Below are 113934 nucleotides of genomic sequence, written 5' to 3' on the forward strand. Positions count from 1 at the left end.
CCGCTGTTCCGCTCCCTACTTTCGCATCCTGAAAAAGACGCGCCGCTAAGGCGAACTCTAAATGCCGTCGGACTGCGCCCAATGATTGCTTCACACGGAAAAACGTCAGCGGGTAACCGAACATGAACCAGGAAATTGCAGGCCAGTTCCTCCTCTACTGCGTTCTTCCACTGTGGCTCGCCGCTGGAACCGCGGATGCACTTTGCCACCGATGGTCCGATCTGCCGAACAACGCTGGCGTACGCGAGTCGCTAATGCATGTCGCGCAGCTCGCTGAGGGGGCCGGGCTCGTGCTATGTGCGCTATTTCTTACCATCAACGCGTTCGCGATCTGTACGATGGCCGCGCTCATCGTCGCTCACGAGTTCACCGTGTACTTCGACTTGAGATATGCGGGCGGACAGCGCGTCATCACGCCCGTCGAGCAGATGGTGCACAGCGTGCTCGAGATGGCGCCGATCATGGGTTTCGCGATTGTCTGCCTCTCTCATCCAGACGCGTTGGCCTCCGTGACTCACTCGAACGCAAGCTTTGCAATGGCACCGCATGAGCCGCCTCTTCCCCCGCTGCGCGTCGCGACGGTGCTCTTGCTTTGTCTGCTCTTCGGCGTTGCGCCCTACGCGATGGAACTTGCCTCCTGTATTCGCGCATCGCGCATGAAGTCGAAAGCGCGCCGCTGAGCTGCGACTCGCATGCGGTCACCGATGTCCTGACTTGCGCACAGCGGCGTCACGGCTCGCAGGCGAATTCATGCTGGTCAGCGTCGGTATTATGGGATCAGGACCGGGCCGCGCCTCTGCAATAGGCCGCTGATACTTCTCGTCGCAGTGGGCGCTGCTCTTGGCGCCGATCACCGCAGAGGCAACGCAATGCATGCCAAAGCACATCGACGTCGACGAGCACGCGGCACCCAGCGCTTCGGTAATAGTCACCAAGCCAAGTAGTCCCTCGCCGAGCCCGCCAAACATGGCCGGAACGCTCAAGCCTGTGAGTCCCGCCTGTCTAAGCGCGGACAATGATGCGCCGGGGCCAAGCCGCATTGCCATCAACGGCATGAGCCGCGGGGGCGATGATTTCTTCGCAAATCGCCTCAGCCTCGGCGCGCAGGTTTAAAAGCCGCGGAATATCAAACCTTCCCGCCAGCTCTTCCCAAACGGCCAGCATCGTCGAATAGCAGGCATTAATTTCCTCTATCGGCTCACCCCTAAATGGGATAACGTACTCCATTCAAAGATCCCTCTTACCGTGGCCCTTCCGGACGATGCCGTGGTTCCCTTGCGCACTCTCGTGCGGCGGCATCAAGCGTTCGCTGATGAACGACGAATTGCAACAGGACCGCTCGCTTGCGCAGCTGCATCAGACGGCTGCCCCTGCGCCGCCAAGGAATGCGCCGCGCCCGATGGCTTCGGATGCCGATCGGTACAGACGCTCATTCCGTTTCGGCTGACCGCGATGTATCCCATAGCACGTGAGCGTCGCCCGTGCAGCAGGCCACATAGTCCGATACACGATTCCCGAGGAAATCGTCCTCGACATGCGGGCGGTCACGGGTGCCGGAAGGGTCAACAGCGCGCAACGAACTGCGGCGTCATAGTAGTTGCAGTGGGTCTTGCGCTGACGATAATTTGGCCTGGGTCCGAAGGCGGTCCCGACGCGCCGCGTTCCGTTATGGACCGTGGCGCCCCTGCACTACTTGGTGCCTTGCTTGCCGGCCTGCTCTTCCGATACTTCCTGCTCTGCCAGCAGCGTCAACTTCTCGTCGGTCGCCTTTTCCTCTTTCAAGGTGTCGAGCAAGAGATTCATCGCATCGGTGTAGCAGAGCTTTTTCGCAAGTGCTGCCAAGGTCCCGTAGGTCGCGATCTCGTAGTGCTCGACCTTCTGCGCCGCTGCAATCAAAGCAGCGTCGAGAATGGGTCCCTTCTCTATCTCCTCGATCTGTTCCTGCCCTTCCTCGACGAGACCCTCCATTGCGACGCACTTGACGCGCTTGAGCTTAATCTCAGTGCGCTCAACCACCTGGTCGATTCGCTCGATCTGCCCCTGCGTCTCTTCGAGATGGAACTTGAACGCGGCAGCCAGATCAGGGTTTGTTGCGGCTCGCGAAAGTTTCGGAAGTGCCTTGGTCAGTTGCTTTTCGGCGCTGTAGACGTCCGACAGCGCATGCACGAATAAGTCATTTAGGGTTTTGGCAGCCATGAATAATTCTCCGGGTAGGTGCTGCAGGACGCGTTCGTGCAGATGGACGCGTCGATGAATGATTGCTTTCCAATTTTCAAACGATTCGCGCCTGGATTCATTGACCAGCCTGACCGGCGCCGAGGTCCGCTCCGGTCGTGGGATCGGCCGTGGGATCCGACGCGGTACGCGCAGCCATTGCCTGTAACGCCTCAACATCCTGCTTCGACACGCCCACGGTTGCGGTGCCGTCACCGCCATCGACGGCCGGTTGCGGGTCAGCGACGAATTCCCAGTCACCGCCCTCGTTCCACGGGCCGCGCAGGTCGTCTTCCTTCGACATGTTGAAATAGACGCTGGTGAACTGCGGATTGCCCGGCAGCTTGCCCTGCGGAAAATTCGGTTGAATCGAGTGCAAGGCTTTCTCGAAGGACTTTTGATGGGCGATTTCGCGCGTCATCAAAAAGCCCAGTGCGTCTTTGATGCCGGGATCGTCGGTGACATTCATAAGACGCTCGTAGACGATCTTTGCGCGTGCTTCGGCGGCAATGTTTGAGCGCAGGTCCGCCGTCGGTTCGCCGATCGTATCGATGTAAGCCGCGGTCCAGGGCACGCCCGCCGAATTGGTTAAAGCAGGACCACCACCATACAGGATCGCCGTAGTGTGTGAGTCGTTGCCATTGCCGGTGAGCGACCGGTACAGTTCGGCTTCTGATTGCACCGCTTCGGCAAGCTGGCCCTTCGCACCCTTGTTGAGCATGGCAACGATCGAGCCGATGACTTCGAGATGGCTCAATTCTTCGGTGGCAATATCGAACAGCAGATCCTTGCGGCCGGCATCATCCTCAGCGACTGCCTGAGTAAAGTAGCGGCATGCAGCGGCGAGCTCACCCTGTGGACCGCCAAACTGTTCCAGCAACAGGTTGGCAAGTCCAGGATTCGGTGCGGCGACGCGCACCGTGTATTGCAGGCGTTTATTATGAGCGAACATATCAACGACTCCTTGCTGGGGCGAGCGGCGTCCTGCGGCGGACGCGCGCACGCGGTTAGCGGTCAGGTTTTACACGCGGCGACCGGGAGCCGCGCAACGCTTTGTCTCCGCGGTTAAACGCTACGAATCTCAGCACGCTCTGATCGTGCTGGCCGATGCGGTCCGGGACGGACCGAAGAACAATGGGCCCCGAGGTACAGCAAGGGACGTTACGAGGGATGCGTCGTTGTCCGAGCAATGGCTGTGCCGCGGGTGCATCGAGCGGGGCATGGGCGGCTTGGTCACGCTTCCCCGCACGTTCTTCGCGCGGCACGAGCATTTTTGTCAGGAGACCGCGCACACCCCACTTTGCGCGTATTCTCAGGACACGCGTGTGTATCGCGTTTTCAACCGACCAACAGGAGAACGAGATGGATGCACCTGTTACAGAGGAGCAAGTACGTGCATTGGCATACCGCCTCTGGGAAGAAGCTGGCAGCCCGGAAGGCCGATCGGACGAATTTTGGGCCTTGGCCGCGGAACGCCTTGGGATCGAAGCGCAAGACGCCGATCCGAAGCTACAAAGCAATGCTAGCGACCGTACGGCAGCGTCTGCGCAGGTCACGGGTCGCGAGTGACCGACACGCGGTCCGTTGCCGCCCAACATAACCCGGCAATCGGCACCGGTGTAAGTGCTGCTTCGAGCCGTGCTGATGCATGGCTTCGAGCAGTTTGCGCATGGTTAGCGCGCTTCGCCTTCCCGAGGCTCCTCCTACCGGACGCTCTATCTTTACTCGCGCGGGCGGCTTCAAACCGCCGCATTTCCGCGTCGCGATCGGGTGCGCTTGCTGCTCGCCCACTGATCGGTTAGGTTGCGGGCGTGCTGGAGTCCGTCGAACAATTCGTGGGCAAGGATGGTGGCTCTCATTTCGAAAATTTACCGGACGTCGCCGCGCCACCGGTTCCGATCGCGAGCACGGCGGCGCCCCGGAGCGTCGGTGACGATTACCTTTTTGGGACGCTGCCGAGTGCCCGACGACGGCGGCTTGTCCGGCATTGAATTTGCCAGGCGCCGCTGCTCCTTCATTGCCGGAGGACGGCTACTGTTTCATCTTGCCGGTCTTTCCGCTCGCGCCTGTCCCCGATGCCGCATCCGGCGACATCCCTTTCTCGCGTTCCTGCATCAGCGTGGGGCTGCCTGCGCTGCTTGACCCGGGAGGGTCCCCTTGGCTGCCTGTCCCGTCGCGGGGGCGCCCTGCTGAGTCGCTGGCGACGGAGGAGTTTGGCTATTGCGCGGTCGCGCTTGCACTCATAGCGACCAGGAAAACGCTAAGCAGGGTTGGGATGCGGTTCATGGCTGTCTCCTTGTTGTGTCTGACAGCTTTGGAAGAGCATCCGTTGTGCCTCACAGAGGTCGCCCACGCTGGCCTCGGCGCCGTCGGGCATAACGGAATGCGCGACACGCGGCACATGGTTGCCCAAGGCGTATGCGAAACCCGTACGAACGAACGACAAAAGTGGGGGCATAACCGTTGCTGCATACGAAGCATGACACTTCTAACGACCGTCATGTTCTAGATGCCCGGATTGTGGACCGATCGTCTATTTGACCGCGTTTCGCCGCCGGTCGTTGTGTTCAACTTGGACGACGATATCGCCGGGGCGCAGGCGTTGTCCACGGTTCTTGTGATCGAGGCTTACCGCACGACCGTTGTGGACGGAGGACAGGCCGCCTTCGAGACGCCGGCGGCTTCAACACCTCACGTCGTAGTCCTCGATATCGAGATGCCTGAATGTGATGGTTACGCGGTGGCTGCGGCGATGCGCGGCTCAGGCCGATTCGGAAGCACGCCGATCATCGCCTATACCTCTCTTGCGGAGGCAGACGTGATGGAACGTGGCAAGCAGGCGCAGATTGATGCCTTTTGCCGGAAAGGCACGTCGATACGTCCGCTGCTCGATCTCATCGAGCATGTCGCCCCCATCATTCAAGGGTTGACCGGCGAAGGATGATCCGACGCGGTGCCCATTCGCGCGCTCAACGCTCTACGCGCTCAAGCGCTGCACGGCCATGCGCACTAGCCAGCCCAAAGCATCGAGGGTATAGGGCGTTGCGCGCACGGTGACGTCGTGCCGTGCGAGCGCGGCGCGCGTGCCTGCGATCCACTGCGGCCCGATCAACGGCCCTCGTGCTCGCGAAGCGTCGAAGTCACGGCCCCGATCCCGGCAGTGCACCCCAACGCTGCCGATTTTCCGACCGAGCTTGGCGCACCGGAGACGCGATTTTCCACTTTGACTATGAGCGATTCCGCATTCATGTGACGCCGCTCGGCTTCCGGGGGCCACTACGCGAACAAAAATTTACCGATGCGGCTCAGGCGAGCCAGATCCACGAGGAGATTTAATGGTTCGGTGAGACGAGTAAATACTCGAATCGCAAGACTGCGATGGAAGTGGGCGCGTCAGTGGGTAGTCGTCTGGATTAAAGATACCTGGATCTGAGCCGCGCGACGGGCGACAGACTTCCTCCCCGGGGATCGCTTGCGGCGCGCGCGAAACGAGTCGAAGTTGAACCAACAGCGAATAACACGCACGCGTGTGCGCGCCCCCTGGCGGGTGAACCGGCTCTGTCCGACCTGCTCGCGGCCATGCCGAATGCGCCGGCCTCCGCCGAGTTACCCGTGACGGTACTGCTGGTCGAGGACCAGGCGATCATCGCGGAAGCCCTGCGCCGCGCGCTTGCGCAAGCGTCCAATGTCGATCTGCACTACTACGCTGATCCGGAGGACGCACTGCGCACCGCGCAGGAAACACGGCCGACGGTGATCCTGCAGGACCTCGTGATGCCTGGCGTCGATGGCCTTACGCTCCCTGCACCAGTATTGCCAGCATCCGGCGACACGGGACACACCAATCATCGTACTCTCGACGAAGGAAGAGCCGCAAATCAAAAGTGCGGCCTTTGCGGCCGGCCCGAACGATTACGTTGTGAAGCTGCCGGATACGGTCGAGCTTGCCGCGCGCGTGCGCTATCACTCGCGCTACTATCAGAATCTAATGCAGCGCGATGAGGCGTATCGCGCGCTGCGTCAGTCACAGCAGCAGTTGCTCGAAATCAATCTGGAATTGCAGCGGCTGACGCACTCGGACGGGCTCACCGGCCCATCAAATCGGCGCCGGTTCGACGATTATTTGAACGCCGAATGGGACCGTTCGGCGCAGGAGCATACGGCCGTAGGCATGCTGATGATCGATGTCGACAACTTCAAGTCGTACAACGACACTTACGGCCACGTCTCTGGCGACGACGTGCTGAAGCTTGTCGCGCGTACGATCGAATCGAGTCTCATGCAAAGCACCGATCTCGCGGCGCGCTTTGGCGGCGAGGAGTTCGCCGTGGTTTCGCCGGCGACCTCGATGCACGCGCTACGTATGCTCGGCGAGAAAATTCGCATTGCGGTGCAGGCGCTCAACGTGCCGCACGCGGGAACGACGACCGGGCGCGTGACGATCAGCGTTGGCGGAGCGTCGGATGCGACCGTCGGCGAGGGTGGCCCCAAGCAGTTGCTTGAGGCAGCGGATCTGGCGCTGTATCGCGCTTAAGAGAGACGGACGCAACCGTGTGTGCGTGGCGTAATATCGAGCCGACGTTGCGGGCAGATGGCTGTCAGGCCTGCCATGGCCAAAGCCGCCCGGCTCGCGCAGATCTCCATCGACGGATTTGGTGGCATTGGCGATGCGCCGATCGGGCTGCTTCGTAAGCACGCCGATTATTTCCTACCCGTCATTTCTTGTCGTGCGTAATGTCGTTGCATGTCGTCCCATTGAACTATGTTCTAGCGAAACGGACACTGGTACTTCGGGCGCGCGCAAGCCATGCCGCGTAGCACGGCTATCCGATCCAGGCACGAGTTTAGGTATCCGTATGGAGTGTTACGGTGCCATACCGACTTTGTGCGCCTCGTCACCGACTTCAGGAACCTTGCTTTTCGCTCTGAGGTCGGCGACGGAGGGATTACATCAGTGTTTAGATCGTGAAAATAACTAAAGCGACCGGATGATCGATTCGGATGTAGGGTTTTGACGGGCTCCAACAGGGACAGAGCCGCATCGCTCTGGGCAGTCGGCAATTACATTTACCACGTTGGCGTTGCGACGCTCCTTACCCGCCGGACGCGCCGGACGCGCCAATCCATGTTGATCGAACCATTCGGCGACTTGCATGCCATTTGGCGAAAGCGTCGCGCCCGGCAGGTGCCGTCTAACGCCGGAAAAGCCACTTGTAGTGAGATTTACCGTAGTGTAGTTTACGCTACATGAACATACTCACTACCTGGTCCCTACTGGTCCTGACGCTGCCGACGGAGAACGCGACCGCCCGCATGCGGTTCTGGCGTGCATTGAAGGCGAAGGGGTGCGCCGTCCTGCGTGACGGGATCTACCTGCTGCCCCAGACAGAAGAGCGCGAGTTGATGCTGCGCGAACTTGCGGGGGCAATCGCCGACAGCGGTGGCACCGCGCACGTGCTGCGCGCACCGAGCCTTGACGCTGCGCAGGACGTGGAGTTCCGTGCGCTGTTCGACCGCAGTGAGGACTATATCGAGTTTATGAGCGCGCTGAAGGGTGCGCGCAAGACGATTTCGGGCCAGTCAGCGGCTGAGCTGACCAAGCTGCTTCGTCGTTTGCGCAAAGACTATGAGACCATCGTCGGGATCGACTACTTCCCGGGTGACGCCACAACCCGCGCCGAGGCGGCGTGGCAGGATTTCATCGGACTCGTTGACACGGTGCTTTCACCGGGCGAGCCCCATTTCGCCGATCGTCCAATCCGAAGCCTCTCAGTCGACGACTATCAGGGTCGCACGTGGGCCACGCGTCAGCGCATGTGGGTCGATCGCGTGGCCAGTGCCTGGCTGATTCGCCGCTTCATCGATCGCGACGCGAGTTTCATCTGGATAGCTTCGCCGAGCGCCTGCCCAAAACACGCACTCGGTTTTGATTTCGACGGTGCCGCCTTCTCCCATGTTGGCGAACTCGTGACGTTCGAGGTTTTGGCTGCGAGCTTCGGTCTCGACAAGGATCCGGCGCTGCTTCGGCTCGGTGAGATGGTCCATGTCCTTGACGTGGGCGGGGCTGCCGTTCCGGAAGCTGCCGGCTTTGAAGCCGTGATGGCGGGAGCCAGGGAGCGCGCGACCGACGACAATCAGCTGCTCGATGAAATGGGACGCGTACTGGATGCGCTCTACACACATTTTGCTTCGGCTGTGAAAAGCCGGGACGCCGGAGGCCGCGCATGAGCACCCCGACCGACGCATCACCGCGCTACACGCTCGCCCAGATGGTTCTCTATATGCTGCGTCTTGGCGCCTTAGGGTTCGGCGGGCCGGTGGCACTCGTCGGCTATATGCACCGCGATCTCGTCGAACAGCGCGGGTGGGTGAGCGAGTCGGACTACCGCGAGGGGCTGGCGCTCGCGCAAATGATGCCGGGACCGATGGCGGCTCAGCTCGGCATCTATATGGGCTACGTGCACTATCACATCATGGGCGCCACGCTCGCCGGTATCGCGTTCGTTCTGCCCTCATTCTTGATGGTGGTCGGTCTCGGGCGGGCCTATGCCCATTTCGGCGGGCTTTCGTGGATGCAGGCCGCCTTCTATGGTGTCGGTGCAGCGGTCGTCGGCATCATCGCGATGAGCGCGTACAAGCTCACAACAAAGACTGTCGGTCAGAACAAACTCTTGTGCGCGATTTACCTGACGCTCGCAATTGTCACGGTCGTCACCGAGTCCGAGATCGCGTGGCTTTTCATTGCAGGGGGCCTTGTCAACTGGTTCGTTGTGGCGCGGCCGAAATGGTTCAACAAGGGTGGATTGAATGCCGCCGCTGCGGCGCACTTGCCCGTCGCGAGCGGCGTGCTCAGCGGTCTTGACTGGCCGTTGCTTGGTCAGATCGGGCTGTTCTTCACGAAAGCGGGCGCGTTCGTCTTCGGCTCGGGACTGGCGATCGTGCCGTTCCTTTACGGCGGTGTGGTCACCGAGCATCACTGGCTCAACGACAAGCAGTTTGTCGATGCCGTAGCCGTCGCGATGATCACGCCCGGCCCCGTGGTTATTACCGTTGGCTTTATCGGCTACCTGGTCGCGGGCTTTGCGGGCGCGTGCGTGGCCGCGCTCGGCACTTTCTTGCCTTGCTATCTCTTCACCGTGTTGCCGGCACCGTACTTCAAAAAATACGGCAAGCTGCCCGCCGTTAAGGCGTTTGTCGACGGCATCACAGCCGCTGCGGTGGGCGCCATTACGGGCTCGGTAATTGTGATAGCACGCCGCTCGATCGTCGACTGGCCAACCGTGCTCCTCGCACTCGTGACCGCGCTCTTGCTGTGGCGTTTCAAGAAGCTGCAGGAGCCCGTCATTGTCTCGGCCGCTGCGCTTACTGGTCTTGTTGCCTACCCGCTCATTCGGTCGCACGCCATTTGACGCCCGCGGATGCGCCTTACGAGACAGCAGCCAGGGCAGCGCAGTTGGTGGGAGGGCCGGTCATCGATTCCACGGCGAGCTGAAGGGAAGAATGAGCTTGACCACCGGGCTTCAATCATCGAACAAGGAGTGGGTTATGAAATGGGTCACTCGCGAACGCCCGAAAGTCGACCGTATCGCCTGCCCTTGGCTCGTTCAACGTTTCATCGATCCCGAAGCGGAGTTCCTGTACGTTCTGCGAGACGACGTCCTGCGCACCGCGGCCATGATGGACGCCGTGCCCTATGACGTGCCCGACGTCGAACTGGGTCACCACGGCGAGCTTTGCAGCTTCGACGCCTTTCTCGACAAGTTTCAACTCTTCGATCCCGCGTTGCACAAGCTTGCGCGTATCGTTCGCGGCGCCGATACCGGGCGCCTCGACCTCGTGCCGGAAGCCGCAGGTCTGTACGCGATTTCCATCGGGTTATCGCGCACCTTTGCCGACGATCACGAACAACTGCGGTACGGCATGCTTGACGCGCTCTATGCGTGGTGCAAGGATGATGCGCATCCATAGATGCATGACGCACGGGTCGCGCGTGACGGCGTGGCTCCTCCCCGAAGGCGTGCAAGGCGGCGTCCCCATCCTTCTGATTGCGCGGGGGCTTCGTGGCCTGTGTGACGGCTTCATTGCGGTGCTGTTACCCGGCTATCTGCTGGCGCTCGGCTTCGGGCAACTCGCTGTCGGTCTGATCAGTACGGCAACGTTGTTTGGTTCGGCCTTCGCGACGATCCTGGTGGGCGTCCTCGGCAATCGATTTGCGGCGCGCGTCCTGTTCCGCTTTGCAGCAGTGCTGATGATGGCCACCGGTGTCGCATTTGCCGGCTTATCGTCGCTATGGCCATTGCTCGTCGTGGCGTTCGTCGGCACGCTGAATCCGAGTTCGGGCGATGTGAGCCTGTTTCTTCCGCTCGAACACGCGAGACTGGCCGAGTCCGCAACCGGTGACGCACGAACCGCGCTCTTTGCGCGCTATAGCCTTGTTGGCGCGCTATCGGCCGCGCTCGGCGCCCTTGCGGCTGGGGTACCGGAGTGGGTCGCTGCCCGCTCGGTTGTCTCACCTCTGATGGCGATGCGCATTATGTTCGTCGTCTACGCGGTGTCGGGAGCGGTTATCTGGATGCTCTACCGGCGCCTGCCGGTTCGACAATTCAGCATTGACACGCCGCGCATGCCGCTCGGACCATCGCGAGGCATTGTCACGCGCCTTGCGCTGCTGTTCAGCGTTGACGCCTTTGCCGGCGGACTTCTCGTCAATTCGCTGATGACCTTGTGGTTGATCCAGCGATTCGGGCTGTCGCTGGGCGCCGCCGGCCAGTTCTTTTTTTGGGCCGGGCTCCTAAGCGCGGGTTCACAACTTGCTGCAGCCCCCTTGTCACGCCGCATCGGCTTGCTCAACACCATGGTGTTCACGCATATCCCCTCCAGCGTCTGTCTCATCGTCGCAGCATTCTCTGCGTCGCTCACGCTGGCCCTGACGCTGCTTCTCATACGCAGCGCGCTGTCGCAAATGGATGTGCCCACGCGTAGCGCGTACGTCATGTCGGCTGTCACACCAGCGGAGCGCCCCGCTGCAGCGAGCTTTACCGCGGTCCCGCGAAGCCTGGCATCGGCGCTGGCACCCACCCTCTCAGGGGCACTTCTGGGGCTCGGGTGGCTCGGTGCCCCGCTTGTCGCCTGTGGCGCACTGAAGATCGCCTACGATCTTTCGCTGCTTTACCTTTTCCGTCACGTTAAACCGGATGGCTAAGCCTTTATCGAATTCGTGAGCGAAATGGATCTCATCAACGCACGGGGCAACGATGCCCAAACCTCCGCAGCTCCCAGAGCTAACGAGTCAGTGGACCGCTGCGCAAGCATGTCGAAGGAGGAATTTCAAATGTCATCGTTAAGGCGCCTCTCGCAGGCATTGGTCATCGCGATCGGTATGTGTGCGGCCGCAGGTCAGGCTCAAGCGCAACCCCAGGCGGAGGTAGACACCGCTCGCATTGAGCAGATCACCGGTTTGAAAGGCACCTATTCCGATAAGGAGGGCGTCTTCAAGGTTTCAAAGCCGCGCAATGACGTGAAAATCCAGGTCGACGGTTGGACCATGCCACCGTTCATGGGCCTCACCTCTTGGGCCGCGTTTATGGCGGACCAGCACGGTAGAAGCATGATGATGGGCGACACCGTGCTGTTCGAAGACGAGGTCAATCCGGCGATGAGTGCCGCACTTGATGCCGGCCTGGAAGTGACCGCACTTCACAACCACTTCTTTTTCGACCAGCCCAAGGTGTACTTCATGCATATCGGCGGCCACGGTGATGCAACCACGCTCGCCGAGGGCGTTAAAAAGGTCTACGACCGGATCGCACAGGTCCGCTCGGCGCACGCCGACCCTGAAAGTGCCTCACCCGGACCGATCGCTAGCCCGAACAGCATCAGTGCCGCGCCGCTCGAAGCAGTGTTCGGCGCGAAGGGCCAGACGAAGGACGGCATGTTCAAGGTGGTCGTCGGAAAAACGACCAGCATGCACGGCATTAACGTCGGCAACGAAATGGGCGTCAACACGTGGGCGGCCTTCGCTGGTAACGATGATGAAGCTGTCGTTGACGGCGATTTCGCGATGCGCGAAGGGGAACTTCAGACCGTGCTCAAGAGCATGCGCGCGTCGGGTCTCAATATCGTGGCAATCCACCAGCATATGACGGGCGAAACGCCGCGCATCCTGTTCCTGCATTACTGGGGTAAAGGCAAGGCCGTCGATCTGGCGAAGGGAGTCAAGGCGGCCCTGGATGCGCAGAGCGCAAGCGCCCGATAGCGCTGCAGCGATGTGCAGGCCACGCCACCGACACGCAAACGCTCAGCGGTGGCGACATGCAGTGGGAGGTTTCATATGAAAGCGTTGCAACGCTGGCGCTATCGCCGGCCGGTCCTGGCGGTCCTCGTCCTTCTCGTCTTGCCCGCGGTTGGTGTCGGTCTGCGCGAAGTGGTCCCGCACGCTGCTGCCGCGGACCAGGAGATCTACCGCCTGCCACTGACGCATATTGCCGATATCCCATTGCCGGGCCGTGCGAGTCGTCTGGACTACGAAAGCTACGATCCTGAGCGCCATCTCCTGTTCATCGCCCACCTCGGCGACGGGGAGGTGATTGTCGTTGATGTGAACGCTGCCCGAGTGGTCGCACGGATTCCCAGGGTTTCATCGGTTCATGGCGTACTCGCGATTCCCGAAATGTCGCGTGTATATGCGTCGGCGACCGGAACGGACGAAATCGTTGCCATCGATGAAGCAACACTCAAAATAGTCGCGCGCATGCCCGGGGGCCACTACCCGGACGGGATGGCTTATGCACCCGAGGTGCACAAGCTCTACGCGTCGGACGAGACCGGTCGTACTGAGACAGTCGTAGATGTTCAGAGCAATCAACGTGTCGCGACCCTTGCGCTCGGTGGCGACGTTGGCAATACACAGTACGATTCGCGGTCGCATCATATCTTCGTCAACGTCCAGTCGCGCAACGAGCTGGTCGAAATCGACCCGACGGTCGACAGGATCGTGGCCCGCCATGCGCTTCAGGGAGCCGAGCAGAATCATGGACTGTTGATCGATTCGCAAGATCAGCTAGCCTTTGTTGCCTGCCAGGGCAACCACAAGCTGCTTGTGTTCGATATGGGAACTCGCCGCGTTGTGCAGTCGTTCGACATCGGTAAAGACCCAGACGTCCTCGCATTTGACGCTGCACAAGGCAGACTCTATGTGGCTGGGGAAGTGGGCATTGTCTCTGTCTTCAGCGTGCAAGGCTCGAAGGTCGCCAAAATCGGTGAGGGGCTGCTCGGACCAAACGCGCATGTGGTGGCCATTGACCCCGCCACCCACCATGCGTATTTCCCGCTGAAGAACGTTGACGGGCGTCCCGTGCTACGCGTCATGGCGCCGTTGTGATGGTCTTTTCGGATCCGATAGACCGGGCGTCGCTGCCTTGTGTCAGGTCGTCAGATCAGGAGGTTGAACCATGAAAACGCTCACATTCCTCTCACTCCTTGCTGGAGTTCTCGCCGCTACACCGGCCCTGGCAGCAGCGCCACACGAAAGAGACGGTATGTTGGTCGACGACCAAGGCATGACCTTGTACATATTTGGGGAAAGGGGATGCCGGATGCGAAATCGTGCGAAGGCGACTGCGCGAGAAACTTTCCGCCCGCGCTCGCAGCGCCGGGCGATAAGCCATCCGGCGCGCTGACGTTGCTACCTACTCCCAATGGTGAGCACCAGTGGGCTTTCCAGGGCAAGCCCCTGTATCGCGGCCTGATGGACAAAGCCCGGAGATCGCTTATCGAGGCGGCGATCAGTATTACAGTAACTGAAACATACGTCGTCGCTCCGTTTCTCCAGCGACGAATGCCATCGAAGCTCTCGTCATGTTCACGCTGCGTTCATCCACGTTGACGGATCGGTCGCACATTGCGTGAAGATGGTGGACTACCAACCGACCATTGCGGCGGCGTAGTTCTGGCGATTCCCCAGAAGATCAGACCGCGCCGCGTCCCACGGAGGATCGCGGCGCGCGCTTCGGCTAGCTACTTACCTTCCTCCCGGCTTGCTCTTCGGACACTTCTTGTCCAGCTAACAACGTCAACTTTTAGTCTGTTGCCTTCTCTTCCTTCAGGGTCTCACGAAGGAGTTGTATCGCGTGATCCTTTCCGAGGAACGCCACATCGAAAACCAGCGATCTAATTCGTCACCGTGCCGTACACAGGTGCGAATTGACCTTCATAGGTGCCGCCTTGTCGTCGAAGGGCGGCTGCGGCACAAACTTGGTAATAGCGCCAGGCTTGAAAATTAAGCAGTGCGTGGAACCGCCGTACTGGAAGTAGCCAAGTTCGTCGCCCTTGCGCACACGCTGCCCCGGCAATGCTTCGATCACGCATGACGAGACTTCTGCCATTCCAACGAAAATGCATGCTACCTCACCGATGTCGGAGTCGTCGCATTCGATGACGATAACGGCACGTGCCGCGACGGCGGTAATGTAGCCTTGCGAGTCGTTCAGGCTACTGGGATCCTCCCCTTCTGCATCGGCGTCGGAATAATAGGTGCCGTCAACCAGATACGCCTTCGTCACGGTCCCGTTCACTGGCGCGTGCCAGCGATGGTAGAAAAACGCACTCAGAAAGGCTTGATACACCGTCCCGCCAACAAATCGGCGCGCGAGATCGGACTCCTTCGCCGTGAACATCTCAAGTAACGAGTAGGGCTGTGACTTGATCCAAAACGAGTCCTGCAGGCTAACGTCCTTTTGGATGTAGTACGGTGTGGCTTCACACGCGCTCACGATCACCTTCTCGTTATCCGGCTGCGCAACGGGCCGGGCATCAGGCATGAATTCGCGCGTGAAAAAATGGTTCCAAGAGGCGAAGCCCCAGTAAGGTTTGTTCGGGTCGCACAGAAACTGCGATAAGCCGATCTTCTGATCCGCTTCCCGACTGAACCAGCCATCGGGTGCTGCTGTGTTCAAATGCGTGCGCGAGTGCGGCCCACTCAAAAACCCAGACCAAACAGTCAGAAGCTGTTTGAGATGTGCGTTGAAGGCAGGATCGCGAAAAAGTGCGTAGCCGGAGGGCATCACCATCGGCCAGTCAAGTAATGCGTTGACCGGGCAATGAATCAAGCTCGACTCGCTGAATGGCGGGGCATAGGTCAGCATTGCATCGAGCAGGACAAGCAACTCCTCAATGTTCGCATAGCCAAGTCTGAAGCCGGCATCTCGTGCTTGCGCAATCGCACGAGCGAGATCCATTCGGACGATTGGATCCTGGTAAATGAAAGCGGCGAGATCTTCAACTACGCCGGTTCTCTGCGCTTGGCGACTGCGCTCGTGAGCGTAACGCGCGAATTCTTCCCGGAATCGCGCGATATCGTCCTCGTCCTTCGGTAGCCATTGGCCGAGCCGGCGTCGAGTGTCATTCATGATTCGCCCCCGTTGAGTTTGCTGATCCGCGCAGGTAACTTTGACGCCCGGTAAAGTCTGCCCCTTGAGCTGGAAACAGCGACGCGGTCTCTTCGCAAGATACAGGCCTTGTCTCGCATTCTCGGCCTTCACTCGTCAGAGCGCGCGAATCTTGCCTTACGAGCCAAGCCCCTCCCGAACGCGGGAATTAGTCCGCATCGCCGAAAGTTTGCCCAACCAGCGACTGATGTTCAATCGTCTTGACGATGACGCGGCACATCAATGACACGTCGCCGCTATCCTTGCCATTCGCAATGGCAACAGCTTCGCTCATTGTCAAGGTGGCGATCAATGCATCTCGATGTTGTCCATCGCTGACTGTGAAATGAAACTCCATTTCGCCATTAGGCGTGGAAAGTACATCGGTGATAGTGGCAGGCACGTTCGCTCCTTTTTATCGTTAGCGTTAGCGAACGCCGAGAAAGAGCCCGAACGGCTCATCTGCGTCGCTCTGAGGTCGATCACGTTTCGTCATCGGCGTAGTATCGCGCGGCCGCCTCGAGCATCCGTCGCCGCTCTGCCCGTACATAAATCGACGTGGTCTGCAACGAGGCGTGGCCGAGGATCGCCTGGACGACATCGGTCGGCATCTCGCGTGCAACGGCCCGTGTCCCAAATGTATGTCGAAAAGCATGCGCCGATGTATTGGCCAGTTGTACGAGGTCGTCCGTGCTGAAGTTGGCTAACGCAGCGGTCTGCGCGCTCAAGCGTTGCACCGCCATGCGCACGAGCCGGCCCAGTGAATCGACCGTGTAAGGAGCGTCCTGCGCACTGGCGTCATGCCGCTCGAGCGCGGCGTGCGTGGCCGGAATCCACTGGGGCGCGATCAGCGGCCCGTGCGCCCGCGGGGCGTCGAAATCGCGGTCCCGGTCGTTCCAGTGCGCTCGCAGGGCGGCGATTGTCGCGCCGCTCACCGGCACCGTGCGCTGTTTGCGGCGCTTGCCAACGATCGTGAGCGTGCATACCGCAAACTTGCTGCGGCCGGGTTCGGTCGAGTGCGGTGGTGTCGCTCGCGGCGTCGTTGGCGTGGTCGTTGGCGGCGGCGCTTGCGGGGCTGAACCCGACGATGTGTTGCGCGACGCACGCCTTTCCTCGGTCGTCTCGGCGAGGCACAGATCTTCGCGACGCGCGAACGCAGCTTCCGCCCGCCGCAGTCCAGAATCGCCCATCAGCAAAATCGCGGCTCGCGCGGCGCGCCACTGCCGGGCCTCGTCGTCGGCTTCGGGCTCTACAGTACCGAAACCGTCACAACGCGCATCGAGCGCCTTGCGCACCTGAGACCAGAGTTTGGCCGGCAGCGCCCGGTGCACCTGCACCGCCGACTCACGTGTGACAGTGGCCGGTTCGTGCACCGCGCTCCACGGATTGCCGGCGAGATACCGGACGTCGACCAGCCATGCGAAGGCAGCCCGCAGCACCCGCACCGCATACGCCTGACTGTCGGCCGACAGCCCCTCCGGCGCGAACGGGCGCCAGCGGCCGCTCGTGCGGGGTCGCTTGGGTCCCGTGAACGACGGCAGCGGCGCCTGCAAAAAATCCTTGTACGCCTCGCAGTCCTCGACAGTGAGCGACGACAGCGCTTTGCGTCGCACCACCACGCACCACAGGATCAGCCGCTCAAGTTCGCGCGTGTAGGCCCGCAAGGTCGTCGGCCGATCGCGATAGCGGTGCAGATACGCGTGCACGGCCGAGAGGTCGTTCTCTGCCCGGATGAACGCAAAGCTGGTCGCTCGATTGAGGCCCGTCGCGCCCGACAACTCGGCAGGCACGGCGAGGTGCTCGAAGGGCGCCAGGCGCGGTTCGCTTGGATCGCCACCGATCACGACGACCGCATCGCTGCCCTGCACTTCCCCCTTCGCACCGCCCGTTTTTGCCGGCACCAAGGATGCGATGTCCACGTCGGCGGCAACGCTCACGCCGAGCGTCGCTTCATGCCGCCGCAGCCATGCGACGAGGGTCCGGGCGCGCAAGGCGCCGATGCGCGGCACCGATCGCCACCAGCTGCCGCCGCGCGCATTGCAGTAGTCGATCAGCGCGCCAAGCGTGCCGATGCCCTCGCCGTTCAGGCGCTGCGCGATCAACGGCCGGAACCACAGGTGCACTGGATGTTTTACAAGTGGGACAGCCGCCGCCAGGGTAGATGCCTGCTCGACCATGCGCAAGGTAACGGCAGTGAGTTTCGCGCTGCCGTGCTGTTTGATTGACGCCTTCAGGTGATCGGCAAGTACCGACGAGCCGTGCAGCAGCGCGAGGTGAACCAGGTCATCGCGCATCGTGCCCAAAAACCGCTCCATCGCGTCGGCACTGGCCGCATGCGGCGAGCGCTCCGGATCGTAATAGAGCCGCGCGATGGTCGCCGCCGGCAGGCGCTGCACGAAGGCGCGCAGCGCGGTGAAGTCGGTGCGCGTGTAGGTGCGCGGCGGCGGTAACGTGAGCTGTTGCGGTTGATTGGCCATCGTGACGCGTCCTTCTAGATATCAGCGAGATCGAACGAATCCGGTGCTTCCAGCGCGCCCGCCGGTGAGCGTCTTCCGCGAAGCACAGTCAGCTTATGCAGGAGGCATATCCCGTCCGCCCATGAACAGCCGCTGATCCCCGAGTTCGTTCCATCGCACCGGTTGCGGCGCAGAAGCGACCAGGCGTGCGGCATCTGGATGCGATGGATTGACCACGGCATTGCATTCCGCCCGGGCCACCACCGACGGCACCACCAGCACGGCCGACCTCGCCTTCTCGAGCCACTGGTCGCCAAAGCGACGCGCGATCTGCGAATCCGGCGCATCCGGCGCATCCCAGCCGGCCGGCAAGTCCTCGACGGTCAAGCGCTCGATCGGCACATTCTCGGGCACCGCCACCTCGACCCACACGTGATGCTTGGGCACTTTGCCGATCCGCGCGTGCACCAGCACCTCGAGCATCGCCCCTGCGAAATTCAGCGCGCCGTAGATGACCGGACGCCCGGGACTGTTGAAGCGCCCGCCGACCAGCATCGCGCCGGTGCCGCTCCAGACCGGATGGCGGCTGTCGGCAATCCGGAAAATCCGCATCAGGCCCGCACCTCAACCGGGGTGTCAACCTCCGCTTCCGCCCCATCCTCGACGCCATTTAGATCGAGCGTCATGCGGGCAACCCGTAGAACAGTTTCCACAGCAGCTCTTCCACCCGTCGCGCGCCGAGCTCAGTCAACGCGACGTCTACCGGCGTGCGCCCCTCGAGCAGCGGATGCGCGGTGTTCAGAAATTCCCGCGCATCGCCCTCGTCGTCCCACACATAGCGGGCGGTCGCGACGATGCGTGCGAGTCGTTCGGTCTTTTCCGACTCGTCCGGACTCAATTTGTCGCGGCGCCGTTTGAAGGTGGCTTCCGGCACGATGCGCGCGAGCAGCGCGCGGCGTTCTTCGGCACTGCGCGTCGCGTGGGCGACACCCTCTTTAAGCGCCGACTTCGGCAGGCCCTCGCGTACCTGCGCATCGAGTTCGGCCACCGAGTGCGGCACGTGCGGCAGCGCCATCACGGCGGCGATCTCTTCGGGCGAGACAAGCAGCATGGCAAATCTCCGGCGCTCCATTTGAACCATAATTATAGATCAAATGATGCCATGACCTCCTCCGATGAACCCCAGATGGGAATATCCGCCATTTTACCCATTAAACCATTCACTGCTAATAACAATTAGCAGCTAACGTCGTCGTACATAATCTGAATACATCTATCTCCTGCAAAAATTCTGTCGCAACTTTACATAGATAGGATTATCGATCTAATAAAGTAGATAAAACAGACCGGATGGGTCGATGCATGCTTTATTGGCGATAAATACAAAGTTTGCGATAATTCGTAGACAGAAATCATGCAGTACCTGCGTGGAGCATTTAGCACCTCAAAGACAACACGACGAGCTCAGAATTCGGGCCGGGTCGAATTTTTCGCATGATTTTTGTTTGTTAACTACAAAAATAGCAGGGTTACGTAGAGAAAATCATGCAATGGAGTGAGCGATGGCAAGCAAGACACTACAGCGCTTGATGGACGTCGCCCCGCGTGGGCAGCCGCTTGATCCGCGACTGCTGAGGGAAAGCGGCATCAGCGCCCAGCAGACTACATACTTCGTGAAAGCAGGATGGCTGCAACGGCTGTCTAAAGGTGCCTACCTGCTCGTCGGCGACACGCCGACGCAGAACGGGATCCTGGCGTACCTGAGCAGACGCATACCTAGCCTTCACGTGGGCGGAAAAACCGCGCTGGACTGGCAAGGCGTGCGCCACAATCTGAGCTTTCGAGACCGCATCGTCCTATGGGCTGACCAACCTCATGCGATGCCGGAGTGGATCGAGGAATACATGCCTTATACATTCCAGACCACGCGCCTGTTCGACGCCGATATGCCTGCGGATTTATCACTTTCGGCACTCCCTAACCGTGATCCCTCGGTGCTTGTCTCCGAACCTGAGCGTGCTTTGTTGGAACTTGCCAGCGATATCGGCAAACGCCGCGCCAAAGGTCAGCCTTTGGAGGAAGCGATAAACCTCGTGTCTTCACTTCGCAATCTTCGCCCAAAGGTCCTCGATACCCTTCTTTCACATTGCACGCGCGTGAAGGTCGTCAAGCTCGTGCGCGATCTCGGCCAGGCGAGCGGCTTTGCGTGGGGTCACGATCTGCAACGACATGTCGACCGGCTCGGTCCCGGTCGGCGATGGACCAGCAGTCGGAAGGATGCCCCGAAATTCACCTTGAAAGCTTGATCGTCCGCCTCGCAGGATTCGAACGCTATGAATGACCAATACCTTGAGACCGTCAGGCTCATGCTGGCGATCACGCCGGACGTATTTGATACGCCTCACTTTGCCATGAAAGGCGGAACGGCCATCAACATGTTTGTTCAGGACCTGCCGCGTCTTTCGGTCGATATCGACGTGGTCATGCGCGACCATGGTCCCGATCGCAAGCAGGCCCTGTCCATCATCAATGACGAACTGATCCGCGTGAAAATGGCGGTTGAACGGCAAGGTCATACCGTTTCGGTTGCGACGGCCAGTGGAAGACACCTGGGCGACGACGTGAAGCTTACGGTGTCTTCAGCTAATGCGCAGGTGAAAGTCGAGGTGAACTACGTTTTTCGGGGGACGCTCACACCGACGGTGATGCGCAGCGTCGTGCCCCGTGCCCAGAGCATGTTTCGCGTGGACTTCGAAGTGCCGACGCTGTCTGATGCCGAACTATACGGCAGTAAGCTCGTTGCCGCGCTCGACCGCCAGCACCCGCGGGACATTTTTGACGTGCAGCATATGTACGACGCGACCGGACTACACGAGGATTTCGTCACGGCGTTCGTCGGTTATCTCGCCGGGCACAATCGACCCGTTCATGAAGTTCTGTTTGCGCAACCGCGCTCACTCGAAAACGAGTATGAGGCGGGCTTTGTCGGCATGACCGTCGATCCCGTCAGTCTCGACTTGCTGACCGATGTGCAGACGCGGCTTCACCATGATCTGCCGCGGGCGCTGACCCCTGAGCAGCGAGCATTTCTCATCTCACTGGTCCAACTCAACGCGGAATGGTCGTTGATGCCTTACGACCATCTCTCCGACCTTCCAGCCATCCGATGGAAAATGGAGAACCTAAGCAAGCTCCGATCGCGAGACTCCTCTCGTTTTGCTCAACAAGCCGCTCTTCTGCAGCAGGGATTTGACGCACTCGGTTAGCAGCGCAGAGTGCTGGTGTCGACGTTTAGCCTCCTTCGAAGAGACGAGGCCGTTTCTGGATCAAGAACCCGCACGTCCTATGCGATCGGAGCCAACGCAAAAACGCTCATATTGCGTACGGGCGAGTTGCGAACAGCCCTGGGACACACGGTGTCTTCTTTTCGCAGTTATGAGGTCAAGCCCACTTGGGCAGTGGTCGGGCTTGGCATAATAACTACGTCGCAGCAGCAAGATCTGTCTATGCTTTCTTCCAAACGCAACATCATGAGGCGAAAGCCGCCACGCGGCACCATCCCGCGCTATGGCGATCGCATCGTCGAGGTTCTGGGTGAAGCACGGGGCCAACGCGTGATGATCAGATCGATTCATGCTGATGGCTCGGAGCGCCTAACCGCTGTCAAGCTCAAAATCTGTTGCCGCTCGGTGGACAACTTTTCTGAGTGGCGCGATAACAACCGCGCGCGAGATTACGAACGGTTGACGGCATCCTTGAACGCTTTGCCGGCCGTGAATTTCACGGTATTCGCCGCAGCTATTTCCATCGCTTCGCCCGTTGCGGGATTACGCCCCGTGCGCGCGGCGCGCTGTCCGCGGGCAAACGTGCCGAACCCCACAAGCTGAACCGTACTTCCTGCCGCCACTTCCTTCGAGATCGATTCCAAGACGGCGCTGATTGCCTCTTCAGCGGCGCTTCTGCTTATCCCCACTTCGGACGCGACTGCATCTACCAAATCTTGCTTGTTCATCGATTCTCCTATTTCTTTTTTGCAACCTACTCGTCGCTGTGGCCTCGCGGCAAAAAGCCCGAAGTTACGTTGATTCGGTATCGACCACTTCTAGGTCGAATAAATCTGAAGTCGTACCGTGCTCGGCTACCAGGTCCGGCAGCTCACCATTTCGAACCTTGGCCAGCGTTGCGGGCGACAGCCAGATGTCTTCCATCGCGTCAATCCCTTCCTCGATCATTCGCTGCAGAAAAAAGGACTGCTTGCGTCCCGATGCTTCTGCCAGCACTCGGAGGCGCTGCTCGATCACTGGATCGATGCGAACCGCAACGACCCGCAACTTGTTTTCCGCGGACCTTCTCATTCCATTTCTCCTTGTGCTGTCGATGCCGGTGCGTCGATTCGCCCGATCCTGCACCTCATATGTAGCTCATGCAGGCATTATCGCCGCACAACATTCCGTCCCGCCGCGTTGCTAGAGGCTGCCTGGCGGGCCGGACACAGCAACGTCATGCTCGACTCAACGTTAGGCGCGCATCGCGTCGGTGGTCGCGCGAAGCAACGCGGTGACTTCAGTTGCTGTTGATGCGATCTGCGGGCGGACTCGAACGCCGCAAACTTGCCTTGCAGATCGAAACCTAATTGATCAAGTGCGTCGCCTCGCTGCGCCTGCAGCGACGGCTGTCCCATCAACGGAACATTTCTTCTTGCGAAGGTGGTCGTCGCAGCCGACTCTAGCAGCTAGGCGTCCCAATTATGGTCGGGGCCTTCCGCGCTTCTTAGATCAGACCCACGGTATCGATTTCGCTCATTGAAATTGCGGAATATCACAGATTCAGCCGGTAGTACCGCAGATCGCCTTCCACTAAAGCGTCCCGTTTCCGTCCTAATTTTCGTAGACGTGACCTTAAGGCGTTACTGGGCCGGTCTGCCATGCACGCTCACCATTCCCCAATGCTTCGACTAATGCCGTCGATGGTCCAATGCGCGGCTACGGTCCGCGCGAACCGCAATGACAAAATCTTACAAAGTATGTGGCACTACGTTACTAACAATTTCCGATTTTTGTCTGATCATAGGCGCTATCGAGGTGCGTTAGTGATGCCACCTCTTTGCTGCGCAATCTCCAACATTCGTTGAGCAAACATCGTGATCTCGGCTGGCGTCATAAGTTCTGCAAGAGACATCCGAGAAATGGTGAGGTGCAGTGCCGCTAGATCTGCGTCGGCGGCCACCGTCAATTGCGGAAACGTTGACTCAAGCCGAGCTATGAGCTCAGCGTTCAACGGGCGGCGGTTTTTCTCTGCAGCAGCCTTCAGCTCTTCGTAGAGCGGCCAAGGCAAGCGATATTGAGAACGATGGGTATCTTCCATAGTTAAATTTGACACTACCCGGACACTATCGTATAGTGACTACTGGTCACTTTATAGTGACAAACAGGGAGGGAGAAAGGATGGGCGACTCTATTCGATCGCAGTATCGAATTCCCAAGGAACTGAACGAGTGGCTCAGCTCGCGCGCCAAAGCCGAAGAGCGGTCTAGAAACGCTCAGCTGGTCGTTGAGTTGAGGATCCGTATGCGGGAAACAACTCACTCCCAGCCCGACGCTAAGATCACGCTCGATCAAACAAAACTCGACTAAGCACACCTTCTGAAATAGATCAACCGGATTTTTAATATTAGTACTGCATATAAGCTATTGAATTTTTCAGAAACCAACGAACCCTAACGTTCAACTTGAGAGAGGGCGAAAGATGCAAGTTCAGAACTCCGACCAATCAGCTCGAATCCAGAAGGCCGATCGATTGGACATGATGCTCGACTTGACGGCTAATGCCTGCGTCATCGCTCTCCTCTTCCTCCCGCAGCTTGCGCACGCACAAGACGCATCGGGAACTTTTGGCGGGATCACTGCCTTTTTGAGATCGGTGACACAGCTGCTCATCTATGAGTGGGGCTACTACATCGGCATCATCACCTTGGCGATCCAAGGATATCGCTGGAAGACCGGCCGCATCGACCTCATGACGCTCGGTGGTTGGGGGCTCGGCATCGGACTCGTCTTCTTTGCGCCGAACATCGTCTCTGATCTCAAGGCACGCTCGGCCGGAACGATCGTATGAGTGGGGGCGACGAGCTCCACGACGATGAGGGGGAAACACTTGTCGTTGCGATGACTCGCCCCACGATGGTCGGCGGATTGACGCTCGCGAGTCTGGCGTTGAGCTTCTACATTCCGGGCATGGCCGCAATGATCGTGCGGTCCGTGCTTCCGGCAACAGCCATCCCCTTCTTGCTGCTCGCTAGCTATCTAATCTGCCTCAAAGACGTTTACCTGTTCGACATCTTGGCTGCCGCAACGCATCTAAAAGTATGTCCGAACAAGCGCTTCTGGAGATGCCGACGCTATGCGCCCCGTTGACATTCTGAAAGAGATATTCGACATGTCGCTGTCGATGCCGTTGCCTAACGGGGCAGCCGTCGACGACAAGGAAATGGCGGCAAGCGACATGATCCCGATCACCGTGCACTATGACGACTACAGCATCCTTACGAAAGATGACGGAGTTGTGCAGGTCATTGAGCTTGGTGGCCTGTTCCACGACTCGCTCAACGCGGCGCAAAAGAAGCAGTTTGAGCGCCGGCGCCATACCGTGCTGCGCTCGGTCGCGAGTAGCGATCGCGGAATTTACGTTCACTTGATTCGTCGGAAGGTCAATCAGTACCCGGAGGGAGATGGCGGCACGTGGTTCGCACGGCGTTTTAACGCCGCTTGGCGCGAGCGGTATGAGAAGCGTTCCTTCTACGTGAACAAGATTTACATCAGCATCGTCCAAAATCGCTTTCGACAAGGCGCGCCGGGCCTTATCGACCGCGTCTTCTCCTTCGCGTCTGGTGCGAAGCTATCGGCCGAAAACCTCGAGTCATTCGATGAACAGGTAAAGGCTCTGAACGAGGCCACCAATCTTGTTGTACAAACCCTGTCGGCCTATGGCGCGCGAAAACTGAGAATCCGGCGCCGGCCAACGTTCACGATGGACCAGATAAGCGCGGCGGACGCCCGGGCAGCGATCCAGGAGTTCAATTCAAGCTGGGGGGCGTTCCAGACTCAGCACGGCGTGCGCGAAGCGTACCCGCGTGAGACAGTAGACGACCATCTCGGCGAGGACTATTCGGAGATTGCCGGCTTTTTCCACTATCTGATCAATCTTGAGGACGAGCGCGTACCCGTCACAGACATCCAGCTTGACCGTACGCTCGCCGTGTCGTGGCTCGATTTCAAGATGCTCGGCAACATGATGTCCGTGCAGAACCTGAGTGGAACACGCGCTGGTGCAATGCTGAGCATGGCCGAATGGCCGGCACGCACGCCGTCTCATATGCTTGACGAGTTTTTGCAACAACCCGTCGAATACATCGTCACCCAGTCATTTTTCTTCTGTGACCGTATTACTGCTGAGCACGATATGAAGCAGGAGCGACGACGTCTCGTGGTCAACGACCGGGAAGGCGGTGCGGAGGAGGACAAGAAGGAAATCACAGATGGCTTGCGCGACCTCACAAGCGGCCGCGCTGTCAATGGCCTCCATCACTTGACGATTCTCGCCCATGTGCCTGCTGCAACAGAGCACGCCGATCCTGTTCAGAACAAAAGGCAAACGATTGCGGACCTTGATAAAGCGGTTGCGCTGCTGAAGAAATCGTTCGTGAACCTTGGTGTGAAGGCAGTGCGTGAATGGTTCGCCGTCGAGACATTCTTCTGGTCGCAGCTTCCAGGCCAGGCTCAGCACTTCATCGGCCGGCGAGGCAAGATCAAGTCCAGCAACTTTGCGGGATTTGCTTCGCTGCATAACTATGCGATTGGAAAGATCGACGGCAACCTGTGGGGGCCGGCGATAATGCCTTTTGAGACCGAGAGTGGTACCGCCTATTACTTCAACTTCCACCGGGAAATGGAAGGGATGGTTGCGGGGCACATGGCCCTGACCGCAGACACCGGAGCAGGAAAGACGACCCTGCTATCGGCTCTAATTGTCATGGCTGACAAGGCACGCCCGCGCGTTTTCTGGTTCGATAACCGCGAGGGCGCGAAGGTATTCATGCGCGCCATGGGGGCTCCCCACACCACGTTGTCAGTGCAGGGAAACACAGGCTGGAACCCCTTCAAGCTACCCGACTCGCCCGAAAACCGCTTGTACCTCGTCGAATTGATGACGCTGATGCGAACGTGCTACGGCGGCACGCTCACGCCCGACGACATCGAGCGATTTAAACGAGCTGTCTGTGAAAACTACGACGTCTTGCCCTTCCAAGATCGCCGTTTGCGTAATGTCGCGTGGTGCTTCGGCCAGGGCGAACTGGCGAAGGACATGCGGATTTGGCACGGCGCCAATGGTTCAACGGGTGCCAATTGGGGCGTGTTCGACAACGAGCACGACAGCATCGACCTCACGCAGTTCCGGCACTACTGCTTCGAGATGAGGCAGCTCATCAAGGACGGGGTGGCTCGACCCGAATTGCCCGTCATCTTGAGCTATCCGTTTCACCGTATCGAACAGTCAATGAATGGCGAGCCGTTCATCCTGGTTCTGGAGGAAGGCCAGAACCTCGTCAAGCACGCATATTGGCGCGAGAAGATCGATAGCTACATCATGCAGATCCGCCGTAAGAATGGTCTGCTCATCTTCGTCACGCCCGACGCCAAATATCTTTACTGCGAGACCGATTCGATCCAGAAGCAGACTGCAACGAAGATTTACCTACCGAACGGAGAGGCGAGCAAGACCGATCTCATGGATCGTCTTGGCCTCACGAACGGCGAGTTCGATTTCGTTCACGACACGCCACCCGAAAGCTTCAAATTTTTGATTCGACGTGGCAATGAGTCGATCCGGGTCAAGTTCGATCTCTCGGATATGCCCGAGTTTATCCCAGTGCTCTCCTCGAACGACAAGGGCGTCGCGCTGATGGAGCAAATCATCAGCGAGCTTGAGACCGACGACCCGGAACAGTGGCTGCCAGTCTTTATGCAGCGGTCGCTTTCCGAAAACACGCACAACCTTAAGAAGGAAGGAGCGTTAACGTGAAAACTACGCTTTTAGCTGTTGCCGTGGGAATCTCACTCAGCGTTTCGGTGCCAATCTACGCAACGGGTATCCCTACGTTTGACGCCGCGACGTTTCTGCAGCTGCAGCAGCAACTCTCGCAGTTGCAGGACCAGTACAGAACACTCAAAGATCAATACGCCGCGGTCACCGGAAGCTATGGTCGTGGTTCGATTGGCTTGAATCAGTCGATCAACGCGGCATCCGTCGTGCCGGGGTCATGGCAGGAGGTCGTCTCCCAACAGCAGAGTGGCACTTTCGGCGCAAGGCAGAATTTTTACGAGAAGCTTATCAACACGATGCCGCAAGACGTGTTTGCTGATCCAAATGCGCAAAACGCGACGACATACAAGATGAGCACGGATTCGGTCCGTGCTGCCTTGGCAGGTGGCGACTCGTTGTATTCGGAGGTTCAGACGCACCTCAATAACCTGTCTGTGTTGAGCCAGCAGGTCGATACGACCACAAACGTCAAAGACGCTCAAGATCTACAGAACCGTATATCGAGCGAGAACGGCATGCTGTCGAGCGCTATGGCGAAGCTCAACGCCATGAACATGAATTTGCAAGCGAATCTCGTCAATCAGCAAAACCAGGCCACTGCTGGGAATGAGAAGTTTTTCCAGTGGAAGAAGTAGTCACTCGTTCGAGCAGGAGGGAACGCATCTCGGACAAAGGGGATTCTACAGATGAAGCACTTCATTCTAGTTCTGAAATTTCTCACCGCATCAGTGTGGCTCCCGCTGTGGCTAATTAAGCGCGGCATCCGCGTTATCGCAGTCTTGTTGGTTGGAGCAATTCTTTCTAGCTGCACTATTTCATCGAGCAGGTTCGAAAAGTCGCCGTGCGCCTGCTCTTTCGAATCGATTAACGCAAGTAACTTTGGGAGGATAGGAGATGCCTAAGAGCCTATGGACATGGATCTTGATGAGTACAGCAGTAGTGCTTGTCGGTGGTTATGGTCTTCTTAAGATCATCAACCGCGAGCCTGTCGTCCCTACAGTAACGCCTCAACAAGAACTACCCACTTCGTCGACTCCAGAAATCGCGAGAAGCCGTGGAAACCCGCTTCTCAGCGCAGATAAGGGTGCCGTCGCCAAATGGTTTCCCGGCCATTGCTTTGCAGAATTGTACGCAAGAGATCCCTCGTTCGGCGGGAAGATGATTCCCGGCTGCCTCGTCAAGGTGATTGAGCAAGTCAAGGCTGACACTGGCGTAACGCTGACGGACAAAGAAGTTCAAGCACCCGAAGTCGTAGCGCATTTCAAGGAAGTTTACGGCCCGAGCAATCCATGGCGACAATGACCATTGAAGGAATGATCGGCGCCGCTGACGGCGTTACTCAATCGTTCCTAACACAGACCTACCCCGCGCTAGCGGGCGCGATATCGACTCCAGTCTATCTCGTCGCAGTGTTGTACTGGGCAGTGTACGGCTACAAGGTATATGGCGGATACGAGCCGATGAGATGGAGCGCTCTCCTCGCGAAAGCTTTCATGACCGCTGCGGTCTTCTCGGCGTTGAATTGGGGTGGCTTGGGCCAAAGTATCTATGGATTCTTTACGTCCTTCATGGAGGGTGTGGCGTCCACCATCATGTCGGGTCAGTCCACGGCATCAATGCTCGACGCTCTATATAACAACGTCGGCCAGGTCTCAGCGTTAATGCAAAACGTGAGCTGGTATCAGTTTGGGATGATCCTGCAGGGATTTGGCCTTTTCCTGATTAACTGCGTCTTGTTTGTACTCGCGCTCGTCTACATGACTATCGCGAAGTTCGGCCTCGCCATTACGATGGTTCTACTGCCGGTCTTCGCAGGCTTCTTCTTTTTTGAACAAACTCGGCAGTGGGCAATCAACTGGCTGAGCAAGATGTTGAATTTCTGCTTTATCTACATCTTGGTGATTGCGATCGTTCGCTTTGGCTTCCTCGCATTTGGCGATGCGATTGATGAAGCCGGGAAGGCCTCGAGCGTAACAGATGCTGCGTTTATCAACGTTCAGCAGGTTGCATATCTCTACATCGTTGAAGGTGTGTTGATCATCTTCATGTTGCAAGTCAAAGGCTGGGCTGCAGCCCTTGCCGGCGGAGCATCCGTGCAAGGCCTGTCTTTATTGATGATGGCTGCTCGGACGGTAACGAGGGGAGCAATCAAATGACTTTCCGAAGAGGCACGTTTATAGGGGACGCTGACACCCGACGTATGCAGTTGGGGGGCTCAAACAAGCTTAAACAAGAGCGCAATCGCGCTTACCTTTTTATCGGCTTGCTTCTGTTCGTGGTTGGCGGCATGGCAAGCGCGATCACCGTGCTCGCGAATATTCACACGGTCGTCCCTGTTGTATCGGTGATCGACGCGAACGGACACGTGGTCAAGCAGCAGGTAGTCAACAAGGAGACGATCACTGCGCAGGAGAGCTTCGTCCAGAGCCAGGTGTACGACTTCATCATGTATTGCAACACGTTCGACCCAGAGTGGCGACAGCGCTTTGCCGATTTGTGTCGGCTGCATTCGACGCAATCAGTCGCCGCTCAGTATGACGCGGAGACCAGCGCGGACAACACGAACAACCCCTACTATCAGTTGGGACAGGGTGGGCGTCGATATCCGAAGATCACGGGCATCACATCGCTCGGCAAGGATGCGTATCAGGTTTCGTTCCAATCGATTACCGAGAAACCCGGAAGCCCGCCGAAGACCGACTACTACACGGCGCTCGTGCGCTACACCTTCACGTTCAAACCGCTCGCATTGGGCGACCGCTGGGAGAACGCGCTTGGTTACGCCACAACAGGCTATCGAAAGGATCAAGAGTTGAGCCGCCAGTAAAACGCTTTGAGCTAGGAATCAGACCATGAACTTCAAATCCGCTCCCATCGCCTTCGCCGTCATCAGCAGCGTGACGATTTCGCTGATTCCTGCATCATCATTTGCGGCCAAACTGCCTCACGCGCTTGTGACGGACGATCGAGTCAAGCAAGTCCCATATGACCCAAATCAAGTTTATGAGGTTGTTGGCACGTATGGATACCAGACCTCCATCGAGTTTGCTAACGACGAGGTCGTCAAGGTCGTGTCGTTAGGCGACTCGATTGCCTGGCAAACGGTCCCTTACCAAAATCGCTTGTTCATCAAGCCCGTCGAGCCGAATGCGGCAACAAACCTGACCGTCGTTACCGACAAGCGCACCTATTACTTCAAGCTCACCAGCTCGAAGGCGCGAACGACGCAGACTTTTCTTGTGCGCTTCATTTACCCGAACTCGGCTTCGAACATGAACTCGACCTTGGGCAGCTCTGCCGGTGCCAGTCGATCCGATGCACACGCGAGCAATGGAATCGATCCTGCAAGGCTCAATATTGACTACGGTACGTCGGGAGACAAAACCGCGATTCCGCTCAAACGCGCGTTTGACGATGGACAGTTCACCTACTTCCTGTTCGACCAAAATGCCGAGATTCCGTCGTTCTACGCGGTGGGTCCGGACGGCACCGAGTCCGCCGTGAGTCCACGCCGGGAAGGCCAGTTCATGGTCGTCAAGCGCACGGCGAGCCTCTTCACACTACGCAACGGAACCGCCCATCTGTGCGTACAGAACAACGCGAATCCTTATCGCCGCGCGGATGTGAGCACCGCTTCAGCGCTTAACGCTGTGGGGCACTGATATGGTGGATCCGAACAGCAAAGCTCCAGATGACCGCGAAGCGGCCGTTCGCGAGTGGGAAAAGCAGGCTAATGCCTCGATGGTTGCCGACAACCGCAAAAAGCGTCTGGGCGGCGTTGCCATCGCGGGGATCGCAACTGCCGCCATTGCAGCGGTGTGGCTGGTCAAGCATAGCGGCAATGACACGGCCAAGGCGGCAGCCAACAGCGACATTTCCATCCCGGACCGAAAGCCCGTTCCGAAACTCAAGGAACGAGAGACGGCAAGTGCTTCCTCCGTCGCGGCGGCGCCGGCGGCGACACCTGCGAGCGCGGTGCAGGCCGACGACCCGATGAAGGCACAGCGTGAGCAGATGGAGATGCAACGTCGCGAGCAAGCGCGACGTTTGATTGAAGCGCGCATGAAGTCGGCCATCATTCCGCCGAACAGCGCGAATCAGCCCGCGGGCGCTCAACCGCAGACCGGGGCTGAAGTAGGCGGCCAAGTACGGCAAAACGCTGTGATGCTCGGCGGGAGCTCAGGCGACCAAGGCCCGCAAGATTCCAATTCGCGCTTCGCACGCTCCGTGAGCGGCAGCGCTGTCCCGGTAAGCATGGCAAGTCAAATTGACAATCTCCCGTACAAGGTTTTACAGGGCGAGTTTATCGAAGCGGTCCTGGAACCTCGCGCAATCTCCGATCTGCCGGGTCAGCTGTGCGCGCTGGTACAACGCGACGTGTACGGCACGCAGGGTCGTCTCAAACTGATTCCGTGGGGCTCGCGAGTATGCGGCACCTACAACGCCGAGCTGCGCAAAGGGCAAGATCGCCTTTTCGTGGTGTGGAACACGCTGCGCCGACCGGACGGCGTGCAGGTTGCCATCGACAGCGCTGGCAGCGATCAGCTTGGTACGGCTGGCATGGGCGGCATCGTCGACACCCACTTTGCCGAGATTTTCGGCATGTCAGCGCTCCTGTCCATCATCGGGGCCGGTGCGTCGAACGTCGGTGTCAGCTCGGGCGATCAGTACAACTCCGCCTCGCAATATCGGCAGTCGGTCCAGCAGGCCGCATCGCAGTCGTCGCAACAAGTGCTCTCTCCGTACATCAACATCCAACCCACCGTCACGGTGCCAGCAGGCTCCCGCGTGCGCATCTACGTGAACAAGGATCTGGATTTCACTTCGATCTACAAGGATCAGATCGATGCGCAGAAGCACGTCGACGGCGTGACGTTCATTCAATGAGGGGGAGACATGTCACAAATTGCCTCTTTCCGCGCGAAGCTCTCGTTGCTCGCGGACTTTCTTGATGACAAGGAGGTCACCGAGATCCAGGTCAACAAGCCCGGCGAACTCTGGCTCAGAAAGAAAGACACCTACTACGCCGAGAAGATCGAGGTGCCAGGACTTTCGTATCAGCTGCTTTCGTCATTGGCCGACGTCACCGCCTCCTTCAAGAGTCTCGAAGTCGACCGCGAGAGTCCGATTCTCTCCGCTGAAATCCCGGTCAATCTCGATGACGGCATTCCCGATTTCGAGCGAGGAACGTACCGGGCCGAGATGATCCTGCCGCCCGTCGTGCCGGAGGGAACCATCGCGATGACGATCCGCAAGCAGTCACTCGTCCGGATGAGTCTGCCGAAGTACCTGGAACAGGGCGCGTTCCGATTCGTGAACGGCGACGTGGTCGATGAACCCTACTCCGATGCACGCTTGAAGGATATGTATCGCGACAGACAGTGGGACGCGTTCCTGCGCGGCGCGGTGTTGGCCCACAAGAACATCGTCATTTCCGCTGGAACGTATTGCGGCAAGACGACATGCCTTAACGCGCTGGTGCAAGAAATTCCCGCGCACGAACGCATCGTCACGATCGAGGACTCCCGCGAGATCGAGCCGGCCCAACCGAACTGCGTCCGACTCTCCTACGCCCGTCATCAAGCATCGGGACAGGCTGCTGTGACGCCAACTACTTTGCTTCGCTCTTGCATGCGGCTCACGCCTGACCGGGTCATCATGGGTGAAATACGCGGTCCGGAAGCAGTCGAATTCGTGAACATGCTCAACACGGGCCACAAAGGATCGCTCACGACGATCCACACGGATTCGCCAGCTGAAATGTATGACCGGTTTGGCGAGTTGATGGACGGGCACACCTCGATGACACGGGAGCAGATCATCGAGCGCGTCAAAAGGCGTATCGACGTCGTTGTGCAATGGAAGTACACCGAGCGCAATGGCCGCTACATATCGGAGATCCTCTATGCAGGCGCGTGACGCTTTCCTCGTACTCGCTGCTGCCGGGGTGTTGATCGCTATGACCTCGCCCGCCTGCGCTCAAACGACAGCCCCTGTCCTACCGTTCGACAAGCTGGCCGCCGAGTGCGCGCCCGGTGTTCACCCAACAACACTCAGAGGTATTGTGCGCACCGAATCGGCAGGCAAACCCTACGTGATTGGTGTCGTGGGCGGCAGACTTGAGCGTCAGCCGCGCAACCTGGCAGAAGCCGTCGCAACTGCCCGAGCGCTTGAGCGACAGGGCTTCAATTTTTCGATGGGACTCGGACAGGTCAATCGCTACAACCTTGCGAAGTACGGCGAGCGCTACGAGACGGTATTCGCGCCGTGTCGCAACCTCAAGGCCGGCAGCGCAATTCTAAAAGATTGCTACCAGCGCGCGAGGGCAAGGATTCCGGACGATCAACTAGCCCTGCGCGCCGCTTTCAGTTGCTACTACTCCGGCAACTTCACGCGCGGCTTTCGTCCAGATCGCGATGGTCAGCGGAGCTACGTGCAAAAGGTTGTGGCAAACGCGGCGGACACGGCCGAACCCATTCCAGTTGTCCCGGCAGTGAAAACGGATAGCGCTGATGCCGAAGTTGCGGCTCGACCGGCGATAACCTCAAAGCCGGCGAAGCGTAGGGCCATGTCGGCGCAATGGGTGATGTTTGCGGACGGCCGGACGCAGCGTGACCCGGCCCCTGCCTTGCCGGTCGAGAATGCCGACAACGATGCGCCGGTCAAGGTGCAGTTGGCGACGCCGACCAATGGCTCGGCGGTCAGAGCCACCCCGACTCGCCCCATTCCGACTCCAGCTTCGCGTGCGGCGCAACCTGTCTCCCTCCAGCGATTACCGACATCGACCACACGACAAGCTGCGCCGTTCGTGCAGTTTGTGAATTGACGCTTCTCTCCGTTACGGGAAAAGCGCTTCCGGGAGGAAATCCGATGAAAAGAGCCGTGATTGTCTCGCTCGTCCTCGGCGCATCAGTGCCGGCCCATGCCTCAGAATACGGCTGCAAAGTGCTGCTGTGCCTCGCGAATCCTGCATCGAACGGTGGCCCCAAGGGCGTTGGCGAATGCGTACCGCCCATCAATCAGCTCTATCACGACCTCAGCAAGGGAAGACCGTTCCCGAAGTGCGATCAGGCTGACGGAAATGATGGATCGAGCTACGCCCGTCAGGTGAACGATCCGTATGACCCATGCCCGGCGCCACTGCTGCCGGCCCAGCGCGGTGCTTATGTTGTCGAGGGCCAGAAACGATCGAGCGGTAATAAAGGTGGATGGTTCGGAGGCGATGGGACATTCACGCTGAGTGATCAACCTCAATTATCGGAGTCACAGGTCGGGAATAGCTACGCCACGGGCGCTCGGGCGTGTGTCGGTCAGTCGATCGGCTCGTACACGGCAGGCGGCTATGACAACAGCTACACCGTGGACGTGTTCGACAAAGTGCTCTGGCAGCCACCGCAGAATCCGCGCGCCATCGACGTCTATATCGACAACAGCTGGCAGCAGCGCGTGCGTTGGTAGCCGTGTTCGCCCGCTTAATGGTGAGCGCGCTTATCGGTGAGCCCACATATGCCGCTTGCGATGCCGGTTCGAAATTAGGTGCGAACTTTTCAATCTCCCCATTGCGGAGTAAATCTGCAAACGGAGCACAATCGATGACCCGACCATTTCTTGTCCGGTTTGCTGATCTGATTGCCTTCTTGGTGGTCGCCTATGTGATTCTGTCGTTTGCAACGAACCTGATGATTGCAGTGGCCAACTGGCCGGACCCTGGCCGTTGGATAGCGATTTTCTTTGTCGGCGCCACGGCGATCACCTGCGCAATCAAGATAGGGCCGATTTCGCGGGGGCGTCGACTTGGGACGGATACCATGGGACCAATCGTAGGGCTAGCTGATGCGTGACGTGTAGCTGACGAAGCGCCGATCAATAGCCGACAATAAGCGCGCGTTCGCTACCGAAACGACCTATTTGAATCGACCATAGTCCGAAGGCTTGCGACCGTTTGTCAGCGGTTTGAGAAGGTTCTCAGGCAGTTGGCGTTGCAACCCTTGCATACCCTCTGCTGCCCCTCCAGGCTGCTTGCCACCGCCGCGGCGTTGCAGTTCGCGTTCCCGCTGAATCGCCAGAGCGGTCGTCTTATCGAATCGGCGTGCGATTGCAGCCGGCAGTGACTTGACCGAATCCGTGTAGACGCGTGCCTCGTATCGCGCGCGACTGATGGCGACGTAATACAGATTCATCGACGTGGTGCGACTCTTGGTGTCGAGCGCGATCAACGTCCGGTCGTTGGTCAAGCCTTGTGAACTATGGACGGTCGAGGCATAAGCATGCTCGAGATGAAGCGGTCGTCCGGTCGGTAGATCAATTGACCGCACCGGCCGGCCTTCCCGGTGCTCGACCGATTCGAGGCTCACAACACCACCGATCACGCCGGCCACGCGCATGCGGTCACCGTTCGTGAGGTCCCGACCGGCATCATTTCGGTTGATTCGCACGGTGTCTCCGACAGAAAGCTCGGCCCGCTCAAGACGATAGACGCTAAGCTGCGTCACCTTGCGCGGGTTGATCGTGGCCGTCGTGCCATCTTGCCGAGATAAAACCAACGCGTTGCCGGGCAGTGCTTCTGACACGCGGTACGTTTCGCCTCGCATCAAGCCCGCTTTCAGGTAGTCCTTCTCCGGCTGAATCACCATACCGGGTTGATAGCTCGGTGCAAAGCGCCGCTGTGCCTGCGTCATATCTACGCGTGTCAGCGTCTCAAACTCCCGCCCGTTGCCGGTGAGCGCTAGCGACTCGCGCACCATCCTATTGATTTCGCGACGGGCTTCGTTGGTGCCGGCGACAATCAGTGTGTCACGGCGCTCGGCTTCGGTGAGGCCAATGTAGTCATTCACGATCGCGCGATGTCGCTCCGTCGGCTCTTTCAGCTCCTCGACGTGTTTGATATGCGCGAGCGATTGGGTGACGCGCCGCTCTGCTGCGTGTTCCACCGCCGCCTTCAGCTCGTGGTCTTTTTGTCGCTGAACTTCACTGATGCGCGCGGTCTGCATGCCATCGTGTTGGAGTTGAGCGAATGGTTTGCCCGCCTCAATCGCCTCGGTCTGCTTGGTGTCCCCGATCAGCACCATGCGCGCACCGGACCGCTCAACCGTTCGCATGAGCTGTTCCATCTGGCGAGCGCCGACGACGCCTGATTCGTCCAATACGATGATCGTCTTGTTGTCGACGGGCTTATCCTTCGACCGAAGGAAACTCGCAAGCGTGTGCGCTTCGAGTCCCTCGTTCTTGAGCGCCTTGACCTGATTGCCGTAGGGCGCGAGCGCAACGGTACGGTAGCCCTCGTGCATCGTCGAGGCCGACGCCTGTTTGATGAGGGACACTGCCTGACTGATGGTGTAGGTCTTCCCCGTGCCGGCGTCGCCCTGGATGCCCACAAATCGATTACCTGTGGCGACGATGGTTTCTACGGCTGAGCGCTGCCCCGCATTGAGTGTGGACTGTTCGAGTGCCGACCGGACAGCGTCAACGGTCAGAATCGGCGCGACGGCCCCGCGTCCGGTCCTTTCGATAGCGAGAATGGCCTTTTCGCGGGCAAGCGCCTGTTGCGTCGTGTATCGCTTCTCGGCCGGCACGAGTGAGCCTTGCCTGATAGCAGTGGCGGCATACTGCTGCGCCTGCTTGTTCGACCAGCCTTTGAGCTCTTGCAGATAGTTTTTCCAGCCGGCAACGGACAGCGCGGGGCCTTCCTTGCGGTCCGCCATGCGGTAGGCCGGCACCGCCTCGATGAGCGCGCCCTGCGCGACCAGACGCTTGATCTCGGCGCGCACGTCGCTGGGGCCTGCTAAGCCAACGGCTCGACGCAGCGCGGTCGCCATGAGCACGCTCTCACGCACGACGGCTTCACGTTCAGTCAGGTGATGGATGGCGTACTGCACGACCGCCTGCGCCGGCGTGAGGCTCGTCGGAAAACTCGTTGCGGCGACGCGATCGCGCTTTCCGGCCTTAGTACCGCTCTCGCTGTGGCCGACGACGCTGTTGTTCGCCCCGCCGCTCACTGCGCTGTTCACCCCGCCGCCTACCTTGCCGCTTGTGTGCCTGCCCTCCCCGGCTGCTCTGCGCTCTCGGTCGCCGTTCGCGTCATAACTCCGGCCATCGAGCCGTGAGTTCGGGCTATATTCAATTCCGAGGTCGCGGCTTTTCTCAACCCAGTATTGCTTCACGATCTCACGGTCGGACTCGTCCTTGCGCGGGCGTGTAGCGAGCGCAATTACCTGCTTTTCGAGCGTGGTTGCGCTCGCGCGCGTCTTACCCTCGTTCGCCAAGGCCTCTTCAATGACTCGGCTGCGCGCTGAAAACGCTTCGATCTGGTCGCGACTGATGTGAGCGAGCTCAAAGTTGCCCTTGTCGTCAACCAGGCGGATCGAGTAGCCAACTGCCTGCAGGCCTTTTGCCAGCTCGGCCTTATAAATCGCATCGACCTCGTGCTGGACGCGAAAAATGTCCTCGTTCGCGAGCGCACGCCAGGCACCATCGGCGCGCCGTGTCATGTTCATCACGACCGAGTGCGTGTGCAACTGGGGATCCTTAGCCCGACTCATCTCGTGACGGAACTTGGCGATGGTCATGTTGCCCGTGCGCTCACGGTAGCTCTTGCCCTTGACCTTCTTGCGGGCCTCGGCAAGTTGCTCGACTTGTTCGAGCGCGCGGGTCACGGCGCGGTCGTGCGCAGCGGTCACTTCGCGGTCGCCAGCAACTAGCGCTTGCATCGAAACTGACTTTGGCGCCGAGAACGTGAGATCGAGCCCCATGCGCTTCTTGCTGTCGATGGGGTCAAACGTCGTCTGGATACGCTCGCCGTTGGGAAGCTGGCCGTCCAAAAGACGCGAGAGCTGTGCCTGTTCGATGGGTCCAGTGAGCCCGAGGTGCCGCGCCCCTTCGCCCTGCCACTCGCCAGGATTTTCCTTGGCATAGTAGTCATCGGCCGACGAGAAGTAGTGGGCGGCGGCGTACTGATTGTTGCCGCGAATCGGGGTCACGTTGAGCATGGCCAACCCTCCCTCACTTGATCTCGATTGCTGTGGCTCGATGCGGATACTTGATGTATCGCAGCTTGATTTTGGCGATGGGGAAGTCTTCGCCAAACATGACGTAACCCTCCAGATCTTTCAAGAACGAGATTTCTGAATCCATCACGACCGGTTCGGGTGGGCTTGTGACCATGTTGCGGCTGCGCCCTCCCCCGCCGCCAGCAGCGCCACCGCCTGCGTTCGTTGTGATCTGGACTCGCTCTACCTGATGCTTGCCGAGGATCTCGCTTGCTTTGTCGGTATTGAGCGCATTCGACCCGCCGAAAATAAGGTAATTGCGAAAGCACCCAAGCAGGGTTCGCGCGGCGTCCTTGCCATAGGTTTCGTCGAGTTGTGCCCAATCCTGAATCGAGGCGGCCATGCGCAGACCGTGCTTCCGGCCCTTCGTTGCAGCCGGCACGAAGGATTCGAGCTTGCCGAGCGATTCCAACTCGTCGAGGAAGAGCCAAAGCCGCCGTGCGAGCGGCACAGAGTTATCCGGGATGCTCATGATGGTGGCGCAGATCGTGTCGATCCACGTCGCCACGAGTGGACGCTGCGTCGTGCGCATGTCCTCGCGCCACGTGATGAACAAGTTGCCCGCATTCGGATCGTGCACCCATTTGTATAGCGAGAACTCGCCCTTTGTCATGAACCGAAGCGGCCGCACATATTTGTTCATCATGAACTGGATCGAGGCGACTGCCTTCTCCGCATTCTCGCGGAAATAGCCCTGAGAATCGGTATTCGCCAGAAATGCCTGAATCACCCCGCCATCCTCGCGCACGAGGAGATTGACGAGCGCGTCCTGGTCGGGGTTATTGGTCTCGACAAGCTTCCGCATTGTGTCGGCGAGTACGTCGCGCGTGTACGCGCACCACTGCTCGTCGGTCGGATCAATCTGCGGGGGAATGATGCTTCGCGCCATCCGGTCGAAGTCGTGAATGCCGCGGATCTCGTTGAAAATGGTCCAACCGGCTGATCGTTGGTCAAACGGATTGAGAATGATGTCGCCGGGAAAGCTGAACTTCGAATAGAACGTGCCGTTCGGATCAACCACGGCCATCTTGTCGCGGCGCTTCACGGCTGATGCAATCATGCTCTCCATGGCGACCGACTTACCTGCCCCGATGGTCGCGCAAATCAGCGTGTTCCGGTTCTCAAGGTGTAATGGCATGGGCATCCGACCGATCATGATGGCGGGCAGGTCGGGTTTCCCAAGGCTCGCCACCCCGGAGTCGGCCACGCTCTTAAGTTCCGCGCGAAGACGGCGATTTTCTCGTCGATTCGCGGCCTTGACCTGTTGTTTGACACCGTGCCAGTTGGCCATGCGCGCACCACGCAGCCATCGGTGATACCGGGCGCCGCGGAATCCGTCGTCACCATACTCGTGCAGCAGATATGCGGCGGTTGCTGCAAGACCGAGACCGAGCAGCACGCCACTCGCGATGAGGGGATTGTGCGGTGTCGTATGGAGGGCTGCCGTGAGCGCTTCCGGGAGCGGACGCAGCGGTACGTTCGCGGCGTACGTGCCGGCGAGCCAGCCGGCAATGGGTAAGCTCACGCCAAAAAGCAGTGTTGCGTTCTCCGTTTCATGCTTTTGCATCGGCTTCGCCCCTGCTCGATCCGATCACTGCGTCACATCGCCGGGCGAGCCACCCAGCCAGTATCTGTGCATCAGAAGCCGCGTCAACGCAATCGCGCCGCAGGGCGCTCATCAGTGCGTCGCGCAGCCAGTGGCTCATGCTCGGTGCGTCGAGTGCGGCCTGAATGTCTGCGTCGATTTGTTCAATTGATTCTGACATCACGCATCCTCTGAAAAGCGGGTTATCAGCGAAGCGAGTTCTGGAGATGAGGCAGCAAGTAACTCCGCCAGCATCCCGGCACCTGACACGGCGTGCTCGCATGCAAGCATGAGATCGTTGAGCTCGCCGGTCGTCGCTTTCTTGCGCATCAAAAAGAGGAGCGCGGACAGCAGCGTGTGCGCGGTTTGTTGGCTACGCTCAATTTCCGCGAGTCGGCCGAGGAGCTCTTGCCGCTCAGCCCACGACTCCATGTTGTCGCGGGCCGCTTCTCGCTGGCCCTCACGACTCATGGCTTTATCGCGAATATATTTCGAAAGGTGCTTGTAGCCGGCTAATGCGGCAGCTTCCTCGACCCTGCGGCGATCCTCCTCTGAAAACCAGACTGGGATCGATTTGCCTGTGCTCATGCGTCGTCATCCCCTTTGTTAAAGCTAGAGTAACTGATTCTTCTGACCTATAGTATTGTCTATAGGTATCAAACGAGCAAACACATAGCTCTCCTGTGAATTCCTATAGCAACGCTATAGAGCCAAAGTAGTGTCACTTTTCGTTTGCGCCCGGTCATATCAAGGGTTTGCATTCCCGAAGGGGGTGCGTGATGTGTATCGAGATTTCTGGCCTGTTAAGGACAGGGATCTCTAGGGTTAAGGGCGTGAAAAGCATCCAGCCCGAAGGGCGTAGGCGAAGCGGATGCAAATGCGTAGCACAGAGGTTGCAAAACAGATGCAGGTTGGTAGTATGAAGAATGCGTGAGAGATGCAGTAGGACTGCGTATCAATAGCTCGGAGGATGCATGAATGCCGCAACGTGACGTGATGCAGGCTTTGACGGCATTGGAGCCAAAAACCAAAGCGGCGAAAGTGCGCGAAGTGATGCCGGTGATCGAACAGAGGATCGCTGCAGGCGTGCGGATCGCGGATATCCTCAAAGCCCTGAGAGATAGCGGAATCGATCTGAGCGAAGCGACATTGAAAAGTTATCTGTACCGATACAGGCAGAAAACGCACGTCGAGCGAGAGAATGCGGGGCAGAGAATTCCGTCTAATGCCCGGCAGGCTAGCGCCACCGAACCAGTGTCACAACGACACTACCCTGACTCATCTTCGATCAACGATTCAGATTCACCAGCAAACCGGGCCTCGCAAGGGCCGATCTCGATGCAGGAGCTTGACCGTCTGATGAAGCCTGACCCGGCTGAACAAGCCGAGAAGCTCGAACGTTATGAACGCCTGGCCAAACAGCAACGGAGGAGTCGCAAATGAAAGTCGCCGTCATCAACTTCAGTGGAAATCCGGGTAAAACGACGCTCGTAGATAACCTCCTCGGTCCGCGCATGAACGCACCGAAGTTCGAGGTCGAAACGATCAATGCGGGATCGTCCAGCAGTGGTGCAGAACGCCTCAAGGGCAAGGACTACGGAGGGCTACAAGAGGATCTGATGACGCTCGATTCGGCGATCGTGGATGTCGGGGCATCGAACGTCGAGGAATTTATCAAGCAGATGAGCCAGTTCGACGGCTCACATGAAGAGTTCGACTATTTCATCGTGCCCGCGGTAAGTGAGAAGAAACAGCAGATCGACACGGTCACCACCATCGAGACATTGGCTGCCCTCGGTGTCCCGGCCAAGAGAATCCGCGTGGTGTTCAACAAGGTCGACTCCGAAGATGCGAACGATGTGCCGCGGCTGTTCAGCACGGTTTTTGGCCTTCACACAGAACGCAAATGCTTCACACTGAAACCGGAAGCAGCGGTGTTCAGAAACGAGATTTTCGAGCGGTTACGTGTTCTCAAAAAGAGTGTTTCGGAGATCGTCGCGGATGGGACCGACTATAGAGCGATGCTGCGCGAAGCGACTGACGAAGACACGAAGGCGCGTGCAGTCAGCATGATTTCGGCGCAGCGACTCGCGAAGTCCGCGCACAAAAACTTGGACGACGTGTACAAGATTCTATTCAAGTAACGGGGGACGTCATGGGTGGCAATGTATCCACCGTACGCGAAGCGCTGATGGCGGAGCTATTGCAAGATGCCGATGCGCTTGTGCGGCGCTTCGAGCAGGCTGATGAGGTACTGTCCGGCAAAATCGAGCGGGCAACGACCGACGCGGCAGCCAAGGCGTTCCTCGCTGCAAAGCTCAATTTCGAGTCTGTCATCGAGCAGAACAGCAACAAGCTCCTGGAGGCGGGCCGCGTAGCAGCGGCACAGGTCGGGAATCAACTCAACAGTGGCGCTGTCCAACTTGTGGCCGCCAATGCGGCGTTTGAACACAAAGCGCGGCGGCTCGTGATGCTGCTTGGAGTATTCGCGCTGACTGCTGGCATCGTCGGCGGCTTTATCGGAAGTAAGCTGGCCGCCGGCATGTGAGGGATGCGCAGATCGCCAAACACGCCTACTCATCCACGTGAAAGGGGTGCCGACGTTACCTTCCTTTGAACGGAAGTCCGCTCGCAGCGAAGCATTCGCCATGCTGCGACACGCTTGCGCGCCGGAACGGCGCGCAGTTTTTTCTGCTTCCTCCGCTCTTTGTAGACAGCATCGCGCTCCTCCCTCCTGCCATCAACTCTGGCTAGAGCATTAGCGGTCGGGGTCGGCCTCAGATGGTTAGTTGCGCTCCCGCGCCGCAGGCTACGAGGATGACAGAAAGCCGTCGTCCCCGATGTCGGTCAGTTGTGCCTTGGCCTCCTCGGCCATTTGTCGCACCTTCGCAGCAAGCTCTGGCGGGAGCCAGACGTCTACTTGTTCCCAATCAGGGGGAATCGCCCTCGCTGCCGCTTGAACGGCTTTGATTACCGCGCCGACGCGTTGCTTGCTCAGCCCGCTCTCTGACGCGGCGTCTACCTGCGAAATACCGTCAACTAGCACGCGGCGAGCAATTTCCACGTTGCCGACAGTCATCCTCTTCAGGCGGGGCATGAGCGACTTGAAGTCCTTCGCTGTCATCCTCTCTCCTGCCATGTTTTTGCCCCCATCTGAATTTGTGCATTCGGGGCTAAATTATCCGCGCGGAGTCAATATCGGTCAACAGAACGCCCCAGACCGGTCGGGAATGGGGCGTTCTGGGCGTACTGTCTCTATCTGAGACCGAGCGGTTATGCAACCGCTATCCCCTCAGCAAACCCTGCGTGTCACTGTCCTTCTTCTCCTCCGATTTCTTCTCGACTGCCCTCCTCGTCGTCAGAATCCTCTTCCTCAGTCTCGGAAGATGCCAAGCTGTAATCTCGCGGAACTTCGCGATTGACGAGTACTTCCGGGAGCCAGCCAGTCTCGGACAACAACCGCTCGGCCATTGACGCGGCTTGGTCCTTCTTGCTCGACACAAGCGGAGACGCTGCATCCGCCGAGAGTGCGGCACTCACTACCTCAGCAATTCGACCCTTCGAGATGTGATTCAGGTAACTCGCCTGCGTGGCCATCCAGTACTTGGTCATATCGAGATTCAGCACGTTGCACAGGGTGTTCACCGGATGCGCCCTATCGGACCCGCTCACACTGTCGAGGGTCGCTGCGACACAAAACGCAAAGAGGTTTGACGTGACGTCATCGCTCTGCTGCAACAGCCACGGCAAAAGCTCGGCACTTCTCTTAGGCAGCATCGCAGACCACTTCGCGCGCTCGGCTTCGATCTGCTTCCATGCGCGGCTCTCCGCCATATCATCCGCCTCGCGCAGCAGCTTGTCGTGCGACGATGTGAACTGTGCCTCCAGCACCATCCCGCTGATCCCAAAACCAAACTGATCGCGGAAAATGATCGGAATCATGTGGTGCATGAGCACGGCCAGTGCAATGTCTGGTTGGGCGGCAAGTTCAACTTGAACTGCGGCGGTCCGATGCGCGGTCAAGCGTCGGCAGAGTTTTTCGCTGTGAAGCGGCTTTTCTTTTTTTCGTCGGCTCGAGCGTACCGGTGGGCGGCTCCGTGGTAACGCCTTCGCGCGTCGGCTTGTCCTCGGGTTTCAGAAAGCCCCGTTCGATCAGGACCTCGCCCGTGTAGTTCAGGAACACGAAAGCGCCACCGCTCATCAGTTGTTCGGGCGACCACGTTTCCATGCTTTCGACAAAAGCATCGCATGCATCGCTCGCTGCGTTCGCGGCTTCTTCCAACGCGTCGCGCTTTTTCTCGTCTTCCTCACCGGGCTCGTCATCGTAGTAGGCATTGAGTGCATCGCTCGCGGCGTCCCGCGCCTTTTTCAGCGTGGCGAACTCGCGCTCTTCCTTCTTCGTCATGTCGCGCGTGTGGGACGAGAGCCGACCATACGCGCTCAATTCACTGTAGTCGCGTCTGATCCGCGTTTCGACCCATTTCCACCCTTCGGTGCTGATCGTCTGTGCAATCTCGATCAGACGGTCGGTCGCAAGTTTCTGCAACAGTCCAGCGTCGCCGATGTATCCCGCATTATCGTCGTCGCTGAACAGGTCACGGCGCACGAATCCACCGGCGGCCTCGTAGGCGTCCACCGTCACAAAAGCCACGAGCGGGTTGTTCCTTACCTCGATATCTTCTTTCGTGATCGAGGCGCGAAGCTGGTGCGGATCGCGCAGCCACGACTGCGGGGCGTCGAACCACAACCGTTCCTGTAAGTCGTGGTCATCGGTCAGCGCGAGTGCGATCACCTGCTCGATGCTCATGCCGTCATTGCGGAACACGTCCAACAGTCTGGTCGAGACGTTGGCGATTTTGAGGCGTCGCTGCACCGTCAATACCGGCACCGAGAAAAGCGCGGCAATGTAATCTGCGCTCTTGCCCTCCTCGATCAGCATCCGGAACGCCATCGCCTGATCCGCACCATGCATCGGCTCGCGTGCATGATTCTCGATAAGCGACGCGGCGACGGCTTCGGCCTCAGTGACGACCCTCACCGGGATCAACTCATCCGCGCTGATGACGCCACGGTCTGCGAGTAATTGAAGTGCGGCGAGTCGTCGCTGACCGGCGCACACACAGAGCTTCCCCTTTTTCCGCGTGCGCCCTGCATCGGGTGAGCGACGAGATTTTGCAGCAGACCTTTCGCGGCGATGCTGTCGGCAAGGCCCTCGATGCCTGTGGCGGCTTTGCGGCGCACGTTTCGGGGCGATGGGCTCAGGCGCGACAGTGCGACTCGTTCGATGGCGCTGTCGCCGCCGAAAGTTTTTTCAAGTTCCGTGGGCGACGTTGCTGCACCGTAAAGCTCGACAATATCGTTCTGCACGTCGATGGCGTCGTTGCGATCATCCATTTTCAAGCTCCCAGGGTATGCCAACTACCGGGTAACGCGGATAGAGGTTCCGCGTGGGTCGTTGGCAGGTTTAGAAACGAGGTTGATGTGAAATAGGGGCGATCGCCGAGGTTGGCCACCGCCCTCGCCTTACTGGATCAGTCGGTGTCTACGATGCCGACGGGACCGATAGCCCTAACGGCGCAAAACCCCTCGCCGTGGGCTCGGCTATAACCATCGTCATGGGTTACGAACTTCCGCAATGCAATCGTGCTTTGGGTCACTTTGAGGCGGTCACTCTGTTTCGCGAGCACGGCATGAATCATGGTCTGTACGCTGCTCGCCCCGTCCCAATGCAATCCTGAAGGTTGGACCCGGTAGAATTCGCCCGAGCGGAATTGATCGACAGTCGGCGCGATCAGGCCGTTCTCTGTAAAGTTGCCTTTGTAGCGTCGATACACGCGGTCGATGGCGCATTGAATGGCGGCGTCGCTATGCTGGCGAACCATCGCGATATGGTCCGCACCAAAGCAGACTTGTTGACCGTCCATCATGTGATAGATCGATCCTTGATAATCGATCAAACTATCGAAGTACGCCGCCTTGAATCCGCCTGTGATGGCTTCGACCTGTGCTGCGTTCGGACCATCGGTCCAACTCACGTAGATCGATGCCCCGCCGCTGTAGGTGCGGCTGCGGACCGAAAACTTCACACCCTTGAATGCCTCCGCGAGAGACTGGCGAATCAGCGTGGCGGTCTCAGCACAGGTAAAGTGTTTCGTTACCATGATTTGGTATCCTCAAGGTTAGCTCGAAAATCAGAGCGTCGTTACCATCACGTTCAACCATCTGCCGTCGTGGTACTCCAACTGGATTCGTGAACCATCAACAGTGACCACACGAACGTCGCCCTCGGCATATGTTCTTTGGTGAGCCTCGGAGGGTGCGGGAGGAACGCCCGCTTCGTTGGTGGGATTGCTTGTGCGGGTGGTCGTCGTGCTCATCACTTCCTCCTTTGTCTGTCGTTCAGTTTCATCTGCTCTTCGGAGCCGCCTCGGCGCATGTTTTGCACGGGCCGGATTCGGTGCAAGGGCGCGCCCGGAGGCCGCAGCGAAGCGCAGCCGCAGGCGAGCATCGAACGGGTGAGGACGTGGCGAAGCGGACCCTTGTGCCGAATCTGGTTCGTGCTATGCGTCGGATAAGGGGCGGCTTTGAAGGGCAGGTGAAACGCGCTTTGAACGGCAAACGAAGGATGGAGCGCGACGACATGTTTCCCGCACGAGCAACCCCGCGGCACAGGCGCCGCAGGTGCGTGTGCCCTGTCGGCGCTCCGCGCCGCTATTAGGTTGGGAGGGGCGCCGACAGGCGACCGCCATGGATGGTTGGGGTCTGGATTTGCCTTGATTCGGGGTCAGCAGTCTAAGGGGATTAGTTCTCGACTTGCCGCTTCGGCAGATGACCACTTGGGGGGCGCCTTGATCGACGAGTGCTAGTCATTGAGCGCGGATTCCGGTTCGTCGAGGTCGACTCTACGGGGCGGTGGCATCAGTCCTGCAGGCGCGCCCTTCGCAACGCCTGTTCATTCAGTAACAGGCGGATCTTCTCCAAGGGCACGCGCTGGCCAAGATTTTCTTCGATCCAGATTTTGTTCAAATACCCAAAGTAGTCTCGGATCTGCGGTGTGACCTGACGCACCTAAGCGATCTCGAGCAACATTCGCTCGACATCAGCGTTTCCGCGATATTTCCTCCGCAGGACTCGTCCTTCGGTTTCGCCACGGTTTCAAGTCGCGGAAGTTAACGAGCTATGGAGGCGAAGCGATCAAGGTTCTAGGCTCGAGCATGTCGTAAATTCAACCGAAGGTCCTGCTCGCGCTCCCATGCGTAGCGCATCAGCAATCCCCGACTGTTTGGTTTCGTCGGCACATTGACGTCAGCGATTTGACCCCAAAACAGTTTCCAAATGTTTTTCGCAACACCCTCGTCAAAATGAGGACACTCAGCGTCCTCTACGCTTGTTTCATATGGTGTTTGACGCCGTCACCTTTGTTTCACACTTAACGTCCTTTCGCGAAAAACGGCTCGCCATACCGTTCCATAAGGCGATGCGCGTTTCGAACAGCTCAAAGTTAACTTGCGTTTACTGCACTAGACGTCTATAGTCCCCCTTGATTCTATCGGTCGGCCAGAAATCTCGTTTACCGATAGAATAATTCCAAACGATGAAAAGTGGACCATGGACTTAGACCTCGCCAATCCCGGTAAGACTACGCCAGAAGATCTTATCAAGCTCGCTGGACTGTCCGACTTCATGCTGCAGAAGATCCGCGACGAGCTACTCGAACCTTTTCCAAGGAAGGTTCCGCCGATGATCAGTTCGGCGCGGGTCCAGGAGATGTGCGGGATTGACGTCCAGCGGATGGCTTACATGCTCAAGAAGGGTGAGCTTCCTCAAGGCAAGCAAGCGCGTCGAGGCTCTCCGCGTCAGTTCACCGTAGACGAGGCTGTTCAATGGGTCCGTGCCGAGCTCGCTCCGACCCCGAGATCGGGTCCCGGCAAGATTATTGCCGTCGCTAACTTCAAGGGCGGCGTGACCAAGACCACGATGTCAACTGTCCTCGCACAGGGGCTGGCGATGCGTCGTGGTCGACGTGTTTGCCACATCGATCTCGACCCACAAGGAAGTGCGACAACGCTGTACGGGATCAACCCGCACGCGGAAGTCGACGCTTCGCAAACCATAATGCCCTTGATCGAGGCCTACTTGAGGGGTGACGACTTTGACATGCGCGCTCTTCCCCAAGAGACCTACTGGCCCAACTTGGACCTCATTCCGTCGTCCACCGAACTCTTCAACGCTGAGTTTATGCTGCCTGCGCGCGCATCAGCGGGCGCCCGCGGCGAGCGGTTCGAAAACGTCCTTCACGCGGGAATTGAAGCTCTGCGTGAAGAGTACGACTACATCATTTTGGACACGGCACCGACGCTGAGCTATCTGACCATCAATGCGATCTTCGCGGCCGACGGGGTAATCGTGCCAGTCGTACCTGACGTTTTATCGTTCGCCTCGATGGTGCAGTTTTGGCACTTGTTTTCAGATTTGGTGACAGGCATGGCAGCACGGGGAGAACAGTCACGAAAAGAATTCGACTTCCTCGACATTCTCATCACACGCATGACTCCAAAGCCGGCAGCAAAGGCAGTCCAATCGTGGATTAGCCAACTCTATGGTAACCGGGTCATCCCAGTCGAAATTCCGGAAACCGATGTCGCACGCAATACAAATATGCGGTTCGCGACGGTCTACGACATCACGACATATGAAGGTGGCGCCGAGACACTGCGTCGGATTCGGACGCCCTGTGACCAATTCGTCGATCGCGTCGATGATCGAGTGTCAGCTCTTTGGCAGAAAGGGGGTAACGGATCATGAGCATGAAGAATTTTGCCTCCAAGGCCGCGAACATACGCCTTACAGATGACGAGGCAGACAAGGCCCAGAATCGAGCCGCGACGACGCCTCGCACCGCTCCCGGTCAATTAATGCACCTCCAGGCGAAGTCGGAGCAACAGCAGGATGAGATCGACCGCCTTAAAAAGGAGTTGCAGGAGGCCAAGCAGATGGGCGGCGCCGTAGATGTGCCTCTTTCCGATCTGCATGAGGTCCCGGGCCGGCGCAGATACATGGCTCCGGAGAAGTATGCCGAGCTACGCGACAATCTTCGGCACAACAAGCTCATTCACCCAGTGGTTGTCCTGCCTCGCACAGAAGGCGGTTTCGAAATTATCTCGGGACACCATCGAAGCGATGCTTATCGTGAACTAGGGCGAGAAACAATTCGCTGCGTGCTGGGCGAGGCAACGGCTGAAGAGGCCGATGAAGGAGCCTTCTTCGCGAATTTGATGCAGTCGGACCTTACTGACTACGAGAAGTACGTTGGGTTAAAGCGATTCCAGACGGAGCATCCCGAACTGAGCAAGGCGTCTGTTGCCGAGCAGGTGGGGATCAGTCCGTCTCATATCAGCGCTCTTTTGTCGTTCGAACGTCTCCCGCAGAAGGTTCGGAACATTCTTGAAGCGAACATGACGCTGTTGGGAGCGAACGCCGCGGCAGAGTTGGCGGTCCTCTCTGAGGCTGGCAAGAGCGACCGAGTGCTAGAAGCCGTCCAACGTCTTGCGGATAGGAAGCTTGACCAATCGCAGGCGGTCAAATTCGCACGCGCGTCCGTCGAAACCAAGAAAGCAGCATCAGCAGCGACAAACTTCAAGATCCGCTCAGGGAAAACAACCTGGTGCGACGTCCGCAGTGCAAAAAATGTCATGCGAATCGAATTCCAATCAGAGGAAGTCGCGAACTCCGTCCGCGACGCGATCCGCAAACATCTTGAGCAGCTAGCGCAGACTCAGAAAACGTAAGTTATTGATTTTTAGGATCTTCGTACTACGCAGCCGCTAACGGAGAAGGAAATGAAGGAAGTTTGAGGCTAGAAAGACAAAGGCCCGCAGCTGGAAACTGAGGGCCTTTGCGATTGTGGGCTTGGCTGGAAACCTTGCCGCACTACTCCCCAGCTGGAAACTGGAAAGGGACTACAGACATCCCGGAGTGTAGCGCAACAAGATCGACAGTCAAGCGAAACCCATCCATTTACCGAAATGGACCGCTCGACATGTCTATCGCGCAACGCTTCGTTGCTGGCGAGGGTGAAGCACACCCCGAGGATTCGGCCGCCCTCACCGCTTTTCGCTGTGACTCGACCAACCTGCCCTGGATCATTTTCCGGGCGGCGTTTCGCGCCGCGCACATCGAACAGATTCCGCCGCGCGCTCGCGCTGTGCTCTCTGCCCTCGCCCGTACCGTCGACGCTGCAAAGCCGTTCGCCGCGATTTTTGCGCGCCGCGAGTTGCTCACGGGTCGCGCGCTTCAATCCATGCGGACGTTCTATCGGAGTCTCGACGATCTCGAGGTCGCTGGACTCATCGAGCGTCGCCCGCAGGGCCGCTATGTCGAAGCCGGGTTGTTTGGTCGCGCCTACCTTCATCTCACTGAACATGCCGCAGCCCTCCTCGGCCTCATTGAGCCTCCGCGCACGCACGAGAACAAACCCGCCCAGACGCCCTCATCAACCGCAGCCGCCTCGGCCCAACCTTCTTCGGCTGTACCGTCTGCCAATGTGGCAGACGGTGGAATATATAAGGATCTAAGCCCTTCTGTTTCTCAAAAGAGACAACCGGGCCAACTGCCTGCGGATCTTCAGCGCCTGCGCACCCTGGGGTTTTTTGATTTCTTAATTTTCAAACTTATGCGCGAGGCGCGTGAGCACGGCAAGCGCCTCTCCGATGTCGTGGAAGCCACCTGGGATCACCTGAAGCTCGCCAAGGCGCCGATCAACTACCTACGCGCCCTGCTCCGCAATCCGGTCGATTTCGCCCTCCTGGTGCGCCGTCGGCACGCCGACCACCATGCCGAGCAAGCACGCGCGCAGCAGCACGTGGACGCCCAGGCCGTTGCCCTCCAACACGCGGGCCGCACGTTCATCGACGCGGACGACGCGCGCCAGTTCGTGATCGGGGCCGGGGGTGACTCGTTGACGATCTTTAGCCTTACGGAGCGCATTGGCCGCCAGGCCGCGGGGTGGATGCCGTCGTTTGCGACGGCGCTCGCCTCCGGGCAACTCCGTCCCGCCACCGCGCTGGACCTCGAACGCTTCGCTCACGCCCAACGGGAAGCATTGGGCAAATCCCAGCCTTGCGCGGCTCCGTTGGCGCACGCGAAGCCTACGGTCACGGGTGCGGTGCGGGACCACATTGCTGGGCTGCGTCATCTCCTGAAAGTGCGGGCAGCGGGCGCGTGACGTGGCGCATGCGATCGCCGTCTGAGCGTCCCCATGAATCGCCCCGGCGTCGCGCGACATCAACGAACGCAGGGACGTGCACGACACGTGGACGCGACTGACTCGCCTGCCCTAATAGAAATGCAACTACCGATCGTCCACAAAGCTCCGCACATCGCCCGCATGCGCAGGTGCGACGCGCGCTCGAAAACCGTCTCTCAAGACGGCGATCGCGGCGCCAGGACGAAACGATCTGAGCGAGACAACGGTGTGAGCCGAACGGGGCGCCAACATCGAGCGCACGCGGAAGGGAGGCGAAGCAAGCCGCGACGCGGAGCATCAGGTCGGGCGGCGAACGACGTCAAGGATCAGAGCGAATGCTCATCGCCGACCGTTGAGCGAGTACGCGTGCCGGGTCGCAAGATGTCCGCGGTCCCCGCGCCGATCATTCGTGCCGCACACCCATACGCTAGTGCGGCAGGCAGACGATGAACTGCCTGGCGTCACACGAGCGAAATGCCGGGGCGAACCCGACGAGGTTCCCCGTCCTGGCCAGAGCGACTACGCGAATTTTGCGCGCCTTTCACGCGTAGCGCGCCGACGTGCGGACGACCTCTGCAGCCGGCCCAGACGACCCAACAGCGGTCCAAAGCGCCGCACAAGAAGCCACGCTGTTGGACGACCGATACGACCCTTACTGGCGACCTTGGCGTGCAACGTCGCCTGTCGCGTGTGCGGAGAATCCGCGCTTTCAGACGAAGCGTGGGCGCGCCGGGCCGGCGTTCCGGAAGCCTTGCCGGCCGGAGCGGGGGATCGCGAAACTGGGCCCGGCGGAATGGACGGTGGGCCCGTCCGCTGATGTCTGCAGGCCGGTGTAGATCTCGTGAGCCGACGATAAGCGGCCATGCTCGACGGCGCGGAAAGTGACCGAGCGAATCGCGCGAGCAGCGCGTTTCGTGCTGCGGGGACGTCGGACCGGTCGTGACTTTCAGACCGCGCCGGCACCGGGTCTCGAGGCGCGAGGGTGGTCTCGACGGGCACCGGATTCAACGAGGACGCCGCATCCAGCGAAGGATCCCCAGAACCATCGCCTCTGGTGCCTGGACGCCGGACACGGTGTTGCCCCCCCACCCATTAGCAGGTCATTAAACGGACCGTCCGACCGCGGGCGAGTCGACCTCATCACACGCGCATCCGCCCGCTCCGTGCTCGGTTCATTCGCGCCGACCGGTTGGGGAGGGGCGTCGCCTGTGCATCGCGGTGGGTCCAACCATCGATCCAGATCCGCATCCAGTGGCCGATCGAAGGCCGCGCACGGCAGCCGTTTATACCGTTTTCGTGCGCCATGGGGCGAAGCAGGGGAGGGCCGAGCGAGTTCACCCAAGCGCACGCAATGGCGTTCAGACGGATTATTCGGAAGGGGCCGCGTCTCGATCTTCTCGGTTGCCTAGTGCGTGCCAGCGAGTCAAGATAGCGTCCGGCGCGCGCGAGGGCGGCGCCGTTTTCAACTTTTCAGGTCAACAAAGATGGCAACTGGTACGGTCAAGTGGTTCAAGGACGACAAAGGCTTTGGCTTCATTACGCCCGATGGCGGAGGTGAGGATTTGTTCGCCCATTTCTCGGAAATCCGCGCCGAGGGTTTTAAAACGCTCAAGGAAGCCAGAAGGTGACCTTCGACGAGAAGATGGGTCCGAAGGGCAAGCAGGCAGCGAATATCAAGCCGGCGTAAGCACTGGCGGAAAAATGGGCGGTCATCGTCCGGCAGGCGCCGACGATGTCCGCACATCGAACGATCTCCGCGTCTCCGGACCCGCACATCGCGCTCTCGTTTGCGTGCGTCCTTCACCGGTCGAGCCCCGCGGCGAGACAGCGTCCCCGATACAACCAGACGCTTCACCACACAAACAGCTGGATCATTGAAAAAATAATACGGAGTCCTACGTTCCTCGCGGATTCATGCCCTCCTAGAGATTAACTCGGCGTGAAACATTGCCGCGGAGACCGCGGCTCAATCTAAGTAGTTGTTTTAAAACGGATGTGCGGCGAAAACGCGGCGAAATCGCGCATTGTTTCACGCTGCCATGGGTCGGGACGCACGTGCCCCCGCGATTTTGCGGCCCGGACTGGCTCGATATGCCTCTCGGGCGCTGCTTGCGTATCAAAAGAAACGCGTTTTGTGTGCATTGATACGTTGGGCAAAAATTGGATTCCCGGCGTGGTAGGCCCCGTCCCACCAGGCCGGCTCAGTGGCCGGCTTTGTAGCCAGCTGAGTGGCTGGTCGCCGCGGCACGCAGCGGGGAGGTTCGATCGCTGGCAGCGAAACAGTCGAGCCGGTAACGCGCGCCAAGATGAACATGCCTTGGCGCGTTTGCGAGCTGACGATCCGATTGCCGCAGCACGGCCTCGAAAAGCGGGATGTCGTTGGCGTCGAGTGCCCAGGCCCGGGATTGTTCGGCGCGTTGCAGAACGCGGTCCATGGCCGCCTCGGCGCGCGCGTAGATGATCAAGTCGGTTTCGCCAAAGCCCGCGTCCCGAACATAGTAGGCGAGATAGATTACCCGGATCAGTTCATTGAACAGATACGCAGAGCCGGTGCCTCTTCGACACGCCGCAAAGTCAGATGATTCACCAGGGAGATTTCTCGCGCCGCGTTCTGTGGCATCGGCAGCAACATGGCTTTGTTGAGGGGCTTGCGCGAGGACGCGCGCGAAGGTCGAGAATGTGGGCGGCGAGAAGGCATGCGGCAAAAAAACGTCGAGGAGAGTTCCGCGTCATGCGGCGTTCTGCGAATCCTAACCGTGCTTCAAGGCGTGTGGCGCTCGGGAGACGGGGCCGCTGAATTCCTATTCGAGATGCAGTCGGGGATCATGTTTGACCTCATGTTCGACCGTCCCGGCGCCTGCGTATTCGATGCGCGCAAAAAAACGGTGCTCGTCTTGGCGCGGCGTTTTCGAGCGCCTTCGACTGTAGCTTGCGATGTGAAACCCTGAGGACACGATGGTCAGGATTGAGTTGGAACTGGACGATAGCGTGCATGCCGCCCTGCGCTCGGTGGTCGCGCGCTGCAACGCGGCGCACAAAAGCAGCGGCGGGGCGAACACGCACGGCGAGCTGAATGTGAAGAAACTGCTGACCCTATTGGCGGAAGACGCCGCGATGATGCAGAGTCGACCGGGCTCGTGGGAGCCTTCGACGATGCAGCAGGTGCTCGACGCGCACGGCTATCCGTCCTGCAGTGGGTCGTGAGATGCAGGCGGGGGAGGGCGCAGGCGGGGCGGGCTTTTCGCAGGTAGAACCGACAACACCAGAAGTCGGGGCGTCGACAACCTTCTCTTCCGTGACCGCGCTCGCTGCGGTGTCTTCGCGGAGCGCTTGGAACACTGGGTGCCGCACCTCACCCGAAGGTGTTCACGCGAGGAACAAGACCTCGACCACAATGCCGGGCGTCAGCCAATGGAACACTCTTTCGCGCTCAGGCTCGGGGGCGTTGTAAAAGGGCGGAGCCGCCTGCTGAAACGCATTGGCGCGCTTGGCGAATAAGGTGCTGCGGGTTGACGAAAGATGCGGTGTTACATGCCCCGCATACTGTAGTGAGTCATACTGCAGCGAGCCCTCCGTTTCATAGACGTCGAGGAGAAGCGAACGAACGCCAGACTTCGCCCCTTTGAGGCGCGAGAAGTCGCCGCCGCCGAACGCTTGTCGCAAATTGCACTTGAGCTTTGATCCAATCGGTCGATCGCCCCGAGCGGTCCAGCGCATTGACCCGCCTAGGGCCGTCTTTGGCGTCTGAACCCGCGCGGTTCGTGAATTATTCCAGCGACCCATCTCACTCGCCTGGTCGCGCCGGCCGCGGCGCGTCATTCTCATCGTCGCCCGGCGAACGTTCGATGGGCGCACGCAACGGCTGCGTCGTGTCGATGCCGGCCATCTGAAGTGCAGCGTCGATGCGCTTCAAGGGCGAGTTGAGATCGAGCGCCCAAGGCGGCGAACATTCGTCGTCGCTTAGCACCGTCATGCCGTGTTGAACCGTGAGTATGTCCTCGATTTGGTGCGGCGCAGCAATTCGTGCTACAATTTTAGGCAGTGCTCACATAGCACTGTCGCTTGATTGCACCATTTCATCCGGCCCGCTCGTGTAAGTGGGCCGCGTCACCCGCTCGTTGCGATATCACCAATCGCGTCCGCCTTCAGCCCTTGAATGTCCGTGACGCGCCGGCCGCGATGCTCTCAACTGCCGGACTCGCCGTCGCCGAGCACACCTGCCAAGGAGAATGCATGACAAGCTTTGATCGTGAGATTTCTGAGTCTGCTACAACCGCGTTCGTGCCTAAGGCCCCCGGCCGACGTGGGCCCAAGGCCAAGCCTGCTGCACTTCTGCTGCCGATGGACACGATGTCCTCGGCACTGCAGGACGAAGAGCGGCAGCGCCAGATGCGCGCGCTGATCCAGTTGGGCAAGTCGCGCGGCTACCTGACTCACGCAGAAATCAACGATCACTTGCCCGACAACTTCGCGCAGACCGCTGCAATCGAAACCATCGTCAGCACCTTTAACGACATGGGCGTGGCGGTCTACGAGCAGACGCCGGATGCGGAGACGCTGCTCCTGAACGGCGTTACGCCGGCCGCCATGTCGGACGATCAGACTGACGAGGAAGCGGAAGTCACCCTCGCCACGGTGGATTCTGAATTCGGTCGCACCACCGATCCCGTGCGGATGTACATGCGCGAAATGGGTGGGACGGAGTTGCTGACCCGCGCGGGTGAAGTCGAGATTGCGAAACGCATCGAAGAGGGACTTCACGAAATGATCCACGCGATTGCGGCCTCTCCGGCGACGGTCTCCGCGATCCTTTCAAGCGTGGAGCAAATTGAGGCGGGTGAACTGCGCATTGACGAATTGGTTGACGGTCTCAATGAAGACGCCCCGGCGGATGCGGGGGGCCCGGACTCCACAGATTCGGCTGAGCTCACCGCGGACGCCGCCGATGGCGATGACGGCAATGACGGCAATGAGGAGAAAGGAGACGAAGAGGGCGATGAGCTGGTCGACGAATGCGGCGAGACCGAGCCAGTGGATTCTGCGAAGGCAGACGAAGCCCGTCTGAAGCAGCTCACGAACGACAGCCTCGCCATTTTTGCGCGCGTGCGCGAGTTGTTCGTCCAACTTCCGCACGCCGACGCGACTCAAGGCGCGAACATGGTCGCCTTCGCACACGTGTGTGAGGCGATGCAGCGCGAACTGGCGCCCATTCGCTTTACGGCGCGAACGATCGATCGGCTGTGCGCGAACGTGCAGCAGCAAGTCACGCAGGTGCGCGCGATCGAGCGCCGCGTTCTGCAGATTGCCGTCGACCGGTGCGGGATGCCGCGCGAGAAGTTTGTCGAGTCCTTTCCGGGACATGAAACCGATCTTGGCTGGACCGAACGCATGGTTACGGCGTCGAGCAAGTATGGCGCCGCACTGGAGCGCAGTCTGCCGGCGATTCAGGCGGAGCAGGAAAAGCTGATCGAGATCGAAGCCGCCGCCGCTCTGCCGCTGCAGCAACTGAAGAAAATCAACCGGCAGATGATGGCGGCCGAGTCGAAAATGCGTCAGGCCAAGGGCGAGATGATCGAAGCTAACCTGCGCCTCGTGATCTCTATCGCAAAGAAGTACGTGAACCGCGGCATGCACTTCTTCGATCTGATCCAGGAAGGCAATATCGGCCTGATGAAAGCCGTCGACAAATTCGAGTATCGACGTGGCTGGAAATTTTCCACCTATGCGACGTGGTGGGTGCGGCAAGCGGTGACGCGTTCGCTTGCGGATCAGGCGCGCACGATTCGCGTGCCGGTGCATATGATCGAATCGATCAACAAGCTCAATCGGATTTCGCGCGAGATTCTGCAACAGACCGGTCAGGAAGCGCATCCTGCATTACTGGCGGAGCGCATGGAAGTGACCGAAGAGAAGGTTCGCGCCATGTTGAAGGCCGCCAAGCAACCGGTGTCACTTGAGATGCCGGTGGGCGAGGACGCGGATGCGACGCTTGGCGACATGATCGAAGATCCGATGGCGGCGTCACCCGCGGACGCGGCCGTGCATGCCAACCTGCGCGATGCGATCGACGAGGCGCTCGATGCGCTGTCGCCGCGTGAAGCGAAGGTACTGAGGATGCGTTTCGGCATCGACACCCCGTCCGACTTCACGCTTGAAGAGCTAGGTAAGCAATTCGACGTGACGCGCGAACGGATCCGGCAGATCGAAAGCAAGGCGATGCGAAAACTGATGCACCCGAGCCGGGCAGACAAGCTCCGGCAATTTCTTGACCACTGAGTTTCCGACCACTCAGTCACAGTCCCGCGTCGATGCGAGATCGATGTGACAACTCGAACACCGGTCAGCGCCGGGCCGGCCGCCATGGTGACAAGCGGCGCGGGCCTCATGGGAAGAGCGCGCGCCCTTGCCGTATCGTCGCTCAAAAATCAGCGGACGCTCGCGCTGTGCGCCGCTCGCCAGACCCGGCATCGCAGCACGATGGCTGTCGGCAGTTGGCCCTGGCGTTACAGCAATATCGCTTGCTGCAAAAGCTCCAGCGCCTTCAACTCGTCCAATCGACCCGCGCGTGCTTTGCCCGCTAGCGTCTTGATCAAGGCTTCAGCGATCGGCTCGATCCCGTGAAGATTGTCCAGGCTGGTCACGGAAGGGGACGGGAGCGACGCGGCTTTTCGCTCGGGTCGGACGGAGGCGGGTGGCGGAACAATCGTTACCGGTGCGACGGGTGAGGCGAATGGGACATGCTGCTCGCTTTCGTTCAGCGAGTGACCCGCCAGCTCGCCCAAAGCGGCACTGACCTGATCTAGCGGCCCGGCGCCGATCGTCTCTTCCCCTCTCTGGACATCTGCTGAAGTCAAGCTTTGTGCATCACCCAGGCCATCGAGATGAGGGCCACCCGGGCGCGCCTCCACTGCGGCACGCTTGCTTCGCACGCGGTTCTGAGTTGCGAGCACAGGCGGCTCGTCGTGTTGAACGGATTCGTGGTGAACAGATGCACGACCCCGCGCAGCAGGGGTCAGCAAACGTGACACTGACTCCGGAATTTCAACTTCGGAGCGCGGCGTATCGAGCCAGCCGACTGGCAAGCCAAGGCGCTCAGTGAAACGGCTCGCTTCGACATCGTCCATGCGCTTCTTGCTATGCAACCGATGGGCCATGTTCGACCCGCTCAACGCCATGACTATACCCAGTCTTACTTTCGATCCGTTGCGGGTCGTCAGAACGTGAAGGTTAGCGCGTCGAATGCTTTCGACATCGGCGGCGTCTTTCAAGGGCAGCGCGTGCTGCTGGGTCGATTTTTGAGATGCTTTGGATGTTGATGGTGCACCCTTGAGGGAAGCATCTCGGCTGGGCTGTTTGGCCATCCCGCGCTCATTATTCCTGCTAGCGCTGGGCGAACTGCCCGCTGGTTTCTTTGGCATTTCCGCGTCCTCAGACGAACGAACTTCAAGAGAGGGTTGATGGCCGACGTCGAGGGCCGTAGCAGGCTCATGCGTCTCAGACTCTGCGTCCAGTTTCTCGTCCGTTTCAACGAAGTCGAGCGGTGACTTCAGGCGAGCAATGGTCTCGGGCGTGAGTAGGGGATGCGGCTGATCAAAGAAGCCGTGCGGCAACCCGAGCGTGGTTTCCATGTGAAAGGCGGTCTCGGGCGTGAACCTTTCGCCCTTCAAGAGTTCGGCCACTCGCGTCATGCTGGAATCCAGACCTAACGCGATATTCTCGGCGCCCACCGCATCGACCAGAAATTGAAATGAACGCGTTTTGAAGATTGAGGCGGTCTGGGCAGACTCTCGGGCAGGCGCCTTCGCGTAGGTCTGTCTCTGCCGGTTGGACGAGGATTGGCTCACATGGCGAGGCTGGCGCTGGCCGCTGTCTCGAGATCCCGCATATCGCCCGCGGGGTTGACTCATAAGGTAGGGCTCCCTGCAATCGTTGACATGCTAACTTCAAGATTATAGTCGAGACGCCATTGATTGCTTGGTCTGAGAAACTCAGAAAATCCCTCCTGGAACACTGCAGCAGCGCGGCTAGAGCGCCCGTGTGGCGGTCGGTTGGGGAAGCATCAATAATTGGGAAACGGTCGCTTGAAGCATTTCACGAAGTCGTCGTTATTCTGAATAACTAACTAGCAACATCGTCCACCTGCGCCTCGCATAGGTGGCTGCGCCCGAGGCGATCGGAATTCAATGAGCCTGTCATTGTGTCAAGAACAAGCTGACGACCGTCCAGGCGATCGCAACTGCACCTTATATGCGGGGAGTTGGAAGCGAAGGGCGTCGCTGAGGCCATCGCTCTTCAGCGCGATGAGACATCCTACCGCGTCGTTCTTGACGGACCGGACGATTACTGGCCTTCGACGTCGGCTCATTCGCTGGCCATTGCTTGCCAGAGCGTTGCAAGAATTGCAGCGATGCCGTGCGCTCTCCAGCCCGTTACCCGAACGCTCGCGATCGATCCCGCGTCCGGCGAACGTGGGCTAACCGACTGTGAGCGACGAGGCAGTCGATAAAATACCTTTGCAGTTTGGGTATCATCTTCGCCCGTCCCGGCGGGCTTTTTTCGCCGCGAGTATGAAAAATTTGTACGGAAAGCTCAGTGTCGGACAGAAAAGCTTCTCTTTCATGGTCAGCGCATTGGTGACGCTGGGTGGGATAGTAGAGGGAAACTCCTACGGTTTTGCGGGAGCAGCGCCCTTGCTTCTGCTGACCTACTTCCAAATTGCTAACCACCGAACCCGAGCGCCAGCTCAATAGCCAAAAATCAGCCTTGGCCGCTCGTCATTGACGGAATGCCGACCAATCGCGCGTCCCATCGATCATGACAGGCTTGTTGCAGTTCTCCGCGGCATCCCAAGCCGCGCCTCATGAACGAGTAGTAAACTGTCGAGTTCTCGCGCTGCTGTACGGACAGCAGTGAATTTGCGACTTGCTTGTATATCGTGCCTCTGCTGCCTCCAGGCCTACGGTTTGCATAACGCTTAAACCACATCCGTTCCATCGAAATCGGAGAATCGTCATGAGCAAAGCCCACGATGCCAAGAAGGCCGAAAAGAAGGTCGCCACCAAAACGCCGAAGGAAAAGAAAGAAGCGAAGAAACTGAAGAAGGAAGCGTCGAAGCGACAGTAACGATTACAACTCGCGAGCGATCTTCGCAAACAAATACGGGAACCAGAGAATCTGTTCGACCAATTCGTTTTAGCGCACGATGCGTTTTGGTCATTGCTCACACCAGGGCCGCTGCAGTCAGGCGTACGTCGCCGATTCGACTTGAACCCCTGCAGCGCAATCGATTTGCGCAAGTAGCGCGCTAGCCAAGGCTAGCTGCGCGGGTAGCAAATGCCTTGTTGCCATAACAACGACCACGCGGCGCCGCCAATAAGGCAGCGGAAATACCGGCGACACACTGCGACTCTCGGCCTGCACCATGGTGCGCAGGTGAGCGAGGTCGACGTCTGTAACCCGAAGATCGTACGCACTGTTCGGAAATTCTGGAGCTTTCATGACTTACTTACGGCAGTGGCGCCGGTTGCCTGAAGTATCAGCGCACATTAATTTCTATGCGCTGTGAACAATTCCTGGACGCGACACGCGCCGACTTCCAACAGCGGGTTCACTTCACTGGCCTGCCCGGTTCCGGTGAGTCGGCAATCGAGTAGTTCGTGCCGTCGATGCTCGCTCGATTACGCTCGAAGCATGGCGCATTTAGATCCAAGACATACCCAATCAGCGCGCTCGCATGCACATATTTTCTTCGAACCTATTCATTTGACGCGCTCGGTGAACCGCCCGGTCCGTAGGGGTCCGGATTTCCGAATCGCGGAAACGCTCCGCTCGACCTTGCTCTGCGCAATTCGTCTTCCACCTCTTTCCTGGTTTTAGGATCGGGCACGGATACAGGTGACGTCGAAACGACGGTATCCGAAGCGTTCGCGTTGGCGTTGGCTGAGCCTGAGCCGAAAGAATTCGGTATCTCATTGTCTTCCGTCGTCTCGACCAGGTTGTCATCGCTCCGGGCTGACCTGGCAGCGGAGCGGAGCAGCTCCGATCCCACCACAACCGGTGCCGCGCTGTCGTGCTCTTCAGAGGATGGCTTCTGCATCGCTTGCGCTTCTGGCTGTTTGTTTCCTCTTTCTCGTTTCAGCCTAGTGCTTGCTGCGGTCGAATGCGTGATCGATGATGCGTGTCGTTTCGACGCGAGCGCGGCGATGTTCGGGGCATGCGGTTTGGTGGCTTCGTCCAATGACGAATCGGTATCGCTCAACATCAGTCTCGGCGGCACACGAAACTTCGTGTTCTCCGATGCTGTCTGCTGATTCTCCTCCGAAGATTTGCCCATCGGCGTTGAAGCTCCGTTTGGCTCTCGGTGAACCGTGCCTATCGTGCCCGTTGCGACCGACCCGCGCTGTCGCGACCACCATGCCGGTACGTCCAGGCGGTGTCTGCCGTGATCGAGGAGCAACGAAGGACCGACGACCGATGCTGTGACGATGCAGAGGCCGAAGAGCAGAGAGTGGGTGGAGAGTTTTTCAAGCAACGCGCTTTCCTCGAGGGTTCGAGTTCTCGTCTATTCGACATGAAGGAAGTTCAGCGCCTGAAGCACAGCGCCCGCGACGATGAACGTCGCTCCGAGGATCAGTCTGATCCGCAGACGCCACGCACCTGCTGACAGTTCGCGCATACGAGATCTCCGATGGTCGGTCCGGCGGTTCGCAAGACGATGATCTGTGGCGCCTAGCGATCCCCGATCTATGACTTCATTTGCCTCATGAGAACGCGCTGCTCATATTAAGCGTGCCGTTCACGCCCGCCGGGAAAAAACCTCCTTGCGCCACTGCGCCCTTGTTCAGGTAGACGATGTTGAGCACGTCGTCGTAGCTGCGGCTGAATGCGATGCCGTTGTTGTCCAGCGGTACGATGTTGGACATCTGTGCGTTGACGCCCGCGATGCCCTGATCGACGTCGCTCGACGAATCGAGCGAATCACGCGCATCCGATGGCCTGTGTCGCCGTTACGAGGCTCGGCGTCTGGATACCTTTGGCGTACAGCACCGTTCTGATCAGACCCGCATGATAGGCTTCGGCGGCGAGAATGCCGGCCGCCGCTTCGAGATAAGTGTTTTTGCTGATGAGCGGAGCGGCGCCTTTGTACGCGGTGACGCCCACGTCTTCGAAGATAAACGCACCAAGCAGGAAGTTGTTGTCGTTCAAGTATGGGTTGAAAACCGTTCCTGCAGGAGCGAGCCCCGCCGCTTGTGCTGCCAGTGAAAACGCGCCGTTGGGATCCGTGCCGCCCACATCGAGCGCGGGCATCGCGACCGCTGAACCGCCGAGCGCGGTGCGAAGGAACGCGACGTGTTCCAGTTCATCCTTCGCGATTTCTCGGGCGTAGGCTGCGACCACAGGATCCGAGAACGGCACCTGCTGACCAGGCGTCACTTTGCCTGGCGTGCCGGCGCCGGTCATGAGATTCGTGGGCAGCCCCGATCCAGTCGTAGCATAAGCGTAGAACGTCGCCTCGAGATACTCGAGATTGAGTGCAAAGTTGAGGATCTCCGCGTCAGTTGGCCCCGTCGCCGCGTTGGCGTTTTCTCCCGACCCTCCGCCGCATGCGCCGAGGATGGTTCCACCGACCAGCCCCAAACCCAGGCCGCCGGCACTGCGGAAAAATTGGCGGCGTTTTGCACGCCGCTGCACGCGTCGATCGAATACGTCCGCTACCGATGAAGGGCAACCCATGTTCGTCTCCTGTAAATCGATGGGTGGACGACGTCCAACCTGCGCTTCGCGCATCGCACAAGACGCCGCAAGAGCGGGAAGGTTTGCCGAACGTGACTGGGCCACTCTCTCTCGTGAATACGAATAACTACGGATGAACAGATGCACGAGGTAACAGATTCTTGCACTCGACGTGCTGCGACTCGCCTCGCTTGCCGACGTCGATGCCTCGGTCAAGCAAAAACGACCCGACAATAAATTTAGTACTGTTTAGTTAGACGTCTCGTCCGTACGATGCGCACCCGCTTGTGAAGACCAGTGCGGATGAAGGGACAGAAAGTAGCCATGCCCATCAATAGGACGCGCAGTCGTGCAGTTCCGAATAGAGTTTTTTGAACCCGCGAACGCCCGCGACCGAGATGGTACCTACCAACAAGCCCGACATCGCCGGTGGGGTGACTGCCGAGTCAGTCGGAGCTCTGGAACGTGCCGCGATCTACGCGCGAGTGCGCACACGTGCTCGTGCGCCCGGCGAAGTCCACCGCCGTTCATCCCGATACTCGTTCTCCTCCTTATGCTTCCAGACGGGTGGTCTCCTCGCGCCTGGGTCTCCTCGCGCCGCGTGGCCGTGGCCGTTTTCGAGATATACGAGAGAGAGGCGCGCGCGGATGCACGCGCGTTGCCGTTTGTCCTCGCGGCCACCGAAAATCTGGATATCGGCTGGTTGAGTCTTCCGCGATGGCAATGCGAATGCGGCATGCAGGCGGATTTGCCGAGTCTAAACAGGGCAAACAAAAAGCGGAGGTTGACCACCGTAGGGAAGAGGCGACACGCGGTCGAGTGTCCGCCGCGACTCGACCTGAAAAGAAAAGTCGTCGTCGCATTTCAGGTGGAATGCATCTGGCCAGTCGCGAGCACCGGGCCGGTCGGTGCGCCGGTCGGTGATCCGCCCGGCGGTTCTTCCGACACGGCGAGCACAGCCTGCGCATTCATCTGCGCGACGATCTCGGCCGGCAGCGATATCGTCGCAGGCTGATCGAACGGGAACACGCCGAGCGCAATCGGCTTGGCGTTCGGCGGGATAAGCCACAGTTCCGTGGCGCGATTCGGCGGCACCGTTACGCGCACCGTGGGAGTGATGACGATACGAGCGCGCCGCACATCGACGGTTGCGGTCCAGTGCACGAGGCCGTCCTTGCTCGCGATCGACGCGAGGATGTATTCGCCGGGGACGGCTGCCGTCGTCGGGGCTTGCGCAGCTTGCCGCATCCAGACGAGGTTCGTGGCGAGCAGCGCGAGCGCGGCGACGCTCGCGCCCGCCGTGAGCCACCGCCATAGGCTCAGATTGTCCCACCAGCGCTTTCGTGCGAGCAGATCGGCTCGCCGTGGCGTCATGAGGCCCAGATCGTGGCGGATGCGCGTCCACACGCGCTCGGGTGGTTCAATCGAGCGGATATCGTCTGCCAACGGCGTCAGCCGTTGCTGCCACACGTCGAGCGTGCGCTGCAACGCAGGATCGCGCGGCACGTCGGCTTCGAGTGCCGCGCGCGCTTGCGCATCCAGCACGCCGAGCGCGTACTCGGCACAGCGCAGTTCGTCATCGTTCGCGGCGGGCGTGTTCATTCTTCGAGGCAACTCTTGAGTTGCATCAGGCTGCGGCGAATCCAGCTTTTCATCGTGCCGAGCGGCACGGCGAGCCGATGCGCCAGTTCGCCATAGGTCGCGCCGGTAAAGAACGCCTCGCGAATCACGCGCTTCTGTTGCGGTTCAAGCCGATCCAGACATCGTTCGAGCCGCCGCCGTTCCTCGTTCAATTCGGCCGCAACAGCGGGCGTCGGAGACTCGTCGGCGATTTCGGGCGCATCGCTCTCGCCGAGCAATTCGTCGCGATGCTGACGCATGCGGTCGATCGTCCGATTGCGCGCGAGCGTGGTAAGCCATGTGATGGCGCTGCCGCGCTCAGGATCGAAGGTGTCCGCGCGACGCCAAGCGGTGGCAAAGACCTCCTGCAGAAGGTCTTCGGCTTCGCCGCGGTCGTAGATCATGCGCACGATCACGCCGAACACACGCGGCGATGTCGCGCGATACAACTCGGCGAACGCGTTCTCGTCGCCCTTCGCGACATGCGTGAGCATCCGGTTCGTGCGCTCGCGGCGCAGCCGATCGGCGTCGTCGGAAAGGCGAGCGTCGAAGTTTCCGGTATTGCCTGAGGATATGTCCGTCATGCACAGAATGAGCCGAACAGCGTTTCTGGCTAAGTATCTCGCGCAATATGGCATCGCGCCTCGCGGCTGAGTTATCGTCGTCATGGCGATGCTGATGCGCCTTCGAACCGCGTCGTCTCGTAGGACGACACGGACAGCGGGCATCAGGCATGCCCTTCCGCGGGACCTAATTGCCCTTATTGACGGGATAGCAGCTACGTAGAATCGAATGGCTCCAGCCTTGGAGCATCAAACTTGAAGACTCGCGTACGGTCCCCTGTAGTCGTCTCGGCGTTGCTGCTTGTCGTCATTGCTGTTCTCTTCATTCCGGCGCCGCGAGGCGCGTTGCACGATAAGCGGATCGTCAGCGATCGACGACACGATCAACGGTCGAGCGAACGGGGCGATCAGTTATATGCTCACGCGAGAGGCAAGCGGTACACGCTTCGCCCGCGAATTCACCTATCGCGCGTCTTCGCCGTGGCTCACGCTCCTCAACTGGATCGTGCTAAAGGGCACGGTCTAGTCTGTATCCGACGAGGCACTGAGCGGCTTAAAGCGCGTGCCCGGGAACCTGCCCTCACCGTGCGCTCGTCAGCGGGTTTGACTGTCAGACTTTGGCGAAGACGCTGGCGAGCGCTTCGTCATCGAGCACAGGTACAAGCCGAAGTTGCATCAGGTCGTTCCACGCGTAAGCAAATTGGGCTAGTTTCTTAGGATCATCCGTATCGAAAAGCCCGAAGCCGCAGCTCAGGTCAGCGCTTGTCCAACGTCCAAGAAACGTGACACCGTCGGGCGGCACACCATCATTGTTTTGGAATCGCGCAATCGCTTCCGCGCGGGTTTCGGTGTCGGGTGCCCACGAGAATGTCATCATGAATTTCATGGCGTGCCTCCTTGGCGCGTTGGTAACGAATAAGCCTGTATACGGGAGATCGCGATCAACGGATGCATTGAAGGACGCGAGGCGTGAGTTCGAGCTCGGCGTGGGATCTCGCGTCTCTCCCGGTCGCCTCGTCTCGCAGGACAGTTTTCGAGTCCGTCGCGTGCCGTCTTTCACACGCTAGGATTGGCAGCACAATCACCGGGGCGGTTTAGCGTTCGACAGAGGTTTTTGCCGGCCTATGTTACGAGTCGTTGCAGTCCGGCGACAATTCATGCTCCTATACGACGCGTGCGGACTGCACTGCCGCGGCTTTACTGAATAGATGCGAACGTTGACCGGCAATTATGCCCCGCCCTATCTGTGCGCGAATACTCCCCCACGCAATGAACCGGCTCTTCACTCGCACCGCAGAGGAAAGCAAGCGGCTTCTATGGTGATAGAGAAGCAGGGCGGCATCGGATGCATGTCGAACAGTTACGACCGTAGCCTGCTCGCTTGGAGTACGGGTTGCGGATCCAAACCGTCGTGCGGCGCGTCACATTCGTCCACGACAGCGCGCTGCGGCTTCTCGCGTCGAGAAGAGTCGAGGCCATACATCGTCGAGTGAACTATGGCGAGCGCTCGAGGTAAGGAAGCATTTCGGACCTGCTGACGCCGAGCGACTCCAACTCACGCCGAAGCGCCTCGATATCTTCAAAACAATTCACCCGGTGCGGGTTGCCTTTGGCAGCGATTGGGGCGCCGTGGCGTGCGACCAGCCGACACAACATCCTGTCGATGGATCTGGCTAGTCGACCCGCTTCCCCGGCGTTGTGGAAAACGGCATTGCTCATGCCGTGGCCGCCGTGTCGGCCTGAGTTCTGAACCATGGAAATCGCGTCGACGATTACAGCACGATAGGCGCGCAAGCGTGCTACGGACTGCGTGACCGTTTCAATAAGGCTGACTGTCGTCTCCAGTGCCTCTGCGCTTTGCGGGCAGTGGACAAGCGCCTTTAAGCTGGCAATGCGTCGGTTGCCCGCGACGATGTGAAGGTCGATCTAACTAGCGCGGACATTTCGTCTTCAACGGTCCGCGTGTGCTTTGCGTAGGATCTCACGGTCTGTTCCTGCCTGACTCCCGAAAAGCGGGTGCCCCATGTATCCGGCAGCATCGAGCGTTCCAGTCTGACCCATCCGTCATAGGATGGGGCATAGTGGAAGCGATGAGGCCCGCATCTTGCGACGACAGGTCAGCGGAGTCAGTCCCCGGTAGAATCCGCAGGATTGCGCGCCTGAAAGGAACGAACCCGGATGGACGAGTATGCGCATTCTTTTCGTCGAAAATGACACTCGCCTCTGCGATGCGTTCAGGGATCTCGCCATGTCTCTTGGACACGTCGCAGATGTAGCCTATGACGGTCATGAGGCAATGATCCTCGCGACCGCGAGTCGCTACGACACTATCTTCCTCGACATTGGTCTGCCCGATATCGACGGTCGCGAGCTCTGCAGGCAATTGCGCGTGGTGGGGCCGAGTCGGCTAGCGTGTGTCGTCGCGGTAACTGGTGATGAGCGTTTTACGCGCGAGCCGTCACTCCACTTCGACGGAATGTTCCTTAAGCCTTTTACGGAGGAAACGTTCATCGCTGCTCTCGGCGCATGCTGAGCCAAGCTTTTCCTCAAAGCGGGACTTGCAGGACGAACGGGTCGGTTTGAGTGAGCGAGCGCGGCACTCAGAACTATTAAGGAGTCGGTATATCGCGGCGGTATGCACGTAACGCACGGGCAACGACTGACGACTTTTCTTCGCTGGAAGCGCGGCATGGCGCTTACTCGCAACGACGTGAGTCGCATTTTGCTCATCCGACGCAACCTAAGCGAACGGGTATCCAGGAGTGTTCTGGCTCACGTCTAGAGAGCGAATCAGATCGGGCAATGCGACCGGCTTCACGAAATGTCGTTCGAAGCCGGCATCCAAAGGCCGCTTGACGTCCTCGGACTGACCGTAACCGGTGAGCGCAAACAGACGGAGTTGCGCGTGCTGCGGTGGCGTCCGCAGGGCGAGAGCCAGATCCTACCCATCCAGCCCGGCAGACCAATATCAAGAATGGCGACGGCAGGCGCGAAACTCGAAGGAGTCTGCCGCGTGCATGAAGCCGCTCATGAGGCTCCATGCGTCATCGCAAGATCAGAGCGCGCGCTTGACCGAAGCGCGAGAGGTCTTCGCGATCTCACCGTTTGCGTCCAGTATGGCGCCGCTCGTTTCCCGCGCAGCCTCACTTGTGGAATCGGCCAGAGTTGTGACGAGTGCGCTCGACGATTGCGCGGCAGTCTGCATGTCATCGCTTGCGGCCTTCGACATGTCATTGAACTTGATGCCGTTGCGTTCATATTGACTGCGCGCTTCGCCCATGATGTCGTCCTGCGTGGTCTTGACAATCGACAGGACGTGCTGGCCATACGAAGCGGCCTTTTCGGGAAACTGCGCGAGCATGACCGACTGCCAGCCGAGCACGTCGCCCGCACTTGCTTCATCTCCCGCGCTTAGAAGCGCGTTGCTTTCCTCGACCATTTTGCGAACCGTTTGAACGTTTAGTTCGGCGAGGGCCTGCAGACCGCTGGCGAACCGCCCGCTCATGTTGAGAAACGCCTGCAAGTTGGCGCGCGCGAGCGACGGAATCTGGTAAGCGAAATAACCGGGATAGTGAAACATTGACCGCTCCTTCTGAGGGTGGAATGGAACTCGGTAAGAGACGTCACGCGGCATGCGAACGACACCGGTTGGGCGTTCCTGCAACCGCCGTCGAGTAAAAAACTCGGGCAGCTTCTAATCAGGTCAAGCGATATGACAGCGGGGGACCTGTGCGATAAATGTTCGGCGATACGCGCTGGCTGTCCGACCATGCCGCATTTCCATTTGAGACGAGGCCGACACCCGCTGGGTTCCTATGCCACCCGAGAAAATTTTAAGCACGCTCGGCCGGTGCTCATTGTCCGTTCGGTGCGCCCGATGCGGGCGAAGGAGACGGACGCATGCGCCGAAGGTGTCCACGCGGTCGCATGCGCTTGCTGCTTCCTGCCATCCGTGACTTTCTCCGGATCGGTACATCTTCCGACGCGCTTCACCCGGCTCTCGAGGCGTTCATTGGCGTCGCCAAGGGGTGGCACGTCGCTTGCCTTCCTTCTCGACATCAGCTTTTTTGACGGCTCCTACTCGAACTGGCACCAGGCAGATCGCCAAGCATCGCACCACCTGGACCACAACCGGGTCAAGCGAAGCTCGCGTCGGCGCCATCAGAGCTTCGCGGTGCATTACTGCGCATGGTCATCGACGGCGTGAAGGCTGCGCCTTGTTCGTGTGCGCGAACCATACTTTTAGGAACGCAGATGAATCCATTCAACCTCTTTGCCCCTGCTGACGCGTTCTGGTCAATTTTCGGGCTCGCGTTCGCACCTGCCCGATTTCTTGAAGGCGTAGACACAGCGGTCGCGTCTCCTCCCGATCGAGAGTGCAACGTGCCACGTGGTGATGAGGATGCACGACCGGTAACTTCTGAGTCGGTCTTCACCATGCTGGAGGATGAGTCGTCGATTTTGGAAGAGCCCAGAACTGCCTACTCTGGAGACAGAAACCGCCGGACAGGAACACCGCAGTGGATAAGCCAGCACTTTGACATCGGCGATGAACGCCAACAGTTCAAAGTCTATGTCCCGAGCAGCTACGGTGGTCAGCCGCTTGCGCTGATCGTCATGCTTCACGGGGCACAGCAGGATCCCGACGATTTTGCGGCAGGCACCGGGATGAATGTCGTGGCGGAAGAGAAAGGCTACATCGTCGTCTACCCGGAGCAGTCTGAAAGTGCCAATCTGCTGCGCTGCTGGAACTGGTTTCGACCTGAAGATCGAACGCGCGAGGTTGGCGAATCGGCAGTGATCGCTGCCCTCACGCGCCACGTCATGGCGTCATACAACGTCGACGATGCTCGTGTGTACGTCGCTGGCATGTCGGCCGGTGGCGCGATGGCCGTCAATCTTGCCGTGACTCACCCAGAGCTCTATGCGGGCGCAGCCATTCACTCCGGCATAGCCTTCGGCGTGGCCGACGGGCACCTGTCGGCCCTATGTGCGATGAACGACGGGAAAGGAAAAATTCGTTTGCCCGCGCCGATCCTAGATGGAACCGCGCGGCACACCGTGCCCTTGATTGTCTTTCACGGCGATGCCGACGATACGGTGCATCCTGGCAACGGGGAGCAGATCGTTGCGATGAGCCAAATGTTGCATCCGGACCTCGACGGCACGCCTGCAGAGTCAATGCGCATCCAGCCGGGTGCGTTCGGCCACGCTTCTACTCGGCGCGTCTTTCGCGATCAGGCTGGCGCGCTAATTGGCGAGCAGTGGATCGTTCATGGACTGCGCCATGCATGGTCGGGAGGGCACCCCGACGGAACCTATACTGACCGGCGTGGCCCTTGCGCGACGAAAGAGATCGTGAGGTTTTTCGAACAGGTTTCGCGCAAATTGCAGCCACATGAAAACCACTAACGAACGCGGACGCAAGGGAAGTGCAATAGACCGGGGAAGGGCAGACCTCAGCACAGCGGTACCATTTCGTTGCCGCGATGCCGATGGCCCGAGACCGAGCGGGCAGGGCGGGCAAACGAGAAAGTGGCATCGTCGAGCGCGACTGCTCGCGATGTCCGGCGTTGACATCGGCAGGCGCACAGATCAAGGGTGGAGTGCTATGCGAGACAACAACATGGCGGACCTTTTCCGGGGTCTGACGGCGGGCGTGTATGTCATCGGCGTTGCGCAGGGAGAGTTCCGAAATGCATTTACGGCAAGTTCGGTGATGCTCGTTTCTTTTCGCCCGCTCCTTGTCGCGATAAGTGTCAATCCAACCCATGCGTCTTATCCGATTCTCGATGGCGGCGGCGTTTTTACAATCAATGTTCTGAAAGCGGAGCAGCTGAATGCAGCTGAGCACTTCGGAACCCAGTCCGGCCGCACAGTCGACAAGCTGTCCGCAACGCCGTGGCGAGCCGGTCGTACGGGGGCACCATTGTTGATCGACGCGCTTGCCCACATTGAATGTCAGGTGGTCATGGATATAGAGGCTGGTGATCATCGACTCGTAGTGGGACGAGTCGTTGATGGGGCCGTACTCGCCGCGGATGCCTCCCCCTTACTTTACGCATCGACCGGAGACCTCGATCAGAGCGCTGAACTCTATGCGAAGGAGTTTTGCCAACTGAAGTAGAAACTGGGATCGACCGGAGAACGGGTGCCAACGATTCGTAGGCTCCGTCATCACGTTAGCGCAGAACGCGGTCCAGCGCCGCCATGTCGATCGGCTTGACAAAATGATGTTCGATGCCAGCCTCGCGCGAGCGCTGGCGATCTTCCCTCTGAGCCCAGCCGGTGATGGCGATGAGCGTGTACCGACTACCGTCGGCACGGGCGCGGAGATGTCGAGCCAATTCGTAACCGCCCATACCGGGCATGCCAATATCGAGAAGGACCACGTCTGGCAAAAAGTCGTCGAGTGCGGCAAGCGCCGACGCGCCGTCGTGCAAGGCTTTCACATGTGCACCGCGAAGCCGCAACAACATGCATAGGATTTGCGCCGCGTCGCGGTTGTCGTCGACGATAAGAATCCGGGAGTTGAGGCGCTCGGCGTCCTTATGTCGTGTCGCGTTTTCGGTGGCGTCACCGTTTGATTCCGACAATGGTAGTTGGACGATAAACTCGGCGCCGTGCCCGAGTCCCGCGCTGCGGGCCAACACCGTGCCGGCGTGCATTTCGACAAGAGAGCGAACCAGTGTCAGCTCCACGCCTAGGCCGCCTGTCCGCGCTGGTGCGAGCGTTCGGCCTGCATGAACCTGTCGAAAATCTTCGAGAGCATTTCCGGGGGATGCCCCCACCGTTGTCGCAGACCGTTACGACGGCGCTATCGCCATCGCGGCGGGCGCTCAGTTCATGTAGCCGCCAGGGGCGGTGTACTTCGCCGCGTGGTTGAGCAGATTGGCGATCACTTGCGCTAGCCGCACCGGGTCACCATTGACGAACAGCGCCTGACCCGGCAGCTCGAGGGAGAGTCGGTGATGTCCCGCGTCAATGAGCGGCCTGCTGATCTCAACAGCACTATGCAACACAGCACCGAGATCGACGCGCTGTTTTCGTAGCACAATCGTCCCGCGGGAGATGCGCGACACTTCGAGCAGGTCGTCTACGAGGTGCACCATGTGCGTTACCTGCCGCTCGATCATCTGGACCACGTTCGATGTCGTTGTCGGATCCTCGCCATTCAGTTTCAGAACGTCGAGGCCCGTTCGGATCGGTGCGAGAGGATTACGCAGTACATCGGCAAGCGTTGCAAGGAATTCGTCCTTCCAGCGATCCGCCTCGGTCAGCGCCATCTCGGCGCGCTTGCGGTCGGACATATCGTGGAACCAAACAGCGACTCGGCGATCTCGTGGCTCGCCAATGCGAAAGGCATAGACGTCATACCATCGGTGCAGCGCAGCGGCCGGCTGCTCGAATTGTTGGGACTCGCCAGTCACGGCAATGCGCCCATAGACTTCATACCGGTGCGCTTCGCGCTCCGGCGCAAGGCTGCGCCTCGAGCGATCCTCAACGCCGCTGAGGCCAGTCTGCCGTTCGAATGACCGATTCACCTCCTCGAAGACATAGTCGTAGCCCTGTCCCGCATCGTCAAGGATCGCGCGAATGATGCAGTAACCCTCATCGATCGATTCGAACAAGGTGAGATAGCGCGCCTCGCTCGCGGCGACCGCCTCTTCGGCGAGGCGGCGCTGCGTTGCGTCGCTGGCAGTGCCGAACCATTCTACGACGCGGCCACTCGCGTCTTTGATCGGAATGGCACGAGAATGAGTCAACCTTCGCTACCGTCGACCCGTAGGACGCGATGTTCGGGCTCGAAGCCGCTGCCAGACTCAATCGCTTGCTGGACTCGTTCGCGCTCACCCATCGGAATGTATCGCTCGAGCCAGTTGCTCGCGGGTGCATTGGTGTCAGCGATGAATTCTCGTCCTTGCAATTGATCATCTGCGTCCAGTCGCGGTTCATTCGATAGATGACGTCAGACGTGGCGTTTGTAAACGCACGAAGCGTGTCATATTGAGTGCCTATGTGCGACCTCAGCAAGCGTCCTCATGGCAGAATGTTCTCTTTCAAGGGCATGACTGATGAAACCGAAGGCCGGACGACTACCGAAGCTTGTTCTCTTTGCGAATCAGAAGACAATGCCGACGCGCGGGACAAGTGATACTTATTTTGAAGTGTATGCTTCTTATCGGGGTACAGCGGGAAGCGGGTTTTATGGCACTCTGAAGGCGATCAGAAAAGCGGACAGCAGGTTACTCTTTCCGTTCGACGGAGCCGAGCAGATCGGGCCCTATTCTTCAAAAGAAGACGCAACGAATGCCGCGCAAACAAGGGGCGACGCCTTGGTCGCCGCAGACATCGCCTATCCAGAGCGGTGAGTGGCACCGAGCATAGAGATCTGTGCAATCTGACCCACGCAAGGTCGGGTAGATCGGCCTAGCGCCGGCGCTCGTTGCTGAATACGGCGCCAGGGCGTGCGGGTCAATCGGTATTGGCCGACGACGCGGTGGACGCTGACATGTATCGCAGTATGAGCGGTGACGACGAGCCGCAGGCGTTCTCGACGCGTCCGTATGCACCCAAGCGTGCTGCAAAGGCAGAACAGTTCGCGCACTCTGTGCTTTATCTGGCCTCAGACGACAAGTCCTTCGCGACCAGTACAGTGCCACTCGTTGATGGCGGAACGTCGATTACCCAAACATGATCCAATAAATGTTGGATGCACCGAGTCCGGCGCGCATCAACTTCGAAGGCAGACATCGCGGAGGCCAATAGCCTTTCCAGCCTTGCTCGTTCGTGCGGAATTTTGGTCGGGATTGCGGCTTGGCGCATGTGCACGAATCTTACTGTTGATGTCTCCCGCAGGATTTATTGCGTATCAACGGCAGGACGGCCATTCGCCTCATCCATCACCTTTTGAAGCACGGTCTGCAAGTCATCGAAGGTGTAGGGCTTGAGCAGCTGGAACCATGCGAACGCGCGCGTTTCGTCGTTTGCAACAGGCTCGCCGGAAGCGAAGATGACACTGAGCCCGGGACAAAACGAGCTAGCTTGTTGCGCAACGTCCAACCCCGACATGTCAGGCAAGTTGATGTCGGTCATCAGCACATTGAATCTTCGCTGCGCCATCTCGGCGAACGCCTGCGTCGCTGTCTCGGCCTGCACGACATGATGACCCAACATGAGAAGCAATTCGCAAACGGCCTCGCGCGCAGATTGATTGTCTTCGACCACGATGATCTCGAGGGTTGTCACGGTGCCGTGCCGCTGCGCTTCGGAGATCGCGCTGGGTTGTGCAAGCATCTGTCCGGGTGAACCGAGCACGTGGCGAATCTTGGATGCCAGTTCTGCGCGGCTGTACGGCTTGCTCAAGAGTTCAACGCCTTCGTCCAGGCGTCCAGCATGAACGATGGCGTTCTGGGTGTAGCCGGATGTGAATAGCACCTTAAGATGCGGTTGAAGTTCCAACGCCTGTCGCGCCATCTCGGGGCTTTTGAGCGAGCCCGGCATCACGACATCGGTGAACAGTAAATCAATATGAACGCCGCTCCCCAGAACGACGAGCGCCTGGTCTGCGTTGTCAGCTCTCAACACGCTATAGCCGAGTCCTGAGAGCATTTCAATGACTGTTGTCTGAACCTTCGCATCGTCCTCCACGACCAGCACGGTCTCTGGACCGCCCATCAATTTGGCGCTAGCACGTTTGACCGGTTCGTAAGCTTCAGCCGACGAGTTTGGCAGGTAGATGCGCACCGTTGTGCCATGGTCGAGTTCGCTATAGATTCGAATGTGGCCTCCACTTTGTTTAACAAAACCGTAGGCCATGCTCAACCCCAAGCCGCTGCCGGCGCCTTCTGGCTTGGTGGTAAAAAACGGGTCGAAGGCGCGTTCCAGCACCTCCGGCTTCATGCCAGTGCCCGTGTCGGTCACGCCAAGCATCACATACTGCCCCGCAGGTACATCTGATAACGGACGCACGTACCCGTCGTCGAGCATCGCATTAGACAGTTCGAGCGTGAGCGTCCCTCCATCAGGCATCGCGTCGCGCGCGTTGATTGCCAGATTCAGCAGGACGTTTTCAAGCTGGTGGGTGTCGACCATGGCGTTCCATAAATCGCCCGACACGACAGTCTCCACCGAGATCGTTTCCCCGAGCGCACGCCTCAATAGATCGTCGGTGCTTCGGATCATATCGCCGAGATTGACGGGGACAGGCCGGAGTGCCTGGCGTCGACCGAAAGCAAGCAGCTGCGAGGCGAGTTTTGCGCCGCGGTCTACGGCTTCCAGCGCGTTGAAGAGGCGAGTGGTCAGCCACTCATCTCTTGGCTGCCGGGCATTGATAAGCTCCAGGTTGCCGCGCAGCACTTGAAGCACGTTGTTGAAGTCGTGTGCGACACCGCCGGTCAGCTTGCCAATCGCTTCCATCTTCTGCGATTGAAATAGGGCGGCCTGCGTCTGCTCCAGCGTGCGTTGAGCCTCTCGCCTTTCCGTGACATCGCGAGTGATTTTGGCGAATCCGATTAGGGTACCCGCTTCATCTTTGATCGCATCTATGACGACATGCGCCCTGAACCGCGTGCCGTCGCGGCGCACACGCCATCCCTCAGCTTCGAAACGACCTTCGCTTGCGGCCGTGCTTAGCGCTTTTTCAGGCACGCCCGACACCACGTCGTCCGGTACGTAGAAGCGCGAGAAATGAGACCCTAGGATCTGCTCGGCAGTGTAGCCTTTTATTCGTTCCGCGCCCTGGTTCCAGCTGCTCACCTTACCTTCGGGTGAGAGCATAAAAATCGCGTAATCAGTGACACCCTGAACGAGTAGTCGAAAGTTCCGCTCGCTCTCAATTACCGCGTCGTGTGCCTGCCTCTTCTCCGTTTCGTCACGCACGACCTTGAGAAAGCCGGCGAGGGATCCTTCTGCGTCGTGAATGGCAGTTGTGACAACGCTCGCCCAGAAGTGCGAACCGTCCTTACGCCTACGCCACCCTTCGATTGCATAGCTACCGCGTGCCTGCGCGCCTTCGAACTCTGCCTCGAACGTTTGCGGATCGCGCGCCTCGGGCGGAAATAACTCCGAGTAGTGGCATCCGACAATCTCTTCCGTCTCGTATTGGTAGATCAACGTGCTGCCCGGGTTCCAGGAAGCGACAATTCCACGAGGGGTCAAGGCGAAGACGGCAAGATCGACCGAGCTTTGCGCCCAGATTCTGGTCCAGTCAGCAAAATTGAAGTCGGTTTTACTGCCTCTAGCGTCCATGGGCGTTCTTGTGAGATTTGTTTTCGGGGCGTTACGGGCGGTGAGCCGCGGACCGCGGGCGGGGCGAGGTCGCCCATTCTAGCTGTTATGTCACGCGCGTTTCACGGGCACCCAGATCGCGCTTATACCCGCAGAGGACAACGGGAAGCGGAGCCGTAAAGATGGCGCGGGTTTGATAGTCGACGATGAGCCAGCAATAGCCGAGGCACTCAGTTTCATCCTAGCAGGCCGTTGAAATATCCGTCGTTGGCGCGCTAAGACGCGTTGCGACGGATGCTGAACTCGCGCTTCTGACACGCGCAAAAACCCTTGTGAGCGTTCGATGCTGCTCGTGAGTTCACAAAACCGACGCTATCGATTGCTTCCTTCCCCTCAAGCGGCAAGTGTTCGCATACGCGTCAGGTTATAGCCGACCTGGGTCAGCACGAAGAGCTGGTCTACGCGTTCAAGTCCCCGGCACATCGCTTGTCGAATTCGTCCGACCGTCTTGCCCCATCCAAACACCTGTTCAATCCGTTTACGTTTTTGCTGACTCACCGCGTAGCCCGGCCAACGTGTAGTTCGCTCATCAATCGCTGAGCCTCCTGAACGTCCTTCGTTTTGGGCCACATGAGGCGTGACGCGATTCGACCGACAACTGGCTACGAAGCCGGCAGTGTCGTAGTTCTTATCCGCGCCGACCGTGATGCCGCTCGGTGCGACACTCGCAGCATCGGCAAGCATCTGCGCCGCGCAGTCTCGCTCGGCCGTGCCGGTCGCCAGCGTCACCTGCGCGTTGACCACCAGTCCGTGTCGGTTATCGGTCAATACATGACCTATATAACAGAGCATCGCTCCCGTTCCCTTGCTTTTGCGAAACAGGCGCGCCTGCTCGTCCGTCGTGGATTGGTGCGTTTCGTTACTGCGTTTTTGCCCATGCCAATTGTCATTCGGTGCGGGAGGTTCGTCTGGAGGCGTATCGTCGTCGCTCGGACTCGCCTTGGGCACGAAGCTCTTATGCCCGGCCCACGCCTGAATCAAAGTGCCATCGACGCTGAAGTGCTCGCCAGAGAGATAGCCTCGCTCGCGGGCCGTCTCGACCGTCTCGTTAAAGAGCAACACCAGTACATCGTGTTCGAGCAAGCGGTCGCGGTTCTTGCTGAACGTCGAATGGTCCCACACCGTTCCGTCCATCGGCAGACCGACGAACCAGCGGAACAACATGTTGTAGGAAATCTGTTCCATCAACATCCGTTCGCTGCGAATCGAGTACAACACCTGCAGCAACAGCGCCCGAACCAACTTCTCCGGTGCAATGCTCGGCCGACCACCTCTCGCGTCTGCCTCGTACATTCGCGAGAACACATCATCCATGCGCTTGAGCGAGTCATTGAGCCATGTACGAATCGGACGCAACGGATGGTCTTTTGGCACGAAATCATCAAGCTTCAACACCGTGAACATCGACTCGGTAAAACTATCGCTGCCGCGCATCCGTTCCATCTCGCTCTCGTTAATGACTTCAGATTCAACGTTCACCCCTTCATTCAGGATGACCGTTTGACGAGGTATTTCAACGACCTGCTAGACGACGCAGGGTACGAAGTCCAAAGCGCCAAGGATGGTTGTTCGGCCTTGGCTACAGCCTCAATGGCGGCCTGACATCATCTTGTCCGACCTGATGATGCCGCGAATGGGCGGAGAAGAGTTGCTGCATCGCCTCAGGGAAACAAACGAGTTAGCGCACGTTCCCATGGTGGCAATGAGCGCGCCGGCCCCTTTGAGCGCGTCTCTTTTCAATGGATTTCTGCAGAAGCCGTTTCCGGCGGTCACTATGCTTCAAGTTCTTCGACAGGCGATATCGGCGGCGGAATGATGTGATGCCCCTACGAACTGCGCCGAGACAGGCGGGCGATCAACTTCTTGCGCTGTCTACACCATTGGAATGCAGGGCGCCTCCTCGGCCAAGACTTGGAGGTCATACAACTTCGGCACCTCAAGATCCAATTAAATCAGCGCCCGGCCCTCGCTTCGGCGGCTCGTCCACAGGCCTTCGCGCCGCCGATAAGAAAGCGCTTCCTCGCCGTCACGAGCGGTCATGACCCACAGCCGTCCGAGTACGGCTCAAGAGCAAGCAGCGCGAGCTCGAGGTCGTGCGGATCGTCTTCGACGAGCAGGAGCGATTGCATGAGCGCTGGAAGTTTGTCGGTTCTATGGCTGAAAACGCTTTGCGAATCGTGCGCAATGAAGTCACGGGCGCGAGCGCCGCTCTATGCCTTGATTGCACGCTTTTCTGGCCATTTCGGTCATTTGACTTTTCAGATGCCAGGACAGGTGAACAGCTATTCGTTTTTTTCGCGCCGGTTCATGTATTCCCTGCCTGCGATTCTGTTGTCGAGACTTCGACTTCTTTGGGTGCTTCGGCCGGCGTAGCGTCCGGCTGTCGCGTCGACAATCGCAGATATGCTGCTGCTAGCCGGCGCAGCTCGTCTTCAGAAGCATCCTCTATCCCGATGAGCTGATTACTTGCCGCGCGATGCGAAGATAAGAGCTCGTTGAGTTTTAAGTGGAGCGCGACACTATCTTTGTTTTGACTCTGTTGAATCAAGAAAACCATCAGAAAGGTCACCACCGTTGTGCCTGTATTGATGACAAGCTGCCAACCATCCGAATAATGGAACATTGGCCCAGTGACGACCCAGGCGACCACCGTCAAGACGGCGATACAAAAGGCGGCGGGCGACCCGGCCCATCGCGTGACTAGGCTTGCGAATGTGTCAAATGCCCGAGTCAAAGGGTGCTGGCCGGCGTATGCAGGACTTGATGTGTCGGGAACGGTATCGAGCTCGTCGGTAGACGACGCCGCGGAATTGTTGGGTTTCATGTTGGACTCCAGCACTAACTCTCTTGGACAAAAGCGCAACAGACATGCCAGTTGGCGCGTTGTAAGGCGAAGCGCCCTAGCGTTCGCCTTACCCTATAGTAACGAGAGACGTTTCGACGGGAGGTATCAGAGATACTCGACCGGGTGACTGGGACTAGCAAAAAGGATCTGTTTGGGCGCATTCATTTTGCCCGCTCGGTGAAAAGGCGGTCAGTGCCCGTTTTGTTGACCGTTCTTTTCGAAGCCGCCCCCGTTCCTCTTTTTTTGCCAGACGACTCGAACCCGCGGGTGACGCTGTGGGCGGACTTGCCCGGAGTATCGCGCGACAAACTGGAAGTGAATGTTCACGACGGGAGCCTGACAATTGATGCTGAGTCAGCGGTTTCGGTCCCAGCAAACTTGCAACTTGCACACCCCGAGGTCCAATCGCCCACGAATCGGTACCCGCGGATTCTTCGGTGGAAATTCACCGATTCAAGTTTCTATTGGACGACTGGGGTTTCTCCGCTCGCAGAGACGATCTTCCTGCGCACGGCGAGAGTGATCGTCGAGAAATGGCAGACGGCAACGCGTTCATTAAATGCTCCGGGCGATTGTGAAAGCACAGCCAGCTGAGTACGACGGGCTGGTGGGCCAAACCTTTCCCGACCATTACGAGAATTTCTCAGTTGACGAGTACTCGACGCCGCAGAGCGATGAGGAGTCTCAGGCCGAATAAGGTCTGCGCGCATCGCGCAAAGCAAACGTGTGTGGGCGCGGGCCACTGCGAGCGCGTATCGGTGCGCGGACAAACCGCGACCCATGTAAGCTGGGAACGCAAAGAGACGCTGCATCCATCAAGAGCAAAGATGACATGATGACCCTGCAGCAACGCTACGAGATCTCGACGGAGATTCACGGAATTTCCGCCCGGCGCGCTGCGATCGAACTGGCGCATGGTCTCGGTTTCGATGAAATGTTGCGCGACAAGCTTGCAGTGTTTGTGACCGAATGCGCCAATCACTTGCTTGAGACCGAAGAGCGCGGCGAACTCGTCATGCGACCGCTCGTCATTGACAATACGCCTGGCGCGTCGCGTCATGGCGTCGAAGTGCTGTTAATCAGCAGAGGGCAGGGTACGGCGGACCTGCACATCGGCTCGCAACTCCATCGACTACCTGACGAGTTCGAATTTTGGAGCTCCGGCAATCTCGGAACCGTACTGCGCGCAGCTTTATGGAATACGTCCGTCTTATCAGACCCACCAGCGGCGCCCCTCGCATCGGTGCCTTATGGAGTCGTCTCGCTGGCGCTGGAAGGTGAATCCGTCAATGGGGACGCATGGGCTTGCCACACCGGCGAGGACCATTTCACGGTACTTCTCGCCGACGGACTCGGCCACGGTACATTCGCCAACCGTGCTGCGAGCGAAGCGGCGGAATCGCTCGCGGAAAACGGCAACGCACCGCTCGAGGAAATTGTTCATCGCGCGCACGCCATGTTGCGATCCACGGTTGGCGCAGCCGTAGGTGTCGCACGCGTCCCGATCACTTCATCGACCACCGATCCCGCTCTTACCTTCGCTGGAGTTGGAAACATCTCGGCAAGCGTATGGACTGAACGGTCGCATAAGCATCTTCCATCGCATGATGGCGTGGTCGGGCACCGGGTTCGCCGCGTGCAATCATTCAGTGCGGATTGTCCTTCAGGCTCCCTTGTCGTTCTGCACTCAGACGGGCTGAAGTCTCGCTGGGACCTCTCGCGCTATCCTGGACTGTGGGTGCGCCACCCGGCCTTAATCGCTGCGGTGCTTTACCGCGACTTCGCGCGCGAGCATGACGATTTGACTGTCTTCGTTGTTCGGGCAGATCAACGCCCATCCGTGTGAATGAAATGCGACGCTCTTCTGCTTCCGCTGCGGACAAGTCGGGCCCAATCGATGCTGCCATATCATGATGGTCTAGCCACTTCACGGCGTGACAACAGGTCGACTTAGCGGAGAACGAGATGAACCTGATCGAGACGAGTTTTGACGTTGATCCAACGCCGCGTCGGGCGGACGGCGAGTATATGGCGCATGCAAAAATCACGACGCCTGCCGTAGACGGGCAAGAGGTTCAGTTCATCATGAGCGGTGACTTGGCCGGGTTCGATGAGCGGGAAGACGCCATTGTGTTCGCACGAACGTGGGCCCGTGAATGGATCGACGACTTTGTCCGAAAGGGGACGGTCCTGACGCAGTAACGCAGCCAAACATTTCCGTCACCCATTCCCGACCGAGGCACGGGATCCCACGTCGAGGAACGGCATCATCCAGTACCGCGGGTTCGAGATTCACGTCACCCTGGCGGCCTCATCGGAGGATCTCTATGACATGAGCTTCCAGATTTCCGGAGGCTGCAATCTGAGCGTGCTTGGCGCGTCCGGGCCGCCGCGCCCCACTTCACAACGGCCCGTTCACGCGGCGCTGGTCCTATCTCATTGCCGAGTGTGCCGGACAGGCAGCAATCGAACTTCTCGTTGGTCCGCCAGACGACGACACGGGCGCCCGATACCTGAGTAGCTCGTCGTCGCCAGTCGCTCCAAGTACCAGTTTCCAATCGCTGTGCAGTCCGTCCCGCAGGCGATTTTCACCGGATTCCCCAGATGGTTCAAGACGTGTTCGAGTTCTACGCGAGTGCAAATGGCGACCGGTGGCTTCTGCACCGCGGTGCCGACGACGTAACCATGGTCCGCCACGTGCCGAACATCGCTTCAGGTGGAAAGCCGACCGATACATCGGTCGGGGACTTCCTGGCATCGGCGCACGCGACGCCGCAGGGCGAGGCGCTCCTCGCATCGGTCGAAAACCTCGCCGGCTGCGCAGTTGGAGGACAGCCCTCAACCGTGCGCGCGACGATCAATCGACCTACCGTAGAAGGCCTATTGCTTGCGGCCGTTCGAGTGAGGACATTTGCGAATGAACGCCATCTAACGAACGCCAGCGGCTTTTTTTTCGCGCGCCACGAGCGGCTGTTCCTGGTGACCAGCCGGCACGTGGTCCACGATACGGCGAGCGAACACTTTCCGGACCGGCTCGAAATTGAACTCCATATTGACAGCGAGAACCTTGGGGCGTCGACTTGGTTTTCGCTTGCGCTTTACGCTGAAGGGATGAGCTTATGGCGAGAGGGCGCGGATGGAGGCGGTGAGGTCGACGTTGCCGCGCTGGAGGTGCTCAGGGAGCAGTTGCCCCGCACGGCGGTGTTCGAAGCGTTTGAGCCAGAGCATCTGCCCAAGGCTCAAGACGTGATGCCGGTCGGGTCTTCTGTCTTGATTGTTGGCTTCCCGCTCGGTTTTCATGATTCGTTGCACCACCTGCCCGTGGTCAGGCAAGGCGTCATCGCGTCGGCCTTCGGTTTACGCTTTCAAGGTAAAGGGTGTTTCATTACCGATGCGCGCACTCATCGAGGCACCAGCGGCGCGCCCGTCGTGATGAGTGATGCGAACAGCGCGACGGGGAGCAGCAGGTGCGCGCTGCCGTGGAAGCTGCTGGGCATTCACTCGTCAACGATCGACATGGGGGGACGAGACCTGCAAGTCGATGAATCACTTGGCCTGAACAGCGCCTGGTACGCCGACATCCTCATGGCAATCACACGACCACCTCTACAGGGAGCAACAATGACCGCGCATAACGAAGCCGATGAGCACTCCGATCAAGAAGACGTAGAGCGGGACGCACCTCAACCAACAATCGAATAAAACAAGGCTCCCGCCTCGCAAGACGCGCTGGATCGCGGCGACAAGGAAAAAATCGATAAAACGCTCGATGAGCTGCATGTCTCCACCACCGAGTCGGGCAAAGATCAATCGCGCAAACCCGACACTGAAGGGTCGAATTCCTCGAGCAAGAACCTTGACGAACAAAACGACTGCTTGAACGGCGTCAGAGCGCGCCCTGCGGGGCGCCGACCGCGTTGGGGAATGCGATCCCGTGACGCAAGGGCAACGCCCGACCGCGTTAATGGGTCAACCGGGCGAGCAGGCGCAGGAGTGCGTCGGTCGTGCCGGACTTCTGGCAATATGCGTCGAAGCCGGGCGCCGGCCTGGCTCATGGGTGACGGCCTCGTCTTGCGTAAAGGCCAACTGGGTGGTCGTCTTTGTCTCGATGCGTTCCCGTAGTCGGCGAGCGAGGGCGAAACCATCCATCGCGGGCATGTTGATGTCGAGTAAGGCAGCAGGAATTCACGTGGTGGCCAGATCCAGTCCCGCCTTCCCAGTCAAGACCCAACGCGCGTCATATCCTTCGATCGACAGCACTGCCGTGATCGCATCGGTGCCCGCCCGGTAATCGTGAACCACGAGTAGGCGCAGTTCCGATGAGGGGTAAGGCCGGCCTGACCGTTACGTGTGCGAGCTGCATGGCTAAGCCACATCGAGGGAGGATCGCAGTGGTCCAGCGGGCCCACAACACCGTTCACGGGGCGTCTTTGAGAGCGGACACCGCCCCGCACACCACAATGGACCCAGACTTCCGAGATCACAAAATGTCCGCGTGGTCAGTGGCGCGAAGGGATGACCCGCCCTTATCGACATGCACCGTTCAATGACATCGGCCAAGAACCACAGCTTGCTGTTCAGCGGTTTGCAATAACTGGCGCGCGTATTCCGAAATCCCAGAGTGCATGGTTTGTTTCGCTTCCATATTCATCTAACTTCGCTGGAGCATGCACAGATACGCATCACATTGCCCCGCGACGTTTTGAACTGAGTTGGCCTGCCGCGACGAAGCAACCGGTCCGAGATTGTGTCGCGGGACTGTCCGAGACCACAACTTGTATCGGCATGCCGCGACCGAGCCGGTGGCCGCGTCGTTGATGCCATAAATTGGGGCCCCGGGAACGGGCCTGCCGCTTGCGTATGTGATGCTTGGCCTTTTAGCTGTTGCTGAAGGCCGCCAACCATGGAGGAGCATGAGATGAGTAAAGCGCAGGACGCAAAGAAGACGCAGAAGAAGGCGGCGATGAAGACGCCGAAGGAAAAGAAAGCCGCGAAAAAGGAGAAAAAGGAGACGTCGAAGCGGCAGTGACGATACCCAGGTCTTGGTGCGAGCAGACCGACTGGAAGGTCGATCAATCGTCATCCTTCTGAGCCTCCGCCGACGCCGTCTGCGTCGTCTTCAACCTGCACATCACGCCGGATGGACACTCGACCGCAGCTGGGAGACGTCAATGAATTTCCCCGCCCCGTTTTTCTTGCCGCATCACGCGTTCTGGTCGTATGTCATTCCAGGCGCTTTCATATTGCGAAAGTTCTCTCTTGTCACGCCAATCCGGCGCGCGACTGCGCGGCGCAAGAACCAGCAATGGCGCAAGCGAACGGCGCCCCTGGGACGGGTAAGCAAACCTGGCGCGCGATGACGGTCATGCTCCACGCCGCGCAGCAGCACCCCGATGACTTCGCGGCGGGAACACAGATGAACGTGGCAGCCGAAGACGTTGGGTTCATTGTTGTGTATCCGCAGCAACCAAAGCGCGAGTCTGCTGCGTTGCGGGAACTGGTTTATACCGTCGCATCAGGCGCGCGACACCGGCGAAACCGCGCCGGTCGCCGCCCTCACGAATGAGCTTATCGTCCGGTTCAACCTAGTTCGCGCGCGGGTGTCTCGGTCCGAGCGCGCCGCGCAAGATCGCAAGGTCGACGTTCCCGCAAAGGTACGAGGCTTGCTATTCATTTGATCCAGGCGGGCGGCGCCGCACGCGCCTTGTATTGACGCGTTACCAAACCTGAAGCCGTGAGGACGCGGTGTGTCGACCATCGACGCGGCGGCGCCCGGCGACGGCCCGTGAGGAACGCGCAATGCTTGAGCGCATGCATATTTCTCCCACAGCGAGTCCAGCATGCGAATCAGGCTTAAACCTCTCGACGAACAGGTCATCATCATCACGGGCGCCACGAGTGGAATAGGGCTCGTCACCGCACGTACCGCTGCCAGACGCGGCGCCAGGCTGATGCTTGTGTCACGTAACGAGAAGGCGCTTTCCGAACTCGCCGACGAGTTGTCGCGAGATCGAAGCGGCAGTGTCGCGTACGCCGTCGCTGATGTCGGCGACCGCGAGCAGTTGCAAGCCGCCGCGGATGACGCGATTTCGCGTTTCGGCGGCTTCGACCTGGATCAACAATGCCGGCGTCTCGTTGTACGGGCGCTGCGTCGATGTGCCTCTGGAGGACCAGCGCAAGCTCTTCGATACGAACTACTGGGGTGTCGTCAACGGCTCGGTCGTCGCCGTGCAGCAGTTGCGGGAGCGGGGCGGCGCACTCATTAATCTCGGAAGCGAATTGTCGGATGTCGCCATTCCGCTGCAAGGCGCATACGTTGCATCGAAGCATGCCGTGAAGGGCTTCACCGATGCGTTGCGCATGGAACTCGCCGACGATCACGCACCGGTCTCGGTGACCCTCGTCAAGCCTGCGGGCATCGACACGCTTTTCGTCGAGCATGCGAAAAGCTATCTGGATTATCAGCCGAAGCTGCCGCAGCCAGTGTATGCGCCCGAAGTGGTCGCGCAGGCCATACTGCACGCCGCGGCTCATCCGCAGCGCGACGTCTATGCGGGTGGCGCCTCGCGCGGCATGGCCTGGTTCGGGCGCTCGGCGCCCCGAGCGTACGACGCCATGATGAGCCGGCTCGGCGTGAAGTCGCAGCTCACGAGCGAGCCGCGGCGCGAGGGCGATGCGCTCTACGAGAGCGGGACAGGCCTGAGCGAACGGTCTGGACGACACGGCCGGGTCCGCGAACGCAGCTTTTACACCGATGCGCGTACCCATCCTTCGAGTGCGCGCGCGGCGCTCATAGGGATGGCGGGCGTGCTGCTGGTCGCTGCGGCGCGGCGCTATGTGCGCGAGACACAGGGACATCGGCTAACCCGCTTCCTGCGCTGAAGGGTGCATGGTTCATGCAGAGAGGGAACAAACTCTTGGAGAGAGCTATTCATGAGCGATTGCTTTCCTATCCGCGAAGGCTGCCGCCCAGTCCGCACAAATGCGCAGCTACCGCATGAAAGTGCGTACGAGCCCGGGTCATGACAGGCCGCGTGCGAATCGGCATCTCGGGCTGGCGGTACGCGGGCTGGCGCGGTGTCTTCTATCCGCAGAAACTCCCGCAGGCGCGCGAACTCGAATTTGCGTCGCGCCGGGTGCAGAGCATTGAAATCAACGGCTCGCATTACTCCCTGCAACGCGCATCGAGTTGGCGTGCATGGCATGACGCGACGCCCGACGATTTCGTTTTCAGCGTAAAGGGTCCGCGCTATCTCACCCACATGCCGCGCTTTCGCGACGAAACGGCCATCCCTGCGATGGCAAACTTCTTCGCCTCTGGCGTACTCGGCCTTGGCGAAAAGCTCGGCCCGTTTCTCTGGCAGTTTCCGCCGAGCTTCGCATTTCATGTGGCCGACTTCGAGCGCTTCCTAGCACTCTTGCCGAAGGATGCGGCCTGCGCTGCGGCCTTCGCTCAGCAGCACGACACGCGAGTAAAGGAACCGTGGTTCGATGCGCCGAGGAAAAAGCGAGTGTTGAGGCACGCCGTAGAAATTCGACATCCGAGCTTTCTTGACGAGACCTTCGTACGCTTACTGCGCAAACACGGCGCGGCGCTGGTCGTATCAGACTCCACGGCTGGCTGGCCGTACGCAGAAGATTTGACCGCCGATTTCGTTTATATGCGCTTGCACGGTACGGAAACCCTTTACAGCGGCGCATACACTGACGAGGCGCTTAACGCATGGACGCACCGCATCATGTGCTGGGCAAAGGGAACGCAGGCCGAGGATGCCTGCCTTATCGCGGCGCACAAGCCGCGCAGTCGTGCATCGCGCGATGTATTCTGTTATTTCGACAACGATCAAAAAGTACAGGCGCCGTTCGATGCTGAACGGCTACGAGAACGTCTCGAAAAAGAGTCCTTTGGCGGTCCATCGCGCCAATGAAATCGTGAATGACGCCATCGCTTCGCCAACGCCTCGCGCTCGAGTTCGTCCAGCGGAAGGTGACGCACGTCCCGGCCCTTGACGACAACCACAACGAATTCAGCGATGTGTTTGGCGTGATCTCTGATCCCCGCGAGCGAGCCCGTGGATGGTGCTTCGAAATGGACGAGAACGAAGGGACGAGAACGAAGACGCGATGCGCAGGATGAAGCAGTTGCAGATACGGCGCACCTGTAGTGGAACAGGAAGGCAGCTCCAGGGTATGCGCGCGATGGGCGCATCGCGACGTGGTCGGATGGCGAGGCGTCCTCGGTCCTTGGCGCGATATCGACGCCCTCCGTGCCGAGCCGATGAAGCGTCGCGCGTCAATCGGTCGGTCAATGAATAGACAAGCAGAATTGTGAACGATGTGGCACCACGATTGCTGAGATCGCGCATTGTCACCATCGGAGCCGATCATGGCGCCAATCTCAACACCGCTGGGCCGAATCCTCTTGCTCACGCTGAGCCTCGCCGCCTTCGCTCAAGCAGGCATTGCCCAGGAGAGCTCGGACAAGCACGACAATCATGCCCGAGGTCGCGGTCCGCAGCTTCAGCTCGTCGCCACGTTTGAACATCAGGTCACTGGCATGACGGTTACGCCGGACGGCCGCAAGTTCGTCAACTTTCCGCGCTGGACGGAGGACACGCCCATCTCCGTCGCGGAGCTCGGAGCGTCCGGCGATCTGCGTCCTTATCCCGATCCCGAATGGAATAGCTGGCGCAACGCGCGTCGCGACAAAGTCACGCCGCAGGATCACTGGGTCTGTGTGCAGTCCGTCGTGGCGGATAAGCATGGGAACCTCTGGGTGATCGATCCCGGCGCGCCGGCGCAATCGCTCGTCGTGCCGGGCGCGCCGAAGCTCGTGCGAATCGACCTTGCCTCGAACCGCGTCGCGCAGGTCTACGCGTTCGATGAAACCATCGCGCCCCAGGGCAGCTATCTCAACGACGTACGCATCAGCCCGGACGGGCGATTCGTGTATATCACCGATTCCGGCGTGCGTGGCGCGGTCGTCGTGGTCGATACGGCGTCAGGTAGCGCGCGACGCGTGCTCGACGGCGATCCGAGCACGCAGGCCGACGAGACCGTCACCGTAAAGGTCGACGGCAAGCCGCTACAACAGACGGACGGCAGGCGCGTGAGCTTCTCGGCGGACGGCATCGCGCTGTCGCCGGACGGACGCTATCTCTATTGGCAGGCGGTGAAGGGCAAGACGCTTTATCGCATCGCAACCGACGCGCTGCAGAACGCGCAACTGAGCCCGCAACAGGTCGCGGCGCGCGTGGAAGCCGTCGGCATCGATGGACCTGCGGACGGACTCTGGTTCGACGAGCGCGGACGTCTCTATGTGTCGTCGGTCGAGCATCACGCGATTCGCGTGCGTGACGGCGAGCGCGTCGACACGCTGCTGCGGGACCGCAATCTCGTCTGGCCCGACACATTCTCGGAAGGCGCCGACGGCACGATCTACGTCACCGATTCACGCATTCCCGAGATGAGCTGGTTCGATCCGCAGAGTCCCATCGCGCTGCCAACGCGGCTGTATGCGATTCGAGGACGCTAGCGGCGGGAGGGCGCCGTGGATAATTACGCAGAAAGAGGAAAGCAGCGTATGAAACAGCAATTTGATAATCGGATCGTCCGCTCTCTCTGCTCAGGTTCGACAGCAGGACTTGCATCGGCGTCGGTGGCAACGACCGGTGCGCTTCGCGCGGGTCATGCGCCCTACGCCGCGCTGAACGCCGTGGCGCACTGCCTGTGGCCGGACGCAACGTCGCAGGAAACGCCGAGCATCAGATACACGGCGCTCGGGGCGACGATCCACATGGGCAGCGCGGTGTTCTGGGGCGTGCTGTTCGAAGCGCTGTGCGATCGGCGGAGCCGTCCCGCGCGAATCGTAAGCGCTGCCGTGGCGACCGCGCTCATCGCCTATGTGGTCGACTACCACGTCGTGCCGAAACGCTTCACGCCGGGTTTCGAGAAGCATTTGTCTAAGCGCTCGCTGGTGATGACCTATGTCGCGCTAGCCGCCGGGTTTGCGATTGCCGCGTTGGCGCGACGCGCGTCTCGCTGACGCATCTCAGCGTGACACACGCCGCTCCTCGCGACGCGCTTCGTGCTTCACTCCGAGCGCGGGACGTCGAGCACATGATGCGCGGCGATGACTGAGCGTTCGTTGATCGCGGGCGGCATGGTCGAATGGTGAAGTGTTCTCGACCATCGACGCGATATCTGCGCCATCCGTGCCAATCGATGAGGGCAATCGCGGCGTCGGTTGTGCTGCTGAAGACCGCCCGAAAGGGAACGTCAGTTGCTGCTGCGTGGTGCAAACACATCGAACACGTGCGAGGCAAAGGACATGGCCGAATCAGACAACGGCGTTCGCAAGAGCGCCGCATACCCGTATTCGTCGGGCGGATGGGGATCGCTGAAGGCGGTCGCAGTCGCGCTCATCCAGGAAAAGGTGCCGCTGAAGGAAACCACGGTCCTGCTGAAGCAGAACAAGCCCGATGGCTTCGCCTGCGTCAGTTGCTCATGGGCGAAACCAGCCGATCCTCACACGTTCGAGTTCTGCGAAAGCGGCGCGAAGGCGACCGCCTGGGATCTCACCGCGAAACGCATGACGCCGCAGTTTTTCGAGCTTCACACGGTGACTGAACTATGCGCATGGCACGACCACGATCTCGAGGACGCCGGGCGTCTCACCGCGCCCTTGCGATACGACGCCGCGAGCGACAAGTACGTCAGCGTCACGTGGCAGGAAGCGTTCGAGGACATCGGCCGTGAGTTGCGCGCGCTCGATCCGAAGCGCGTTGTCTTCTATGCGTCGGGGCGCGCGTCGCTCGAAACGTCGTACATGTACCAGCTTTTCGCGCGCATGTATGGCACCAACAATCTGCCCGACAGCTCGAACATGTGTCACGAAAGCACGAGCGTCGGATTGAAGGCGGCGATCGGCGTAGGCGTGGGCACCATCAAGCTCGAGGACTTCGAGAAGACCGATCTCATGTTCTTCTTCGGGCAGAACGTCGGCACCAACAGTCCGCGCATGCTGCATCAGCTACAGGACGCGAGAAAGCGCGGGGTGCCGATCATCACGTTCAATCCCTTGCGCGAGCCGGGGCTTATCAAGTTCGCTAATCCGCAATCTCCCCTCGAGATGATGACACCGGCCCATACGGTGATCAGCACGCAATATCATCAGGTGAAGACGGGCGGCGACACGGCCGCGATGCTCGGCATCTGCAAGGCCGTCATTCACGCCGACGACCGCGCGATGGAACTCGGCGAACCGCGGGTGCTCGATGTCGCGTTCATCGAGACGCATACGATCGGCTTCGAAGCCTTCGCGGATTATGTGCGCGCCGCGTCCTGGGACGATATCGAGCGCGTGGCGGGACTTCCGCGCGCCGATCTCGAAGCCGCCGCTGGCGAATACATGCGCGCCAGCGCGGTGATGGCGCACTACGGCATGGGCATCACGCAACATCGGCAAGGCGTACAGAACGTCCGCATGCTGTGCAATCTGCTCTTTTTGCGCGGAAATATCGGCAAGCCTGGCGCGGGGCCGTCGCCGGTGCGCGGGCATTCGAACGTGCAAGGGCAGCGCACGGTCGGCATCACGGAGAAGCCGGAACTCGCGCCGCTCGACAAGCTCGCGAGCCAGTTCAACTTCGAGCCGCCGCGCGAGAAGGGCATGAATATCGTCGAAACCTTCGAAGCGATGCTCGACGGCCGAGTCAGCGCGGTCATCAATCTAGGCGGCAATCTCGTGCGTTCGGTGCCGGACCGCTTGCGCATCGAACCGGCATGGCGCGAACTGGAACTTGTGGTCAATGTCGCGACGAAGCTCAATCGCAGTCACCTCGTTCACGGCAAAAAGTCGTACATCCTGCCGTGCCTGAGCCGCATCGAAATCGATACGCAGGCGAGCGGCGCTCAGGCCGTATCGATGGAAGACAGCACCGGCTGCATTCACGGCTCGCGCGGCGTGGCCGAGCCGGCCTCGGCCGATGCGCGTTCCGAGCCGTATATCGTCGCAGAGCTGGCGAAGCATACGCTCGACGAGCGCTCGACCATCGACTGGGATCGCTGGCGCAACGACTATGCGCTGGTGCGCGACGAGATCGCGAAGACGTATCCCGAGACCTTTCACGACTTCAACGAAAGAATGTGGACTCCCGGCGGCTTTCCGCGCGATCTGCCGGCGCGCGAACGCAAATGGAAAACGAAGAGCGGCAAGGCGGAATTCTTCGTGCCCGAGACCATCGGTGAAGACCCGGACATGCCCGAGCGCGAGCCGCAATCGCTGCGGCTCATGACGCTGCGCAGCGACAGCCAGTTCAACACGACGATCTATAGTCTCGACGACCGCTTTCGCGGGATCAGCGGGGGCCGCATGGTCATCATGATGTGCGAAGCGGATATGAAGCGGCACGGCCTGCACAAGGACGATCGCGTGACCCTGCAGACTATCGCCGACGATGGCTTCGAGCGACGCGTCGCGGGTCTACGCATCCAGCCGTACGACATACCGCAGGGATGCATCGCGGGCTATTATCCCGAGTGCAATCCGCTGTTGCCGCTATGGCACTGCGCGAAGGAAAGCAAGGTGCCGGGCGCGAAGTCGATCCCGGTTCATATCGTCGAGGTGAACGGCACGGCGCGCGAACCGTGAGGGGCGTCAAAAGCGATATCTGCGGCGCCCGGAAGTGGGCCATCGACAGTATGCCAGGGCGAGTGCGCCGATCGACATCAACGCGAACGACGCGGGCGGAAACGAAGCGACAGTATCCGCCGCGATCGCCGGGCCGGGGTGGCGGAACAGTTTAGCGGCGGCGTCCTTGTTTGGGTTGGAACGTTCGTAGACCGAGAAATTGCATCGCTTGCACTAGTCGCATTCGTTGCAGATGATCGTGAACGGCACGACCACGCGATCGTCGATTTTAGCGCCGTGTTGTCTCGGCCAACTTCAACCACTTTCCGATGAATTCTTGACGCATGACGCCGCCTGGTTTCATGCCGGGCATGAAGCCGTCGACCAAATGGAAATCCGAGCCGCAGATCGATACCTCGATAATCGCATCGCGGCCATGCTCGATGCGCGGGTCCAGACCCGTGTCGTATTGAATGTCCTTCTTGCAGTGCCAGATGAGTGCTTTCACGGACGCCTCGGGCGGTTTTCCTGTAACGGCGGCCGCGCTCTCGTGAGCCTAGGCATCGTTGTTGGACTTTCCCGGTCTGCCGCTGCGGCTCGCGGGCTCGAGGTCGGGATCGACATGATCGTGTTCGGGGACGTACGGGCCTTCCTCGGGATGATCCTTTCCCTTGGGCACGAGACTCGGGTCGATGTTGCCGTGCTCACGCTGTTCGATGGTGCCGTCGCGCTTTTCCTTCACATCGCCTTCACCAAGCGCCTTTCGGCGCTCGTCCGCACGTTCGACGGGATCAGATGGTTCGTTTTGCATGGCCTGCTCCTTCAGCACTGTCCTGCTGTCCCATTCGAGCAATCGATATACCTCGATTGCCATGCGCGTACGCCTTGTCGCGGACCGGCCAAGGCGCTTACGCCATTGCCTGACGGCACTGAGCGCTGCGCGCTTGCATGGCCTCGGTTACCGCGCGAAAATGCCGCACTGTCCGCGTGAGCCCTTCATCGAGCGCGGTCGTAGGCATCCAACCCAACACCTCACGCGCCATCGAAACATCCGGTTGACGATGCCACGGATCATCCATCGGCAGAGGCTTGAACACGATCTCCGACGACGACCCTGTCAGTTCGATGATGCGCCGCGCGATATCGAGCATCGACAGTTCATGCGGGTTCCCCAGATTCACCGGCCCGATAACTTCCTCGGGCGTGTTCATGAGGCGAATGAACGCATCGATCATGTCGTCGACATAGCAGAACGAGCGCGTCTGCGTGCCTTCGCCATACACGGTGATCGGCTCGCCGGAAAGCGCCTGCATCACGAAGTTGGACACCACGCGCCCATCCGACGGATGCATGCGCGGCCCGTACGTGTTGAAGATGCGCGCGATCTTGATCGAAAGCCCATGCTGCCGCCGATAGTCCATGAAAAGCGTTTCGGCGCAGCGTTTGCCCTCGTCATAACACGATCGCGGACCGATCGGATTCACGTTGCCCCAATACGCTTCCTGCTGCGGATGCACATGCGCATCCCCATACACTTCGCTCGTCGATGCCTGGAAGATTCGCGCGTGAACGCGCTTTGCAAGCCCGAGCATGTTGATCGCGCCGTGCACGCTCGTCTTCGTCGTCTGCACGGGATCGTGCTGATAATGAATCGGCGAAGCCGGGCACGCGAGGTTATAGATTTCATCGACTTCCACATAGAGCGGAAACGTCACGTCGTGACGCATCAATTCGAAGTTCGGGCTATCAAGCAGGTGCGCGATGTTGTCCTTCGTGCCGGTATAAAAGTTATCGACGCACAGCACGTCGTGACCCTGCGCCAGCAGCCGCTCGCACAGATGCGAGCCGAGAAAGCCCGCACCGCCCGTCACCAGAATCCGCTTTCTATACGCTTCTCTCATGTCGTCATGTCCTGTCTGATTGATCCGCTAGCTGCACACGTAGCGCAAAGCCTCGTCCCAGTCGCTGGCGAAGCGGTCGATATGAAAGCGTTCGAGCGCCGTTCGCCGCGCGCCTTCGCCAAGACGCCGCGCTTCGGCGGGATCGCGCAGCAAGTGCTGCATCGCGTCGATGAGCGCCTCCGTATCCGTATGGATGAAGCCGCTTTCGCCGTTGCGTATCACGGTGGATAGCTCGGTCGTCGCGAGTCCGACGATCGGCATGCCTATGGTCATGGCCTCGACGATGGCCAGCCCGAGGCTCGTCCAGCGAATCGGATTGAAGAAGAAGCGATAACGTGCGGCGAAAGCCGCCAACTCCAGATTGCCGATTTCGCCGATGCCGCCCGCCGACTGCGCATCCATGCCGACGAGGTCGAGCGGTACACGCGCGGCGGCTTGTGCATAGACATCGTTGCCGAGGCGCCTGCCGCGCTGGCGCAGATGATTGATCACTGCGATGCCGCGCTCCAGTTCGCCGCTATAACGCACGTCGTCCGGCACGATCACGCCATGCTCGATGACGCGCGTCGGCGTCTCGCCGCTATCCCACATCAATCGGTTGAAGTGCGTGACATGCACGAGCAGCGTGTCGCGTTCCTGCACCCAATGCTTCTGCTCGAACGCGTTTTCCTGCGGCGGATCATGCTCGATATAGACGCGCGGCAAGCGCCGTTGCGCATCGGTGAGCAGGTTGAGCCGATCGTCGTCCCATTGACGCCTGTGCTGAAAGAGCACGACATCGAACGATTGCGACGGCACTTCGCTTGCCGGAATCTCATGCACGTTCGCGCCGAACGGCAACGCGCCGGCCGTGCCCGCGTATCCGGCGGAAAGCCGGGACGCGTGACCAGATAGAAGTCGTGCGGCGCCTGACTCAGGTAATACAGGTAATTGCCGTGGATATGCCACGTGAGCACACGCAAGCGCCGGGAACTAGTCGTGGGCATGAAGAAGCGTCTCCTCTCGAAGGGTGCGTGCAAGCTGCGCGAAGGCGGCATCGATCACGGCTCGCGTGCTCACATTGAGCGCGCATTCGTGGCCGTAAGGACATTCGCGAAACGCGCAGGGCCGGCACGCAGGCCAGTCCGCGAGCACGCGATGACGCGCATGGTCGAGCGGCGCCCAGCGGCGCGTATCGCTTCCTGATGCGATGACGACGCTCGGCGTGCGCGTCGCCGCGGCGACGTGCGACAGCCCCGTGTCGTTGCAGACGATGAGCCGCGCCCTCGCGACGAGCGCGGCAAGCGCGCCCAGCGACGTGCGTCCTGCGAGATCGATCGCACGCGCGCCGGCGTCGTGCGCGACGCGAGCGGTCAGCGACGCTTCGCCCGCGCCGCCCGTGACTGCGATCTGCCATCCCGGTTCCGACAACGTGCGCGCCACTTCGCCGAAGCGCTCGACGGGCCATCGGCGAGAAGGCAACTGCGCGCCCGGATGAACGAGCACGAGCCTGTCGCAATCGATCGCACAGGTGTCGATCAGCGCATCGCATTCGCGCGTGTCGCCATCGGTCAGGGGAATCTCGAGATCGAGTGCATCCGCGTCGATGCCGAGACGTTGCATCAACACGGTATAGCGCGCGGGCTCGGGCAAATCGTCGGGCCACGGAATGAACGCGCCTTCGCGCATGCGTTCATCGGGCTTGAGAAAGCCTGCGTTCAACCGCGCCCCCATGCCGTCGACGATATCGTTCGCCACGCCGCCGCTGCCGTGCAACTGGATCGCGAGATCGAAGCGGCGTTCGCTCAAAGCCCCTAGAAATGCGGGCAGATGCGCGTCGGTCTCTTCCTGTTCGGGAAAGCCGATCGCGCCCGGAAACACGATCAGTTCATCGAGCAGATGGGCGTATCGTTCGATGAAGCTTTTCGCCCACGGCAAGCCGACGAGCGCGATATGCGCTTGCGGATAAGCACGCCGCAATGCGCGCAACGCGGGCACGGCGCACAGCATGTCGCCGAGTTGCAGCGCGCGAAAGATCACGATGCGTTCGATCATGGAAAGAACACCTTGAACTTGAACGCGCCGCGAATGCGCCAGTAGATCGACAAATACGGAATGATCGCCGACGTCCACAACATTTCGGCGATATGCGCGGGCGTGCGCGATGTCGTCTTCAATCGCTGCACGGCGAACCATAACGTCATCGCGATCCATGCAATCGCAGTCATCGCGGCGATGCGCGGCGCATCCGCGATCAGCGACACGATCACGACGACCAGCGCCGCGAGCATCGCATAGTAGAGAAGCGGCGGAGCGCGCCGGATGCGCTCGCGAAAGAGCGCGGGATGCTTCTTGTAGAGCAGCGCGTCGAACTGGCTCTTCTTCTGCTGCGAAATGCACACGCCCCAGCGCGCGGGGCGTACGGGATGCAGCACCATCGCGTCCTCCGCGCGAGCGATTCCGAACCCCGCGCGCATCAACGCGAATTGCAGGTCGGAGTCCTCGCGCCATGCCGATGTAAAGCGCGCGTCGAAGCCGCCCGTGCGTTCGAGCGCCGCGCGTGTCGCGAATGCGTTCGCGGTGGCGAACTCCGCGTTCGCGAGTCCGGCGGCGTCGAGCTCGTAGTCGGTCGGATGATCGGGCAGCGGCACGACGATGCGGCCCGATACCGCGTCCGCGCCTTCATCGAGCGCGCGCACGCCGTTGACGAGCCATTGCGGGTCGGGAATTGTGTCGTCGTCGGTGAAGGCCATGCGTCGTGCGAGCGATGCGCGCCAGCCCGCATTGCGCGCGCCTGCCGGACCTTGGCTTCCCGTCACCGGCACGTAGTGGATCTTCGGGCCGCTCTGCGCATACGATGCAGCGAGACGCTGTACGCATGCCCTCGTTGCTTCGTCGGGGCCGTCGTCGCACACGATGATCTCGTAACGCGCCGGATCGTACGCCTGCTCAGCAAGCGCGCGCACGCAGCGTTCGAGCATCGCGGGACGGCGATACGTCGGGACGACCACGGACACATCCGGAATGAAATCTTCGCGTGGCAGAGCGGGCGCATCCATCGCGCTCATCTCGCCGTTCTCGACAAGACCCGCGTACGTGCTCATGCTCGGGCGCCCGGTTTTTCGATAAGGAACGAGCCGATGACGAGCGCATCGAGCGGCGACGTCCAGAACGATTCGAGCGCATCGCGCGGCGTATTCACCATCGGCTCGCCACGCGTGTTGAATGACGTGTTGACGAGCACCGGCACGCCCGTGCGTTGCTTGAACGCCGCGAGCAGATCGTAGTAGAGCGGGTGCTGCGCGCGATTGACGGTCTGCACGCGCGCGGTGCCATCGATATGCGTGACCGCCGGAATGCGCGCTTTCATCTCTTCGCGCACATCGAAGACAAACAGCATGAACGGCGCGACGCGCGCATCGATGAACCAGTCGGCCGCGTGCTCTTCCATCACGACGGGCGCAACGGGGCGGAAGTCTTCGCGATCCTTGATCTCGTTCAGACGCGCCTGCATGTCCGCGTGAATCGGCGATGCAAGAATCGAGCGCGCGCCGAGCGCACGCGGGCCGAACTCCGTGCGGCCCTGGTACCAGCCGATCACGCGATTCTGCGCGAGAATCTCCGCCGTTTCTTCGGCGATATTCGTGAGCTTGCGATACGGCGCGCGCGCCCATTTCAGGAACGCTTCGATTTCGTCATCGCCGAATTCGGGTCCGAGATACGCGTGATCCATGCGCCACTTGCGGCCGCAGTCGCCCGCCTTCGCGCGTTCCCGATAATCCGTCCACAGCGCGGCGCCCAGTGCGGTGCCGGCGTCGCCGGCCGCGGGCTGAACCCACACTTCATCGAACGGACCGCGATCGCGTAGGCGCGCGTTCATCACGCAATTGAGCGCGACGCCGCCCGCCATCGCGAGATTCGGCAGTCCCGTTTTTTCATGCAGCCACTTCGCGAGTTCGAGCGCGGTTTCTTCGAGCACGGCTTGCAGCGAATGCGCGATATCGAAGTGATGCTGCGTGAGCGGCCCGCCGCGTTCGCGCGCGGGGCCGAAACGATCGACGAGACGCGGCGCATCGACGGTGTAACTTCCGTCATGCCGATACTTCACGATTTCACGGATTTGATCGACATACGCGGGCTTGCCGAACGACGCCAGCGCCATCACCTTGTACTCATCCGATGAATGCAGGAAGCCGAGATAGCCCGTCACGGCTTCATACAGCAAGCCGAGCGAATGCGGCAATTCCACTTGCTTGAGGCGCTTGTATTCGCCCTCGACGAATTGCCCGAGACTCGTCGTCACGCCTTCGCCGCGTCCATCCATCGTGAGCACCGCGGTGTCGTCGAAAGGCGCTGCGAGAAACGCACTCGCTTCATGACACAGATGATGATCGACGTTATGCCAGGCGAAGCGCGGCGCGCGTCCGCCGCTTGTGAAACGACGCTTCAGATGGTGCGGCGCGCCGTCGAGCAACTGGTCTTTCGCGTTGACGATATAGCTTAGAAACAGCGGGTCCCACGGCGACTCGGACGGATTGCTCAACGTCTGTGCCGACGGCTTCATCGGCAAGGCGATGCTGGTCTTCGCGTCCTTCGGCATGCCCGAGAAGAGATGCGGATCGTATGAATACGCGATGTGATCCACATCGGCGAGTTCGATGCCCGTTTCCTTGAGGCAATAGTCGATGGCATCGAAAGGAAGCTGCCATGTCGAGAACGGCACGGGGCGCTTCGCATGCTTCACATGCGTGAAGCGCTCGTCTTCGGCGGCCGCGATGACGACGCCATCCTTGACGAGCGCCGCTGCGCTGTCGTGATAGACCGCATTGATTCCCAATGTGTACATGACTAGCTGGCCTGTATGGTCGAGTTGATGAGCGATGCGTTTTCGGAGAGTTCAAGCACCGCGGACACGACCTCGTCCACGCCAACCTGAACGAGGCACGCGTGATGACCTTCGGGACACACGCTGCGATAACACCAGCGGCACGGCACGTCGTGATAAAGCACGCGATGCGGCGTTTGCCACGGCATGTGCTGCGGATTCGTGAGCGCGTAGAGATCGACGACAGGCGTGCCGAGCGCCGATGCGAGATGCACCGGCCCGCTGTTGTTCGACAGCAGCACGCGCGCATGCTCGATGAGCGCCGCGAGTTCGCCGAGTTCGAGCGCGCCCGAGAGATCGATCGCGTTCGCGCTATCTCCGCATGCTTCGCGGCATAGCGCGCTTTCGCTGGGCGAGCCCGTCACGAGCATCGGCCATTGCAATTGCGTGCCGAGACGTTCGATGACTTGCGCGAAGCGCTCGGTCGGATAGCGGCGCGATGCGGCGGTCGCGCCTGGATGCACGACGATGAACGGCGCATGCAGATCGACGCCGCGTGCGCCGAGCTTTTCCGCGAGCGACGCGGCATCGTCGGGACGCACGTCGAAACGCATTCGCGTATCGGTTGCGCATGCGCCGACTCGCGCGACGAGTGCGAGTTGACGTTCCACTTCATGCCGCGTGCCGTGCTGCGGCTCGGTTTCCTGCACCCAATCGGTTAGAAGGCCATACGGATTCTCGCGACAATGCGCGAGCCGCAGCGGAATGCCGGCGAGATGACACAGCATCGCGGCAGGCAGCGGATTCTGGCTATAGACGCTGAAGATCACGGCCGCATCGAACTGCGATGCCGCGAGGCGCGCGCGCATCGCGAGATCGGCAAGCGCATCGATCGGCGCATCCTGCTTGACCCAGGGCGCGTCGTATTCGATCACGTCGTCGATCGCATCGATGAAAGGCGCCGCAGCCTTGCCCGAACGCGACGCGAGCAGTGTCAGGTGCCGCCCCGGCTGAGCGTTGCGCAACGCGTGCAGCGCGGGCGTGGTCATCAGCACGTCGCCGAGATTGTCGAGACGAATGCACAGCATGCGCTTTACGTCCGCGCCCCAGTCGCGCGCTTCGGTTGCCGCGCTCTTGCGCGCATGCGCCTCGACGACCGGCGGCAGCGTCGATGGATTCACCGGATCGCGCTTCATGCGGGACACTCCGCGGCAACGATCGCCATCGCGGCTTCATACATGTCCTTCACGACGAGGTCCGGGTCGCGACCTTCGCCGTGCAGCCATTCGGTCTCGTTGCCGTTATCGATGAGCACGCTGCGGCATCCCGCACGATGGCCCGCCTCGACATCATCGAGTATGTCGCCGATGAACCAGCTTCGCGAGAGATCGATGCCATGCTCGCGCGCCGCGCGCAGCAACATGCCCGGCGCGGGCTTGCGGCATTCGCATGATTGCGTGTACTCGGGCACGACGCCTCGTGGATGATGCGGGCACCAATAGACATGCATGAAGGCCGCGCCCGCTTGCGCAGCGAACGCTTGCAGGCGCGTTTCGACCCGATCGAGCGCATGCCGCTCGAACTTGCCAAGCGCCACGCCGCTTTGATTGCTGACGACGAACAGCGGCACGCCATGCGATGCGAACACGCGCAACGCATCGAGCGCACCGGGCGCAAGGCGCATGTGATGCGGATCGACATTCCAGGGCACATCGTCGAGCAGGGTGCCGTCCTTGTCGATGAAAACGGCGGCGCGCGGCGACCGTGGCATCTGCGTCATCGCGATCCTCCGCCCATCGCGACGCGGGCCGCGTGCTGCGATTCGGCGCCGCTCACGCGCGCATAGACCTGCGCGAGCGCCTGTGCGACGCTCGACCACGTGAACATCGCGTTGGCGCGCGCAAGGCCCGCTTCGCCCATGCGTCGTGCGAGTGCCGCATCGCGCTTGAGCGTGGCGATTGCCTGCGCGAGCGCGGCCGGATGCTTCGGCGGCACGAGCAGACCTGTTTCACCGTGCGCCACCGAATAGCGGATGCCGCCCACATCGGCGCCGATCACGGGCGTGCCGCACGCCATCGCTTCGAGCGGCGTGATGCCGAAAGGCTCGTACCACGGCGTCGTCACGAACACATCGGCGGCGTTATAGAAGTGCTTCAAGTCGCTTCGTCCATGACGTCCGGCGAAATGCACGTGCGCTTCGATGCCGCATTCCCGCGCGATGCCACGCAGCCTGCCGATCTCGGGCGTCGCGATTTCATTGGCTTCATCCGAATTGCCGCCGACCACGTAAAGCTCGACGCTTTCGTCATGCTCCGCATGGCACACGCCGAGCGCGCGCACGACATTGTCGATGCCCTTGCGCGGCACCATGCGCCCCAGTTGCAGCGCGATAAAGCGATCCTGCGGCCAGCCGAGCTGCTCGCGAGCCTGGCGCTTGTCGAGCGGATGAAACTCCGCGCGGTCGAAGCCGCATGGCACGAGATCGATGCGCGCGGGATCGGCATGATAGAGATGGAGCAGATCGTTCTCGTCCTGCGGACATTCCGCAATCACCGAGTCGGAGCGCTTCACGAGCTCATCTTCGATATCGAAGCGCGCATCGGGAAAGCCGTCCGATTCGCCCTGATGCAGCCGCCGCACGCGACCGAGCGCATGAAACGTGGTGACGAGCGGCACGCCGAGCGCGTCCTTGATGCGCAAGCCGACGAGACCCGACATGAAGAAGTTCGCGTGCACGATGTCATACGACTGCGCTTCCTGCTTCATGAAGTCGATCATGAAGTTTGCGAACGCATCCATGTGCGGCAGGAGCTGTTCCTTCGGCAACTGCACGGGCGGCCCCGCCGGCACGTTGATGACGCGAATGTTTTCGAAGCGGGAGACGAGCGGCAGCAGCGAACGATCGCAGCGCGTGAAGACATCGACATCATGGCCGATACGCACGAGCTGGCGCGCCACATTGGCCACGTAAATATTCTGGCCGCCGCTATCGACGCCGCCCGCGATCGCCAGCGGCGATGCATGTTCACTGATCAAAGCGATCTTCACGAGAGCCTCTCCGTTATGCGATCCCCTTCGGCGTGTCGCGCGACGCGCAATCGCGTGGATCAGTCATCCGGATTCAGCATTTGGCGTGCCACTCGTTGTGAGTGTCGACAGAAGTACGAAACGATTTTCGGTTCGTCGCGCAACGAACCAAATATCGTTTGGTTCGTTGCGCGACGCGCGCGCTTTTACGTGGCGCGTGTAGAACCGACAGCGCGTTCGCCGCGCGTCTGGGCTTCGCGGCATGCGTCGTCGTCGTGGACGAGACGCCGCATGAGTTGCACGCGCTCGTCGATCACGCGTCGTCTGCGAAGCGCCCATGCGATGCCCGCGATCAACTCCTTCAGATCGGGCAACGGCGATGGTTCCGTGAGCAAGAGAGCGATCGCGTCGCGGGTGGCACGCAGCGCTTCGGCCAGCGGCAGACGCATCCACGCGACCCACGAGGCATTGCGTGCGAGCAGCCAGCGTCGTTGCGCGCTGTCGCGCAGCGGAGAAGGATGATGATGAAGCACAAGCTCATCCACATAGACGATCTCGTGGCCTGCGCCAAGCACATCGAGCGAGACGAGCGCCTCTTCTCCGCCGATAAAAAGCCTCGGCTCGTAGCCGCCCGTTTGCCGGAAGACGTCCGTGCGAAACACGCACGCGCCCGCCATGAAGCCGATGAGCGCGGATCCAGGCAGCCCGTCGCGCGCGAGCGGACTATCGCGCATGCGCTCGCACGTTTCATCGATTGCGCCGTGTTCGCCGACGACCACGCGTGCATTCAGCACGCCAACGCGCGGCGCGGCATCGAGCACGTCGACGGCACGGGACAGCGAGCCGGGACTCCACCACGTGTCGTCGTCGCAGAACGCGACGTATTCCGTTTCGGCGCGCGCGACGCCGAGATTGCGGCCGGCCGCGCCCAGATTGCGCGGCGCGAGGACGAGCTTCACGAACGGAAAGTTCCTCGCGATGCGCTCGGCGGTGCCGTCGGTCGAGGCATTATCGACTGCGATGATCTCGATGCGATCGGGCAGCGCGGCAAGTCTTGCAAGCGTGTCAAGAACCTGATCGTCACGGTTGTAAGTCAGCACGACGACGGAGAGTCGTGCGCGGTCCGCGTCGGGAAGAACGACTCGTTCATCGGTCATGGCGTGCGGTCTGCAAGCTCCAGAAGCGCTCTGTCGCGAAGACATCGTCGTAACCGTTCGGGCCAAACGCCTTCAGTTGGCTAATATAGCGGCTCACGGCGCGCTGCTTCGCTCCTTGATGTCGGGCGAGCGCGGCCGTATCGATGCGCTCGGATACGGGCGTCGCGATGATGCCGCAAGCGGCCAGATCGGCGAGGCGCGTCTGCACGAGCCCGTCCATGCGCCGATACAATGCGTCCTCATACGCGAGGCAGGCGAGCGTTCGGTCCGCGAGCCATGCCTCGCGGCACGCGCGATGCACCAGATCGTGATCCGAATGAAAGAGACCCAGCGGAACGACGAGCGCACGGCAGGCCGTCGCGCGGATCACATCGAGCAGGGCCGCAACTATTTCATCGTGCGAGGCGGGGCTATCGCCTGCATATTGCGAATCGAGAAAGCCGAGATGGATGGGGCGCGCACCGAGCACGTCGAGCGCGGCGGCGTCTTCGGCGCGGCGCGCGTGCATGGCCTGATGCGCGTCCGTTAAGCCGCACTGCGCGTCCCAGTCGGTGACGAGCGCATTGTGCGGCACGCCCGCGAGAACCGTGCAGACGATCGAATCGGGCGCACCGGCGATGGCGGCGCCGCAACTGAAGACGGCATCGTCGAGATGGGGCGAGATGACGAGCAAGGGGTCATTGGCGTGCGGCATGGGCGTACCTTTCGGTGTCGGCATGCGCGGCACCGTGCAATGCCCGTGCCGCGCGCCTTCACCGTGCGTCGATGAGGCGGGGTGCTGCGTGGCGGTATGGGCGAGTCCGGCCGAAACTTCAGTCCCCGTCTGCAATCGGGTTCCTGGTGAATCGTGTGGACACGCGCTGAGGCGCGGCATGAGGGCGAGGCAGACGCAAAGGGCTGGGCGAGAGCAAGACGCTGACCTGACGTGAGACAGTACCGCCGTCAACGTGACCCGAAACCTATTTCACGTTCAACCTCGCTTGAACCTGCTTGTCGCCGCTTGCGCGCCCGCGTGATCAGCAGGCACGGCCCCTGACATGGACAAGCCGCCCACCCAGTGACTGACAGGCGCGCGGCGCTTCCTCGAGTTGGCGCGTTAGCTGGACTGGTTCGTCGACTCGGGCTAGAGATCGACGGGCGCGTCGCGTCCTGCGTAAGTTCGCATATAGCTAACGCGACACGAGCATGCCAACAATTAAGCCCCCTAATCCAGCCATGACGATTGCCTTCCAGGGATTGTCATGCACGAAATCATCTGTCGTGTCGCTCGCAGCCCTGTAGTTTTTTACTACGACGCTCTTCATATCAGCGAGCTTTTCTTTTGCGGTTGCCCGTGCCTCACCACCGGACGATTTAGCGTCCCACGACTGGGATGCTTCCCGGAAATCGCCATCGCCGACGGTTGCGGACGATGCAGTATCTGCCTCAGAGGCGCCGTGATTCGCGCTGGTCGGAAATTCATAGGTCTTGTCGGCCTTCTCCGTGACGAGCGAATTGACCGGTTCAAGACCGTCGGTGTTTGCCATGACTTCCTCCAAAAGGGTGTTCGGGCATTGAGCCACCCAGTCGTGTTGTGGCATCAATCCGTGAAGTGAACTCTATTGCTGCAATCGCGATCAGGCAGCGTGAGCACCGTGCAGATGAAATGCAAAATTAAAGGGGACTGGCAGATGTTGCGCGATTTGTCCCCACTGCCTTGGTTTCAAAGAGGCGGCTTTTTGACGGGTTGGACAGCCGCACTCTCGTCTGTTCCAGCCGTCCTTTCGACGTCCACTTCGGTGCCGCGTACCGTATCGTTGACGGTCTCGGTTCGGGTAGATGCTTCCTTGCCGACCACCACCTCTTCGACGACGCGCGCGGTCTTGGCGATCACCGGCTCTTCAGCCGTTTCGCGAATCTCGACGGAGCCTTCCTTGAGATCGGCCGCTGTCGCCGGGCGGTCCACGGCTCGGCGCTCAATGGTCGCGCGTTCTTCGCGCAGATTGACGGATTCGCTGACCGGCGTTTCCGTCACGCGCGAATAAACGCGAACGCCGCCCGTCTGCACCTCGCGCTTGCCGACCTCCAGCGTTTCCTGGACGACGGGGAAGGCTTGGCGTTCCGCCGCTACCTCATCGGCAGTGTAGGCGGGTGCGTTACGGTCATAGGCCTTATAGCCAGTATTGCGCCACTGTGCGACACGCGAGTCGATGTCAACGGCGCCTTCGGCATACAGTGCGTCCCGGACGCGTTCCACAGACGTCTCATCGGCGACGTCGACCGAAAGTAACGCACCCCCGCGTCGAACCGCTTCATGATAGTGCCCAATCTCTTCAGGCTCATCGCTGCCGCCGAACAACCTTTTGAAGAAGTGTTCAATGCCGCTGACGGGTCCATCGTGAACGCGGTCTTCACCCGTGTCACTGGTCACGGACCGTGCCGTCGGATCACCACTCATTGTCTGGGCGTCGCCAGTGGTCGAGCTGTGGACCTCCATGTCCGCTCGAGCGATGCCTTCTGACTCCAAGCGACTTTGAGCGCGCTCGGCATCCGTGAACGAGTCAAACACACCGATAATTGTCTGTACCATTTCAGCTTCTCCAGAATTTAGTTGGATGGTCAAAGGACCTTATACAACCACGAGTGAACGTTTCGTTTATTGGATCGTTGCATCAGTTGGCGCCCGGGTCTTTCTTCCACGGACCGTCAGGGCCTTCGCGACGCTCGACGACAAGCTCCTCCGAATGGGTCGGCACGCGATGGATCACGTCTTCTTGCATCTCGGTCGTCTTGACGTGCACCTCTTCCTTCAAAGTGAGTTGCATGCGTACCACCGGGACGTACTCGTAGATCGGGATGATGAGCGTGTCGCCTTCGCGCCGCGGCTCGTCGCGCTCCTCCACAGGCCGGTTCACTGGGATGCGCTGAACGTCGACCTGCTGAGTCCGTAGGCGCATCGAGACAGGCTGCAGGTCTTCATGGACGACTTTGCGCACCCGCACCGCGCCCGTTTCTACCGTTGCGACTCCGACCGCGATCTCTTCCTTGACCGCCGACACACGCACTGCGTCATACGAATCAGGCGCTGGTGTCGCACCGGAAGTCTCTTCGTCACGCATGGGTTCCTCCTCATCAACACGGCGGCCGGACTAGCGCTGGCTGTCGGAAAGCCGCTCACTCAGAGACGACCGCCTCCTGGCACGGAGCGGCTGCGCACCGGCGGCGTATCGGCGCCAGTTGACGTACCACCGCTTTCTTCAAAGGGCGGCTGATGGCGAAAGCCGGCGCCACCCGAGACGATGGCGATGATGGCCCCCACAATGAGTGCGGCAAAGGAGAACCAGCTCGCGCGCGCGACGCCCCGTGCCGCGGCATCCGCCGTTTCACGCGCCGTCTGTTCGGCCTGCGGACTTGAAGCGGCCGACGCCGCCGATGCGACTGCAGCTTGTACTTGCTGCTTGGCGGTATCCACGATCGACGGGGTCGTACCGGATTGATTTGCGGCGGTCGCGCTGACCTGGGCGGTCGTCGCTGCGACGCTACCCGCCGTGCTCATCGCTCCGGTGATCAGGGAGGTCATGCCGTACACGACGAATAGCGTCATCACCGCCCAAGACAATAGACCATGAAGCCATCCGAGCACCGGTGCACAGCGGCCTGCGTAGTACGAGCCGACAAAGACCGCCAGTACGGTGGTGACGATGACCCAAACCCCCGACCCGAAGCCGAACCCGTGCAACGGATCGGGTTTCGTCATCGGCGACAGCAGCGACGCGCCAATGGCCGTACCGAGCACGCTCATGATCAAATAGACGATCATCGATAGAATGACGCCGGCGATAATTGAGCCCCAGGACAGACGCGGCAGACCATCTCGAGTGGTTAGAAGTTTCATGGCAGTCATCCAGGTAGTGAACGAACGTAAGAAGCCAGCACCAGCAGCGGCCTTTCATCAAGCGCAAGCGTTGTGCCTATCAAGGCGATCTAATTTAATGGCTTCCGCGGCGATTGGAGGAGCGCCAGCTACGCGAATGCAACGCATACGAATGGCGCTTGGCTCTTGAATGGGAATCGTGTCGAATCGACGCGCGAATAATTTTGCGCTGCGTATGAAGCCATCATCGCGCAGCGTTGTGGGTCCGACATGACTATGCTGAATTGCGAAGATTAGCAAGAATCCATTGGCGAAGACGGGAGGGCAATGGAGCGTATTGAGGCTGGAAGGTCCTGCGCCCGCTGTTCGACAAACGCTTCACTCAAGGCCGGATCTCTGGGTCGCTGGCGTTTGTCGCATTCCTCGCCGCCTTCTGGCTGAACTTGTGGTTGAGGTGAAAAAGACGCTGTGAACCTCGCTGTGGTGGACGTCTCAAGGGGACCGGCCAGTAGATGTCGTTCGGCACGTTTGTCCTGACGCTGGGTCACATCGGGCACGCGCGTGCTATGCGACCACGCCTCTGAGTACCGGAGAATGGGACCTTAGGTCTGCCGGAAACCTAAGGATGACCCGTGTGGTCGTGCGCGACGTCGCGGCACGCGGCGAACGGCCGCTAGCCAAGGCAAGTCACGGGCGAGCGCCGGCCGCGCTTGAATGGGACAGCGCATCGGCACGGGCAGGTTCGTTCTGATTGCCGCCATTTCGGACAAAAACATTTCATCCGCACAAAGAGAGCCAAGAATGCCTTCTTCTTAATCGCGTTCTCTTGTGATAAGCATTCGGGAGGGCGGATGGAAATCCACCCTGCCAATTTTCGGCACGGCGGGTGCTGGGTTAAAGGCACCCGACATGACGAAGGCATCCGACATGGCTGGCTTCTCGCTGTAAAGCGGGGGCCATGATGAAATCGTACTTAGCTTGCTTGAACGATCCGATAAGCGGCGGGGGTCCCTTTTTACGGCCGGCACCGGCTACCTGCACGGCAGTCGACAGTCAGCAGTTACTGCGAAGAGTAGCGAACGGCGTCACCGCAATGGAACGCGCGCTTGGATTCTTCGAGTTCGTAGCAATACGGGCCGCTGGCGACCCAAGGTGGCGTAGTACTCGAACGGACGCTTGATGGGTTACTGCGGAGGTTCTTATTTCAAGCGCACTTCAAGAAGTGCACTTGAAGGGTAACGCGCTTCCCTGGCGGGCTGCCATGACGCTGATTAACAACGAAGAGACAGAATCATGATTCTCTACCACAACGGGGCCGCAATTCTTGCTTCGGCTCTGCGAGAGGGCGTCGCCTATGTGGCGCGCGCCAGAATACTCGAAGAAGACGGCGAATCTACGTCTCTCGGGACGCTTGGCATGTTCGCAAGCAAACGGGCGGCGATGGATTTCGCGGTGCGTACGGCGACCGCGTTTGTCGATGGCGAGCCTTTGCCAAAACCGCCGTTCGAAACACAGTGATTCGGTGACGCGTGACAACGTCGCCGCGACGCCCTTAAAGGCCAGCGTCGTACGAGCGATCGACACGCATAACTGCGTCCACCGGAAAGAATATCGCGAGTTTCAAACGCTTAGCGCGAGTGACTTGGTTGCATCTCGCGATGGGGCTAGCGCCGAGGCGCGAACGGCGAGGTTCGAATTGAGGGAAGGTGTTTTGGATATTTCCTCGTACGAAAGTGAGTCGCGGAAGATGTCATTCGCGGAAAGAGCCCAGCTTCTCTGCTGGCGCACCTGTGGACTCTTGCTCAATCGCTATAAATCTGGGGAGTGGCCAAGCTTGGCCTATCGTATCCGGGCGGTGCACCGGTGGCTCGATGCGCATGATCGGTGGGCCGACTGGAAAGAAAGGGCAAAGCTGGCGCTCTGTGCCACGGAACTCGCTGAGCGAAACGTCTCTCTGCTGCAAACAGGCGCCGGCCGATGGGAAATGGACGTCATTGTTGCGTATGGTGCCATCGACTACAACCGGCCGGGTTTGCGCAACTTATACATTCAATGCGAAGCGGCAGTCGTCCCCAAGGCGTGGCCCGCAGCGGGCTGAGCCGGTCTAGACTCCATTGCCCGGAATGAAAGTGCCGCCCCCTCGACGCCTTCTGGAAACTGGACTGGTGTTGGGGAGGCTGATGCCGCTCCATAAGAAGGTGCTCAGATCGCGGCATGCGGTGTCGTGTTGTCGTGTTTCTTGGAGTAGATCTCGACTGGCGTACATTTGACTTTGCGTCGGTCGCACGGCGTGCCGAGATCCGTAGAGTATTTGCGCGCCGATAGTTTGGCGGGCTGTTCCGCGTGTCTTCGACGAGCTCTGGGTTGATTTCATTTCGCCCGCCGGGCTGCGGGGAGGCGAAATGCAGGCCATGATTCAAGAAGCAAGAAGCCTCCCGCGGGCAAGACTAGTCGCGGCGGCGGACCTGGCGAGGGATGCACACCGTGAACGTCGTTATGGCCTCCGCTGATTCGACCGCTATCATGCCGTCGTGGGCGTGCGCGATGCACCGGCATATATACAGGCCCAAGCCCATGCCGGCCGCTGTTCCGCGGGGCGAGGGCGACGGATTGACCCGCGTCAGCGGGTCAAACAGCGTCGGTAGGGCATGTCGGGGTATCCCATTGCCTTCGTTCGAAACCGCAACGGTCACCTGTTCACCGTCCCCGCGCGCCTCGACCCGTATCGATCCAGCGCCGTGTTGCACGGCGTTTATCAACAGGTTGACGACCATCTCGGCGATACGGATACCGTCCCACTGGCCGGCAAGATCGCCCGCAAGGCCTACGTCAATGCGAGCGTCCGGGTATGCAGCGCGGACTTCTTCGGCCGCGTCGCGGCAAATTCGCCCCATATCTTGAGGCGCGAGCTCGATCGGCAACGCGTTGCCGAGCCGGGTCCGGGTGAAGACGAGAAGATCGTCGATCATGCGCTTCATACGTGCGGCGCTGCCTCGCAGATTCGCCACCGACCTCGCTCCACGCGAGGATAGAGAATTGTCGCGAAGGAGGACCTCCGACGAATTGATTGCACGCCAGCAAACAGATCCCTGGTGCGTTCCGTCTGTTGCGCGTACTGCCGGACTGATCCCGCAAGTGCCTGATCAATGGCTTCGTTGAAACGGATCATCTCCTGAAACGACGCGGCACCGCGCGGCGCGGTGCGCTCCCAGCGACGTAGGACACTGGCCCGCAGCGCCCGGAATTCCGCGACGACATCATTGATGTCAAAGCCATTGGCGAGCCGATCGTCGGCGTGCTGACGGGCAATCTGATCGAACCCGCATTCCCGCGCGTCTTCGTTGTGCGACTTGGCTTCCTGCTGCCCGGAACTTTGTACTTCACGCATATCAACCGCAATAGCGCACAGGAGGTCGCGGGCCGAATTCCGCAGTTCGCTTTCGGTAAGGCCGGTTCCGTGCCCGCTAATCTGGGCGGCATAGGCAGTCCAATCGGCAATCAGTTCCTCGAGCTTTTGCTCAATGAAATCAGACAGGCCCATCGATCCTCACCTCGCTCTTGGGGTGGACGGCCGCCGCATTTGATTCATCCGACAAGCGCGCCACAAGGAATAGCCGTTGCTGACGGTTCTGAACCCGGTCACTCACGTTGACACTCTATGTCGCTCTTGTCCACAACCGCCCGCTGGACCTCGCGCACCCTGATCGAGCCAGAAGCGGGTCGCAGGCGGCGGCTGCTTGTGGTCGACGATTTCCAGCCCGTGGCCGAGGCGACGACCGCGTTGCTTTCGATGTCCGGTTATGACGCGCGATTCGTCGTTGACGGGGCTGCAGCGTTTCGGCTCATTATCGCGTGGGTGCCCGACTCCGTGTGCTCGACATTAATATGCCGGGGATGGACGGGTATGCGGTCGCACGCCAGCTGAGGCAGGACGCGCGTTTGCAGCATGTCGTCATCATCGCTTTCACCTCACAAGAGGAGTCCGCCACCCGCCTCCCCGGGATCGAGGCTGGCTTTGATGCATATTGCCGCAAAGACGCTACGTCTGACCAGCTGTTGCGGCTGCTCGCGCTAATCGCGGGGGAGACAGGAACCTGAGAATAGTCCACTTTCCGATCTGACGGACCCAACCAGTCGGTCATGTTGCTTACGATGGTGGGGAACGCTCATTGTCAGCTAGAACCAGAAGCATAAACATCAAGGCGCTCGCGGTCGCACGCCAACGAAAATGTATGGTCAGCCTGGTCCTTGCAACCTCGATCTGTGAGATAAAAGGGATTGCGCAAATGTATCCAGGCTCGAAATGGGCACGAGTCAGAGCGCCCGGCTCTCGACGAGAAGCCGCACCCAACTGTCCTCAAAAAGGCCTCAGTCTGCAGGACTGGATTTTATCTCAGGTTTTCAGTTGGGCCGTGAGCCGTTTTTCTTCATCACAGGTCAGTGGTCGCAAAAGCAGGCTGGAAAGTTGTCAAGCGATAGCCGGTTGCGCCCGGTACTCCCCACCCTCGGCCAGAATCGCCCAAACGATTCTGGCCATTTTGTTGGCGAGTGCGCAGGCGACGACATTGCTGTGACGGCGTCGCAGCAGCGCTTGTAGCCAGCGCCCGAGCGCATCTGTTCTCTGCTCGGCGTAACGCATCACAGCACGCGCTCCTTGCCCCAGCGGGCTGTTGCCGCGCTTGCATATCCCTAGGTTATCATGGCGAACGCTACGCTACGCTACGCTTATCGGCATCGACTTGGGCAAGCACTGTTTCTTCGTGCAGGCGCAGGGCGCACCCGGCGCGCAGGGTGCGGGCCAACCCTCTCTACCCGATGATTTTCGGGGTAACGAAGGGGTGGCGGTCGAGTTCGGTTCGTTGCCGTGAATTAACGATGTCAGAGTGGCGCGAGATCGTTCAGAAGCTGCAGGTCGCGCGCCAAGTGAGTGTGCAATACCTTCGGCGCTCGCGAAGCTGATTCGTCTGCATGATGCCCCCGCTTCCCTACATCGCATTAGCGCGGCTGCGCGTCGCTGACCGACCTCGGATGCGAGGATTGAGGCGCGGCGCACTCACCAGTGTCCAGATCAAGCGACAAAAAGCCCGCCGGTTGCGCGGGCTCTAATTCCTAGCGGGTCATTCGCCGATCGCTCGCGAGGCGCCGCCGATGTTCGACGGTGGCGGATTTAGCTTCTTCTCGTTTCGTCGAACCACTGCCCTCGGTGTGGTTTAGCCTCGATCTTCGCGCGTTCTCCTGTACACGAACCGCCGACTGCGGCGCGTGGAAGCAGGGCGCAGGCAGTGCGCCAGAAAAAAGGCACCCAGCGACACCATTGCGAACGAGGCGGCTGGAAAGGTCGCGACCGTGTTCACCGCGATCGCGGCTGGGCGCCTCTGTGCGACGAGCTGCAGCCTGCGCGTGCTCATGCGCTGACCCAGCTGCGAGAGCTGGGACGCAAGCGCGCGTTCAGCGCTCGGCAGCAGCAGTGTCTCTTCGTCGGCAACATGGTGAATCACTTCGCGCATGAGGTGCATGAAACGTGCGTCGTAAGCAGCGTCGTTAGGGCGCATCGCTCGTAGTCGAGCGATGTCCTCGCGCATCTTGTCGTGGTCGGATTTGCTCGTGGCAAGGGTGTCGTCGGTCGGCAGCGCAGCCCTGAGCGCCGGGTAGAAGATCTCTTCTTCAAGTTGCGCATGAATTTCCAGCGCCGTACAGATAAGTTCGACGATAGCGTGCTTTCTCCACCACGGCGTGCTGCGGCGGTAACGATGAAAAGCCGCCATCACGTGCGTGTGATCCATTCGAATCATCGTGGTGACGGAAAGCGGGGACAATTGAAGATCCACGGTGGCTCCTTGGCGGTTGGCGCTTCATCAATGGCTGCCCCTGGTAAGCGGGCGGGCTGCCTTTTTCGTCGCGCTTGTTGCAGAACGCTGTTCAGGTGGGGCAGCAGAATGCATACCCATGACCGCACAAGCGGCCCCCCTTAGCGAACGTCGGCTCTGCTTGGCGGTACACGAGTTGCTCATCACGACTGCCTGCTCGTCGACCTGCGACGCAGCGATCGCAAGCACCGCGGTGCGCTACGGGAGCTAAGAAATGCATGAGTATCAGGCGCAGGAACGGGTTCGTCGGCGCGCCTCCGAAATCTGGGAACGACAGGGTAGTCCAGAAGGCCTCGCCGAGGCGTTGTCGAAGCAGGCAAAGGCCTCGCTCGACTTTAGAAGCGTCCCCAAGAGCGCCCGCCCAGGCGTTGGCAAACGGCACCTCGGGTTGGGGTCCCTTGCCGTGCGAAGTGAGCGGTCGATGCGGGCCCGCTGCAGGCGGCCGCGCCACGCCGCCTGTGCGGCGTGTTATTAGCAAGCCAATGTCGTGCGCGTCAGGCGGCGGCGATGGGTTGCAGGCGCTCTGGGGCGGCTCACTTAACTTCGTGCGCTGTGACGGATCGTAAATTTCTCGAACCCTGCGCATCGAGTAGCAGGCATGCGCACTCAACTGCGACGCCCCATTGACCCAGCAGTACGATGAATTTGCTCAGCGTCGCATCGCGGACAACAACGGCGAGGTAAAGTCCTCGCGTCACCCACGCGCGGCCGTGCAGCTTGCCGAGGCATCTAGTGGGCACTCCTTGGCAGGCTGCCGCGCGTGCCGATCGGCCGGCGCACCGGCTTGAGGCTCGACGACGCGCCAGCCGCCGCGTTCGCCGCGCCCCGGAACGCCAATTGGCTCCGGTCCGGCGCATCCGTGCGCGTGTTCACCCAAGCGCCGAGGTTCGAACGGACGCGCCGGGGTACGCCTTTTGCATCACTCGTGTGCCCGCAACTCGGACGATGACCAAAATGAAGGCCACAATAATCGCGCACGAATCCCCTCCGACAGACGCGTCGGTGGAGATTCATCGATTCAAATTTCTGCTCGACGACGGTACTGCTCCTCCACTCGCCGAGACGATATCGCTGCGCACAGCACGGGTCATTGTCGAAAACTTGGAGGACGGCAATGCCTTCATCAAGATGCTCCAAGCGATTGTGAAGGCACCGTCGGCCGAGTACGACGACTTGGTCGGTCGGATCTTCCCCGATCATTACACACCTTCTCCCGACGGTGGAGACCCGACGCAGCGATGCGACGGCGCGTCTCCGCCTTAACAGTATGCTGCCGGTTCGGGACGTGTCCGCTTGAATCCGAATGGGCATTCCGCCGAAACTTTGTTTGCATAAAAACTTTCCACATCGGTGAGACGGTCAACGTCTATGCCGTGCCGTGTTGGCGCCCCTGGTTTCCAGCTCGGGTCGCCGTCTTGCCGACAGAGGCGACGCTCACGCCCTGAGGCATGGAGCGACGAGAAGAGCGGCCCCTCGCAAAGCGCGAAAACGCGCGCCGCGTTGGCCCTCGCCTATCGTACTGAGCGCTGCGGAACAGCAATTGCGCGAGTGGGATGGCAAAGGGCATTTGTACGCCTTC

Annotated in this window: 107 protein-coding genes and 7 pseudogenes; 56 read left to right on the forward strand and 58 right to left on the reverse strand. The window is 59.9% G+C overall.

Translation table 11 applies throughout. The features are described 5' to 3' along the window. Positions 1 to 122 precede the first annotated feature (122 nt). On the forward strand, positions 123 to 680 hold the full coding sequence (locus AWB77_RS20960) for a hypothetical protein (protein WP_061136380.1): 558 nt from the start codon (positions 123 to 125) through the stop codon (positions 678 to 680). Positions 681 to 698: 18 nt separating this feature from the next. Here AWB77_RS20960 and AWB77_RS37470 read toward each other — a convergent pair whose 3' ends face one another. The 4 genes from AWB77_RS37470 to AWB77_RS20980 all read right to left on the reverse strand — a co-directional run bounded on the left by AWB77_RS37470 (position 699) and on the right by AWB77_RS20980 (position 3166). Beyond that, entirely contained in the window at positions 699 to 1055 is a 357-nt protein-coding gene (locus tag AWB77_RS37470) for an acyl-CoA dehydrogenase family protein (RefSeq protein WP_074168919.1), read from the reverse strand. Then, positions 1003 to 1227 (reverse strand): hypothetical protein, encoded by a 225-nt coding sequence (locus tag AWB77_RS36435; protein WP_061136381.1) that lies wholly within the window; start codon positions 1225 to 1227, stop codon positions 1003 to 1005. Before AWB77_RS36435 ends, AWB77_RS37470 begins: the two co-directional genes overlap by 53 nt. Positions 1228 to 1689: 462 nt before the next feature. Next, a complete protein-coding gene (locus AWB77_RS20975) occupies positions 1690 to 2196 on the reverse strand; it encodes a YciE/YciF ferroxidase family protein (protein WP_061136383.1) in 507 nt (168 codons plus the stop codon). A 97-nt stretch (positions 2197 to 2293) separates the two neighbouring features. After that, positions 2294 to 3166, reverse strand: a complete 873-nt coding sequence (locus tag AWB77_RS20980; RefSeq protein ID WP_061136384.1) for a manganese catalase family protein — start codon at positions 3164 to 3166, stop codon at positions 2294 to 2296. 410 nt (positions 3167 to 3576) lie between these two features. On the opposite strand from AWB77_RS20980, the gene AWB77_RS35125 reads away from it, so the two are divergent. The 10 genes and pseudogenes from AWB77_RS35125 to AWB77_RS21030 all read left to right on the forward strand — a co-directional run bounded on the left by AWB77_RS35125 (position 3577) and on the right by AWB77_RS21030 (position 13594). Next, complete coding sequence (locus AWB77_RS35125) at positions 3577 to 3783, forward strand: DUF2934 domain-containing protein (protein ID WP_061136385.1); 207 nt, start codon at positions 3577 to 3579, stop codon at positions 3781 to 3783. A 1003-nt stretch (positions 3784 to 4786) separates the two neighbouring features. Further along, entirely contained in the window at positions 4787 to 5158 is a 372-nt protein-coding gene (locus tag AWB77_RS20995; RefSeq protein WP_167354163.1) for a response regulator, read from the forward strand. A 635-nt stretch (positions 5159 to 5793) separates the two neighbouring features. Continuing rightward, a pseudogene (locus tag AWB77_RS21000) lies at positions 5794 to 6782 on the forward strand (diguanylate cyclase). 41 nt (positions 6783 to 6823) lie between these two features. Next, on the forward strand, positions 6824 to 6949 hold the full coding sequence (locus AWB77_RS37215) for a hypothetical protein (RefSeq protein WP_279616189.1): 126 nt from the start codon (positions 6824 to 6826) through the stop codon (positions 6947 to 6949). 512 nt (positions 6950 to 7461) lie between these two features. Continuing rightward, positions 7462 to 8442 carry a chromate resistance protein ChrB domain-containing protein gene (locus tag AWB77_RS21005; RefSeq protein WP_061136388.1) on the forward strand — a complete coding sequence of 327 codons (981 nt, stop codon included), beginning with the start codon at positions 7462 to 7464 and terminating at the stop codon, positions 8440 to 8442. Further along, positions 8439 to 9623 (forward strand): chromate transporter, encoded by a 1185-nt coding sequence (locus AWB77_RS21010; RefSeq protein ID WP_061136389.1) that lies wholly within the window; start codon positions 8439 to 8441, stop codon positions 9621 to 9623. The genes AWB77_RS21005 and AWB77_RS21010 overlap by 4 nt, the downstream gene beginning before the upstream one ends. A 136-nt stretch (positions 9624 to 9759) precedes the next feature. After that, positions 9760 to 10182, forward strand: coding sequence for a chromate resistance protein ChrB domain-containing protein (locus tag AWB77_RS21015; RefSeq protein WP_061136390.1), 423 nt, complete (start codon positions 9760 to 9762; stop codon positions 10180 to 10182). Then, positions 10166 to 11416, forward strand: coding sequence for an MFS transporter (locus AWB77_RS21020; RefSeq protein ID WP_096031164.1), 1251 nt, complete (start codon positions 10166 to 10168; stop codon positions 11414 to 11416). The genes AWB77_RS21015 and AWB77_RS21020 overlap by 17 nt, the downstream gene beginning before the upstream one ends. Before the next feature lie 129 nt (positions 11417 to 11545). Continuing rightward, positions 11546 to 12469 (forward strand): DUF1259 domain-containing protein, encoded by a 924-nt coding sequence (locus tag AWB77_RS21025; RefSeq protein ID WP_082852717.1) that lies wholly within the window; start codon positions 11546 to 11548, stop codon positions 12467 to 12469. A gap of 75 nt (positions 12470 to 12544) precedes the next feature. Continuing rightward, on the forward strand, positions 12545 to 13594 hold the full coding sequence (locus tag AWB77_RS21030) for a YncE family protein (protein ID WP_061136392.1): 1050 nt from the start codon (positions 12545 to 12547) through the stop codon (positions 13592 to 13594). A gap of 796 nt (positions 13595 to 14390) precedes the next feature. Here AWB77_RS21030 and AWB77_RS21035 read toward each other — a convergent pair. The 5 genes from AWB77_RS21035 to AWB77_RS21050 form a co-directional block, all read right to left on the reverse strand. Next, positions 14391 to 15620, reverse strand: coding sequence for a phosphatidylserine decarboxylase family protein (locus AWB77_RS21035; RefSeq protein WP_061136559.1), 1230 nt, complete (start codon positions 15618 to 15620; stop codon positions 14391 to 14393). A gap of 187 nt (positions 15621 to 15807) precedes the next feature. Continuing rightward, the gene (locus AWB77_RS35905) at positions 15808 to 16041 is read right to left on the reverse strand and encodes a hypothetical protein (protein WP_157694850.1); all 234 of its coding nucleotides are present in this window, start codon (positions 16039 to 16041) and stop codon (positions 15808 to 15810) included. Positions 16042 to 16120: 79 nt separating this feature from the next. Continuing rightward, positions 16121 to 18115 carry a site-specific integrase gene (locus tag AWB77_RS21040; RefSeq protein ID WP_061136393.1) on the reverse strand — a complete coding sequence of 665 codons (1995 nt, stop codon included), beginning with the start codon at positions 18113 to 18115 and terminating at the stop codon, positions 16121 to 16123. 93 nt (positions 18116 to 18208) lie between these two features. Next, a complete protein-coding gene (locus AWB77_RS21045) occupies positions 18209 to 18706 on the reverse strand; it encodes an RES family NAD+ phosphorylase (RefSeq protein ID WP_061136394.1) in 498 nt (165 codons plus the stop codon). Positions 18707 to 18776: 70 nt separating this feature from the next. Next, entirely contained in the window at positions 18777 to 19205 is a 429-nt protein-coding gene (locus AWB77_RS21050) for an Xre family toxin-antitoxin system antitoxin (RefSeq protein ID WP_061136395.1), read from the reverse strand. 451 nt (positions 19206 to 19656) lie between these two features. Here AWB77_RS21050 and AWB77_RS21055 point away from each other — a divergent pair, with 451 nt between their 5' ends. Both AWB77_RS21055 and AWB77_RS21060 read left to right on the forward strand, forming a co-directional pair. Beyond that, a complete protein-coding gene (locus AWB77_RS21055; RefSeq protein WP_061136396.1) occupies positions 19657 to 20400 on the forward strand; it encodes a type IV toxin-antitoxin system AbiEi family antitoxin domain-containing protein in 744 nt (247 codons plus the stop codon). Positions 20401 to 20427: 27 nt separating this feature from the next. Then, positions 20428 to 21360 (forward strand): nucleotidyl transferase AbiEii/AbiGii toxin family protein, encoded by a 933-nt coding sequence (locus AWB77_RS21060; protein ID WP_061136397.1) that lies wholly within the window; start codon positions 20428 to 20430, stop codon positions 21358 to 21360. 467 nt (positions 21361 to 21827) lie between these two features. Here AWB77_RS21060 and AWB77_RS21065 read toward each other — a convergent pair whose 3' ends face one another. The 3 genes from AWB77_RS21065 to AWB77_RS21075 all read right to left on the reverse strand — a co-directional run bounded on the left by AWB77_RS21065 (position 21828) and on the right by AWB77_RS21075 (position 23458). Next, positions 21828 to 22106 (reverse strand): HU family DNA-binding protein, encoded by a 279-nt coding sequence (locus AWB77_RS21065; RefSeq protein WP_061136398.1) that lies wholly within the window; start codon positions 22104 to 22106, stop codon positions 21828 to 21830. Between the two features lie 64 nt (positions 22107 to 22170). Next, positions 22171 to 22449 carry a YlcI/YnfO family protein gene (locus tag AWB77_RS21070; RefSeq protein WP_061136399.1) on the reverse strand — a complete coding sequence of 93 codons (279 nt, stop codon included), beginning with the start codon at positions 22447 to 22449 and terminating at the stop codon, positions 22171 to 22173. Positions 22450 to 23167: 718 nt separating this feature from the next. Then, positions 23168 to 23458, reverse strand: a complete 291-nt coding sequence (locus AWB77_RS21075) for an Arc family DNA-binding protein (protein WP_061136400.1) — start codon at positions 23456 to 23458, stop codon at positions 23168 to 23170. A 381-nt stretch (positions 23459 to 23839) separates the two neighbouring features. On the opposite strand from AWB77_RS21075, the gene AWB77_RS21085 reads away from it, so the two are divergent. The 13 genes from AWB77_RS21085 to AWB77_RS21145 all read left to right on the forward strand — a co-directional run bounded on the left by AWB77_RS21085 (position 23840) and on the right by AWB77_RS21145 (position 35034). Then, positions 23840 to 24208: a TrbC/VirB2 family protein gene (locus tag AWB77_RS21085; RefSeq protein WP_061136402.1), complete on the forward strand. Its 369-nt coding sequence runs from the start codon at positions 23840 to 23842 to the stop codon at positions 24206 to 24208. Next, a complete protein-coding gene (locus tag AWB77_RS21090) occupies positions 24205 to 24507 on the forward strand; it encodes a VirB3 family type IV secretion system protein (RefSeq protein WP_061136403.1) in 303 nt (100 codons plus the stop codon). Before AWB77_RS21085 ends, AWB77_RS21090 begins: the two co-directional genes overlap by 4 nt. After that, positions 24494 to 27172: a VirB4 family type IV secretion/conjugal transfer ATPase gene (locus tag AWB77_RS21095; RefSeq protein WP_208601538.1), complete on the forward strand. Its 2679-nt coding sequence runs from the start codon at positions 24494 to 24496 to the stop codon at positions 27170 to 27172. The genes AWB77_RS21090 and AWB77_RS21095 overlap by 14 nt, the downstream gene beginning before the upstream one ends. Continuing rightward, positions 27169 to 27828, forward strand: coding sequence for a TrbJ/VirB5 family protein (locus AWB77_RS21100; protein WP_061136404.1), 660 nt, complete (start codon positions 27169 to 27171; stop codon positions 27826 to 27828). Before AWB77_RS21095 ends, AWB77_RS21100 begins: the two co-directional genes overlap by 4 nt. 289 nt (positions 27829 to 28117) lie before the next feature. Beyond that, entirely contained in the window at positions 28118 to 28495 is a 378-nt protein-coding gene (locus AWB77_RS21105; RefSeq protein WP_208601539.1) for a hypothetical protein, read from the forward strand. Next, positions 28483 to 29349: a TrbL/VirB6 family protein gene (locus tag AWB77_RS21110; RefSeq protein ID WP_061136406.1), complete on the forward strand. Its 867-nt coding sequence runs from the start codon at positions 28483 to 28485 to the stop codon at positions 29347 to 29349. Before AWB77_RS21105 ends, AWB77_RS21110 begins: the two co-directional genes overlap by 13 nt. Then, positions 29346 to 30020: a VirB8 family type IV secretion system protein gene (locus AWB77_RS21115; protein WP_061136407.1), complete on the forward strand. Its 675-nt coding sequence runs from the start codon at positions 29346 to 29348 to the stop codon at positions 30018 to 30020. Before AWB77_RS21110 ends, AWB77_RS21115 begins: the two co-directional genes overlap by 4 nt. A gap of 25 nt (positions 30021 to 30045) precedes the next feature. Next, positions 30046 to 30855, forward strand: coding sequence for a P-type conjugative transfer protein VirB9 (gene virB9, locus AWB77_RS21120; protein ID WP_061136408.1), 810 nt, complete (start codon positions 30046 to 30048; stop codon positions 30853 to 30855). A gap of 1 nt (position 30856) precedes the next feature. Beyond that, positions 30857 to 32080 carry a TrbI/VirB10 family protein gene (locus AWB77_RS21125; protein ID WP_061136409.1) on the forward strand — a complete coding sequence of 408 codons (1224 nt, stop codon included), beginning with the start codon at positions 30857 to 30859 and terminating at the stop codon, positions 32078 to 32080. 9 nt (positions 32081 to 32089) lie between these two features. After that, entirely contained in the window at positions 32090 to 33112 is a 1023-nt protein-coding gene (gene virB11 / locus AWB77_RS21130; protein ID WP_061136410.1) for a P-type DNA transfer ATPase VirB11, read from the forward strand. Continuing rightward, entirely contained in the window at positions 33099 to 34019 is a 921-nt protein-coding gene (locus AWB77_RS21135) for a lytic transglycosylase domain-containing protein (protein WP_061136411.1), read from the forward strand. The genes virB11 and AWB77_RS21135 overlap by 14 nt, the downstream gene beginning before the upstream one ends. 44 nt (positions 34020 to 34063) lie before the next feature. Further along, positions 34064 to 34651: a hypothetical protein gene (locus AWB77_RS21140; protein WP_061136412.1), complete on the forward strand. Its 588-nt coding sequence runs from the start codon at positions 34064 to 34066 to the stop codon at positions 34649 to 34651. A gap of 134 nt (positions 34652 to 34785) precedes the next feature. After that, entirely contained in the window at positions 34786 to 35034 is a 249-nt protein-coding gene (locus AWB77_RS21145; protein WP_244158589.1) for a hypothetical protein, read from the forward strand. A 63-nt stretch (positions 35035 to 35097) separates the two neighbouring features. Here the strand turns inward: AWB77_RS21145 and mobF are convergent, their stop codons facing one another. From mobF to AWB77_RS21165, 4 genes are read right to left on the reverse strand one after another with little or no spacing between them, the layout of a single operon-like run. Then, on the reverse strand, positions 35098 to 38178 hold the full coding sequence (mobF, locus tag AWB77_RS21150) for a MobF family relaxase (protein ID WP_061136413.1): 3081 nt from the start codon (positions 38176 to 38178) through the stop codon (positions 35098 to 35100). Positions 38179 to 38191: 13 nt separating this feature from the next. Then, the gene (locus tag AWB77_RS21155; RefSeq protein ID WP_061136414.1) at positions 38192 to 39805 is read right to left on the reverse strand and encodes a type IV secretion system DNA-binding domain-containing protein; all 1614 of its coding nucleotides are present in this window, start codon (positions 39803 to 39805) and stop codon (positions 38192 to 38194) included. After that, positions 39792 to 40004, reverse strand: coding sequence for a hypothetical protein (locus tag AWB77_RS21160; RefSeq protein ID WP_061136415.1), 213 nt, complete (start codon positions 40002 to 40004; stop codon positions 39792 to 39794). The genes AWB77_RS21155 and AWB77_RS21160 overlap by 14 nt, the downstream gene beginning before the upstream one ends. Then, complete coding sequence (locus AWB77_RS21165) at positions 40004 to 40411, reverse strand: hypothetical protein (RefSeq protein WP_061136416.1); 408 nt, start codon at positions 40409 to 40411, stop codon at positions 40004 to 40006. Before AWB77_RS21165 ends, AWB77_RS21160 begins: the two co-directional genes overlap by 1 nt. Before the next feature lie 390 nt (positions 40412 to 40801). Between AWB77_RS21165 and AWB77_RS21170 the strand changes: the two genes are divergently transcribed. The 3 genes from AWB77_RS21170 to AWB77_RS21180 are packed head-to-tail and all read left to right on the forward strand — an operon-like array spanning position 40802 to position 42371. Then, positions 40802 to 41266: a hypothetical protein gene (locus AWB77_RS21170; protein ID WP_061136417.1), complete on the forward strand. Its 465-nt coding sequence runs from the start codon at positions 40802 to 40804 to the stop codon at positions 41264 to 41266. Further along, positions 41263 to 41967 (forward strand): StbB family protein, encoded by a 705-nt coding sequence (gene stbB, locus AWB77_RS21175; RefSeq protein WP_061136418.1) that lies wholly within the window; start codon positions 41263 to 41265, stop codon positions 41965 to 41967. The genes AWB77_RS21170 and stbB overlap by 4 nt, the downstream gene beginning before the upstream one ends. A gap of 11 nt (positions 41968 to 41978) precedes the next feature. Beyond that, the gene (locus AWB77_RS21180; protein WP_208601540.1) at positions 41979 to 42371 is read left to right on the forward strand and encodes a hypothetical protein; all 393 of its coding nucleotides are present in this window, start codon (positions 41979 to 41981) and stop codon (positions 42369 to 42371) included. 261 nt (positions 42372 to 42632) lie between these two features. On the opposite strand, the gene AWB77_RS21185 is transcribed toward AWB77_RS21180, so the two are convergent. The 6 genes from AWB77_RS21185 to AWB77_RS35910 all read right to left on the reverse strand — a co-directional run bounded on the left by AWB77_RS21185 (position 42633) and on the right by AWB77_RS35910 (position 46200). Then, on the reverse strand, positions 42633 to 42947 hold the full coding sequence (locus tag AWB77_RS21185; RefSeq protein WP_063936538.1) for a TrfB-related DNA-binding protein: 315 nt from the start codon (positions 42945 to 42947) through the stop codon (positions 42633 to 42635). 185 nt (positions 42948 to 43132) lie between these two features. After that, entirely contained in the window at positions 43133 to 43774 is a 642-nt protein-coding gene (locus AWB77_RS36930) for a hypothetical protein (RefSeq protein WP_244158590.1), read from the reverse strand. Positions 43775 to 43811: 37 nt separating this feature from the next. Then, positions 43812 to 44861 carry a ParB/RepB/Spo0J family partition protein gene (locus tag AWB77_RS36935; RefSeq protein WP_244158591.1) on the reverse strand — a complete coding sequence of 350 codons (1050 nt, stop codon included), beginning with the start codon at positions 44859 to 44861 and terminating at the stop codon, positions 43812 to 43814. Positions 44862 to 44866: 5 nt separating this feature from the next. Further along, positions 44867 to 45217: a ParB N-terminal domain-containing protein gene (locus AWB77_RS36940; protein ID WP_244158592.1), complete on the reverse strand. Its 351-nt coding sequence runs from the start codon at positions 45215 to 45217 to the stop codon at positions 44867 to 44869. Positions 45218 to 45354: 137 nt separating this feature from the next. After that, a complete protein-coding gene (locus AWB77_RS21195) occupies positions 45355 to 45984 on the reverse strand; it encodes an LPD29 domain-containing protein (RefSeq protein WP_063936531.1) in 630 nt (209 codons plus the stop codon). 30 nt (positions 45985 to 46014) lie between these two features. Further along, positions 46015 to 46200: a hypothetical protein gene (locus AWB77_RS35910; RefSeq protein WP_157694851.1), complete on the reverse strand. Its 186-nt coding sequence runs from the start codon at positions 46198 to 46200 to the stop codon at positions 46015 to 46017. A 1231-nt stretch (positions 46201 to 47431) separates the two neighbouring features. On the opposite strand from AWB77_RS35910, the gene AWB77_RS21200 reads away from it, so the two are divergent. From AWB77_RS21200 to AWB77_RS21215, 4 genes and pseudogenes are all read left to right on the forward strand, one after another. Then, positions 47432 to 48628, forward strand: coding sequence for a ParA family protein (locus AWB77_RS21200; protein WP_061136420.1), 1197 nt, complete (start codon positions 47432 to 47434; stop codon positions 48626 to 48628). Between the two features lie 2 nt (positions 48629 to 48630). Beyond that, positions 48631 to 49611 carry a ParB/RepB/Spo0J family partition protein gene (locus tag AWB77_RS21205; RefSeq protein ID WP_244158593.1) on the forward strand — a complete coding sequence of 327 codons (981 nt, stop codon included), beginning with the start codon at positions 48631 to 48633 and terminating at the stop codon, positions 49609 to 49611. A gap of 251 nt (positions 49612 to 49862) precedes the next feature. Then, positions 49863 to 51047 (forward strand): hypothetical protein, encoded by a 1185-nt coding sequence (locus AWB77_RS21210; protein ID WP_061136422.1) that lies wholly within the window; start codon positions 49863 to 49865, stop codon positions 51045 to 51047. A gap of 1505 nt (positions 51048 to 52552) precedes the next feature. Further along, positions 52553 to 52755 (forward strand): annotated as a pseudogene (locus AWB77_RS21215) (cold-shock protein). A 514-nt stretch (positions 52756 to 53269) separates the two neighbouring features. Here AWB77_RS21215 and AWB77_RS35915 read toward each other — a convergent pair. Beyond that, on the reverse strand, positions 53270 to 53773 hold the full coding sequence (locus tag AWB77_RS35915; protein WP_157694852.1) for a hypothetical protein: 504 nt from the start codon (positions 53771 to 53773) through the stop codon (positions 53270 to 53272). Between the two features lie 265 nt (positions 53774 to 54038). On the opposite strand from AWB77_RS35915, the gene AWB77_RS21230 reads away from it, so the two are divergent. Continuing rightward, positions 54039 to 54272, forward strand: coding sequence for a hypothetical protein (locus AWB77_RS21230; RefSeq protein ID WP_157694853.1), 234 nt, complete (start codon positions 54039 to 54041; stop codon positions 54270 to 54272). 162 nt (positions 54273 to 54434) lie between these two features. On the opposite strand, the gene AWB77_RS21235 is transcribed toward AWB77_RS21230, so the two are convergent. Next, a complete protein-coding gene (locus AWB77_RS21235) occupies positions 54435 to 54785 on the reverse strand; it encodes an ATP dependent DNA ligase (RefSeq protein WP_157694854.1) in 351 nt (116 codons plus the stop codon). A gap of 67 nt (positions 54786 to 54852) precedes the next feature. Next, on the reverse strand, positions 54853 to 55041 hold the full coding sequence (locus tag AWB77_RS21240; RefSeq protein WP_061136427.1) for a hypothetical protein: 189 nt from the start codon (positions 55039 to 55041) through the stop codon (positions 54853 to 54855). Between the two features lie 260 nt (positions 55042 to 55301). Here AWB77_RS21240 and rpoD point away from each other — a divergent pair, with 260 nt between their 5' ends. After that, positions 55302 to 57344 carry an RNA polymerase sigma factor RpoD gene (gene rpoD / locus AWB77_RS21245; protein WP_061136563.1) on the forward strand — a complete coding sequence of 681 codons (2043 nt, stop codon included), beginning with the start codon at positions 55302 to 55304 and terminating at the stop codon, positions 57342 to 57344. Between the two features lie 227 nt (positions 57345 to 57571). Here rpoD and AWB77_RS21250 read toward each other — a convergent pair whose 3' ends face one another. The 7 genes from AWB77_RS21250 to AWB77_RS21270 all read right to left on the reverse strand — a co-directional run bounded on the left by AWB77_RS21250 (position 57572) and on the right by AWB77_RS21270 (position 65870). Continuing rightward, positions 57572 to 58975 carry a hypothetical protein gene (locus tag AWB77_RS21250; RefSeq protein WP_061136428.1) on the reverse strand — a complete coding sequence of 468 codons (1404 nt, stop codon included), beginning with the start codon at positions 58973 to 58975 and terminating at the stop codon, positions 57572 to 57574. A 1847-nt stretch (positions 58976 to 60822) separates the two neighbouring features. After that, complete coding sequence (locus tag AWB77_RS35920; protein WP_157694855.1) at positions 60823 to 61599, reverse strand: hypothetical protein; 777 nt, start codon at positions 61597 to 61599, stop codon at positions 60823 to 60825. A gap of 229 nt (positions 61600 to 61828) precedes the next feature. Continuing rightward, entirely contained in the window at positions 61829 to 61990 is a 162-nt protein-coding gene (locus tag AWB77_RS36945; RefSeq protein ID WP_244158594.1) for a hypothetical protein, read from the reverse strand. Between the two features lie 55 nt (positions 61991 to 62045). After that, positions 62046 to 62801, reverse strand: a complete 756-nt coding sequence (locus AWB77_RS21255) for a ferritin-like domain-containing protein (protein ID WP_244158595.1) — start codon at positions 62799 to 62801, stop codon at positions 62046 to 62048. Between the two features lie 864 nt (positions 62802 to 63665). Further along, positions 63666 to 64403, reverse strand: a complete 738-nt coding sequence (locus AWB77_RS21260; protein WP_061136429.1) for an anti-sigma factor — start codon at positions 64401 to 64403, stop codon at positions 63666 to 63668. Beyond that, the gene (locus AWB77_RS21265) at positions 64400 to 65005 is read right to left on the reverse strand and encodes a sigma-70 family RNA polymerase sigma factor (protein WP_061136430.1); all 606 of its coding nucleotides are present in this window, start codon (positions 65003 to 65005) and stop codon (positions 64400 to 64402) included. The genes AWB77_RS21260 and AWB77_RS21265 overlap by 4 nt, the downstream gene beginning before the upstream one ends. Positions 65006 to 65594: 589 nt before the next feature. After that, positions 65595 to 65870 (reverse strand): DUF3303 domain-containing protein, encoded by a 276-nt coding sequence (locus tag AWB77_RS21270; RefSeq protein ID WP_061136431.1) that lies wholly within the window; start codon positions 65868 to 65870, stop codon positions 65595 to 65597. 1302 nt (positions 65871 to 67172) lie between these two features. On the opposite strand from AWB77_RS21270, the gene AWB77_RS21280 reads away from it, so the two are divergent. Beyond that, positions 67173 to 67517 carry a response regulator gene (locus tag AWB77_RS21280; protein WP_061136433.1) on the forward strand — a complete coding sequence of 115 codons (345 nt, stop codon included), beginning with the start codon at positions 67173 to 67175 and terminating at the stop codon, positions 67515 to 67517. A gap of 522 nt (positions 67518 to 68039) precedes the next feature. Here the strand turns inward: AWB77_RS21280 and AWB77_RS21285 are convergent. After that, positions 68040 to 68618, reverse strand: coding sequence for a phasin family protein (locus tag AWB77_RS21285; RefSeq protein WP_082852702.1), 579 nt, complete (start codon positions 68616 to 68618; stop codon positions 68040 to 68042). Between the two features lie 620 nt (positions 68619 to 69238). Between AWB77_RS21285 and AWB77_RS21290 the strand changes: the two genes are divergently transcribed. Continuing rightward, positions 69239 to 70396, forward strand: coding sequence for an extracellular catalytic domain type 1 short-chain-length polyhydroxyalkanoate depolymerase (locus AWB77_RS21290; RefSeq protein WP_061136564.1), 1158 nt, complete (start codon positions 69239 to 69241; stop codon positions 70394 to 70396). Between the two features lie 199 nt (positions 70397 to 70595). After that, complete coding sequence (locus AWB77_RS21295; RefSeq protein WP_244158596.1) at positions 70596 to 71111, forward strand: flavin reductase family protein; 516 nt, start codon at positions 70596 to 70598, stop codon at positions 71109 to 71111. 55 nt (positions 71112 to 71166) lie between these two features. On the opposite strand, the gene AWB77_RS21300 is transcribed toward AWB77_RS21295, so the two are convergent. Further along, positions 71167 to 71685, reverse strand: coding sequence for a response regulator (locus AWB77_RS21300; RefSeq protein ID WP_157694856.1), 519 nt, complete (start codon positions 71683 to 71685; stop codon positions 71167 to 71169). Between the two features lie 138 nt (positions 71686 to 71823). Then, a complete protein-coding gene (locus AWB77_RS21305) occupies positions 71824 to 72750 on the reverse strand; it encodes a sensor histidine kinase (RefSeq protein ID WP_061136436.1) in 927 nt (308 codons plus the stop codon). Positions 72751 to 73059: 309 nt separating this feature from the next. Here AWB77_RS21305 and AWB77_RS21310 point away from each other — a divergent pair, with 309 nt between their 5' ends. Together AWB77_RS21310 and AWB77_RS36950 are read left to right on the forward strand one after the other, a co-directional pair. After that, on the forward strand, positions 73060 to 73356 hold the full coding sequence (locus AWB77_RS21310; RefSeq protein ID WP_244158597.1) for a DUF6723 family protein: 297 nt from the start codon (positions 73060 to 73062) through the stop codon (positions 73354 to 73356). A gap of 152 nt (positions 73357 to 73508) precedes the next feature. Further along, positions 73509 to 73682, forward strand: coding sequence for a Rossmann-fold NAD(P)-binding domain-containing protein (locus AWB77_RS36950; RefSeq protein ID WP_244158607.1), 174 nt, complete (start codon positions 73509 to 73511; stop codon positions 73680 to 73682). 164 nt (positions 73683 to 73846) lie between these two features. Here AWB77_RS36950 and AWB77_RS21320 read toward each other — a convergent pair whose 3' ends face one another. Both AWB77_RS21320 and AWB77_RS21325 read right to left on the reverse strand, forming a co-directional pair. Then, complete coding sequence (locus AWB77_RS21320) at positions 73847 to 76234, reverse strand: PAS domain S-box protein (RefSeq protein ID WP_061136438.1); 2388 nt, start codon at positions 76232 to 76234, stop codon at positions 73847 to 73849. 372 nt (positions 76235 to 76606) lie between these two features. Next, on the reverse strand, positions 76607 to 77707 hold the full coding sequence (locus AWB77_RS21325; RefSeq protein ID WP_061136567.1) for an IS5 family transposase: 1101 nt from the start codon (positions 77705 to 77707) through the stop codon (positions 76607 to 76609). A gap of 127 nt (positions 77708 to 77834) precedes the next feature. Between AWB77_RS21325 and AWB77_RS37475 the strand changes: the two genes are divergently transcribed. Beyond that, positions 77835 to 78089 carry a response regulator gene (locus AWB77_RS37475; RefSeq protein ID WP_074168921.1) on the forward strand — a complete coding sequence of 85 codons (255 nt, stop codon included), beginning with the start codon at positions 77835 to 77837 and terminating at the stop codon, positions 78087 to 78089. Between the two features lie 489 nt (positions 78090 to 78578). On the opposite strand, the gene AWB77_RS21335 is transcribed toward AWB77_RS37475, so the two are convergent. Then, on the reverse strand, positions 78579 to 79097 hold the full coding sequence (locus tag AWB77_RS21335; RefSeq protein WP_061136568.1) for a low affinity iron permease family protein: 519 nt from the start codon (positions 79095 to 79097) through the stop codon (positions 78579 to 78581). Between the two features lie 288 nt (positions 79098 to 79385). On the opposite strand from AWB77_RS21335, the pseudogene AWB77_RS36955 reads away from it, so the two are divergent. From AWB77_RS36955 to AWB77_RS21385, 10 genes and pseudogenes are all read left to right on the forward strand, one after another. After that, positions 79386 to 79529 (forward strand): annotated as a pseudogene (locus tag AWB77_RS36955) (Hsp20/alpha crystallin family protein); the annotation flags it as partial. Positions 79530 to 79950: 421 nt separating this feature from the next. Next, complete coding sequence (locus tag AWB77_RS21340) at positions 79951 to 80964, forward strand: SpoIIE family protein phosphatase (protein ID WP_061136440.1); 1014 nt, start codon at positions 79951 to 79953, stop codon at positions 80962 to 80964. 119 nt (positions 80965 to 81083) lie between these two features. Then, entirely contained in the window at positions 81084 to 81320 is a 237-nt protein-coding gene (locus AWB77_RS21345; protein WP_061136441.1) for a hypothetical protein, read from the forward strand. A 402-nt stretch (positions 81321 to 81722) separates the two neighbouring features. After that, the gene (locus AWB77_RS21350) at positions 81723 to 82820 is read left to right on the forward strand and encodes a S1 family peptidase (protein ID WP_082852703.1); all 1098 of its coding nucleotides are present in this window, start codon (positions 81723 to 81725) and stop codon (positions 82818 to 82820) included. A gap of 1603 nt (positions 82821 to 84423) precedes the next feature. Beyond that, a complete protein-coding gene (locus tag AWB77_RS37480; protein WP_061136442.1) occupies positions 84424 to 84684 on the forward strand; it encodes a PHB depolymerase family esterase in 261 nt (86 codons plus the stop codon). A 274-nt stretch (positions 84685 to 84958) separates the two neighbouring features. Next, positions 84959 to 86000, forward strand: a pseudogene (locus AWB77_RS21360) (SDR family oxidoreductase). Positions 86001 to 86140: 140 nt separating this feature from the next. Next, positions 86141 to 87046: a DUF72 domain-containing protein gene (locus AWB77_RS21365; RefSeq protein ID WP_061136443.1), complete on the forward strand. Its 906-nt coding sequence runs from the start codon at positions 86141 to 86143 to the stop codon at positions 87044 to 87046. Between the two features lie 458 nt (positions 87047 to 87504). Further along, positions 87505 to 88653 carry an SMP-30/gluconolactonase/LRE family protein gene (locus AWB77_RS21375; protein ID WP_061136445.1) on the forward strand — a complete coding sequence of 383 codons (1149 nt, stop codon included), beginning with the start codon at positions 87505 to 87507 and terminating at the stop codon, positions 88651 to 88653. 123 nt (positions 88654 to 88776) lie between these two features. Continuing rightward, the gene (locus AWB77_RS21380) at positions 88777 to 89163 is read left to right on the forward strand and encodes a hypothetical protein (protein ID WP_341844987.1); all 387 of its coding nucleotides are present in this window, start codon (positions 88777 to 88779) and stop codon (positions 89161 to 89163) included. A 285-nt stretch (positions 89164 to 89448) separates the two neighbouring features. Beyond that, positions 89449 to 91767, forward strand: a complete 2319-nt coding sequence (locus tag AWB77_RS21385) for an FdhF/YdeP family oxidoreductase (RefSeq protein ID WP_061136447.1) — start codon at positions 89449 to 89451, stop codon at positions 91765 to 91767. A 138-nt stretch (positions 91768 to 91905) separates the two neighbouring features. On the opposite strand, the pseudogene AWB77_RS37340 reads toward AWB77_RS21385, so the two are convergent. The 16 genes and pseudogenes from AWB77_RS37340 to AWB77_RS21465 all read right to left on the reverse strand — a co-directional run. Then, a pseudogene (locus tag AWB77_RS37340) lies at positions 91906 to 92254 on the reverse strand (alcohol dehydrogenase catalytic domain-containing protein); the annotation flags it as partial. Positions 92255 to 92302: 48 nt separating this feature from the next. After that, on the reverse strand, positions 92303 to 92557 hold the full coding sequence (locus AWB77_RS21395; protein ID WP_061136569.1) for a hypothetical protein: 255 nt from the start codon (positions 92555 to 92557) through the stop codon (positions 92303 to 92305). A 97-nt stretch (positions 92558 to 92654) separates the two neighbouring features. Next, entirely contained in the window at positions 92655 to 93647 is a 993-nt protein-coding gene (locus AWB77_RS21400) for a UDP-glucuronic acid decarboxylase family protein (RefSeq protein ID WP_061136449.1), read from the reverse strand. A gap of 27 nt (positions 93648 to 93674) precedes the next feature. Beyond that, a pseudogene (locus AWB77_RS21405) lies at positions 93675 to 94633 on the reverse strand (glycosyltransferase family 4 protein). Next, entirely contained in the window at positions 94620 to 95681 is a 1062-nt protein-coding gene (locus AWB77_RS21410) for a glycosyltransferase family 9 protein (RefSeq protein WP_061136450.1), read from the reverse strand. The pseudogene AWB77_RS21405 and the gene AWB77_RS21410 overlap by 14 nt, the downstream one beginning before the upstream one ends. Next, a complete protein-coding gene (locus AWB77_RS21415; RefSeq protein WP_061136571.1) occupies positions 95678 to 96694 on the reverse strand; it encodes a glycosyltransferase family 2 protein in 1017 nt (338 codons plus the stop codon). Before AWB77_RS21415 ends, AWB77_RS21410 begins: the two co-directional genes overlap by 4 nt. 32 nt (positions 96695 to 96726) lie before the next feature. After that, entirely contained in the window at positions 96727 to 98472 is a 1746-nt protein-coding gene (locus tag AWB77_RS21420) for a carbamoyltransferase family protein (protein ID WP_061136451.1), read from the reverse strand. Positions 98473 to 98474: 2 nt separating this feature from the next. Then, entirely contained in the window at positions 98475 to 99647 is a 1173-nt protein-coding gene (locus AWB77_RS21425; protein ID WP_096031165.1) for a glycosyltransferase family 9 protein, read from the reverse strand. After that, positions 99644 to 100231, reverse strand: coding sequence for a D-glycero-alpha-D-manno-heptose-1,7-bisphosphate 7-phosphatase (locus AWB77_RS21430; protein ID WP_244158598.1), 588 nt, complete (start codon positions 100229 to 100231; stop codon positions 99644 to 99646). Before AWB77_RS21430 ends, AWB77_RS21425 begins: the two co-directional genes overlap by 4 nt. After that, positions 100228 to 101499, reverse strand: coding sequence for a glycosyltransferase family 4 protein (locus tag AWB77_RS21435; RefSeq protein ID WP_061136452.1), 1272 nt, complete (start codon positions 101497 to 101499; stop codon positions 100228 to 100230). The genes AWB77_RS21430 and AWB77_RS21435 overlap by 4 nt, the downstream gene beginning before the upstream one ends. A 185-nt stretch (positions 101500 to 101684) precedes the next feature. Beyond that, positions 101685 to 102635: a glycosyltransferase family 2 protein gene (locus tag AWB77_RS21440; protein ID WP_061136453.1), complete on the reverse strand. Its 951-nt coding sequence runs from the start codon at positions 102633 to 102635 to the stop codon at positions 101685 to 101687. Next, positions 102625 to 103353, reverse strand: coding sequence for a PIG-L deacetylase family protein (locus AWB77_RS21445; protein WP_244158599.1), 729 nt, complete (start codon positions 103351 to 103353; stop codon positions 102625 to 102627). Before AWB77_RS21445 ends, AWB77_RS21440 begins: the two co-directional genes overlap by 11 nt. A 451-nt stretch (positions 103354 to 103804) precedes the next feature. Continuing rightward, complete coding sequence (locus AWB77_RS21450) at positions 103805 to 104161, reverse strand: ElaB/YgaM/YqjD family protein (protein WP_082852718.1); 357 nt, start codon at positions 104159 to 104161, stop codon at positions 103805 to 103807. 176 nt (positions 104162 to 104337) lie between these two features. Then, positions 104338 to 105204, reverse strand: coding sequence for a YsnF/AvaK domain-containing protein (locus tag AWB77_RS21455; protein ID WP_061136455.1), 867 nt, complete (start codon positions 105202 to 105204; stop codon positions 104338 to 104340). An 82-nt stretch (positions 105205 to 105286) separates the two neighbouring features. Continuing rightward, a complete protein-coding gene (locus tag AWB77_RS21460; RefSeq protein WP_061136456.1) occupies positions 105287 to 105733 on the reverse strand; it encodes a YsnF/AvaK domain-containing protein in 447 nt (148 codons plus the stop codon). A 59-nt stretch (positions 105734 to 105792) separates the two neighbouring features. Then, positions 105793 to 106509, reverse strand: a complete 717-nt coding sequence (locus AWB77_RS21465) for a YrzE family protein (RefSeq protein WP_061136574.1) — start codon at positions 106507 to 106509, stop codon at positions 105793 to 105795. Positions 106510 to 107781: 1272 nt separating this feature from the next. On the opposite strand from AWB77_RS21465, the gene AWB77_RS21470 reads away from it, so the two are divergent. Both AWB77_RS21470 and AWB77_RS35935 read left to right on the forward strand, forming a co-directional pair. Continuing rightward, positions 107782 to 108006, forward strand: coding sequence for a hypothetical protein (locus tag AWB77_RS21470; protein ID WP_061136457.1), 225 nt, complete (start codon positions 107782 to 107784; stop codon positions 108004 to 108006). A 316-nt stretch (positions 108007 to 108322) separates the two neighbouring features. After that, positions 108323 to 108586: a hypothetical protein gene (locus AWB77_RS35935; RefSeq protein ID WP_157694860.1), complete on the forward strand. Its 264-nt coding sequence runs from the start codon at positions 108323 to 108325 to the stop codon at positions 108584 to 108586. 349 nt (positions 108587 to 108935) lie between these two features. On the opposite strand, the gene AWB77_RS36980 is transcribed toward AWB77_RS35935, so the two are convergent. Together AWB77_RS36980 and AWB77_RS36985 are read right to left on the reverse strand one after the other, a co-directional pair. Next, positions 108936 to 109466, reverse strand: coding sequence for a sensor histidine kinase (locus AWB77_RS36980; protein ID WP_244158600.1), 531 nt, complete (start codon positions 109464 to 109466; stop codon positions 108936 to 108938). Continuing rightward, entirely contained in the window at positions 109463 to 110029 is a 567-nt protein-coding gene (locus AWB77_RS36985; RefSeq protein WP_244158601.1) for an RsbRD N-terminal domain-containing protein, read from the reverse strand. The genes AWB77_RS36980 and AWB77_RS36985 overlap by 4 nt, the downstream gene beginning before the upstream one ends. Before the next feature lie 353 nt (positions 110030 to 110382). Between AWB77_RS36985 and AWB77_RS37485 the strand changes: the two genes are divergently transcribed. Next, a complete protein-coding gene (locus AWB77_RS37485; protein ID WP_374728708.1) occupies positions 110383 to 110586 on the forward strand; it encodes a PleD family two-component system response regulator in 204 nt (67 codons plus the stop codon). Between the two features lie 370 nt (positions 110587 to 110956). Here the strand turns inward: AWB77_RS37485 and AWB77_RS36990 are convergent. Together AWB77_RS36990 and AWB77_RS21490 are read right to left on the reverse strand one after the other, a co-directional pair. Continuing rightward, positions 110957 to 111181 (reverse strand): annotated as a pseudogene (locus tag AWB77_RS36990) (IS110 family transposase); the annotation flags it as partial. Between the two features lie 517 nt (positions 111182 to 111698). After that, positions 111699 to 112280, reverse strand: a complete 582-nt coding sequence (locus tag AWB77_RS21490) for a hemerythrin domain-containing protein (protein WP_279616190.1) — start codon at positions 112278 to 112280, stop codon at positions 111699 to 111701. A 289-nt stretch (positions 112281 to 112569) separates the two neighbouring features. Here AWB77_RS21490 and AWB77_RS34580 point away from each other — a divergent pair, with 289 nt between their 5' ends. Further along, the gene (locus AWB77_RS34580) at positions 112570 to 112830 is read left to right on the forward strand and encodes a DUF2934 domain-containing protein (protein ID WP_074168923.1); all 261 of its coding nucleotides are present in this window, start codon (positions 112570 to 112572) and stop codon (positions 112828 to 112830) included. Positions 112831 to 113300: 470 nt separating this feature from the next. Next, positions 113301 to 113618: a hypothetical protein gene (locus AWB77_RS21495; protein WP_061136460.1), complete on the forward strand. Its 318-nt coding sequence runs from the start codon at positions 113301 to 113303 to the stop codon at positions 113616 to 113618. Positions 113619 to 113934 lie beyond the last annotated feature (316 nt).

Origin of the sequence: Caballeronia fortuita (assembly GCF_001544835.2) — a bacterium.
GTDB classification, from domain to species: domain Bacteria; phylum Pseudomonadota; class Gammaproteobacteria; order Burkholderiales; family Burkholderiaceae; genus Caballeronia; species Caballeronia fortuita.

Bases quoted from the DNA above. Each gene is read 5' to 3' on its own strand.
- AWB77_RS21110 (WP_061136406.1), top strand. From the start codon at position 28,483: ATGGCGACAATGACCATTGAAGGAATGATCGGCGCCGCTGACGGCGTT.
- AWB77_RS21280 (WP_061136433.1), top strand. From the start codon at position 67,173: ATGCGCATTCTTTTCGTCGAAAATGACACTCGCCTCTGCGATGCGTTC.
- virB11 (WP_061136410.1), top strand. From the start codon at position 32,090: ATGTCACAAATTGCCTCTTTCCGCGCGAAGCTCTCGTTGCTCGCGGAC.
- AWB77_RS37480 (WP_061136442.1), top strand. From the start codon at position 84,424: ATGGCGCAAGCGAACGGCGCCCCTGGGACGGGTAAGCAAACCTGGCGC.
- AWB77_RS35125 (WP_061136385.1), top strand. From the start codon at position 3,577: ATGGATGCACCTGTTACAGAGGAGCAAGTACGTGCATTGGCATACCGC.
- AWB77_RS21310 (WP_244158597.1), top strand. From the start codon at position 73,060: ATGAAACCGAAGGCCGGACGACTACCGAAGCTTGTTCTCTTTGCGAAT.
- AWB77_RS21325 (WP_061136567.1), bottom strand. From the start codon at position 77,707: ATGCGCGGCAGCGATAGTTTTACCGAGTCGATGTTCACGGTGTTGAAG.
- AWB77_RS21065 (WP_061136398.1), bottom strand. From the start codon at position 22,106: ATGAACAAGCAAGATTTGGTAGATGCAGTCGCGTCCGAAGTGGGGATA.
- AWB77_RS21155 (WP_061136414.1), bottom strand. From the start codon at position 39,805: ATGCAAAAGCATGAAACGGAGAACGCAACACTGCTTTTTGGCGTGAGC.
- AWB77_RS21460 (WP_061136456.1), bottom strand. From the start codon at position 105,733: ATGCGTGACGAAGAGACTTCCGGTGCGACACCAGCGCCTGATTCGTAT.
- AWB77_RS21470 (WP_061136457.1), top strand. From the start codon at position 107,782: ATGATTCTCTACCACAACGGGGCCGCAATTCTTGCTTCGGCTCTGCGA.
- AWB77_RS21135 (WP_061136411.1), top strand. From the start codon at position 33,099: ATGCAGGCGCGTGACGCTTTCCTCGTACTCGCTGCTGCCGGGGTGTTG.
- AWB77_RS21200 (WP_061136420.1), top strand. From the start codon at position 47,432: ATGGACTTAGACCTCGCCAATCCCGGTAAGACTACGCCAGAAGATCTT.
- rpoD (WP_061136563.1), top strand. From the start codon at position 55,302: ATGACAAGCTTTGATCGTGAGATTTCTGAGTCTGCTACAACCGCGTTC.
- AWB77_RS21090 (WP_061136403.1), top strand. From the start codon at position 24,205: ATGAGTGGGGGCGACGAGCTCCACGACGATGAGGGGGAAACACTTGTC.
- AWB77_RS21335 (WP_061136568.1), bottom strand. From the start codon at position 79,097: ATGAAACCCAACAATTCCGCGGCGTCGTCTACCGACGAGCTCGATACC.
- AWB77_RS21385 (WP_061136447.1), top strand. From the start codon at position 89,449: ATGGCCGAATCAGACAACGGCGTTCGCAAGAGCGCCGCATACCCGTAT.
- AWB77_RS21375 (WP_061136445.1), top strand. From the start codon at position 87,505: ATGGCGCCAATCTCAACACCGCTGGGCCGAATCCTCTTGCTCACGCTG.
- AWB77_RS21165 (WP_061136416.1), bottom strand. From the start codon at position 40,411: ATGAGCACAGGCAAATCGATCCCAGTCTGGTTTTCAGAGGAGGATCGC.
- AWB77_RS21010 (WP_061136389.1), top strand. From the start codon at position 8,439: ATGAGCACCCCGACCGACGCATCACCGCGCTACACGCTCGCCCAGATG.
- AWB77_RS21295 (WP_244158596.1), top strand. From the start codon at position 70,596: ATGCGAGACAACAACATGGCGGACCTTTTCCGGGGTCTGACGGCGGGC.
- AWB77_RS21465 (WP_061136574.1), bottom strand. From the start codon at position 106,509: ATGAAACTTCTAACCACTCGAGATGGTCTGCCGCGTCTGTCCTGGGGC.
- AWB77_RS21085 (WP_061136402.1), top strand. From the start codon at position 23,840: ATGCAAGTTCAGAACTCCGACCAATCAGCTCGAATCCAGAAGGCCGAT.
- mobF (WP_061136413.1), bottom strand. From the start codon at position 38,178: ATGCTCAACGTGACCCCGATTCGCGGCAACAATCAGTACGCCGCCGCC.
- AWB77_RS36930 (WP_244158590.1), bottom strand. From the start codon at position 43,774: ATGCACCACATGATTCCGATCATTTTCCGCGATCAGTTTGGTTTTGGG.
- AWB77_RS21445 (WP_244158599.1), bottom strand. From the start codon at position 103,353: ATGCCGACACCGAAAGGTACGCCCATGCCGCACGCCAATGACCCCTTG.
- AWB77_RS21265 (WP_061136430.1), bottom strand. From the start codon at position 65,005: ATGACGGACATATCCTCAGGCAATACCGGAAACTTCGACGCTCGCCTT.
- AWB77_RS36950 (WP_244158607.1), top strand. From the start codon at position 73,509: ATGAGCGGTGACGACGAGCCGCAGGCGTTCTCGACGCGTCCGTATGCA.
- AWB77_RS21105 (WP_208601539.1), top strand. From the start codon at position 28,118: ATGAGTACAGCAGTAGTGCTTGTCGGTGGTTATGGTCTTCTTAAGATC.
- AWB77_RS21210 (WP_061136422.1), top strand. From the start codon at position 49,863: ATGTCTATCGCGCAACGCTTCGTTGCTGGCGAGGGTGAAGCACACCCC.
- AWB77_RS21055 (WP_061136396.1), top strand. From the start codon at position 19,657: ATGGCAAGCAAGACACTACAGCGCTTGATGGACGTCGCCCCGCGTGGG.
- AWB77_RS21400 (WP_061136449.1), bottom strand. From the start codon at position 93,647: ATGAGAGAAGCGTATAGAAAGCGGATTCTGGTGACGGGCGGTGCGGGC.
- AWB77_RS21075 (WP_061136400.1), bottom strand. From the start codon at position 23,458: ATGGAAGATACCCATCGTTCTCAATATCGCTTGCCTTGGCCGCTCTAC.
- AWB77_RS21340 (WP_061136440.1), top strand. From the start codon at position 79,951: ATGATGACCCTGCAGCAACGCTACGAGATCTCGACGGAGATTCACGGA.
- AWB77_RS21115 (WP_061136407.1), top strand. From the start codon at position 29,346: ATGACTTTCCGAAGAGGCACGTTTATAGGGGACGCTGACACCCGACGT.
- AWB77_RS36945 (WP_244158594.1), bottom strand. From the start codon at position 61,990: ATGTCCAACATCGTACCGCTGGACAACAACGGCATCGCATTCAGCCGC.
- AWB77_RS21260 (WP_061136429.1), bottom strand. From the start codon at position 64,403: ATGAACACGCCCGCCGCGAACGATGACGAACTGCGCTGTGCCGAGTAC.
- AWB77_RS20960 (WP_061136380.1), top strand. From the start codon at position 123: ATGAACCAGGAAATTGCAGGCCAGTTCCTCCTCTACTGCGTTCTTCCA.
- AWB77_RS20975 (WP_061136383.1), bottom strand. From the start codon at position 2,196: ATGGCTGCCAAAACCCTAAATGACTTATTCGTGCATGCGCTGTCGGAC.
- AWB77_RS36435 (WP_061136381.1), bottom strand. From the start codon at position 1,227: ATGGAGTACGTTATCCCATTTAGGGGTGAGCCGATAGAGGAAATTAAT.
- AWB77_RS20980 (WP_061136384.1), bottom strand. From the start codon at position 3,166: ATGTTCGCTCATAATAAACGCCTGCAATACACGGTGCGCGTCGCCGCA.
- AWB77_RS21410 (WP_061136450.1), bottom strand. From the start codon at position 95,681: ATGATCGAACGCATCGTGATCTTTCGCGCGCTGCAACTCGGCGACATG.
- AWB77_RS21145 (WP_244158589.1), top strand. From the start codon at position 34,786: ATGACCCGACCATTTCTTGTCCGGTTTGCTGATCTGATTGCCTTCTTG.
- AWB77_RS21415 (WP_061136571.1), bottom strand. From the start codon at position 96,694: ATGAGCGCGATGGATGCGCCCGCTCTGCCACGCGAAGATTTCATTCCG.
- AWB77_RS21350 (WP_082852703.1), top strand. From the start codon at position 81,723: ATGGTTCAAGACGTGTTCGAGTTCTACGCGAGTGCAAATGGCGACCGG.
- AWB77_RS36980 (WP_244158600.1), bottom strand. From the start codon at position 109,466: ATGAAGCGCATGATCGACGATCTTCTCGTCTTCACCCGGACCCGGCTC.
- AWB77_RS21395 (WP_061136569.1), bottom strand. From the start codon at position 92,557: ATGCAAAACGAACCATCTGATCCCGTCGAACGTGCGGACGAGCGCCGA.
- AWB77_RS21140 (WP_061136412.1), top strand. From the start codon at position 34,064: ATGAAAAGAGCCGTGATTGTCTCGCTCGTCCTCGGCGCATCAGTGCCG.
- AWB77_RS21420 (WP_061136451.1), bottom strand. From the start codon at position 98,472: ATGTACACATTGGGAATCAATGCGGTCTATCACGACAGCGCAGCGGCG.
- AWB77_RS35910 (WP_157694851.1), bottom strand. From the start codon at position 46,200: ATGAGCACGACGACCACCCGCACAAGCAATCCCACCAACGAAGCGGGC.
- AWB77_RS37470 (WP_074168919.1), bottom strand. From the start codon at position 1,055: ATGCCGTTGATGGCAATGCGGCTTGGCCCCGGCGCATCATTGTCCGCG.
- AWB77_RS21015 (WP_061136390.1), top strand. From the start codon at position 9,760: ATGAAATGGGTCACTCGCGAACGCCCGAAAGTCGACCGTATCGCCTGC.
- AWB77_RS21255 (WP_244158595.1), bottom strand. From the start codon at position 62,801: ATGGGTTGCCCTTCATCGGTAGCGGACGTATTCGATCGACGCGTGCAG.
- AWB77_RS21285 (WP_082852702.1), bottom strand. From the start codon at position 68,618: ATGCCGCGTGACGTCTCTTACCGAGTTCCATTCCACCCTCAGAAGGAG.
- AWB77_RS21045 (WP_061136394.1), bottom strand. From the start codon at position 18,706: ATGCGGATTTTCCGGATTGCCGACAGCCGCCATCCGGTCTGGAGCGGC.
- AWB77_RS21025 (WP_082852717.1), top strand. From the start codon at position 11,546: ATGTCATCGTTAAGGCGCCTCTCGCAGGCATTGGTCATCGCGATCGGT.
- AWB77_RS21495 (WP_061136460.1), top strand. From the start codon at position 113,301: ATGACCAAAATGAAGGCCACAATAATCGCGCACGAATCCCCTCCGACA.
- AWB77_RS37215 (WP_279616189.1), top strand. From the start codon at position 6,824: ATGGCCAAAGCCGCCCGGCTCGCGCAGATCTCCATCGACGGATTTGGT.
- AWB77_RS21050 (WP_061136395.1), bottom strand. From the start codon at position 19,205: ATGCTGCTTGTCTCGCCCGAAGAGATCGCCGCCGTGATGGCGCTGCCG.
- AWB77_RS21095 (WP_208601538.1), top strand. From the start codon at position 24,494: ATGCGCCCCGTTGACATTCTGAAAGAGATATTCGACATGTCGCTGTCG.
- AWB77_RS34580 (WP_074168923.1), top strand. From the start codon at position 112,570: ATGCATGAGTATCAGGCGCAGGAACGGGTTCGTCGGCGCGCCTCCGAA.
- AWB77_RS21430 (WP_244158598.1), bottom strand. From the start codon at position 100,231: ATGACGCAGATGCCACGGTCGCCGCGCGCCGCCGTTTTCATCGACAAG.
- AWB77_RS21035 (WP_061136559.1), bottom strand. From the start codon at position 15,620: ATGAATGACACTCGACGCCGGCTCGGCCAATGGCTACCGAAGGACGAG.
- AWB77_RS21125 (WP_061136409.1), top strand. From the start codon at position 30,857: ATGGTGGATCCGAACAGCAAAGCTCCAGATGACCGCGAAGCGGCCGTT.
- AWB77_RS21425 (WP_096031165.1), bottom strand. From the start codon at position 99,647: ATGAAGCGCGATCCGGTGAATCCATCGACGCTGCCGCCGGTCGTCGAG.
- AWB77_RS21240 (WP_061136427.1), bottom strand. From the start codon at position 55,041: ATGACGGTGCTAAGCGACGACGAATGTTCGCCGCCTTGGGCGCTCGAT.
- AWB77_RS21020 (WP_096031164.1), top strand. From the start codon at position 10,166: ATGATGCGCATCCATAGATGCATGACGCACGGGTCGCGCGTGACGGCG.
- AWB77_RS21455 (WP_061136455.1), bottom strand. From the start codon at position 105,204: ATGGTACAGACAATTATCGGTGTGTTTGACTCGTTCACGGATGCCGAG.
- AWB77_RS21450 (WP_082852718.1), bottom strand. From the start codon at position 104,161: ATGGCAAACACCGACGGTCTTGAACCGGTCAATTCGCTCGTCACGGAG.
- AWB77_RS21290 (WP_061136564.1), top strand. From the start codon at position 69,239: ATGAATCCATTCAACCTCTTTGCCCCTGCTGACGCGTTCTGGTCAATT.
- AWB77_RS21060 (WP_061136397.1), top strand. From the start codon at position 20,428: ATGAATGACCAATACCTTGAGACCGTCAGGCTCATGCTGGCGATCACG.
- AWB77_RS21440 (WP_061136453.1), bottom strand. From the start codon at position 102,635: ATGACCGATGAACGAGTCGTTCTTCCCGACGCGGACCGCGCACGACTC.
- AWB77_RS37475 (WP_074168921.1), top strand. From the start codon at position 77,835: ATGGTTGTTCGGCCTTGGCTACAGCCTCAATGGCGGCCTGACATCATC.
- AWB77_RS21180 (WP_208601540.1), top strand. From the start codon at position 41,979: ATGGGTGGCAATGTATCCACCGTACGCGAAGCGCTGATGGCGGAGCTA.
- AWB77_RS21070 (WP_061136399.1), bottom strand. From the start codon at position 22,449: ATGAGAAGGTCCGCGGAAAACAAGTTGCGGGTCGTTGCGGTTCGCATC.
- AWB77_RS21160 (WP_061136415.1), bottom strand. From the start codon at position 40,004: ATGTCAGAATCAATTGAACAAATCGACGCAGACATTCAGGCCGCACTC.
- AWB77_RS21250 (WP_061136428.1), bottom strand. From the start codon at position 58,975: ATGAGTCAACCCCGCGGGCGATATGCGGGATCTCGAGACAGCGGCCAG.
- AWB77_RS36940 (WP_244158592.1), bottom strand. From the start codon at position 45,217: ATGGATGATCGCAACGACGCCATCGACGTGCAGAACGATATTGTCGAG.
- AWB77_RS21365 (WP_061136443.1), top strand. From the start codon at position 86,141: ATGACAGGCCGCGTGCGAATCGGCATCTCGGGCTGGCGGTACGCGGGC.
- AWB77_RS21005 (WP_061136388.1), top strand. From the start codon at position 7,462: ATGAACATACTCACTACCTGGTCCCTACTGGTCCTGACGCTGCCGACG.
- AWB77_RS21030 (WP_061136392.1), top strand. From the start codon at position 12,545: ATGAAAGCGTTGCAACGCTGGCGCTATCGCCGGCCGGTCCTGGCGGTC.
- AWB77_RS21345 (WP_061136441.1), top strand. From the start codon at position 81,084: ATGAACCTGATCGAGACGAGTTTTGACGTTGATCCAACGCCGCGTCGG.
- AWB77_RS21205 (WP_244158593.1), top strand. From the start codon at position 48,631: ATGAAGAATTTTGCCTCCAAGGCCGCGAACATACGCCTTACAGATGAC.
- AWB77_RS21235 (WP_157694854.1), bottom strand. From the start codon at position 54,785: ATGCGCTGGACCGCTCGGGGCGATCGACCGATTGGATCAAAGCTCAAG.
- virB9 (WP_061136408.1), top strand. From the start codon at position 30,046: ATGAACTTCAAATCCGCTCCCATCGCCTTCGCCGTCATCAGCAGCGTG.
- AWB77_RS37485 (WP_374728708.1), top strand. From the start codon at position 110,383: ATGGACGGGTATGCGGTCGCACGCCAGCTGAGGCAGGACGCGCGTTTG.
- AWB77_RS21270 (WP_061136431.1), bottom strand. From the start codon at position 65,870: ATGAAATTCATGATGACATTCTCGTGGGCACCCGACACCGAAACCCGC.
- AWB77_RS21170 (WP_061136417.1), top strand. From the start codon at position 40,802: ATGCCGCAACGTGACGTGATGCAGGCTTTGACGGCATTGGAGCCAAAA.
- AWB77_RS21185 (WP_063936538.1), bottom strand. From the start codon at position 42,947: ATGACAGCGAAGGACTTCAAGTCGCTCATGCCCCGCCTGAAGAGGATG.
- AWB77_RS21040 (WP_061136393.1), bottom strand. From the start codon at position 18,115: ATGGCCAATCAACCGCAACAGCTCACGTTACCGCCGCCGCGCACCTAC.
- AWB77_RS21195 (WP_063936531.1), bottom strand. From the start codon at position 45,984: ATGGTAACGAAACACTTTACCTGTGCTGAGACCGCCACGCTGATTCGC.
- AWB77_RS21490 (WP_279616190.1), bottom strand. From the start codon at position 112,280: ATGATTCGAATGGATCACACGCACGTGATGGCGGCTTTTCATCGTTAC.
- stbB (WP_061136418.1), top strand. From the start codon at position 41,263: ATGAAAGTCGCCGTCATCAACTTCAGTGGAAATCCGGGTAAAACGACG.
- AWB77_RS36985 (WP_244158601.1), bottom strand. From the start codon at position 110,029: ATGGGCCTGTCTGATTTCATTGAGCAAAAGCTCGAGGAACTGATTGCC.
- AWB77_RS21320 (WP_061136438.1), bottom strand. From the start codon at position 76,234: ATGGACGCTAGAGGCAGTAAAACCGACTTCAATTTTGCTGACTGGACC.